The organism is Actinopolyspora lacussalsi, from assembly GCA_030803735.1.
In the GTDB taxonomy this organism is placed as follows: domain Bacteria; phylum Actinomycetota; class Actinomycetes; order Mycobacteriales; family Pseudonocardiaceae; genus Actinopolyspora; species Actinopolyspora lacussalsi.
In genome coordinates this window covers 383,186-498,528 of the sequence record JAURUC010000001.1, presented here as the reverse complement: position 1 = coordinate 498,528, position 115,343 = coordinate 383,186, and the positions used below count along the sequence as shown (strand labels likewise).

104 protein-coding genes, 2 pseudogenes and 2 riboswitches (2 of these 108 running past the window's edge) are annotated in these 115,343 nt (G+C 67.6%); of the genes and pseudogenes, 35 read left to right on the top strand and 71 right to left on the bottom strand.

What is annotated here, in order from left to right:
• From J2S53_RS02250 to J2S53_RS02205, 10 genes are all read right to left on the bottom strand, one after another.
• Positions 1-321, bottom strand: the beginning of a protein-coding gene (locus J2S53_RS02250) for a glycosyltransferase family 2 protein (RefSeq protein ID WP_456239537.1). The gene continues 525 nt to the left of window position 1, outside the view; 321 of the gene's 846 nt are visible here — the first part of the coding sequence; the start codon lies at positions 319-321; its stop codon lies off the left edge, out of view.
• A 28-nt stretch (positions 322-349) separates the two neighbouring features.
• Positions 350-1,783, bottom strand: coding sequence for a hypothetical protein (locus tag J2S53_RS02245; protein WP_456239536.1), 1,434 nt, complete (start codon positions 1,781-1,783; stop codon positions 350-352).
• Positions 1,780-2,721, bottom strand: a complete 942-nt coding sequence (locus tag J2S53_RS02240) for an NAD-dependent epimerase/dehydratase family protein (RefSeq protein WP_456242676.1) — start codon at positions 2,719-2,721, stop codon at positions 1,780-1,782. Before J2S53_RS02240 ends, J2S53_RS02245 begins: the two co-directional genes overlap by 4 nt.
• 254 nt (positions 2,722-2,975) lie before the next feature.
• On the bottom strand, positions 2,976-3,428 hold the full coding sequence (locus J2S53_RS02235; protein ID WP_456239535.1) for an SRPBCC family protein: 453 nt from the start codon (positions 3,426-3,428) through the stop codon (positions 2,976-2,978).
• Positions 3,429-3,685: 257 nt separating this feature from the next.
• Positions 3,686-4,555 (bottom strand): phosphoenolpyruvate hydrolase family protein, encoded by an 870-nt coding sequence (locus J2S53_RS02230; protein WP_456239534.1) that lies wholly within the window; start codon positions 4,553-4,555, stop codon positions 3,686-3,688.
• Complete coding sequence (locus tag J2S53_RS02225) at positions 4,548-5,750, bottom strand: Tm-1-like ATP-binding domain-containing protein (protein WP_456239533.1); 1,203 nt, start codon at positions 5,748-5,750, stop codon at positions 4,548-4,550. Before J2S53_RS02225 ends, J2S53_RS02230 begins: the two co-directional genes overlap by 8 nt.
• A 225-nt stretch (positions 5,751-5,975) precedes the next feature.
• Positions 5,976-6,137 (bottom strand): hypothetical protein, encoded by a 162-nt coding sequence (locus tag J2S53_RS02220; protein ID WP_165400591.1) that lies wholly within the window; start codon positions 6,135-6,137, stop codon positions 5,976-5,978.
• 189 nt (positions 6,138-6,326) lie between these two features.
• On the bottom strand, positions 6,327-7,505 hold the full coding sequence (locus tag J2S53_RS02215; protein WP_092924710.1) for an acyl-CoA dehydrogenase family protein: 1,179 nt from the start codon (positions 7,503-7,505) through the stop codon (positions 6,327-6,329).
• Positions 7,506-7,610: 105 nt separating this feature from the next.
• Entirely contained in the window at positions 7,611-8,366 is a 756-nt protein-coding gene (fabG, locus tag J2S53_RS02210; protein WP_092925065.1) for a 3-oxoacyl-ACP reductase FabG, read from the bottom strand.
• Between the two features lie 23 nt (positions 8,367-8,389).
• Positions 8,390-10,054 (bottom strand): AMP-binding protein, encoded by a 1,665-nt coding sequence (locus J2S53_RS02205; RefSeq protein WP_456239532.1) that lies wholly within the window; start codon positions 10,052-10,054, stop codon positions 8,390-8,392.
• A 174-nt stretch (positions 10,055-10,228) separates the two neighbouring features.
• On the opposite strand from J2S53_RS02205, the gene J2S53_RS02200 reads away from it, so the two are divergent.
• The 4 genes from J2S53_RS02200 (at position 10,229) to bioB (ending at position 14,995) form a co-directional block, all read left to right on the top strand.
• The gene (locus J2S53_RS02200; RefSeq protein WP_456239531.1) at positions 10,229-10,861 is read left to right on the top strand and encodes a TetR/AcrR family transcriptional regulator; all 633 of its coding nucleotides are present in this window, start codon (positions 10,229-10,231) and stop codon (positions 10,859-10,861) included.
• 159 nt (positions 10,862-11,020) lie between these two features.
• Positions 11,021-11,159: riboswitch (glycine riboswitch) on the top strand.
• A riboswitch (glycine riboswitch) is annotated at positions 11,160-11,256 on the top strand.
• 34 nt (positions 11,257-11,290) lie between these two features.
• Positions 11,291-12,394, top strand: coding sequence for a glycine cleavage system aminomethyltransferase GcvT (gene gcvT / locus J2S53_RS02195; protein WP_456239530.1), 1,104 nt, complete (start codon positions 11,291-11,293; stop codon positions 12,392-12,394).
• A 50-nt stretch (positions 12,395-12,444) separates the two neighbouring features.
• On the top strand, positions 12,445-13,725 hold the full coding sequence (glyA, locus tag J2S53_RS02190; protein ID WP_130466914.1) for a serine hydroxymethyltransferase: 1,281 nt from the start codon (positions 12,445-12,447) through the stop codon (positions 13,723-13,725).
• A 208-nt stretch (positions 13,726-13,933) separates the two neighbouring features.
• Positions 13,934-14,995 (top strand): biotin synthase BioB, encoded by a 1,062-nt coding sequence (bioB, locus tag J2S53_RS02185; RefSeq protein WP_456239529.1) that lies wholly within the window; start codon positions 13,934-13,936, stop codon positions 14,993-14,995.
• A 132-nt stretch (positions 14,996-15,127) separates the two neighbouring features.
• On the opposite strand, the gene J2S53_RS02180 is transcribed toward bioB, so the two are convergent.
• The 3 genes from J2S53_RS02180 to J2S53_RS02170 all read right to left on the bottom strand — a co-directional run bounded on the left by J2S53_RS02180 (position 15,128) and on the right by J2S53_RS02170 (position 18,311).
• Positions 15,128-15,805 (bottom strand): DedA family protein, encoded by a 678-nt coding sequence (locus J2S53_RS02180; RefSeq protein ID WP_456239528.1) that lies wholly within the window; start codon positions 15,803-15,805, stop codon positions 15,128-15,130.
• Between the two features lie 195 nt (positions 15,806-16,000).
• Positions 16,001-17,593 (bottom strand): D-alanyl-D-alanine carboxypeptidase/D-alanyl-D-alanine endopeptidase, encoded by a 1,593-nt coding sequence (gene dacB, locus J2S53_RS02175; protein WP_456239527.1) that lies wholly within the window; start codon positions 17,591-17,593, stop codon positions 16,001-16,003.
• Between the two features lie 109 nt (positions 17,594-17,702).
• Positions 17,703-18,311, bottom strand: coding sequence for a LysE family translocator (locus tag J2S53_RS02170; protein WP_092977517.1), 609 nt, complete (start codon positions 18,309-18,311; stop codon positions 17,703-17,705).
• 100 nt (positions 18,312-18,411) lie between these two features.
• Here J2S53_RS02170 and J2S53_RS02165 point away from each other — a divergent pair, with 100 nt between their 5' ends.
• Positions 18,412-18,912: an Lrp/AsnC family transcriptional regulator gene (locus J2S53_RS02165; protein WP_456239526.1), complete on the top strand. Its 501-nt coding sequence runs from the start codon at positions 18,412-18,414 to the stop codon at positions 18,910-18,912.
• 144 nt (positions 18,913-19,056) lie between these two features.
• On the opposite strand, the gene tesB is transcribed toward J2S53_RS02165, so the two are convergent.
• Both tesB and pyk read right to left on the bottom strand, forming a co-directional pair.
• Positions 19,057-20,001, bottom strand: coding sequence for an acyl-CoA thioesterase II (tesB, locus tag J2S53_RS02160; RefSeq protein WP_456239525.1), 945 nt, complete (start codon positions 19,999-20,001; stop codon positions 19,057-19,059).
• A 111-nt stretch (positions 20,002-20,112) separates the two neighbouring features.
• Positions 20,113-21,534, bottom strand: a complete 1,422-nt coding sequence (gene pyk / locus J2S53_RS02155; protein ID WP_456239524.1) for a pyruvate kinase — start codon at positions 21,532-21,534, stop codon at positions 20,113-20,115.
• Positions 21,535-21,609: 75 nt separating this feature from the next.
• Here pyk and J2S53_RS02150 point away from each other — a divergent pair, with 75 nt between their 5' ends.
• Together J2S53_RS02150 and J2S53_RS02145 are read left to right on the top strand one after the other, a co-directional pair.
• Entirely contained in the window at positions 21,610-22,053 is a 444-nt protein-coding gene (locus J2S53_RS02150; protein ID WP_456239523.1) for a hypothetical protein, read from the top strand.
• A gap of 20 nt (positions 22,054-22,073) precedes the next feature.
• Positions 22,074-24,467: an ATP-binding protein gene (locus tag J2S53_RS02145; RefSeq protein ID WP_456239522.1), complete on the top strand. Its 2,394-nt coding sequence runs from the start codon at positions 22,074-22,076 to the stop codon at positions 24,465-24,467.
• A gap of 47 nt (positions 24,468-24,514) precedes the next feature.
• On the opposite strand, the gene J2S53_RS02140 is transcribed toward J2S53_RS02145, so the two are convergent.
• The gene (locus J2S53_RS02140; protein ID WP_456239521.1) at positions 24,515-25,219 is read right to left on the bottom strand and encodes a FadR/GntR family transcriptional regulator; all 705 of its coding nucleotides are present in this window, start codon (positions 25,217-25,219) and stop codon (positions 24,515-24,517) included.
• Positions 25,220-25,557: 338 nt separating this feature from the next.
• Between J2S53_RS02140 and J2S53_RS02135 the strand changes: the two genes are divergently transcribed.
• The 4 genes from J2S53_RS02135 to J2S53_RS02120 all read left to right on the top strand — a co-directional run bounded on the left by J2S53_RS02135 (position 25,558) and on the right by J2S53_RS02120 (position 31,298).
• Complete coding sequence (locus J2S53_RS02135) at positions 25,558-27,852, top strand: HelD family protein (protein ID WP_456239520.1); 2,295 nt, start codon at positions 25,558-25,560, stop codon at positions 27,850-27,852.
• A gap of 418 nt (positions 27,853-28,270) precedes the next feature.
• Entirely contained in the window at positions 28,271-29,227 is a 957-nt protein-coding gene (locus J2S53_RS02130) for an ABC transporter substrate-binding protein (RefSeq protein WP_456239519.1), read from the top strand.
• A gap of 10 nt (positions 29,228-29,237) precedes the next feature.
• Positions 29,238-30,329 (top strand): FecCD family ABC transporter permease, encoded by a 1,092-nt coding sequence (locus J2S53_RS02125; protein WP_456239518.1) that lies wholly within the window; start codon positions 29,238-29,240, stop codon positions 30,327-30,329.
• 171 nt (positions 30,330-30,500) lie between these two features.
• Positions 30,501-31,298, top strand: a complete 798-nt coding sequence (locus J2S53_RS02120) for an ABC transporter ATP-binding protein (protein ID WP_456239517.1) — start codon at positions 30,501-30,503, stop codon at positions 31,296-31,298.
• A gap of 75 nt (positions 31,299-31,373) precedes the next feature.
• Here J2S53_RS02120 and lgt read toward each other — a convergent pair whose 3' ends face one another.
• The 6 genes from lgt to J2S53_RS02090 all read right to left on the bottom strand — a co-directional run bounded on the left by lgt (position 31,374) and on the right by J2S53_RS02090 (position 38,055).
• Positions 31,374-32,435, bottom strand: a complete 1,062-nt coding sequence (gene lgt, locus J2S53_RS02115) for a prolipoprotein diacylglyceryl transferase (protein ID WP_456239516.1) — start codon at positions 32,433-32,435, stop codon at positions 31,374-31,376.
• Positions 32,436-32,493: 58 nt separating this feature from the next.
• Complete coding sequence (gene trpA, locus J2S53_RS02110) at positions 32,494-33,303, bottom strand: tryptophan synthase subunit alpha (RefSeq protein WP_456239515.1); 810 nt, start codon at positions 33,301-33,303, stop codon at positions 32,494-32,496.
• Positions 33,300-34,583 carry a tryptophan synthase subunit beta gene (trpB, locus tag J2S53_RS02105; protein ID WP_456239514.1) on the bottom strand — a complete coding sequence of 428 codons (1,284 nt, stop codon included), beginning with the start codon at positions 34,581-34,583 and terminating at the stop codon, positions 33,300-33,302. The genes trpA and trpB overlap by 4 nt, the downstream gene beginning before the upstream one ends.
• A gap of 8 nt (positions 34,584-34,591) precedes the next feature.
• Complete coding sequence (gene trpC, locus J2S53_RS02100) at positions 34,592-35,404, bottom strand: indole-3-glycerol phosphate synthase TrpC (protein WP_092924680.1); 813 nt, start codon at positions 35,402-35,404, stop codon at positions 34,592-34,594.
• 303 nt (positions 35,405-35,707) lie between these two features.
• Positions 35,708-36,328 carry a Trp biosynthesis-associated membrane protein gene (locus J2S53_RS02095; RefSeq protein WP_456239513.1) on the bottom strand — a complete coding sequence of 207 codons (621 nt, stop codon included), beginning with the start codon at positions 36,326-36,328 and terminating at the stop codon, positions 35,708-35,710.
• A 95-nt stretch (positions 36,329-36,423) separates the two neighbouring features.
• Positions 36,424-38,055, bottom strand: coding sequence for an anthranilate synthase component I (locus J2S53_RS02090; protein ID WP_456239512.1), 1,632 nt, complete (start codon positions 38,053-38,055; stop codon positions 36,424-36,426).
• An 87-nt stretch (positions 38,056-38,142) separates the two neighbouring features.
• Here J2S53_RS02090 and J2S53_RS02085 point away from each other — a divergent pair, with 87 nt between their 5' ends.
• The gene (locus J2S53_RS02085; RefSeq protein WP_456239511.1) at positions 38,143-38,781 is read left to right on the top strand and encodes a TetR/AcrR family transcriptional regulator; all 639 of its coding nucleotides are present in this window, start codon (positions 38,143-38,145) and stop codon (positions 38,779-38,781) included.
• Positions 38,782-38,842: 61 nt separating this feature from the next.
• Here the strand turns inward: J2S53_RS02085 and hisI are convergent, their stop codons facing one another.
• From hisI to hisH, 5 genes are all read right to left on the bottom strand, one after another.
• Complete coding sequence (hisI, locus tag J2S53_RS02080) at positions 38,843-39,229, bottom strand: phosphoribosyl-AMP cyclohydrolase (RefSeq protein WP_456239510.1); 387 nt, start codon at positions 39,227-39,229, stop codon at positions 38,843-38,845.
• Entirely contained in the window at positions 39,226-39,999 is a 774-nt protein-coding gene (gene hisF, locus J2S53_RS02075) for an imidazole glycerol phosphate synthase subunit HisF (protein ID WP_456239509.1), read from the bottom strand. The genes hisI and hisF overlap by 4 nt, the downstream gene beginning before the upstream one ends.
• Before the next feature lie 150 nt (positions 40,000-40,149).
• Entirely contained in the window at positions 40,150-40,884 is a 735-nt protein-coding gene (gene priA / locus J2S53_RS02070; protein WP_092977541.1) for a bifunctional 1-(5-phosphoribosyl)-5-((5-phosphoribosylamino)methylideneamino)imidazole-4-carboxamide isomerase/phosphoribosylanthranilate isomerase PriA, read from the bottom strand.
• A gap of 77 nt (positions 40,885-40,961) precedes the next feature.
• Entirely contained in the window at positions 40,962-41,177 is a 216-nt protein-coding gene (locus J2S53_RS02065) for a hypothetical protein (protein ID WP_245780115.1), read from the bottom strand.
• On the bottom strand, positions 41,174-41,803 hold the full coding sequence (gene hisH / locus J2S53_RS02060) for an imidazole glycerol phosphate synthase subunit HisH (RefSeq protein ID WP_456239508.1): 630 nt from the start codon (positions 41,801-41,803) through the stop codon (positions 41,174-41,176). The genes J2S53_RS02065 and hisH overlap by 4 nt, the downstream gene beginning before the upstream one ends.
• A gap of 132 nt (positions 41,804-41,935) precedes the next feature.
• On the opposite strand from hisH, the gene soxR reads away from it, so the two are divergent.
• A complete protein-coding gene (gene soxR, locus J2S53_RS02055; RefSeq protein ID WP_092977545.1) occupies positions 41,936-42,397 on the top strand; it encodes a redox-sensitive transcriptional activator SoxR in 462 nt (153 codons plus the stop codon).
• Positions 42,398-42,402: 5 nt separating this feature from the next.
• On the opposite strand, the gene J2S53_RS02050 is transcribed toward soxR, so the two are convergent.
• Positions 42,403-43,101 carry a response regulator gene (locus tag J2S53_RS02050; protein WP_456239507.1) on the bottom strand — a complete coding sequence of 233 codons (699 nt, stop codon included), beginning with the start codon at positions 43,099-43,101 and terminating at the stop codon, positions 42,403-42,405.
• Positions 43,102-43,339: 238 nt separating this feature from the next.
• Positions 43,340-44,986 (bottom strand): sensor histidine kinase, encoded by a 1,647-nt coding sequence (locus J2S53_RS02045; RefSeq protein WP_456242675.1) that lies wholly within the window; start codon positions 44,984-44,986, stop codon positions 43,340-43,342.
• A 237-nt stretch (positions 44,987-45,223) separates the two neighbouring features.
• Here J2S53_RS02045 and J2S53_RS02040 point away from each other — a divergent pair, with 237 nt between their 5' ends.
• The gene (locus tag J2S53_RS02040; RefSeq protein ID WP_456239506.1) at positions 45,224-46,594 is read left to right on the top strand and encodes a GntP family permease; all 1,371 of its coding nucleotides are present in this window, start codon (positions 45,224-45,226) and stop codon (positions 46,592-46,594) included.
• Positions 46,595-46,658: 64 nt separating this feature from the next.
• Here the strand turns inward: J2S53_RS02040 and J2S53_RS02035 are convergent, their stop codons facing one another.
• From J2S53_RS02035 to hisD, 6 genes are all read right to left on the bottom strand, one after another.
• Complete coding sequence (locus J2S53_RS02035; protein ID WP_175496699.1) at positions 46,659-46,814, bottom strand: hypothetical protein; 156 nt, start codon at positions 46,812-46,814, stop codon at positions 46,659-46,661.
• 119 nt (positions 46,815-46,933) lie between these two features.
• Positions 46,934-49,258 (bottom strand): FdhF/YdeP family oxidoreductase, encoded by a 2,325-nt coding sequence (locus J2S53_RS02030; protein ID WP_456239505.1) that lies wholly within the window; start codon positions 49,256-49,258, stop codon positions 46,934-46,936.
• A gap of 341 nt (positions 49,259-49,599) precedes the next feature.
• Positions 49,600-50,547: a PLP-dependent cysteine synthase family protein gene (locus tag J2S53_RS02025; protein WP_456239504.1), complete on the bottom strand. Its 948-nt coding sequence runs from the start codon at positions 50,545-50,547 to the stop codon at positions 49,600-49,602.
• A 267-nt stretch (positions 50,548-50,814) separates the two neighbouring features.
• Positions 50,815-51,429 carry an imidazoleglycerol-phosphate dehydratase HisB gene (hisB, locus tag J2S53_RS02020; RefSeq protein WP_130466899.1) on the bottom strand — a complete coding sequence of 205 codons (615 nt, stop codon included), beginning with the start codon at positions 51,427-51,429 and terminating at the stop codon, positions 50,815-50,817.
• Positions 51,426-52,544 (bottom strand): histidinol-phosphate transaminase, encoded by a 1,119-nt coding sequence (locus J2S53_RS02015; RefSeq protein WP_456239503.1) that lies wholly within the window; start codon positions 52,542-52,544, stop codon positions 51,426-51,428. Before J2S53_RS02015 ends, hisB begins: the two co-directional genes overlap by 4 nt.
• 70 nt (positions 52,545-52,614) lie before the next feature.
• Complete coding sequence (gene hisD, locus J2S53_RS02010; protein WP_456239502.1) at positions 52,615-53,937, bottom strand: histidinol dehydrogenase; 1,323 nt, start codon at positions 53,935-53,937, stop codon at positions 52,615-52,617.
• A 314-nt stretch (positions 53,938-54,251) separates the two neighbouring features.
• Between hisD and J2S53_RS02005 the strand changes: the two genes are divergently transcribed.
• Positions 54,252-55,508 carry a M14 family metallopeptidase gene (locus J2S53_RS02005; RefSeq protein WP_456239501.1) on the top strand — a complete coding sequence of 419 codons (1,257 nt, stop codon included), beginning with the start codon at positions 54,252-54,254 and terminating at the stop codon, positions 55,506-55,508.
• A gap of 53 nt (positions 55,509-55,561) precedes the next feature.
• Here J2S53_RS02005 and J2S53_RS02000 read toward each other — a convergent pair whose 3' ends face one another.
• The 6 genes from J2S53_RS02000 to J2S53_RS01975 form a co-directional block, all read right to left on the bottom strand.
• Positions 55,562-55,714: a hypothetical protein gene (locus J2S53_RS02000; protein WP_165400588.1), complete on the bottom strand. Its 153-nt coding sequence runs from the start codon at positions 55,712-55,714 to the stop codon at positions 55,562-55,564.
• Between the two features lie 95 nt (positions 55,715-55,809).
• Complete coding sequence (locus J2S53_RS01995) at positions 55,810-56,451, bottom strand: ABC transporter ATP-binding protein (RefSeq protein WP_456239500.1); 642 nt, start codon at positions 56,449-56,451, stop codon at positions 55,810-55,812.
• Positions 56,445-57,389 (bottom strand): ABC transporter ATP-binding protein, encoded by a 945-nt coding sequence (locus J2S53_RS01990; RefSeq protein WP_456242674.1) that lies wholly within the window; start codon positions 57,387-57,389, stop codon positions 56,445-56,447. The genes J2S53_RS01995 and J2S53_RS01990 overlap by 7 nt, the downstream gene beginning before the upstream one ends.
• A 69-nt stretch (positions 57,390-57,458) precedes the next feature.
• Complete coding sequence (locus J2S53_RS01985; protein WP_456239499.1) at positions 57,459-58,382, bottom strand: ABC transporter permease; 924 nt, start codon at positions 58,380-58,382, stop codon at positions 57,459-57,461.
• A complete protein-coding gene (locus J2S53_RS01980; RefSeq protein WP_092924650.1) occupies positions 58,375-59,400 on the bottom strand; it encodes an ABC transporter permease in 1,026 nt (341 codons plus the stop codon). The genes J2S53_RS01985 and J2S53_RS01980 overlap by 8 nt, the downstream gene beginning before the upstream one ends.
• Positions 59,382-60,968, bottom strand: a complete 1,587-nt coding sequence (locus tag J2S53_RS01975; protein ID WP_456239498.1) for an ABC transporter substrate-binding protein — start codon at positions 60,966-60,968, stop codon at positions 59,382-59,384. The genes J2S53_RS01980 and J2S53_RS01975 overlap by 19 nt, the downstream gene beginning before the upstream one ends.
• 134 nt (positions 60,969-61,102) lie before the next feature.
• On the opposite strand from J2S53_RS01975, the gene J2S53_RS01970 reads away from it, so the two are divergent.
• Complete coding sequence (locus J2S53_RS01970; protein ID WP_092924648.1) at positions 61,103-61,894, top strand: carbon-nitrogen hydrolase family protein; 792 nt, start codon at positions 61,103-61,105, stop codon at positions 61,892-61,894.
• Between the two features lie 174 nt (positions 61,895-62,068).
• Complete coding sequence (locus J2S53_RS01965) at positions 62,069-62,416, top strand: VOC family protein (RefSeq protein WP_456239497.1); 348 nt, start codon at positions 62,069-62,071, stop codon at positions 62,414-62,416.
• Between the two features lie 104 nt (positions 62,417-62,520).
• On the opposite strand, the gene J2S53_RS01960 is transcribed toward J2S53_RS01965, so the two are convergent.
• Entirely contained in the window at positions 62,521-62,718 is a 198-nt protein-coding gene (locus tag J2S53_RS01960) for a DUF397 domain-containing protein (RefSeq protein ID WP_456239496.1), read from the bottom strand.
• A complete protein-coding gene (locus J2S53_RS01955; protein ID WP_456239495.1) occupies positions 62,718-63,557 on the bottom strand; it encodes a helix-turn-helix domain-containing protein in 840 nt (279 codons plus the stop codon). Before J2S53_RS01955 ends, J2S53_RS01960 begins: the two co-directional genes overlap by 1 nt.
• Positions 63,558-64,006: 449 nt before the next feature.
• Between J2S53_RS01955 and J2S53_RS01950 the strand changes: the two genes are divergently transcribed.
• From J2S53_RS01950 to J2S53_RS01930, 5 genes are all read left to right on the top strand, one after another.
• The gene (locus tag J2S53_RS01950) at positions 64,007-64,183 is read left to right on the top strand and encodes a hypothetical protein (RefSeq protein WP_456239494.1); all 177 of its coding nucleotides are present in this window, start codon (positions 64,007-64,009) and stop codon (positions 64,181-64,183) included.
• Positions 64,180-64,665 (top strand): hypothetical protein, encoded by a 486-nt coding sequence (locus J2S53_RS01945; RefSeq protein WP_456239493.1) that lies wholly within the window; start codon positions 64,180-64,182, stop codon positions 64,663-64,665. Before J2S53_RS01950 ends, J2S53_RS01945 begins: the two co-directional genes overlap by 4 nt.
• A 675-nt stretch (positions 64,666-65,340) precedes the next feature.
• Positions 65,341-65,574, top strand: coding sequence for a hypothetical protein (locus J2S53_RS01940; RefSeq protein WP_456239492.1), 234 nt, complete (start codon positions 65,341-65,343; stop codon positions 65,572-65,574).
• Between the two features lie 9 nt (positions 65,575-65,583).
• On the top strand, positions 65,584-66,321 hold the full coding sequence (locus tag J2S53_RS01935; RefSeq protein WP_456239491.1) for a DddA-like double-stranded DNA deaminase toxin: 738 nt from the start codon (positions 65,584-65,586) through the stop codon (positions 66,319-66,321).
• Complete coding sequence (locus J2S53_RS01930) at positions 66,318-66,782, top strand: Imm1 family immunity protein (protein ID WP_456239490.1); 465 nt, start codon at positions 66,318-66,320, stop codon at positions 66,780-66,782. The genes J2S53_RS01935 and J2S53_RS01930 overlap by 4 nt, the downstream gene beginning before the upstream one ends.
• Positions 66,783-66,854: 72 nt before the next feature.
• On the opposite strand, the gene J2S53_RS01925 is transcribed toward J2S53_RS01930, so the two are convergent.
• Positions 66,855-67,892 (bottom strand): Lrp/AsnC family transcriptional regulator, encoded by a 1,038-nt coding sequence (locus J2S53_RS01925; RefSeq protein ID WP_456239489.1) that lies wholly within the window; start codon positions 67,890-67,892, stop codon positions 66,855-66,857.
• A gap of 144 nt (positions 67,893-68,036) precedes the next feature.
• On the opposite strand from J2S53_RS01925, the gene J2S53_RS01920 reads away from it, so the two are divergent.
• The 4 genes and pseudogenes from J2S53_RS01920 to J2S53_RS01905 form a co-directional block, all read left to right on the top strand.
• A complete protein-coding gene (locus tag J2S53_RS01920) occupies positions 68,037-68,735 on the top strand; it encodes a DUF5058 family protein (RefSeq protein ID WP_456239488.1) in 699 nt (232 codons plus the stop codon).
• Positions 68,736-68,831: 96 nt separating this feature from the next.
• Positions 68,832-69,554: a hypothetical protein gene (locus J2S53_RS01915; RefSeq protein WP_456239487.1), complete on the top strand. Its 723-nt coding sequence runs from the start codon at positions 68,832-68,834 to the stop codon at positions 69,552-69,554.
• Positions 69,551-70,828, top strand: coding sequence for an amidohydrolase (locus J2S53_RS01910; protein ID WP_456239486.1), 1,278 nt, complete (start codon positions 69,551-69,553; stop codon positions 70,826-70,828). Before J2S53_RS01915 ends, J2S53_RS01910 begins: the two co-directional genes overlap by 4 nt.
• 191 nt (positions 70,829-71,019) lie before the next feature.
• Positions 71,020-72,258: pseudogene (locus tag J2S53_RS01905) on the top strand (RNA-guided endonuclease InsQ/TnpB family protein); the annotation flags it as partial.
• Positions 72,259-72,298: 40 nt separating this feature from the next.
• On the opposite strand, the gene nadC reads toward J2S53_RS01905, so the two are convergent.
• From nadC to nadA, 3 genes are read right to left on the bottom strand one after another with little or no spacing between them, the layout of a single operon-like run.
• The gene (gene nadC, locus J2S53_RS01900) at positions 72,299-73,186 is read right to left on the bottom strand and encodes a carboxylating nicotinate-nucleotide diphosphorylase (protein WP_456239485.1); all 888 of its coding nucleotides are present in this window, start codon (positions 73,184-73,186) and stop codon (positions 72,299-72,301) included.
• Complete coding sequence (locus J2S53_RS01895; protein WP_456239484.1) at positions 73,183-74,787, bottom strand: L-aspartate oxidase; 1,605 nt, start codon at positions 74,785-74,787, stop codon at positions 73,183-73,185. Before J2S53_RS01895 ends, nadC begins: the two co-directional genes overlap by 4 nt.
• Positions 74,784-75,860 (bottom strand): quinolinate synthase NadA, encoded by a 1,077-nt coding sequence (gene nadA / locus J2S53_RS01890; RefSeq protein WP_456239483.1) that lies wholly within the window; start codon positions 75,858-75,860, stop codon positions 74,784-74,786. Before nadA ends, J2S53_RS01895 begins: the two co-directional genes overlap by 4 nt.
• 175 nt (positions 75,861-76,035) lie before the next feature.
• Between nadA and J2S53_RS01885 the strand changes: the two genes are divergently transcribed.
• The 3 genes from J2S53_RS01885 to J2S53_RS01875 all read left to right on the top strand — a co-directional run bounded on the left by J2S53_RS01885 (position 76,036) and on the right by J2S53_RS01875 (position 78,465).
• Positions 76,036-76,704 carry an NUDIX domain-containing protein gene (locus tag J2S53_RS01885; protein ID WP_456242673.1) on the top strand — a complete coding sequence of 223 codons (669 nt, stop codon included), beginning with the start codon at positions 76,036-76,038 and terminating at the stop codon, positions 76,702-76,704.
• Positions 76,705-76,767: 63 nt separating this feature from the next.
• Positions 76,768-77,448, top strand: coding sequence for an LON peptidase substrate-binding domain-containing protein (locus J2S53_RS01880; protein ID WP_456239482.1), 681 nt, complete (start codon positions 76,768-76,770; stop codon positions 77,446-77,448).
• A 63-nt stretch (positions 77,449-77,511) separates the two neighbouring features.
• Complete coding sequence (locus J2S53_RS01875) at positions 77,512-78,465, top strand: hypothetical protein (protein ID WP_456239481.1); 954 nt, start codon at positions 77,512-77,514, stop codon at positions 78,463-78,465.
• Between the two features lie 108 nt (positions 78,466-78,573).
• Here the strand turns inward: J2S53_RS01875 and J2S53_RS01870 are convergent, their stop codons facing one another.
• The gene (locus J2S53_RS01870; protein WP_456239480.1) at positions 78,574-79,176 is read right to left on the bottom strand and encodes a DUF2567 domain-containing protein; all 603 of its coding nucleotides are present in this window, start codon (positions 79,174-79,176) and stop codon (positions 78,574-78,576) included.
• 189 nt (positions 79,177-79,365) lie between these two features.
• Between J2S53_RS01870 and J2S53_RS01865 the strand changes: the two genes are divergently transcribed.
• Entirely contained in the window at positions 79,366-81,297 is a 1,932-nt protein-coding gene (locus J2S53_RS01865; RefSeq protein ID WP_456239479.1) for an arabinofuranosyltransferase, read from the top strand.
• 137 nt (positions 81,298-81,434) lie between these two features.
• On the opposite strand, the gene J2S53_RS01860 is transcribed toward J2S53_RS01865, so the two are convergent.
• Together J2S53_RS01860 and J2S53_RS01855 are read right to left on the bottom strand one after the other, a co-directional pair.
• Positions 81,435-82,676: a cytochrome P450 family protein gene (locus J2S53_RS01860; protein WP_456239478.1), complete on the bottom strand. Its 1,242-nt coding sequence runs from the start codon at positions 82,674-82,676 to the stop codon at positions 81,435-81,437.
• Between the two features lie 216 nt (positions 82,677-82,892).
• A pseudogene (locus J2S53_RS01855) lies at positions 82,893-83,240 on the bottom strand (DNA polymerase III subunit alpha); the annotation flags it as partial.
• A gap of 102 nt (positions 83,241-83,342) precedes the next feature.
• Between J2S53_RS01855 and J2S53_RS01850 the strand changes: the two are divergent.
• Positions 83,343-84,341 carry an AsnC family protein gene (locus J2S53_RS01850; protein ID WP_456239477.1) on the top strand — a complete coding sequence of 333 codons (999 nt, stop codon included), beginning with the start codon at positions 83,343-83,345 and terminating at the stop codon, positions 84,339-84,341.
• A 68-nt stretch (positions 84,342-84,409) separates the two neighbouring features.
• Here the strand turns inward: J2S53_RS01850 and J2S53_RS01845 are convergent, their stop codons facing one another.
• Positions 84,410-85,342 (bottom strand): RluA family pseudouridine synthase, encoded by a 933-nt coding sequence (locus tag J2S53_RS01845; protein ID WP_456239476.1) that lies wholly within the window; start codon positions 85,340-85,342, stop codon positions 84,410-84,412.
• Positions 85,339-86,073 carry a signal peptidase II gene (gene lspA / locus J2S53_RS01840; RefSeq protein WP_456239475.1) on the bottom strand — a complete coding sequence of 245 codons (735 nt, stop codon included), beginning with the start codon at positions 86,071-86,073 and terminating at the stop codon, positions 85,339-85,341. The genes J2S53_RS01845 and lspA overlap by 4 nt, the downstream gene beginning before the upstream one ends.
• A 221-nt stretch (positions 86,074-86,294) precedes the next feature.
• Between lspA and gndA the strand changes: the two genes are divergently transcribed.
• Positions 86,295-87,728, top strand: a complete 1,434-nt coding sequence (gene gndA, locus J2S53_RS01835) for an NADP-dependent phosphogluconate dehydrogenase (RefSeq protein WP_456239474.1) — start codon at positions 86,295-86,297, stop codon at positions 87,726-87,728.
• 87 nt (positions 87,729-87,815) lie between these two features.
• Here the strand turns inward: gndA and ileS are convergent, their stop codons facing one another.
• The 8 genes from ileS to ftsZ all read right to left on the bottom strand — a co-directional run bounded on the left by ileS (position 87,816) and on the right by ftsZ (position 97,035).
• Positions 87,816-91,007: an isoleucine--tRNA ligase gene (gene ileS, locus J2S53_RS01830; protein ID WP_456239473.1), complete on the bottom strand. Its 3,192-nt coding sequence runs from the start codon at positions 91,005-91,007 to the stop codon at positions 87,816-87,818.
• 427 nt (positions 91,008-91,434) lie between these two features.
• Positions 91,435-91,983: a hypothetical protein gene (locus J2S53_RS01825; RefSeq protein WP_456239472.1), complete on the bottom strand. Its 549-nt coding sequence runs from the start codon at positions 91,981-91,983 to the stop codon at positions 91,435-91,437.
• Between the two features lie 93 nt (positions 91,984-92,076).
• Positions 92,077-92,946, bottom strand: coding sequence for a DivIVA-like cell division protein Wag31 (gene wag31 / locus J2S53_RS01820; protein WP_092977591.1), 870 nt, complete (start codon positions 92,944-92,946; stop codon positions 92,077-92,079).
• Positions 92,947-92,992: 46 nt separating this feature from the next.
• Positions 92,993-93,277, bottom strand: coding sequence for a YggT family protein (locus J2S53_RS01815; protein WP_175496697.1), 285 nt, complete (start codon positions 93,275-93,277; stop codon positions 92,993-92,995).
• Between the two features lie 19 nt (positions 93,278-93,296).
• On the bottom strand, positions 93,297-93,914 hold the full coding sequence (locus J2S53_RS01810; RefSeq protein ID WP_456239471.1) for a cell division protein SepF: 618 nt from the start codon (positions 93,912-93,914) through the stop codon (positions 93,297-93,299).
• A 61-nt stretch (positions 93,915-93,975) separates the two neighbouring features.
• On the bottom strand, positions 93,976-94,710 hold the full coding sequence (locus J2S53_RS01805) for a YggS family pyridoxal phosphate-dependent enzyme (RefSeq protein WP_456242672.1): 735 nt from the start codon (positions 94,708-94,710) through the stop codon (positions 93,976-93,978).
• 8 nt (positions 94,711-94,718) lie between these two features.
• Positions 94,719-95,438 (bottom strand): peptidoglycan editing factor PgeF, encoded by a 720-nt coding sequence (pgeF, locus tag J2S53_RS01800; RefSeq protein ID WP_456239470.1) that lies wholly within the window; start codon positions 95,436-95,438, stop codon positions 94,719-94,721.
• A 106-nt stretch (positions 95,439-95,544) separates the two neighbouring features.
• Positions 95,545-97,035, bottom strand: coding sequence for a cell division protein FtsZ (ftsZ, locus tag J2S53_RS01795; protein ID WP_456242671.1), 1,491 nt, complete (start codon positions 97,033-97,035; stop codon positions 95,545-95,547).
• Positions 97,036-97,565: 530 nt separating this feature from the next.
• Here ftsZ and J2S53_RS01790 point away from each other — a divergent pair.
• Positions 97,566-98,249, top strand: a complete 684-nt coding sequence (locus J2S53_RS01790; RefSeq protein ID WP_456239469.1) for a spermidine synthase — start codon at positions 97,566-97,568, stop codon at positions 98,247-98,249.
• Positions 98,250-98,417: 168 nt separating this feature from the next.
• On the opposite strand, the gene J2S53_RS01785 is transcribed toward J2S53_RS01790, so the two are convergent.
• The 11 genes from J2S53_RS01785 to rsmH all read right to left on the bottom strand — a co-directional run bounded on the left by J2S53_RS01785 (position 98,418) and on the right by rsmH (position 113,465).
• Positions 98,418-99,068 (bottom strand): cell division protein FtsQ/DivIB, encoded by a 651-nt coding sequence (locus J2S53_RS01785; RefSeq protein ID WP_456239468.1) that lies wholly within the window; start codon positions 99,066-99,068, stop codon positions 98,418-98,420.
• A 403-nt stretch (positions 99,069-99,471) separates the two neighbouring features.
• Positions 99,472-100,854 (bottom strand): UDP-N-acetylmuramate--L-alanine ligase, encoded by a 1,383-nt coding sequence (gene murC, locus J2S53_RS01780; protein ID WP_456242670.1) that lies wholly within the window; start codon positions 100,852-100,854, stop codon positions 99,472-99,474.
• A gap of 110 nt (positions 100,855-100,964) precedes the next feature.
• Positions 100,965-102,134, bottom strand: coding sequence for an undecaprenyldiphospho-muramoylpentapeptide beta-N-acetylglucosaminyltransferase (murG, locus tag J2S53_RS01775; RefSeq protein WP_092977601.1), 1,170 nt, complete (start codon positions 102,132-102,134; stop codon positions 100,965-100,967).
• Positions 102,135-102,311: 177 nt separating this feature from the next.
• A complete protein-coding gene (gene ftsW, locus J2S53_RS01770) occupies positions 102,312-103,724 on the bottom strand; it encodes a putative lipid II flippase FtsW (protein WP_456239467.1) in 1,413 nt (470 codons plus the stop codon).
• A 7-nt stretch (positions 103,725-103,731) separates the two neighbouring features.
• Positions 103,732-105,162: a UDP-N-acetylmuramoyl-L-alanine--D-glutamate ligase gene (gene murD, locus J2S53_RS01765; protein WP_456239466.1), complete on the bottom strand. Its 1,431-nt coding sequence runs from the start codon at positions 105,160-105,162 to the stop codon at positions 103,732-103,734.
• Positions 105,163-105,276: 114 nt separating this feature from the next.
• Positions 105,277-106,353: a phospho-N-acetylmuramoyl-pentapeptide-transferase gene (gene mraY / locus J2S53_RS01760; RefSeq protein WP_456239465.1), complete on the bottom strand. Its 1,077-nt coding sequence runs from the start codon at positions 106,351-106,353 to the stop codon at positions 105,277-105,279.
• The gene (locus tag J2S53_RS01755; RefSeq protein ID WP_456239464.1) at positions 106,350-107,858 is read right to left on the bottom strand and encodes a UDP-N-acetylmuramoyl-tripeptide--D-alanyl-D-alanine ligase; all 1,509 of its coding nucleotides are present in this window, start codon (positions 107,856-107,858) and stop codon (positions 106,350-106,352) included. The genes mraY and J2S53_RS01755 overlap by 4 nt, the downstream gene beginning before the upstream one ends.
• Positions 107,855-109,495: a UDP-N-acetylmuramoyl-L-alanyl-D-glutamate--2,6-diaminopimelate ligase gene (locus tag J2S53_RS01750; protein ID WP_456239463.1), complete on the bottom strand. Its 1,641-nt coding sequence runs from the start codon at positions 109,493-109,495 to the stop codon at positions 107,855-107,857. Before J2S53_RS01750 ends, J2S53_RS01755 begins: the two co-directional genes overlap by 4 nt.
• Positions 109,496-109,702: 207 nt before the next feature.
• Entirely contained in the window at positions 109,703-111,646 is a 1,944-nt protein-coding gene (locus J2S53_RS01745; protein ID WP_456239462.1) for a peptidoglycan D,D-transpeptidase FtsI family protein, read from the bottom strand.
• Positions 111,647-111,651: 5 nt separating this feature from the next.
• A complete protein-coding gene (locus tag J2S53_RS01740; protein WP_456239461.1) occupies positions 111,652-112,446 on the bottom strand; it encodes a hypothetical protein in 795 nt (264 codons plus the stop codon).
• On the bottom strand, positions 112,443-113,465 hold the full coding sequence (gene rsmH, locus J2S53_RS01735) for a 16S rRNA (cytosine(1402)-N(4))-methyltransferase RsmH (RefSeq protein ID WP_456239460.1): 1,023 nt from the start codon (positions 113,463-113,465) through the stop codon (positions 112,443-112,445). The genes J2S53_RS01740 and rsmH overlap by 4 nt, the downstream gene beginning before the upstream one ends.
• Positions 113,466-114,292: 827 nt before the next feature.
• Here rsmH and J2S53_RS01730 point away from each other — a divergent pair.
• Together J2S53_RS01730 and J2S53_RS01725 are read left to right on the top strand one after the other, a co-directional pair.
• On the top strand, positions 114,293-115,270 hold the full coding sequence (locus J2S53_RS01730; RefSeq protein ID WP_456242669.1) for an AAA family ATPase: 978 nt from the start codon (positions 114,293-114,295) through the stop codon (positions 115,268-115,270).
• Between the two features lie 4 nt (positions 115,271-115,274).
• Positions 115,275-115,343, top strand: the 5' end (the start) of a protein-coding gene (locus tag J2S53_RS01725; protein WP_456239459.1) for a DUF58 domain-containing protein. Its footprint extends 1,194 nt past the window's final position; only the first 69 of its 1,263 coding nucleotides appear in the window; the start codon lies at positions 115,275-115,277; its stop codon lies beyond the right edge, outside the window.

Here is a 115,343-nt window from a genome sequence, read left to right as displayed (position 1 = left end):
CGCACCGCGTTCCGCTGCCAGCCGGTAACCGAGCCGCAGCGCTGCCCCCTGGCCACGGTTGGTGCCGGCCACACAGGTGTAGGCGCCGTGCCTCACGGCCACGTCGGCGGTGTCATCGGAGGCCCCGTCGACGACCACCAGGGTGTCCACGTCGAGATCGCAGCTGGAACCGGGAATCCCCTCCAGCACGGCTGGTATGGCGTCCCGTTCGTTGTAGGCGGCGATCAGCACCACCACCGACGCGAACCGGTGATCACCGTATCGCGCCGCGTAATCGGCCAGTGCTTCCTCATCGACCTCGTCGGGAAAGGTCGTCGGCATCTCGTGCTCCTTCGTGCCGTGATCTCGGCTACCGGTTCGTCGCGGAACCCTTCGTATCAATTCGGCGGCCGGTAATGGCCGTGATCCCCAACGCACCCGCCAGTGGCAGCAGAACGAGTGCGGGTAGCTGATAGCGCCAGGAGAACTCCATCGCCGCCGCCGTGAACAACACCGCGGTACCCAAACCGCCGGAAAGCAGGCAGACGGCCCGGAGTCCACTCCGACGGGCTCGCCCCACCCCCAGCATCGCCGCTACGGTAAGGACCAGAGCCAGCCCCAGAACGGTGCCAGGAGTGTAACCTCCCCCCAGCTGGTATGCGCGCAGGAAACCCGCCGCACGCTCGTTGACGGAGTAACTCCCCTGATCGTAATACTCCAGCCAATCCCGCGTTACCCACTCATCAGTGTAGAGCGGGTACTCGGTCTGGAACTGCCAGCGGGCCAGCGGAACGTCACCGGGGGAAAGTGTCCGCATCGGCGCGAAGCCCTTGGCGAAGTCCTCGGCTATACCTCCGAACACTTCGAAGGGCTGGCTGCGCAGCACCTTGAACGCCAGCGAGTGCTGTGCCTCGGAGTAACTGACCTCCTCGGGCAGTTCAGCGGCGTCGACCTCGTTGTGGAAGAAGTGTATGTAGTAGTCGATACCCGTGCGCTTGCGCTCGGCCACCGGAGCCTCCGGGCACACGGCTCGCTGAGCGGGCGTCAGTTCGAGTCGCTCGCAGTCGGCGACCATCGCGGTGCGCCCGAAGACGACGCTACCGGTGGAGCCGCCGAGAGCGGGGTAGCCGGTCCAGTACATGTGGTACCCCGCGTAGGTGGAGAGCATGAGCACGAAGCCTGCCACCAGCGCCAGGGCCGAACCCAGTCGCCGCTTCCAGCCGTCCCTGGGACGCAGCCCGGCAGCCAGCAGCACGAACACCGCAGCCGGCACCACAAGGGTGAGACCGACCAGGCGCACCAGCACTGAGCCGCCGAGCAACAGCCCCCCCAGCAGAGCCAGTCGGGGACCGGGAGTGCCCCACCAGGTCAGCAGGAGAACCACGAGCAGCAGCAGTACCTGGAACAACAGGTCGGACATGATCAGGTGCTCGATCTGGAGCTGGTAGGCGTCCAGCAGCACCGGAGCCACCGCGAGCGCGGCCAACCACCGCCTGCATCCGAAACGCATCAGCAACGCGTAACTGGAGAGTGCCAGCCCCAGTCCCAGCAGGTGCTGCACTATCGCCACGAGCCCCAGATCACCGACCAACAGGACCGGACCGAGCAGCAACACCTCGTAGCCGATGGGGTTGATGTTGCCCGGGAAGAAGACCCCGAGGTCCTTCAGGTACCGGAATGAGTCGATGTAGAGCAGCGCCGGCTGGTACGCGATCTCCACCACGATCCGCAGCAGCACGCCGGCGAACAGGAACAGCACCAGCAGCCAGTGCTGGCGGACTGCGCGCAACAGTCGAGTGGTCATGTCGCTACGGACACCCTGCCGTCAGCGTCGCGGAAGTCGTCCCACACCGTGCGCAACCCGTCGGTCAGCCGCACGTTGGGCGTGTATCCCAGTTCTCGCCTGGCTTTCTCGATCTCGACGATCACGGCGGGCATCTCGCCGTTCTTGGCGGGTACGTGCGTGACGGGCAGTTCCTTGCCCGTGGCGGTGCGTACCGATTCGATGAGTTCCATGACCGAGATGGAGCTGCCGGAGCCGATCACCGCGGTTCCGTTGTACTGCTTGTCCCAGGAGGCCGTGATGGCCTGGACCACGTCGTCGATGTGCACGAAGTCGCGGCTCTGCGAACCGTCGCCGTAGACCTCCACACCCTCGCCCGCCAGGGCCGCACGCATCAACCTGGGGACGAAGCTGTCCTTGTGACTCATGCCGGGGCCGTAGATGTTCGTGAACCGCAATGCGGTTGTCGCGATGCCGTAGGCACCGCTGTAGCCGGAAAGCAGCATCTCGCAGGCGGCCTTGGTCGAGCCGTAGGGGGTCAGCGGTCGCAACGGGAGCCGCTCGGAGATGGTCCCGTAACCGATGTCGCCGACCACCGCGTTGGTCGAGGCCAGGACGAAACGTCCGACACCACGCTGCCGCGCCAGTTCGAGCAATCCCTGGGTGACCTCGAGGTTCTCGGCGAAGGTCTCCGCGGGTTTGTCCACGGAACGCAACACCGAGGTGATGGCGGCCAGATGAATGATTCCGGCACTGTTCTCCGGAACAGCCGCCTCACGCACCTGCGGATCTGTCAGCTCGCCGGACACGTGTGTGACCAGGTGACGATACTGCTCGGGTATCTCGGGAGTCACTCGATCGACGATCGTCACCGGGTTGCCACGTTGCACGAACGCCCTGACCACGGCCCTTCCGACGAAACCCGACCCGCCGGTGACGACGACGCGCTCGGCTCCGATTTCGGGATCTGTTGAATCTGCTGCGGACTGCACGAAGCTGCTTGGCACGCGTACGACTCTAACCGTTGGCATATTCGACGCGCGCCAGCCCGCCCATTACACATCCCCTCGCCATTTTCGCTGCGCAACAAAATACATCCGGAGCGGCGAGCGAACTCATCGGTCCCGTTCCACACCGAACGGAGTCGCGGCAGCGCACGCGCGAGGTACGGGAAACCGATGGAACCAGGACGACGGTCGCACCGTTCCCGGTGTCACTCCGCGCAGATCCGCCCCAGGGCGGCCAGCCCGGTGGCGAACACGTCCTCACGGAAAACACGATCGAGGTCGGCCGCCCGGTGGTCGGTCTCCGGATCGGTGGTGAGGTCGTAGCACGCCGACCACTCGGCGAAGGTCACGCCGGTGTCGGTAACCGGTGCCACGCGAACCGTGGCGCGATAGTTCCGCACCGGGAACGGACCTTCGAGCATTTCGTAACCGTAGGAACGTCGAAACGAATCGAACGCGACCAGTCGCTCCCGCACGGTCGAACCATCGGCCAACCGGAGTTTCCGCACGGCTCCCACCGCGAACGGGGAGGAATCCTGTTCGATTTCGCCCGCGGTTATGGCCGGATGCCAGTCGGCGAGGGCCGCGAAATCACCGAAAACACGCCAAACACGATCCACCGGGGCTTGCACCAGGGCGCTGGAATACGACTCGGCCACGAATCAACACACTCCTTACCGCGGGCGACGAGAACCCGTAACAACTTTTGGCGGTGCGGGCCGGAAACACTGGCGGCGCGGTCACTGGTTCTGTCCGACACCCCCTCGCTGAGACATTTCCCCCGAACCATTCCGGATCTCGGTCGCCGATTCCGAGAACGAGCGGCGAACACGCCGGGGAGACGAGGAGCCGGTCACGGCGGGGCGCCCACACGTCGGCCTCGCACCACCGCGCGGCCCGGATACCACCGAATGCTTCAGCCGGAACTTCGCTGTTCCAGGAACTCGCCGGTCCGAGCGGTGACCGCCTGTTCGGTCGGTAGTCTCTCCATACTGCTGGCACCGTAGAATCCGTGACAACGGCCGGTTCGCGAGAGCACATAAGCCATGTCCGCCGGCGCGCTTATGGGGCCGCCGTGGCAGAGCACGAGAACATCGTCGCGAATCTCGGCGGCCGCCGCCGACCACTCCTCGATCGAGGCCACACATTCGTCCAGACTCAGCGCTGTTTCGGCTCCGATACTTCCGCCGGTGGTGAGCCCCATGTGACAAACGATCACGTCGGCGCCGGCGCGCGTCATCGCCCGCGCGTCGTCCGCGGAGAAAACATAGGGCGTTGTGAGCAGGTCCATTTCACGGGCGGCGCGGATCATTTCCACCTCACGGTCGAAACCCATCCCCGTTTCCTCCAGGTTCGCCCGGAACACCCCGTCGATGAGACCGACGGTGGGAAAGTTCTGCACTCCGGCGAATCCCAGATCACGCAGTTCCGCGAGAAACTTCTCCCGAATCATGAACGGGTCGGTTCCGTTCACTCCTGCCAGTACCGGGGTGTTTCGGACCACGGGCAGCACCTCGCGCGCCATTTCCAGCACGATGTCGTTGGCGTTTCCGTACGCGAGAAGTCCCGCGAGCGATCCCCTGCCCGCCATGCGGTAACGCCCCGAGTTGTACAGCACGAGGAGATCGATCCCACCGGCTTCCTCCGACTTGGCGGAGAGACCCGTTCCCGCGCCGCCACCGACTATCGGCACGCCACGCTCGACCTTGTCGTACAGCCGTCGCAGGATGCCGGCACGATCCGGCGGTCCTTCCCGGGAACTCGTGTCACGGCGCTGTTCACTCATCAGCCACCACCTCGTGGAACGCGTCCAGCAACGCCCGGACGAACTGCGAATCGTTGATGTTGTGCGGCAGTCGGACCAAACGCCGTTGTTCGTGCTGCACCACGTTACGTTCGAGTGTGTCGAACAACACTTCGTCGGCTTCCGGATCGTGGAAGGGACTGCCAACGGCGTCCAGCGCCGACACTCCGCCCTCGGGAAGCAGGAATCTCACCCGACCGGGTAAGGCGTTGAGCTTGTCGGCCAGGAACATTCCGATGGCCTCGCACTCCTCCGGAGTGGTACGCATCAGGGTGACCTGCGGATTGTGCTCGTAGAGCAGCCGGTCCCGGTATCGGTCCGGCACGGTCTCCGGTGCGCCGAAATTGACCATGTCCAGCGCGCCGCAGGAACCCACGTAGGGCAGTCCCGCTCGTGCGGGCGCGTCGAGCCGTTCCCCACCCGCACTCATCACTCCGCCGGAAACGAGGTCGCAGACTTCGGTGGTGGTGATGTCCAGCAGCGCGTACAGCAGCCCGTCGTCGGCCAGTTTCTCCATCGCGCGGCCCCCGGTTCCGGTCGCGTGGAAAACCAGCGGATCGTAAGCGGCCTCGAGTTCCTGGGCCACGGCACTGACGCACGGAGTGGTCACGCCGAACATGGAGAGGCCGACGGCGGGCCTGTCGGTCACGTCCGGTGGGCTCGCGCCCGCCGCACCGTGCAAGGCGTGCGCGGCATTGGCCAGCACACGCCGTGATATCCGGTTCAGCCCGGCGACATCGGTGACCGCGGGCATCATCGTGATGTCGCTGGCGTCGACGTAGCCGGAAACGTCGCCGGAGGCGACCGTGGAGACCACGAACTTCGGAACGCCGACGGGCAACGCGCGCATCGCGGGCGTAACCAGGGCGGTGGCTCCGGACCCGCCGGCGCCGAGGATCCCCGCGACATCGTCGCGGGTGAGCAGGAACCGCCGGAACGCCTCCGACATCGCGGTGACCGCGGAACCGCGCTCTCCGGTGAACACGGCACCACTGCCGTGCGGATGATGCTCGGCGACCGACTCGGAGGGGATCGAGACGGCCGCGGCGGAGCCGGCTCCCGAGGTGCCCAGGTCCACGGTCACCACCGACGATCCGTCAGCACGGAGCAGGCCGGCGACGTACCCGAGTTCGTCGCCCTTGGTGTCGAAGGTTCCGACTACGTAGACACTGCCCAACGAACGCTCCGTGATCGATCGATGATCATGCGTGTGGCACCCTACTGGCTCTTCGTGCCGAGGAACAGTCCGGCGTCCGAAGCGCTCGTCGACGAATGAGGTCGACGAGCGGGGAACAGAGAGGAGGGAGAACAGAACTGCCCGGCCGATGCAACGGCCGGGCAGTTCGACGTGTATCCGACGCGCTCCGGACCCCTCGGGAGACCGGTCCCGGGTGTCGACGGGTCAGTGGCTTTTGCCCCTGCCCTTGACCTTGTTCACGACCCGGTCGATCTTTTCCTTGTTCTTGGGGTCCTGGGCGTAACGCTTCGCCTGTTCGATCGCGCGCCTGCCCTGCGGACTCTTGGCGACGTCGGCTACCTTGGCTACCTTCTTGAAGATCGACATGATCGCTCCTGCCGTCTAGTCGGGGCCGTCCGACGTCCAGAGTACCCACCGGGATCACGGGGTGAGACCGCCGTCACACCGGGTGTAGCGATATGTCGCGCGGAGACCCGGGGAACCGATGTGACGGAGATCAGCCGGGCGGGACCAGTAGGGCGGGGATCACTCGGTCAGGGATCACTCGGTCAGGGATCACCCCAGTACGCCGCGTATCGAGGCATGCCCCTTGAGCAGGTTGCGCGCCACGGTACGACGCTGGATCTCGTCGGTTCCCTCGAAGATGCGCAGCAGCCGCATGTCCCGGTACCACCGCTCGATGGGGAGTTCCCTGGTGTAGCCCATGCCGCCGTGGATCTGCATCACCCGGTCCACGATCTCGTTGGCGCGAACACCACCGTGCAGCTTGGCGATGGACTGCGCGTGGCGGGAATCCATCCCCTGGTCAACCTGCCAGGCCGCCTGCAGCACCAGCCAGCGCAACGCCTCGATCTCGACGGCGGAGTCCGCGATCATCCACTGGATGGCCTGCCGATCCGCGATCGGGGACCCGAAGGTCCTGCGGGACTGCGAGTACTCCGTGGCCATTTCCACCATGCGCTCACAGCCGCCCAGGGCGCGCGCGGGCAGCATGTACCTGCCCTGTCCGATCCACTGCATGGCGAGTCCGAAGCCGTTGCCGACCTCGCCGAGCACGTTCTCCTCTGGCACCCGGACGCCGTCGAAGGTCAGCGCGGCGGGTTGCCGGTCCCACTCCCCCATGATGTCGATGGGCTCCGAGGTCCAGCCCATGTCCCGGTCGACCAGGAAACAGGTGACGCCGCCGTCGGCCCCCTTCTCCTTGTCGGTGACGGCGAAGACCATGGTGAAGTCGGCGTCGATGCCACCGGTGATGAACGTCTTCTCACCGTCGATGACCCACTCCGAGCCCTCCTTCCGGGCAGTGGTGCGAATGTTTTTCGCATCAGACCCGGCGTCCGGTTCGGTTATCGCGAAGCAGGACTTCCGGGTCCCCTCGATGGTCGGGACCAGATAGCGCTGTTTCTGCTCCTCGTTGCCGTAGTAGAGGATGTTGTCGGCGGAGCCTCCGAAACTGAACGGCACGAAGGTCCGACCGAGCTCCACCTCTACCAGGGCCGTAAGCACGGCGGACAGCCCCATGCCGCCGTACTCCTCCGGAGTCTGGACCCCCCAGAAACCCGCCTGGCGGGCCTTGTCGCGCAGCTGCTGGGTCTCCTCCTTGGTCAGACCGCGCTCGCCACGCCGTTCCCGGTCGAGAACCTGCTGCTCCAGCGGCATCAGCTCACGCTGGACGAAGTTGCGGACCCAGTCGCGGATGTCGCGTTCGGTGTCCGACAGTGCGAAATCAACCATGACAAGCCTTCCTCGGTGGCGGGGACGGCGATTTCACGGGAAATCGCCGGGAATGTGACGGGGACGGCGCACCGGGCGGACCGGTGCGCCGGGTACGGGCCGGAGTCAGCCGAGCTTGCGACCGCCGTCGACGTAGAGCGTCTGACCGGTGACGAACGAGGACTGCTCACTGGTCAGGAAGCTCACCGCGTTGGCGATGTCGGCGGGCTGACCGACACGGCGCACCGGCGTCTCGGCGGCGGCACCCTCCTGCAGCTGCTCGAAGGTCATCCCGAGCCGCTCGGCCGTCGTCGCGGTCATGTCGGAGACGATGAAACCGGGCGCGATGGCGTTGACGTTGATGCCGAACGGCCCCAGCTCGATCGCCAGGGTCTTGGTGAACCCCTGCACTCCCGCTTTCGCGGTGGAGTAGTTCGCCTGACCGCGATTGCCGAGCGCGGACACGCTGGAAAGGTTCACGATCTTCCCCCAGCGCTGGGGAACCATCTGCTGCTGGGCGGCCTTGCTGCACAGGAAAGCACCGCGCAGGTGAACCCCCATGACGGTGTCCCAGTCCTGCTCGGACATCTTGAACAGCATGTTGTCCTTGGTGACCCCGGCGTTGTTGACCAGGACACCGACGGTTCCCAACTGCTCCGAGACCCGGGTGAAGGCACGCTCCACCGAGTCCGAGTCGGTGACGTCTGCCGACACGGCCAGCGCCGACCCACCCGCGTCGGTGATACGCCGCACGGTTTCGGCGCAGGTGGACTCGTCCAGGTCCACCACCGCGACCGCGGCACCTTCGGAAGCGAGTTTCTCGGCGATACCGGCGCCGATTCCCCTTCCCGCTCCGGTTACCACGGCCACTCGTCCGTCCAGTTGTTGAGCCACGCTGTACTCCTTCAGTTCCGACTCGTCTGTTGTTCGTCCCGAATGATCCGGTCCCGCAACTCCCGTTTGAGCACCTTGTGGCTGGGCCCGAGCGGGAGTTCGTCGGTGAAGACCACTCGTCGCGGGTACTTGTGCGCCGCCAGCCGCGCCGCGGCCCACTCGACCACCCGGTCGCTAACCGACTGGTCGGTATCCCCTGCCGACAGTGTGGCATGCACCGCTACCGCACAGACCTCTTCGCCACGGGTGGTGTCCGGCAGCCCGATGACCGCCACCTGTGCCAGCTCGGGGTGCTCCAGTAGGAGCTCCTCGACCTCCCGCGGGTAGACGTTGTACCCGTTGCGAATGATCAGCTCCTTCTTACGGTCGACGATGGACAGGAATCCGTCCTCGTCCCTGACCCCGATGTCGCCGGTACGGAACCAGCCGTCGACGAGTGCCGCACGGGTCGCCTCCGGATTCCCGAGGTAACCGGCGAACACGTTGTGCCCACGTACGACGACCTCGCCGCGGGTGCCGCGGGGCAACAGCTCGATCCGGTCGGAGTCCGGCTCGGCGATCTCGACCTCGACACCCCACAGCGGATGTCCCACGGTGCCCGCCCGCGTCCCGATGGAGGGTTGGTTGACCGTCGCGCTCGGCGAGGTCTCGGAGAGGCCGTAACCCTCCAGTATCCGGGTCTCGAACCGCTCGTTGAAACGCTCCAGCACCGAAACCGGCAAGGCGGCCCCACCGGACACGCACAGCCGCAGGCTGGGCAACCGCAGGTCCGGCGGGGCGGCTTCCAACATCCGGCCGAACATCGTGGGCACCCCGTTGAACTGGGTGATTCCGTGCTCACGAATCAGCTCCAGCGCCTGTGCGGGATCGAAGCCGGGTTGCAGCACCAAGCAGGCGCCGGCACGGAACGTGGTGTTCATCGAGACCGTCTGGCCGAACACGTGGAACAACGGCAGACATCCCAGCACCAGATCACTAGAATCGGTGTCGGTGGCGTCGAAGGCGTTGACCGTCGCGTTCATGACCATGTTCAGCTGGGTCAGCACGGCGCCCTTGGGTTTGCCCGTGGTCCCGCTGGTGTAGAAGACGACCGCCTCGTCCTGCGGCGCGCGGGTCACGAAACCGGACAGCGGCTCGACCTCGGCCGCCAGCTCGGTCAACGACGGCTCGTCGTGCTCTCCCTGCCGGGATCCCCCCTGCTGGGAGCCCACCTGCCGGGAGTCGACGTCCCCCAGGGTCACCAGACTCGCGCCGGTTCGTTCGGCACAGCCCCGAGCCAGCTCCAGCTGGCTGGTGTGTCCCAGGATCATCCTCGCGTCCGAATCCGAGACCAGATGGGCGGCTTCCGAAGCGACGAGCAACACCGGAACGGGTACCACGACAGCCCCGACCACCTGCACCGCGTAGTAGGCACGGACGAAGTCCACGACGTTCGGGGCCACCAGGGCGATCCGGTCACCCGCGACGACACCGAGCTCCCGCAGTGCGGCGGCATGGCGACACACCTGCTCCCAGAGTTCGCCGTATTCGACTCGGTCCCGCCCCTCCAGCACGGCCGGGGCGTCCGGAGTGCGGCGGGCGGGTTCCGCGAGCACCGAGGCGAGTGAGAGCGAGGCGGACGAACCAGTGTCCATCGGCTGCTCCCCTGTCACGGTGCCCGGGTGATTCGTGGTCATCAGCGACCTCCTCAATACGCCAGGAGCCGCTACCGCGTGCGGCACGCAGCACTGCGGCCGACAGCTTAACTAACGACGTTAGTTTTGTGAGACCCTAAAGTCGACGACAACGTTTGACAAGACTCGATAACAACGAACCGGACTCGTCCCCGAACAGTTCCCGGAGGCCACTTCTTGCCCAGACCGAGCACGCCCCTGCTGTCGATGGAACGCATCCGGGAGTCCGCACTCGAGATCATCGACACCGCCGGGCTGGAGGCACTTTCGATGCGCCGCCTGGCGGAACGACTGGGAGTGCGGGCGGCTTCGCTGTACAACTACGTCCCCAACAAGGACGAGCTGCTGCACGATCTCGCCAACTCGACGATGGCCCGGGTCGACGTCTCCGGGTTCGAGACGGACTGGGTCACGGGCGTGACCGTCTGGGCCCGCTCCTATCGCCGGGCGCTGGTGGAACACCCCAACCTGGTGCCGTTCATCGCCTCCGGCCCGGCTCGCAGGGAAGCGGCACTGCGCCGTGCCGACGCGGTGCACGGCGGGTTGGTCGAGGCCGGTTGGCCGCAGCGCTACGCGACCATGATCGGGGCTTCCGTGAAGTACCTCGTGGTGGGCAGCGCGATGGGATCGTTCGCGGGCGGATTCGTCGACGACGCCGAGATCTACGACGAGAGGTTCCCCAACCTCGGCAGGGCGCATCTGCTGCGCAGTCATGCGACGGAGATCGACAACGCCAGTTTCGAGCTGGCACTGCACGCCTTCACGGAAGGGCTGCGCAGACGTTACGCGGAACTCGACGAGATCCACTGATCGCGATACCCGCCCGTCGGGTTCACCCAAAACGGGAACACCGCTCGGCGGCCCCGCGCGCCACGCGCGCGGGGGAATCCGGCCGCGGTCGGCTGCGCTGCTGTTGACTCGATAGCCGGGGCTACGTAGCGTTCACGCTACAATCGAAGAATGCGCCCATGACGTCATGCGGGAGAGACTCCGCACTCGGCTCGCGGCATCGCTGCCCGGCCACGGCAATGGCCCCAACGTGCGCGCGGAGCGCCGAAGGAGCAACACTCCCCGACAAACTCTCAGGCCCGATCACCGCATGGCACCAGGCGATTCAGGAGGAAAGCAGGGGTCACGTGCCCCTCGCCCACGGTGCAAGCCGCACAGCGCGGTGAAACTCTCAGGCCAATGACTCCGGGGAGACGCCGACCAGGCGCCGACCTATCAGGAGTTTCCACCATGTCACCGTCCCGCAAGACACCACTGCACGAGATCCATCGGCGGCTCGGGGCCACCTTCACCGAGTTCGCGGGCTGGGAAATGCCGCTGCGCTACTCCGGTGACATCAACGAGCACAACGCGGTACGCGGCACGGCGGGCCTGTTCGATCTCACGCACATGGGCGAGCTTCGCATCAGCGGCGCCCAGGCCGCCGAGGCACTGGACTACGCGCTGGTGGCCAACGCCTCGGCGATCACCGTCGGGCGTGCGCGTTACACGATGATCTGCGACGAGGCGGGCGGAGTACTGGACGACCTGATCGTCTACCGCACCGGGGAACGGGAATTCCTCGTGGTCGCCAATGCCGCGAACGCCGCCGTGGTCTCGACCGAGCTGGCCGAGCGGGTACGCGGTTTCGACACCGAGTACACCGACCTCTCCGACGAGTACGCGCTGATCGCGGTTCAGGGCCCGGTGGCCAAGGACATCCTGGCACCGTTGACCGAGATCGACCTGACAACGGTCAAGTACTTCGCGGGATACCCCGGCAGGGTAGCCAATTGTGATGTTCTACTCGCCCGCACCGGCTATACCGGCGAAGACGGTTTCGAGCTGTTCACATCCGTCGAGGACGCGGCTACGGTTTGGCAGGCGCTCAGCGAGGCGGGCGCCCCGCACGGGATACAGCCCGCCGGCTTGGCATGCCGGGACACACTACGGTTGGAGGCCGGTATGCCGTTGCACGGTCACGAGCTCTCCACCGAAGTGACCCCGTTCGACGCCAATCTGGGTCGGGTGGTCCGACTGGACAAGTCGGGAGATTTCGTGGGACGCGCCGCGCTCGCCGACGCGGCGGAGCGGACCGCGGAGCGCACACTGGTGGGGCTGCGCGGAACGGGCCGCCGCGCCCCACGCCACGGTTACCGGGTACTGGACGGTGACGGCGCCGATGTCGGCGTCGTGACCAGCGGTGCGCCGTCGCCCACGCTGGGTTACCCGATCGCGATGGCCTATGTGGACCACGCCTGCGCGAAGACGGGAACCGAGTTACAAGTGGACATTCGCGGCAAGGCAGTCGCTGTGGAGGTCGTGGACCCGCCCTTCTACAGCCGGAACCGCTGAACGCGCCCGACCCGCTCCACCGAGAATCAGGAACACGGAGGTAAATGATCATGCCGTCAGGCGATCTGTTCAACGAGAGGCTCGCATCGGTCGACCCCGAGGTGGCCAACGCGGTCGACGCGGAACTGCACCGGCAGCAGAACACGCTGGAGATGATCGCCTCGGAGAACTTCGCACCCCAGTCGGTGTTGGAGGCTCAGGGGTCGGTACTGACCAACAAGTACGCCGAGGGCTACCCGGGCAAACGTTATTACGGCGGCTGCGAGCACGTCGACGTCGTCGAGCGACTCGCCATCGACCGGGTCAAGCAGCTGTTCGGGGCCTCCTACGCCAACGTGCAGCCGCACTCCGGCGCGCAGGCCAATTCGGCGGCGATGTTCGCGCTGCTCAAGCCGGGTGACACGATCCTCGGCCTGGACCTGGCCAACGGTGGTCACCTCACCCACGGAATGCGGCTGAACTTCTCCGGCAAGCTCTACAACGTGGTGCCGTACCGGGTCCGCGAGGACGACCACCTCGTCGACATGGACGAGGTCGCCCGACTGGCCCGGGAGAACAAGCCACAGGTGATCATCGCGGGCTGGTCCGCCTACCCACGGCAGCTGGACTTCAAGCGGTTCCGCGAGATCGCCGACGAGGTCGGTGCCTACCTCATGGTGGACATGGCTCACTTCGCCGGTCTGGTCGCGGCCGGGCTGCACCCCAACCCGGTGCCGCACGCCCACGTGGTGACCACCACCACCCACAAGACGTTGGGTGGACCGCGTGCCGGTGTGATCCTGTCCTCCGACGAGGAGCTCGGCAAGAAGTTCAACTCGGCGGTGTTCCCCGGTCAGCAGGGCGGCCCGCTGGAACACGTGATCGCGGGCAAGGCTGTCGCGTTCAAGCTCGCCGCCGGTGAGGAGTTCGCCGATCGGCAGCGCCGCACGCTGGAAGGTGCCCGGATCATCGCCGACCGGCTGCAGGCCGAGGACGCCAGGGCCGCGGGGGTGCAGATCGTCTCCGGCGGCACGGATGTGCACCTGGTCCTGGTGGACCTGCGTGACTCCGAGCTGGACGGGCAGCAGGCCGAGGACCGGATGCACGAGATCGGTATCACGGTCAACCGCAACGCGGTTCCCAACGACCCTCGGCCCCCGATGGTCACCTCGGGACTGCGCATCGGCACCTCGGCACTCGCCACTCGCGGTTTCGCCGCCGAGGACTTCACCGAGATCGCCGAGATCATCGCCACCGCGCTGCACTCCGACTTCGACGAGTCGGTGAGCAAGAAGCTGCGTGGTCGGGTGGAGACGCTGGCGGCCAAGCACCCGCTGTACCCGAACCTGTGACGTATCGGGTTGGTCCGTGAGGACAGCCGTTCGTGACGGCGGCCTCCGTTAACGGACCACGTGTCACGACCGTGCCGCACTCCGGAAGTGTTCCGGAGTGCGGCACTTTTCGTGGCACCGGCGACGACGTTCGGAACAACTCGGCGGGAGCGATGTTGTAGGTTTCGCGATCTTGTCGCGACTCGCCCGGTCGACGAGTGTCGAGGACATGACGATCACACTGGACGAGCTGGTCACGAAGGCGCTGCGTCGCGAGGCTCCGAGTCGTGCCGCGGCCGAACGACTGCTGTCCGAGGAGTTCGACGTTCTCGACGTGGTCGCGGCCGCGGGTCGGGTACGTCGGCACTTCTTCGGCAACAGGGTCAAGCTCAACACCATCATCAATATGAAGAGCGGGCTGTGTCCGGAGGACTGCACCTACTGCTCGCAGCGCCTGGGATCCGACTCGGAGATTCTCAAGTACTCGTGGGTGAAGGCCGAGGAGGCGGCCACAGCGGCGGATGAGGCGGCCGAAGCCGGCGCGAAACGCATCTGCCTGGTGGCCAGCGGACGCGGTCCAGGGCAACGTGACATCGAGCGGGTCTCCGAGACGATCGAGGCGGTCCGGCGGAAGCAGCCCGACGTGGAGATATGCGCCTGCCTGGGGTTGCTGGGCGACGGGCAGGCCGAGCAGCTGCGCGAGGCCGGAGCGTACGCCTACAGCCACAACCTCAACACCAACGAACGGCGCTACGCCGAGATCTGTTCCACCCACGCCTTCGAGGACCGGGTCGAAACGGTGCGCAACGCCACCGGTGCCGGGCTCTCCCCCTGTTCCGGGGCGATATTCGGAATGGGGGAGTCGGACGAGGACGTGGTGAGTCTGGCCTTCGAACTGCGGGAGCTCGACCCGGACTCGGTGCCGATCAACTTCCTGATCCCGATGGAGGGAACACCGATGGCGGGAGAGTGGCGACTGACACCGCAGCGGTGTCTGCGCATCCTGGCGCTGTACCGGTTCTTCTTCCCCGACGTAGAGGTTCGGCTCGCCGGAGGGCGGGAGATCCATCTGCGCAACGTGGAGGCCATGGCGCTGCAGCTGGCGAACTCGATCTTTCTCGGTGATTACCTGACCAGTGAGGGCAGAACCGGCGACCAGGACCGGCAACTGATCGCCGACGCGGGATTCGTGGTCGAGGGGAGCCGGGAACGAACCCTCCCGCAACAGCGCGAGGACCTGGTCAACATCCGCAGACGCGGTGTCGGCACCGATGTCGCGAGCAACGTCTGATCGGGATCTCCGGTTAGAAGTGTCGGGGGTCCGTTCGGCGGACCCCCGTGCCGATCACCTATCCGGATGAACGGACTCGGGAGAGCTGACCGGGTCCCGTGCTCACCGATCGTGGGGAACTCGTCGAGCCGGTCACGCGGCTCGGTCGAACTCGTCCGAACCGGAGCAGTGGTCGGTGACCTCCGACACGGGACGGGTTCGCGGCGCCTTGCGTCGTCGCCAGAGCCAGGTGGCCGCTCCGGACAGCACCAGCGCTCCCAGCACCACCCAACCGGCCCCACCGAGGATGTGTTCGACGTACTTGGCCGAAGCGCCCGCCAGCCAGCCGATGGCGACGTGCGAGGCGGACCACGCTCCAGCGCCCAGCAACGAAGCGGGCAGGAACCTGCCGTAGCCCAGACCGGAGGAACCCGCCGCGGCCGGAGTCAGGGTACGCACCACGGGCAGGAACCTCGACACGAACACAGCGCCCACGCCGTAGCGCCGCAGCAGCGTCCCGGCACGATCCCAGTGCCGCTGTCCCAGCTTGCGCACGGCGGCGCTCTCTCGCAGCCGCCAACCGTAGCGACGTCCGAGCAGGAAACCGATGTTGTCGCCCAGGGCGGCGAACAGCGCCACGGACAGCGACAGGGTCAGGAAGAACCCGAAGTCCGTCACGGCGGCCGAGGCGATCAACAGCCCGCTCTCCCCCGGCACGACGAAGCCGATGCCCAGTGTGCACTCACCCAGTACCAGCGCGCCGACCGCCACGACCAGCAGCGGGCGAGGTAACCCGGCGATCGCGGCCAGCAGTTCACTGACGACAGACACACACACTCCTAGGGCCGGGTAACATCGATCACGCTACCGTGTGATGCCGAGGAGATGAATCCGGAAGCACCCCCGGTCTCCCCCGAACTCCCGGGGCGGAGTCGGACGGCAGCGAGGTAGCGGCCACGGCCGGGCCCAGGGCGGCTCCTGTTACGAGTCGTTCGGCCCGAAACGCGGCTTTCCCGCACGGTACCTTCAACAGCTCTTGCTCCAGGAGCACTCGAACACCGACTCGTCGGGGCGCGTCGACGGGATGTCGACAGCCGAACCCGAGGAGCGATCCCGTTCGCCGGGACTCGGCACGGGCTCCTGGGGATCAGCGCCGTGTCGGGCGAGCCGAACCGCCACGGCATCCCGCAGGTCGCGAGGCGGTGCCGACAGGAACCCGTTGAACACCACGGAGAACACCAGCGGGCGCTCGGCGCGGGTACGGACGTAGCCGGACAGCGCGGTCACCCCGGTCATCGAACCGGTCTTTGCCGAGACGTTGCCCTCGGCCGCGGTGCCGCGCATCCGACCGCCGAGAGTTCCTCCCGTCATCCGGTCCGTCGCACCGGCGAGTGGCAGTGCCCGCTTCCAGTCCTCGAACCACGGTCGGTCGCGGACGGTGTCGAGCAACTCGGCCAGCTGGGCGGGCGAGATCGAGTTCAGCGTGGACAGCCCGGACCCGTCCACCAGTCGATACTTCGCGGAATCGATTCCCGACGCCTCCAGCCTGCTCCGGACCACCTCGAGGCCGGCCCGCCAGCTCCCCTCCTCCCGCAGGACCCTGCCCATGGTCTTGACCAGTGTCTCGGCGTGACCGTTGTTGCTGAGCTTGAGGAAGGGCACCAGCAACTGCCGCAGCGGCATCGAGCGGTGTTCGGCCATCACCCGGGCGCGGTCCGGTGCCTCGCCCTCGCCGGATCCCTCGAAGGTGACACCGCGTTCGATCAGGGCGCGTCGGAAGACGTCCAACGAGTACGCGGTGGGATCAGCCACGGTGCTCAGGGCTCGCCCGACGTCGGCTCCCGCCGGTATTCCGCCGCTGACGATCACACGATCGGCGCCGTGCGCACGACGAACGGACAGCTCTCCCGTGGCGTCCGCGGCGAGCGTACGGGCGCGGTTGACTATCTCGACCGCTTCGGTGGCCGGTCGTGTACTCACCCGCACCGGCTCTCCCGGCCGGGTCGGCCGCGACCGAACCAGCACGGTACCGGCGTCGTAATCACTGTTCGGCGCTACAGTCAGTGCCGAGATCGGGGCAGCGTAGTAGTAGGGCTCGTCGACGGCCATCCAACCGTTGGCGAGAGCGCGGTCGTCGAAGTAGGAGTCGTCGGCCAGCACGTCCCCCCGCACGACCCGGACACCGGATTCGACGATCCGGTCGGCGAGCGCACGGTAGTCCGCGGCCGACATCGTCGGATCACCACCACCGCGCAGGTACAGATCGCCGAACAGTACGTTCCCCCGGCGCCTGCCCGAGGTCAGCACACGGGTGTCGAACCGGAAGCCGGGGCCGAGCGCCTCCAACGCCGCTACCGAGGTGAACAGCTTGGCGTTGGAGGCGGGAATCAGGCGCCGGTCCGGTGACCGCCGGTAGAGGATCCGGTCGGTCACCGGATCGCGCACCACCACCCCGACCGAAGCACCGGCCAGCCGCGGATCCGACAGGATCCGGTCCAGATCCGCACGCAGCGCCTCCGCCGCCCGAGGCGGCTTCTCGTGCGGCACCACGGGATCCGCGGCCCCCGGAACGGCGAAAATCATCACGAAACCGGTCAACAACGCCAGGACACGCCGCACCGTCACTCCTCCGGGCCGCTCGCGCTCGTCACCACTGATCGGAACGGATGATGATCCCGATCAACCGAGCACATGTCGACCCCGTGATCAACGCGGGCGTGTCGCGGGCTCACGCCAGCGCTATCGAACTCGCCATCACCAGCAGCGCGCCCCCGCAGCACCGCTCGAAGACACGCTTGCGCCTGGGAACGGACAGAAAGGCCGACAACCAGCCCACCGAGGGAACTACGATGAGCCACCAGGCCGCGAACGAGGCGACAGCGGCGGAGCTGAGCAGCAAGGCCTGTGTCATGGGGTCACCGGCGGGATCCATCGCCTGCGGCAACAGCGTGAGAAAGGTGAGCAGCACCTTCGGGTTGAGCACGTCGACCAACAACCCACGCAGGAAAACCGCGCGTCCCGACGTCGGAGCCGCCTCGTTACGCGCCGCGGCCGTGGAGCCGGCCCGCCGCAGGATCTGAACGCTCATCAGAACCAGATACCCGACACCGAGCACCTTGACCACGAACAGCGCCGCGGGGAACGCGATCACCAGTGCCGACAGCCCGACGGTGGCCGCGGTGGCATGAACGAGCAACCCACAGGTCACTCCCGCCGCGGCCAACCATCCCCAGCGGGCCCCGTTCGCGGCGCTGCGCGTCACCATCACGAAGTCGGGCCCCGGCACCAGAATGATCACCAGCAGGGCGAGCAGGAACGACCCCCAAGCGATGTGCACTGCGAACTCCTCGCACTCGAACCGACAATTCTTCGAAAGCTGTGGCTATAGTGGGTTAATCGTTCGTGTTCGATCCAGCTACGACACAGAAAGTTCGGTTATGACGATTTCGGCAGAACTGGATTCGGTGGATTGGCGAATCCTGGAGGAGTTGCAGAACGACGCGACCCTGGCCAACCGGACGTTGGCCGAGCGGATCGGTCTCGCCGCGTCGAGCTGCCTGCAGCGAGTACGCAGACTCCGGGAACAGGGCGTGATCACCGGGTCGCACATCGACGTGGATCCGGCGGCCACCGGACTCACGCTGGAAGCGGTGGTGTCGATCAACGTACGCCCGCACACCCGGGCGGTGGTCGAATCCTTCCGCGAGTTCGTGATGGCCCAGCCCGAGACACGGTCACTACTGCACGTGAGCGGGCAGGCCGACTTCCTGCTTCACCTCGCGGTGACCGACAGCGCGCATCTGCAGAGTTTCCTGGTGGACAAGCTCTCGGCACGTACCGAGGTACGCCACTTCACCACCTCGGTGGTGCTGGAACAGGTGCACACCCGCGCGCTGACACCGCCACGACCACCGCGACCCGCGCGGCGGCGCGGCTGAACGGTGTGTGAAGCAGGGCACGGGCGCTCGGGAACGCGGCGCGGACGAAGGGAACGGCTCGCGACGTGCCCTCGGCTGGCCGTTCCCCGACGCGCGGGCGGGAGTGAGTACCGGAACCGGGCACGTCGTTGGTGCCCGCTCCGATCACTCACCGACGCGCAGCAGACCTTCCTGCACCACCGTGGCCAGCAGCGAGCCGTCCCGCGAGAAGAAGTTGCCGGTGGCCAGCCCACGTGCCCCCGAGGCGCTGGGAGAGCTGCAGTCGTAGAGGAACCACTCGTCGGCGCGGAATCGCCGGTGGAACCACATCGCGTGATCGAGACTGGCACCGTGGACCTCGTCCAGACCCCAGTAGACGCCGTGCCTGGCCAGCACCGAGTCCAGCAGGGTCAGATCGGAGGCGTAGGCGAGCAGGCAGACGTGCAGCAGGTCGTCGTCGGGAAGGCTGCCGTCGGCCCGCATCCACACCCTGCTACGGGCGTCCCTGGGGCCATCCTGCCTGCTCAGCCACGGTGGCTCGGTAACGTGCCGCATGTCGATGGGGCGGGGCAGGTTCGCCATGCCGCCCACTTCACCGGCCAGCTGACCGAGATGTTCACCGTAGGTGGACAGTTCCTCCGGAGCGGGGACCTCCGGCATGGGTTCGGCGTGGTCCATCCCCCGTTCCTCGACCTGGAACGAAGCGGACAGCGAGAAGATCGTCTTGCCGTGCTGCACCGCGATGACGCGGCGGGTGGTGAACGAGCGACCGTCCCGGGTGCGATCCACCTCGTAGACGATCGGGACACTCGGATCCCCCGGACGCAGGAAATAGGCGTGCAGCGAGTGGACCCGGCGCTCGGACGGCACGGTCCTGCCCGCGGCGACCAGGGCCTGTCCCGCCACCTGGCCCCCGAACACGCGGACCGGGGACTCCGCCGGGCTGACGCCACGAAAGATGTTCTCCTCGATCGGTTCGAGGTCGAGCAATGCCACCAGTCGATCCAGCACCGGCTGTCCGTGTGGCATGCCACTGGCATCCACCGGAACGGACGACTGGCTGCCGGTCCCCGCCGGATCGGCGGCAGCGGCGCGTGCCGCTCGGGTCACTTCGGGCTCCTCGTGTCGATGTTGGGCACACGCCGACCCTCCCGCGCAGCGGAATGCCGGAGAACGGCGATTCGCACCGTGGACCTCCGGTTCCGCCGCGACCGGGAGAAGTCAGACGTGATCCTCCTCGCCGAGACGGTGCACCCGGATCAGGTTGGTCGAACCGACGGTTCCGGGCGGAGACCCCGCGACGATGACGACCATGTCGCCACTGTCGGAACGTCCGATCGACAACATCGCCTGATCCACCTGGCGCACCATCTGGTCAGTGGTATCCACACTAGGCACCAGGAAGGTCTCCGTCCCCCAAGTGAGAGCGAGCTGACTACGAACGGACTCCTCGGGGGTGAACGCGAACAGCGGCAATCTGGTGTGCAGCCGTGCCAGCCGACGGACGGTGTCACCTGACTGCGTGAAGGCGACCAGTGCCTTGGCACTGAGTCGTTCGCCGATGTCCCTAGCTGCGTAGGAGATCACACCACGCTTGGTCCGCGGCACGTGACTCAGCTCCGGCGGCTCCGAGGAACCGGCTTCCACCGCCTCCACGATGCGGGCCATGGTCTCGACCGTCTCCACGGGGTAGTCCCCGACGCTGGTCTCGCCGGAAAGCATGACGGCATCGGTGCCGTCCAGCACGGCGTTGGCGACGTCCGAGGTCTCGGCCCTGGTCGGGCGGGGATTGCCGATCATGGAGTCGAGCATCTGGGTCGCGACGATGACCGGTTTGGCGTTCTCCCTGGCGATACCGATCGCCCGCTTCTGCACCAGCGGCACGTGTTCCAGCGGCAGCTCCACGCCGAGGTCTCCCCTGGCGACCATGACGCCGTCGAAGGCGAGCACGATGGCCTCGAGGTTGTCCACCGCCTCGGGCTTCTCCAACTTGGCGATCACCGGAACGCGGTGCCCGACCCGGTCCATGACCTGATGGACGAGGTCGATGTCGGCGGGGGTACGCACGAACGACAGCGCGATGAAGTCCACGCCCATCCGCATCGCGAACTCCAGGTCCTCGACGTCCTTGTCGGACATGGCGGGAACCGAGACGTCCATCCCCGGCAGCGAAAGCCCCTTGTGATCGGAAACGGGGCCGCCCTCGACGACCTCGCAGACCACGTCGCTTTCCTCGACCGCCGTGACCGTCAGCCCGACCTTCCCGTCGTCGACCAGGATCTGGTCACCGACCTTGGCGTCTCCGATCAACCCCTCGTAAGTGGTGGAGACCCGGTCGTGGCTACCGACCACATCGGCCACGGTGATCCGGACGACCTCACCGGTGCGCCACTCGACCTCGCCCTCGGCGAAGGTTCCCAATCGGATCTTCGGACCCTGCAGGTCACCCAGGATCCCCACGGCACGTCCGGATTCGGCCGTCTCCGCACGCACCATGTCGTAAACCCGGCGGTGGTCGTCGTGGCTACCGTGGCTGAAGTTCAGCCGAGCGACATTCATGCCGGCGCTGACGAGCTCGGCCACCTTCTCCGGACTGGCGGTGGCTGGCCCCATAGTACAAACGATTTTGGCTCGTCGACTCACGGTGCAACAGCCTAGTCCGTCGACTCACGCGCGCAGTATGCCACCGTCGAGGTCAACCAACATCCGAGAGGCCGCATGCTGGATCCTTTCAGTCCCCGTGCACGCCGCGCGTCGTTCGCACTGAGCTGCGTGGCCAGCCTGGTGATTCTTTTCACTCCCCCGGCGGGGGTTCCCGAGTCCCCACCCGGCACCGACAAGCTGGTGCACCTGGTGCTGTTCGCGGTGCTGACGCTGACCGGGCGGGCGGCTCGGATCGACCACCGGCTGCTGCTGTCGTGCCTGGTGTGCTACGCGCCGCTCTCCGAGGCGTTGCAACAGTTACTGCCGGTGCATCGCGACGCGGAGGCGATGGACGCGATCACGGATCTGTGCGGGATCGCCGTGGGCCAAGCGTTGGTCGTACCGCTCCGGCGGATCATCAGCGGCACGAGATCCCAAAACTCACACGTTCGTGTGAGTAAACATCGATCCAGGTCACAGTCCCATCCCGCGAACCGCGAGACGGGTTCGAGGGAGTGAACGGAGGTACTCTCGGCGGTGTGGACTCCACCGCACGGGCCCGCTCACGCGCTGCCGGCGGCAATCTCCCGGCAGAAGTAACGAGCTTCGTCGGCAGGCGTCGCGAGATCACACTCACCAAACGACTGCTGGCCGAGTCGAGGGTGGTGACCCTGACCGGCCCCGGCGGTATCGGCAAGAGCCGGCTGGCGCTTCGGGTCGCCGCCAACATGAGCCGTTCGTTCCGGGACAAGACCTGGCAGGTCGAGCTCGGTGAGCTGCACGACCCGGACCTGGTCGCGACCGCCGTGGTCGAACAGCTCAACGTCGCCGAAACGTCGACGGGTACCGAACTCGACAACCTGGTCGAACACTTCAGGGAACGCGAAGCGCTCCTCGTGCTGGACAACTGCGAACACCTGGTACAGGCCTGCGCCGAACTGGTGGATACGTTGATCCGTTCGTGCCCGGGTCTTCGGGTACTGGCCACCAGCAGGCAGTCGCTCGGCGCGGCCGGGGAGAGCACGCTGGTCGTGCCGCCGCTGCAAACCCCCGACCCGGAACAACTACCCGCCGCGGAGGCGTACGAACAGTACGCGGCGGTACGGCTGTTCCTCGACCGGGCCCGTGCCGTTCTGCCGGAGTTCGAGGTCACCCCGGACAACACCCCGGTGCTGATGCGGTTGTGTCACCGGCTCGACGGAAATCCGCTGGCGATAGAACTGGCCGTGGTACGACTACGCTCACTGGCTCCGCGACAGCTGGAGGAACGGCTCGACGAACGCTACGAACTGCTCAGCGGAGGTCGCACCGGCGCGCCACAGCGACAGCAGACGCTGCGAGCACTGATCGACTGGAGCTACGACCTGTGCACCGAGTCCGAACGCAGGGCATGGGCACACGTGTCGGTGTTCTCGGGCAGTTTCGACCTGGAGGCCGCGGAGTACGTGATCGACGGCACCGCGGAACGATCCAGGGCGGCCTCGCTGGTGCACGCTCTGGTGGACAAGTCGATCCTGCTGCGCGAGCGGGATGACGGACCCAGCCGCTTCGTGCTGCCGCACACGCTTCGCGAGTACGGCCTCGAGAAACTGTGGACAGCCGGTGATCTGCCCAAGGCCGAGGCGCGGCATCGCCAGTGGTACGTCAGTACGGTGCGCCGCTTCGCGGCGGAATGGATGGGTGCCGAGCAGGTCGAGTGGGTGCGACGACTGCGCGTGGAGCAGGCGAATCTGCGAGCGGCGCTGCGGTCGATGACCGAGCACGGCGAGGAGAGTTCCGAGGACCAGCACGCGGACGAGCGGACCTCCGCACCCCACGGGCCCGCCGTCGCACTACGAATGGCCACCGCGCTGGGACGCTACTGGCAACTGCGGGGGGCGCACTCCGAGGCCCGCTACTGGCTGGATCGCACCCTGGCACTGACCGGGACGCGGCAGGCACCCCGCGAGCGGGCCGCCGCGTTGGCCTCCAGCGCCTGGTTCACCCTGCTGCACGGCGACGTGTCGGGAGCACGCGGCTCACTGGACACCGCGGCCGCCACGCTCGAGGGACACGACGCTCCGCTGGAACGTGCGCACCTGACACGCACCTACGGGATGGTCGCCCTGTTCGACAACGATGCGGCCTCGGCGATCAGGTTGCTCGAAACCGCGCTGGAAGTCTTCCGGCGCGGGGCCGAGAAGGAAGGGGAACTGTTCACGCTGATCGGGTTGGGGGTGGCGCGCGCGGTCAACGGCAACGAGCGGGACGGGCTGGAACTGCTCGACGACGCGCTGGCGATCACCACCGGACGCGGTGAGGTGTACTGGCGCTCCTGGACGCTGTGGGCGATCGGCTATCTCAAGACGATCACCGGCAAACCCGACCGGGCCGAACCGGCGTTGAAAGAAGCACTGAACCTGCAACGACGGCTGGACAACCGGCTCGCGATCGCGTTCACCCTGGACACGCTGGCCTGGGCCGCGCACCTGCGGGGAAACGACAAACGAGCGGCCAGATTGTTCGGTGCGGCCGGAGGCGCCTGGGAGTCCGCGCACTCCACTCCGAACCTCTACGTCGAGTTCGCCGAACAGCACCGGGCCCAGCTGGTCGCCACCAGGGAGGCGCTGGGCGAGGAGACCTACAATGAATCCTTCGACAGGGGGTACCACTGGCAGCACGACACGGCGATCGACTTCGCGCTGGAGACCAAACAACGCTCCAGGGAAACCCAGCGGGAGAACGTGCACCCGATGCCGCTGACCAGCCGGGAACGCGAGATCGCCCAGCTGGTGGCCCAGGGGCGCACCAACAAGGAGATCGCCGAACAACTGGTCATCGCGCTGCGCACCGTGGAAGGACACGTGCAGCACATCCTGACCAAGCTGGATTTCACGTCCCGGGCCCAGATCGCGGGCTGGGTCGCCGGAATGCGCTCCGAACAGGGGGAATAAGCGGCGCCTCGTCACCCCGAGCCCGTGTTCGCCCGGACGATGAGCACTCACTTCTCCTCGGTGGACTCCAGAAACCTGAGCGTGCCGTGCAGCGCCTCGGCGACCAGCTCACGCATGGCCGTTTCCGCCCTGCCGTACCGTCCCTCCTCGATGCACCGTGCGATCTCGCCGTGCAGCCCGACGGCCAGCGGCTCGGGATGCGCGGGCATCAGTCCCTGCTCGGTACGCCACCGCAACACTTCGCGCACAACCTCGTGCAGCTGCGCGAACATCTCGTTGCCGGAAGCCCGCAACACCAGTGAGTGAAAGGCGACGTCGGCCTCCAGGAAACCTTCCAGGTCCCCCGCCTCGGCCAGTTCGTTCATCCGCTCACCTATGCGGATCAGTTCGGTCACGTCCTCGGCGCGGGCTCGTTGGGCGGCCGCACCGGCAGCCACCGGCTCCACCGCCGTACGCAGTTCGACGAGCGTCTTGACCTGGTTGGCACGGTCGGTTTCCAACGACCAGCGAATCAGCGCCGGGTCGAAGGTGTTCCACTCCTCGCGGGGTCGAACCACGATGCCCACCCGCTGCCGCCCCACCACGAGACGGATCGAAGCCAACGTACGCACCACTTCGCGCACCACGGTGCGCGAGATTCCGAAACGCTGTTCGAGATCCTCACCACGCAGCACGCTGCCCGGAGAATGAACGCCCGCACTGATCTCCCGCCCCAGTATCTCGACGATCTCCCCGTGCAGTCCTCCGCTCATGTCGGCTCCGTTCACAGCCACACGTGCCCCGACCACCACTTTCGGCGGCTCCGTCCGGAGTTCGTCGGAAAACGACAGTGCCGGGCACGAATGTGGCACGTCCACATTCCAGGCGCCGAGAATATCCGTCCGCCCCACCCGGCACGGGAGCGGAGGTGGCGACGGCGGCGCGACGGTGGGCACGCTCCACGATCAACTGCGCCCGATGGTCGCGTCGTTTCCGGGGTACACTAGTTCGTCGGGCCTGTTGGCGGGCCGCGGTGTCGCGAAGCACACCGCAGCGCCCGGAACCCCACGCCCGTCCTGTTCCAACGCGCATGACCGCACGAGGTGGAGTCGTGTCCGAAACCCGAGCCGATCGGGAACTTGACCACGCCGACAGCGTCGCCGCCGAACAGCGGTACGTCTCGATGCTCTACGACAAGCTCGACGAACTGCGGCGGTACAACAGCAAACGCCTGGCCGAGACGCTGCGGGAGACCGGTGGAACTCCCCAGGCACGTACCGAGCGTGACATTTCCACCAAGATGCACATCGACAAGCTCTCGCAGCTCAGCGCGGTGGAGAACGGGTTGTGCTTCGGCAGGCTCGACCTGGACAGCGAGGAGCGGTTTCACATCGGCAGGCTCGGACTGTTCGACGAGGAGAACGAGTACACGCCGTTGCTGATCGACTGGCGCGCTCCAGCCGCACGACCGTTCTACCTGGCCACGGCGGCCTCCCGCGACGGGGTGATAAGGCGTAGGCACATACGCACCACCAGGCGCACGGTCACGGACCTGGAGGACGAGGTCCTGGACCTGGACTCCGCCGAGCAGGGAAGCCACCTTGGACTCGCGGGTGAGGCGACGCTGCTGGCGGCGCTGGACGAACGCCGTACCGGCCAGATGGGCGACATCGTCGCGACCATTCAGGCCGAGCAGGACAACATCATCCGCAGCGGCATGAACGGTGTTCTGGTGGTGCAGGGCGGTCCGGGTACCGGCAAGACCGCGGTGGCACTGCACCGAGCCGCGTACCTGCTCTACACCTACCGGCAGCAACTGACCAAGCGCGGTGTGCTGGTGGTGGGACCCAACAAGACCTTCCTGCGCTACATCGGCCAGGTGCTGCCCTCCCTCGGCGAGACCGGTGTGCTGCTGTCCACCGTCGGAGAGCTGTATCCGGGCGTGGCCGCCACTGCGACGGAAACGGCCACCGCCGCCGAGCTCAAGGGGCGTACCGAGATGGTCTCGGTGCTCAACAACGCCGTACGGGACCGCCAGCAGGTACCGCGCAAGTACATCGAGGTGACTTTCGACCGCGAGCCACTCCACATCGACAAGAGCACCTGCAGCCAGGCACGCACCAAGGCGCGGCGAGCACGCAAACCGCACAACGAGGCCAGGAAGATCTTCCGGCGCGAGATGTTCTCGGCACTGGCGCTGCAGGTGGCCGACCGGTTGGGGCGGGATCTGCTCGACCAGCGCGACATCGACGACATCGCGGCGGAGCTGCGGGCGGACAGTCAGGTGTGCGAGGTACTCGAACAGCTGTGGCCGGAGATCGAGCCCACCACGCTGCTGGACGAGCTGTTGAGCTCGCCGGAACGCATGAAGAAGGCCGCGCGCAGGTACTTCGACGAGTCACAACGCCAGGCGATGCTGCGGGAACCGGGCTCGGAGTGGACACCCGCCGACGCTCCGCTGCTGGACGAGCTGGCAGAGCTGCTGGGGGAGGACGACTCGGAGCAGCAGCAGGCACAGCTGCGGCAGGAGCGGGAGGAGCTCGCCTACGCCGAGGGAGTGCTGCACATCATGGAGCAGGACGAGGAGATCATGGATCCCGAACGACTTCGGGTCTCCGATGTACTCGACGCCGACCTGCTCGCGGAGCGCAATCGCACCAACAGTGAGCTCACAGCGGCCGAACGAGCGGCGGGGGACCGCACCTGGACCTTCGGGCACGTGATCGTCGACGAGGCGCAGGAGCTGTCGGCGATGGCGTGGCGAGTGATCATGCGTCGTTGCCCGAGCCGCTCGATGACCGTGGTGGGTGACATCGCCCAGACCGGTTCGGCCGCGGGCGCCTCGTCCTGGCACGACGTGCTCGGGCCGTACGTGGCGCGCCGGTGGCGCCTGGAGGAGCTCACCGTCAACTACCGGACGCCGAGCGAGATCATGTCGATGGCGACCCCGTTGCTCGCCGAGATGGACGTGGACCTGTCCGTGCCGACCTCGGTGCGCAGCACGGGCATCGAACCGTCCCTGGTGCGGACTTCTAGGGGAGAGGACACCGCCCGAACCGCGCGACTGGCCGCCGAGGAACTCGAAGCCGTCGACGGCGGCCACGTGGCGGTACTCTGCCCACCCGATCGCCGCGAGGAGTTCGGAGGCGAGGTCTCCGAGCTGATACCGCGGGCAGCCGTGGGGCCGCGTCCGGAAGGTCTGGAAGCTCCGGTGATGGTCCTCAGCGTCGATCAGGCCAAGGGACTGGAGTTCGACAGCGTGATCGTGGCGGACCCCGCAGGCATCCTCGAACAGTCCCCCCGGGGAATCAACGACATCTACGTGGCGCTCACCCGAACCACGACCAGGCTCAGTGTCGTGCATCACGGCGACCTGCCCGCCCCGTTGAGGCCCCCGGAGAGCTGAATCGCCGTTCGGCGGCCCCGGTTTCCGGGTTCGGGCAGTCGGCGGGACCGGACCGCCCTCCAATGGAGTCCTCGACCAGTGGCGGACCGCTACGGGCTTCGGGGGTTCCGCACAACGGACTCGGGTGATTCCCGGGACGGCACGCAACGGACGATACTGCCTTCGCCAGGATCGGGATGGTATCTTTCCTGTTCAGGAAGCCACGCCCGAACACAGGGGCGCGGCTTTCGTGATGTCGTGCGGGCGGAATCCGCCGTGAGTGCGCTCCGGCCACGGCAACCGTGCGCTTCCGAAAGGGGTTCGTGGGGCCGCACGGGGCCGCCTCGACACGACATCGACGACACCCGTTCCCGGTGCAGGAACGCGGCGTCGCCCACCCGGCGGGCGCCGCGGAGCACCGACCGAAACCGAGGACATCATGAGTCGGACAACCGGATTCCGCCGCGGAGTGCCCCTGCTGCTCGCCCTGGTGGCGCTCCTGGCGGGGATCACCTCGTGTGCGCAGCGCCCAGCTTCCGAAGAACCGGTCCAGCAGGGCAACGATCGGGCTTCGGCGTTTCCGGTACGGGTGAAGCTTTCGGGGCAGGAACCGGTGACGCTGCCCGAACAGCCGAAGCGCATCGTCTCGTTGAGCCCCACCGCCACCGAGGTGCTCTACGCGATCGGGGCGGGCAACCGGGTCGTGGCCGTGGACAAGTACTCCACCTACCCCGAGCGGGCACCACGCGAGGAGATCTCCGCGCTGAACGTCGGAGCCGGCACCGTCTCGGAGTACCGCCCCGATCTCGTGATCGCGCAGGCGGGAAGTGCCGGTGAACTGGCCAAAGGACTGCGCGAACTGGACATTCCGGTACTGCTGACCCCCTCCGCGAAGGATCTCTCTGCCGCCTACCAACAGATGAAGGCACTCGGACGTGCCACCGGGCACAACGAGGAGGCCGCCGACACCGTGCGACGGGTTCGTTCCGAGATCGACAAGCTGGTGCGGGAGACTCCCGAACTCGAACAGCCGCTGACCTACTACCACGAGGTCGGCCCCGATTACTTCACCGCGACGTCCAAGAGTTTCGTGGGCAGCGTCTACGAGAAGTTCGGGCTGGACAACATCGCCGACTCCGCGGGAGGCAAGTTCCCCCAGCTTTCCGAGGAGAAGATCCTGGGAGCGGATCCGGAGATGATCTTTCTCGCCGACACCGGGACGGCCGGCGTGACCAAGGGGTCCGTCGCCGAGCGTCCCGGCTGGCAGACGCTGACCGCGGTGAAGCAGGGGCAGGTCTACGAGTTGAACGAGGACGTGGCCGGCAGGTGGGGACCGCGCGTGGTGGAGCTCGCCCGCTCGATCAGTGAAGCGATCGACGGCACCAGGCAGGGCTGACGCTCCTCCGATGCGCGATTCGCGAACCCTGCCCGCCGGGACGCTCGAAACTCCCGCGACCTCCGCACAGCGGCCCCGGCGAGCACGCGGCAGCAGGCTGCGGCCGCGTCACCTGCTGATCGGTATCGCCGCGCTCGCCGTACTGGTACTGGTCTCGGTGCTGACCGGGGCCGCGGATCTGGGGTGGCAACGGGTACTCGCCGAACTCGGCGCCCAGCTCACCGGTGGTGTCTCGCCGTTGTCCGAACGTGAGGCGGCGATACTGTGGCAGTTGCGCGTACCTCGGGTGGTACTGGCCGTTCTCGTCGGAGCCGCCCTGGCCGTCTCCGGAGCGGCGTTCCAGGGAGTGTTTCGCAATCCGCTGGCCGATCCCTACCTGCTGGGAGCGGCCTCCGGTGCGGGACTGAGCGTGACCGTCGTGGTGACGGCGGTTCCACAGGTCACTCTCGGCAGTACCGGTCTGGCGCAGGTGGCCGCGTTCCTCGGAGCGCTGGGCGGGGTCGGGCTGACCTGGCTGATCGGACGCTCGGCCGGACCGGACACGGCCACGCTGGTACTGGCGGGCGTGGCGGTCAGTGCGTTCCTCACAGCCGCGCAGACCTTCGTGCAACAGCTGCGCGTGGAATCGCTGCAACGGGTCTACATGTGGCTGCTGGGCAGGCTGAGCACCAGTGGATGGCACGAGGTGCTGACGGTAGTCCCCGGATTGTGTCTGGCCACGGTGGTGCTGTGCGCGTGCGGACGGTTGCTGGACCTGCTGGGCACCGGTGACGAGGAAGCGGCGGCGCTGGGGGTGCGCCCTGGCAGGGTACGCGCCCTGGTTCTGGTGGCCGCTTCGCTGGCCACCGCCTCAGCGGTGTCGGTGGCCGGGCTGATCGGTTTCGTGGGATTGGTCGTTCCGCATCTGGTACGGCTGGCTCTCGGTGGCAGCTACCGGGTCATCGTGCCGGTGTCCCTGCTGTTCGGCGGGGCCTTCCTCGTCGGTGCGGACATGCTGGCCCGGACGGTCATGGCCCCCGCCGAACTGCCGATCGGCGTGATCACGGCGTTCACCGGTGCGCCCTTCTTCGCGCTGTTGCTGCACACCAGCCGACGGCGATGATCCCGGTTGTGCCCCGCCCGGGGGGCGTCCCCGCGGCGAGGAACGCCGTCGCGGGGACAAGCGCCCCACTCGTCGACAGGCGCGGCGGCCCCGGGAAGGACGAAGGAACTCTGCCACACCGAGCGATACGAGTCGGAACATCAACCGGAAGTCAATCAGAAAGCTGTTCGAATGAGCCTCGTGGAACTCGACGGGCTGAGCGCGGGGTACCGCGGCAGTCCCGTGCTGTCGGACGTCTCGACAGCGATCGGTGCGGGCGGCTGGCTCGGTGTGATCGGACCGAACGGCTCCGGCAAGTCCACGCTGCTCAAGGCGATGCTCGGACTGGTGCACCACGGCGGGACCGTGACGGTGGATGGTCGCCGCGTCAGCAGGCTCCGGCAGCGTGAGCGGGCGAAGCTGCTCGGATACGCCCCGCAGCTACCGCAGCTACCGGTCGGCATGACCGTCACCGACTACGTGCTGCTGGGGCGCACGCCCTACACCGGCCTGCTGGGACGGGAGAGCACCAGGGACCTCGACATCGTCGCCGAGGTGCTGGAACGGCTCGACCTGATCGATCTCGCGGAACGAGTGCTGTCCGACCTTTCCGGTGGCGAACGGCAGCGCGCGGTCCTGGCACGGGCGCTGGCGCAACGCACCGGGGTGCTGCTGCTCGACGAGCCCACCACGGGACTGGACGTCGGACACGCGCAGGCGCTGCTGGACCTGGTCGACGAGCTACGCCACGAACGCGGCACCACCGTGGTGACCACACTGCACGACCTGACCATGGCGGGGCAGTACGCCGAGCACCTGCTGCTGCTCGAGCACGGCAGGGTGAGCGCCGAGGGCGCTCCGGAGGAGGTGCTGACCACCGAGGTACTGCGCCGGCACTACGCGGCGCGGGTCTCGATTCTGCCGTTACCGGACGGTTCAACGGCCGTCACGCCCGTGCGGGAGTCGACGCGCCGCCCCGGGGAAGGGTGACGGACCGACCCGTCCGGCCACGCACGCGTCACCGCCGGCCCGATTCCGGCACGGCGGGTGTGCGCGGAGTCGCGGCTAACGTTGCCCGTCGTCGCCGCTCCCGGGCTCACCCCGCCGCGCGTTCTCGGAGGTTCCGGAATCCGGTTCGGAACCGGACCGCCGCTCGTCGGTGCTCTCACGGGAGTCGTTCGGCGGCGTCGCCACCTCGGCCGGAGTGTCGGGAGGAGTCGCTCCGTAGTCCGGGTCCCCGGGTAACGGTTTGCCCAGCAACCGCTCGGGTTCCTCCCTGGAACGCCGGACCAGCAGCAGGTAGCCGACCGCCCCGAGGAAGACCAGTGCCGAGACGTAGACGTTGACCCGGATGCCGAGGTCGAACGGGGTGGAAGCCGGATCGGTACGCATCATCTCGATCCAGAACCGGCCCGCCGTGTAGCCGGCCACGTACAGTGCGAACACCCTGCCGTGCCCCAGCCGGAACCTGCGGTCGGCCCAGACGAGCAGCAGTGCGACCAACAGGTTCCACAGCAGCTCGTAGAGGAAGGTCGGGTGCACCACTTCGACGGGAACGTCGCTGACGGCCACACCGGTCACCGGATTCGGCTCGCGCTGGTATATCTCCAACCCCCACGGCAGGTCGGTCGGTCCGCCGTAGAGCTCCTGGTTGAAGTAGTTGCCCAGCCTTCCGATCGCCTGCGCGACCACCAGTCCCGGGGCGACGGCGTCGGCGAAGGCGGGCAGCGGGACGCCACGTCTCCTGCAACCGATCCAGGCACCGATGGCGCCCAGTGCCACGGCTCCCCAGATGCCGAGACCACCCTGCCAGATCTTGAAGACGTCCCACCACGGATTGGGGCTGTCCGGGCCGAAGTAGCGCCAGTAATCGGTGATCACATGGTAGATCCTGCCGCCGACCAGCCCGAACGGGACGGCGAAGACCGCGATGTCGGTGACGGCGCCCTTGCGCCCACCTCGGGCGACCCATCGCCGTTCCGACCAGAGGATCGCGACGACGATCCCCGCGATGATGCACAGGGCGTAGGCACGAATGGGGATCGGACCGACGTACCACACGCCCTGGGGCGGGCTGGGTATGTTGGCCAGATAGGTGGTCGCCGAGGCGGGTAGCGCGACAGTCACGCGACCACCGTAACGGGCGGCGGAGCGGGGAGCGCCACTGGCTCCGTGGTCGGTTCCGTCACGGGACCGGAGCGGAGTTCTTCCGGACGCCACGCCCGAGTTCGGCCGCGAACTCCGCGACTCCGGCCGTGCCGTCCTGCCTGGCACGGTCGATGAAGGCGGAGCCGACGATCACACCGTCGGCGAACTCCGCCACCTCGGCGGCGTGCTCGGCGGTGCGCACCCCCAGCCCCACGCCGACCGGCAGCTCGGTGTGCGCGCGGGTGCGCCGCACGAGTTCCCGGGCGGAACCGGAGACCGAGTCACGCGCACCGGTGACCCCCATTACCGACGCCGCGTAGAGGAACCCCGATCCCGCTCCGGCGGTCATCGCCAGTCTGCGTTCGGTGGAGGAGGGAGCGACCAGGAAGATCCGGTCGAGCCGGTGCTGCCGTGCCGCGGCCAGCCACTCGTCGGCCTCGTCGGGCACCAGGTCCGGAGTGATCACACCGAGGCCGCCCGCGGCCGCGAGGTCCCGCGCGAAGGCGTCGGGGCCGTAGTGGTGCACCGGATTCCAGTAGGTCATCACCACCGGAGCGGCTCCCGTCTCGGCGACCGCCGAGACGATGTCGAACAACTGGCGGACCCGGAACCCGTTGCGCAGGGCCTCACCGCTGGCGGCCTGGATGGTGGGGCCGTCCATGACCGGATCCGAGTAGGGAATACCGATCTCGACGACGTCACAGCCGGGGGTGTCACCGTCACCGCGCACCATGGCGCGGAACAACTCGACGCTGTCGGGGACGGTGGGAAACCCCGCGGGCAGATAACCGATCAGGGCCGCGCGTCGCTGGGCCGCGCAGTCGCGGAATACCTCGTGCAGACTCACCGCTGGTCCTCTCCCGTGATCCCGGCCTCGGGCACGAGACCGAAGTACTGCGCGGCAGTGTCCATGTCCTTGTCACCCCGCCCGGAAAGGTTGACCACGAGCACGGCCTCCGGGCCGAGTTCCGCACCGAGCCGGAGAGCACCGGCCAACGCGTGCGCCGACTCGATGGCCGGGATGATGCCTTCGGTACGGGACAGCAGTCGGAACGCGTGCATCGCCTCGTCATCGGTGACGGCGCGGTACTCCGCACGCCCGGTGTCGGCCAGCCAGGCGTGCTCGGGTCCCACACCGGGATAGTCCAGTCCTGCCGATATCGAGTACGCCTCAGCGATCTGGCCGTCCTCGTCCTGCAGCAGATAGGACCTGGCACCGTGCAGCGTGCCGGGCGTCCCACTGGTGAGCGCGGCACCGTGCTCACCACTGTCGAGGCCGTGACCACCGGCCTCCATGCCCACCAGTCGCACCCCGGGGTCGTCGATGAAGCCGTGGAAGATCCCGATGGCGTTGGATCCCCCACCCACACAGGCGACCACCGCGTCGGGCAGCCCACCGGTGTGTCGCAGTACCTGCTCCCTGCTCTCCTCGCCGATGATCCTGTGCAGGTTGCGGACCATGAGGGGGAACGGGTGGGCACCGGCCGCGGTGCCGAGCAGGTAGTGCGTGTCGGCGACGTTGGCCACCCAGTCGCGGAGTGCTTCGTTGATCGCGTCCTTGAGGGTGGCCGAACCGGTGTCGACGGGACGAACCTCGGCCCCGAGCAACCGCATCCGGGCCACGTTGAGGGCCTGCCGCTCGGTGTCGGTGGCTCCCATGTACACGACACAGTCCAGGTCGAGCAGCGCACAGGCCGTGGCGGTGGCGACACCGTGCTGGCCCGCGCCGGTCTCGGCGATCACGCGGCGTTTGCCCATTCGCTTGACCAGCAGGGCCTGCCCCAGCACATTGTTGATCTTGTGGGATCCGGTGTGGTTGAGGTCCTCCCGCTTGAGGAAGACCCGAGCACCGCCCGCGTGGGCACCGAATCGTTCGGCCTCGGTAAGCGGTGAGGGCCTGCCCGCGTAGTCGCGCAACAGCCGTTCGAGCTCGGCGACGAACTCCGGATCGTTACGAGCCTTCTCGTACTCATCGGCCAGCTCGTCCTGTGCCGCTATCAGTGCCTCGGGCATGAAGCGGCCCCCGTAGGAACCGAAGTGCCCACCGGAATCGGGATCGTGCCCGTGGGGGTTCGCCTCCTCCGGAGTCGCGGCTCGCCGCGCGGTGTCGGAGTCTCGTGCTGTCATCCGGCTTCCTATCCGCGGCTGGGACGCGGGCAGGCGGGGTGCGAGCCCGCCGTGACCAACTGTGTCAACGCCGCACGTGGATTGTCACTGCTGACCAGCCCTTCGCCCACCAGCACCGCGTCGGCGCCGGAACCGGCGTAGGCCATCAGATCGCTCGGCCCCCGCACCCCGGATTCCGCGATCTTGATGACCCCGGCGGGCAGCCCCGGAGCGATGCGACCGAACACGTCGCGGTCGACTTCCAGGGTGTGCAGGTCACGCGCGTTGATTCCGATGATCTTGCCACCGGCCGCGAGCGCGCGATCGGCCTCCTCCGCGGTGTGCACCTCGACCAGGGCCATCATCCCGAGTGACTCCACTCGGTCCAGCAGCGCTTCGAGGGCGTTCTGCTCCAGGGCCGCGACGATGAGCAGCACCATGTCGGCACCGTGCGCACGGGCCTCGTGCACCTGGTAGGGACTGACGATGAAGTCCTTCCGCAGCAGCGGCGCGTTCACCCGGGCACGCACCGCGTCCAGGTCCCGCAGCGAACCCCCGAAACGACGCTGTTCGGTGAGCACGCTGATTATGCGGGCACCCGACTCGTAGTATCCGGCGGCGAGATCGGCGGGTTCGGCGATGTCGGCCAGCTCTCCCTTCGAGGGACTGCGCCGCTTCACCTCCGCGATCACGCCGACACCGGGCTCGTGCAGTGCCGCCCAGACGTCCTTGGGTGGTTGTGCGGCCGCCGAAAGCTGCTTGATCTCCTCGAACGGGACCTCCGCCTCACGGGCGGCCAGGTCCTGCCGAACATCGTCGATGATCGCGTCCAAAACACTCACGAGGCCACCTCGCACAGGGCCGGCCGGACACTTACTCGCAGGTGGCAATACGCGCGGATCGTCCTATCGCGCTCGATCACGACACTCCCCTTCCCCGCCGTGCCGGTCGCGGTACCGATGCTAAACCCGTTCAGTGTGAACCCCGCCGCAGGGGGCGGAACAATGTCCCAGCGCATCAAGGACCTTGGTCCCTGGTCGACGCGCGCTCCCGTTGTCAGGAAAGCCCCGCACCGGGAAAAACACAGTTCTCTCACGGGCTCGGAGCACTCCGTCCCCGAACCGTGACCGGCCCTCGGCCGGGAATCAACCGTTCTCGTATCCGTCACCCGCTTCGGTGGGGTCACGCCCTTCGTCCAGATCCTCCCAGAGACGCCGGTCCGGATCACGGGTTTCCCGCGCTTCGGCGGGTGCGGAGTACTTGGCCCCCATGGCCGGCATCCGCCGGGCGGCGAGCATCACCGCCAAACCGCACAGCAGGAGCACGAGCGCCGCGCCTCCCATCAGTGCGGGACCGTAGGGCAGGACCCCACGCACCTCCAGCGGTTCGCTGCCCGGCGCGGCGCCGGGCAGCTCGGAAACGCCTCGGGGCCCCGCCAACCAGCCGAACAGGCGCCATCCCAGCAGAACCGCCTCGAGGACGATGATCAGACCGATCAACCGACGCAGCAGACCACCGGTCGCCAGCACGGCGGCGATCGCCGCCAGGGTGGCCAGTGCGAGCGGGGTGAGCTCGGGCCGAATCGCCTCACCGGCCACTCGTGCCACGTCGGCCCCGGAGAACGGTGTCCGGTAACGCTGCCGGATCCACACCGCTGAACTCGCCGCCCACAGCCCGACGGCGACGGCAAGCATGCCGATGACGCACGAGACCAACAACCGGCGGCCCGTCGCGCTCCGCCCGGTTGACTCCTGTCGGTTGATCAAGCCGGTTTCACACTCCCGTCTCGGGATCTGAGGGTCGGTGTCTCGGGAAGCCGGACCTCCGGCCGATCCGGTTGCCCGTGGTCGGGTGGAAGCCATCACTTCGGAAGCGGGCCTCCCGACTCCGGGGACGGAGTGCCGGCTCGGAACTCGTCGACGCGGCCGTCGGGTGTGGTGTCGATCCGGGCAACCGGTTCGTCCGCCGGGCGGCGGAGTGTCCCCGCGGTGGCTACGGCATTGAGCACCGCCCTGGCCTTGTTCAGGCACTCCTGGTCCTCGGCCACCGGGTCCGAGTCGGCGACGATACCGCCGCCAGCCTGCACGTACGCGATGCCGTGCCGCAGCAGCGCGGTGCGGATGGCGATGGCCGTGTCGGCGTTGCCCGCGAAATCGAAGTAGCCGACCACTCCGCCGTACTGCGCACGCCGTGTCGGCTCCAGCTCCTCGATTATCCGCATGGCACGAGGCTTGGGCGCCCCGGACAGCGTGCCCGCGGGGAAACAGGCGGTCACCGCGTCGAGCGCGTTGTGGTCCTCCGCGAGCTCACCGGTGACCGAGGAGACGATGTGCATGACGTGGCTGTAGCGCTCCACGCGGAAGAACTCCACGGGGTGCACCGATCCGGGACGACACACCCTTCCCAGGTCGTTGCGGGCCAGATCGACGAGCATGAGGTGCTCGGCACGCTCCTTCTCGTCGTTGATGAGTTCCTTTTCGAGGGCCACGTCCTCGTCCTCGTCGGCGCCCCGCCACCTGGTACCGGCGATGGGATAGGTAGTGGCGTTGCCGTCCCGTACCTTGACCAACGACTCGGGGCTGGATCCCACGATGTCGAACGGCTGGTCATCGGCGGGGTCGGGCAGCCGCAGCAGGTACATGTAGGGACTCGGATTGGTCGTGCGCAGTATCCGGTAGATGTCCAGCGCCTGCGCGTCGGTACGCATCTCGAAGCGCTGCGAGACGACCACCTGGAACGCCTCGCCCTCGTGGATCGCCTCCTTGGCTCGGCGCACCGCCTCCCGGTGTCGTTCGGAGTCGCGGTAGCGGGTGAACTCCGGCTCCGGCCGGGAAAAGGTCGCCACGGTGGAGGGCGCGGGGGCGTGCAACCGTCGTGTCATCTCGTCGAGCCTGGCTACGGCGTCGTCGTAGGCCGCGTCCACCCGCTCGGGGCTGTCGTCCCAGTTGACCGCGTTGGCGATCAACGTGACGGTTCCCTCGTGGTGATCCAGCGCGGCGAGATCGGTGGCGAAGAGCATCACCATCTCCGGGATACCGAGATCGTCCTCGGTCTCCTCCGGCAGGAGTTCGAACCTGCGGACGGTGTCGTAGCCGAGATAACCGACCATTCCGCCGGTCAGCGGCGGCAACCCGGGCAACGGATCGGTGTGCAACAGTCGCAGGGTCTCGCGGAGCGTAGTCATCGGGTCACCTTCGGTGGGCAACCCCGTCGGCGGTGTCCCCAGCCACTGCGATTCACCGTCACGCACCGTGAGAGCAGCGGCGCTGCGCACTCCCACGAAGGACCAGCGCGACCAGGAACGCCCGTTCTCCGCGGACTCGAACAGGAACGTCCCGGACTCGTTGCGCGCCAATTTGCGATACAGCCCGAGCGGCGTCTCGTCATCCGCGAGCAGTCGCCGCACGACCGGGATTACCCGGCGCCCCACGGCGAGCTCACGGAATTCGGCTCGCGATGGGCTGCTAGTGCCGATGTCACCGTCGCCGACCATGGCGTCATTGTCGCAGGCCGCCCACGACGGCTTACCGCGACTGACCGGAAGTTGCGGAAGACGCGACCCGACGGTGAGGATGAGATCGTGCGATCGGACAGCCACGACAACGAGGAGACCCGGCTGCGACGGGGCAGGCGTGGCGGTGATCGAAGTACCAGGGGCGAATTGCTCGAGGCGGCCCGAGCCGCGTTCATCGAGAACGGCTACGAGGGTGCCACCGTGCGGGGCATCGCGAGCCGGGCGGGCGTGGATCCCGCGATGGTGCGGCACTGGTTCGGTGGCAAGGAGGGACTGTTCACCGCGGCGGTGGCCATACCGATCGAGCCGGGAAAGGCGCTGCCGCTGCTGCTGGACGGCCCCGACGAGCGACTGGCGGAGCGGATGCTGGGGATGTTCCTGTCGGTTTGGGACGAAGCGGGAGGCGGCGAGTTCACCGCGCTGATACGCAGCCTGTCCGTGCGGGACAGCGCGGTACGCATGTTGCGGGAGTTCCTCAGCACCGCGCTGTTCGGCAGGCTGCTGCGTGAGCTGGGCTCCGACGAACCCGAGCTGCGTGCCACGCTGTGCGGATCACAGGTGGTCGGCCTGGGCATGATGCGCTACGTGGTACGCATGGAACCACTGGCCAGCGCCGACCACGAGACCGTGGTGGCTACCATCGCCCCCAGCCTGCAGCGTTACCTGACCGGATCGCTGCGACCGGACCGTTCGCGGACCCCGTGATCGGAGTCGCCGGGTGCGGGCACCGGTAACCGACCGTCCACGCGGCTCCTGTCTCGAGCGCTCACTCGGCGGCGGTCCCTACCTCGGAGCTCAACAGCACGTCGGACTCGAAACAGTCGGGGGCACCCGTGTGGCAGGCGGCGCCGTGCTGCTCCACGAGCAGCAGCACGGTGTCGCCGTCGCAGTCGAGCCGGACCTCGCGCACGTACTGCGTGTGGCCGGACGACTCGCCCTTGACCCAGTGCCTGGCGCGACTGCGCGAATAGTAGGTGGCGCGCCTGTCGCGCAGTGTGAGCCGCAGCGCCTCGTCATCCATCCAGGCCATCATCAGCACCCGACCGGTGTCGTGCTGTTGGGCCACGGCGGCGATCAACCCGTCCCCGTTGCGCTTGAGTCTCGCGGCGATCGCCGGGTCGAGGGTCTCTCCCTGACTTGCCGATGAGGTCATCGGACCGTGATCCCCTCCGCTCGCATGGCGTTCTTGACTTGCTCGATGGTCAGTTCACCGAAGTGGAAAACACTGGCGGCCAGTACGGCGTCCGCTCCGGCGTGCACGGCAGGCGCGAAGTGCCCCACCTCTCCCGCGCCACCACTCGCGATGAGCGGAACCCGGACGGCGGCACGCACGGCACGGATCATCTCCAGGTCGAACCCCGCCTTGGTGCCGTCCGCGTCCATGGAGTTGAGCAGTACCTCACCGACACCGAGTCGTTCGGCTCTGGCCGCCCACTCCACCGCGCAGATCCCGGTTCCCCTGCGACCGCCGTGCGTGGTGACCTCGAACCCGGAGGCGGTTTCCGTGCCGTCGGACGGAACCCTCCTGGCATCGACGGACAGCACCACGCACTGTGCGCCGAACCGGCGCGACGCCGTGCGGAGAAGTTCCGGATCGGCGATCGCCGCGGTGTTGAGGCTGACCTTGTCCGCCCCGGCGCGGAGCAGCCGGTCCACGTCATCGGGCCCGCGCACCCCGCCTCCCACCGTCAGCGGAATGAAAACCTGGTCGGCCGTGCCACGAACCACGTCGTAGGTGGTTTCCCGGTCTGCGGAGGAGGCCGTGACGTCGAGGAAGGTCAGCTCGTCGGCCCACTCGCCGTCGTAGCGACGGGCCAACTCCACCGGATCCCCCGCATCGACCAGCCCGGTGAAATTGACTCCCTTGACCACTCGCCCCTGGTCGACGTCCAGACAGGGGATCACACGCACAGCGACCGCCATACCACCAGCATAAGTGTCCGCCGGTGGAGCGGTTCGCCGGCTTCGGTGACCCGTTTCGGCGATCGGGTGCGGGCGGGTTCGGAGGCCGAACGTCGTGGTGATTTCGCGCGGAATCACCACGACCGTGGTCGACGCCGCCGCTGCCCGTGCTCATCCCCTGACGGCTTCGAGTGCCTCGGGGAGGGTGAAGTTGCCCGCGTACAACGCCTTGCCCACGATCGAGCCCTCGAGCCCGAACGGCTCCAGCCCGGCGAGCGCGACCAGATCATCCACAGTGGAGACACCGCCGGAGGCCACCACCGGCGCGGACGTGTGCTCGCAGACGGCACGGAGCAACGACAGGTTCGGGCCGCCCAGCGTGCCGTCCTTGCTGACATCGGTGACCACGTAGCGACAGCAGCCGGCGGCGTCCAACCTGTCGAGCACCTCCCACAGGTCCCCGCCGTCGCGTGTCCAACCGCGCGCTGCCAACCGGTGGCCCCGCTCGCCGATCCGCACGTCCAGACCGACCGCGACGCGCTGACCGTGCTCGGCGACCACTCTCGCGGTCCACTCCGGATCCTCCAGCGCGGCCGTACCGAGGTTCACCCTGGCGCAACCGGTGTCCAGCGCGGCGCGCAACGAATCGTCGTCCCGGATACCACCGGAGAGCTCGACGTCGACGTCCAGTTTCGCGACCACGTCGGCGAGCAGTTCCCGGTTCGAGCCACGTCCGAAGGCGGCGTCCAGATCCACGAGGTGAACCCACTCCGCCCCCGCCCGCTGCCACGCCAACGCGGCTTGCAACGGATCCCCGTAGGAGGTCTCGGTGCCCGCGGCACCCTGCACCAGACGCACGGCCTGCCCATCGGCAACGTCAACAGCGGGAAGCAGCGTGAAAGTCACGTCCCAAGCCTACGACGAGCCGGCCACGACCACGCCGCCGGCCGTGACGGTGGTCGCGGCGGCCGAACCGGTCGCGCTCAGCGCCGCCCTCGCGAACGGCCACCCGAGTACAGCGCGGCCCCGACCGGAACAGCGAGCACCAGCAGAGACACGGAGATCACCAACCAGCCGGACACCCCTGCCGCCAGCAGCGACGTGGCGGCGAACCCGACGACCATGCCGAAGCACAGCACGAACGCCACCACTCTGGCTGCACCACCGGGACGCATCAGCCCGTGCCGACGTGCGCTCACAGCGTTTCCAACCAGTTACGCAGCAGGGCGCTTCCCGCGGCACCGGACTTCTCGGGATGGAACTGGGTCGCCATCAGGGCACCGTCCTCCACCGCGGCCAGGAACGGCTCGCCGTGTTCGGCCCACACCGATCTCCGCCGGCTACTCGGCTCTCCGGCGTGCTCCTCCCAGCCACGGGCGGCGAAGGAGTGGACGAAGTAGAACCTGGTGTCGGGGTCCATTCCGGCGAACAGCACGCTGTCGGAGGGCGCGGTCACCGTGTTCCACCCCATGTGGGGAAGCACCTCCGCCCGCAACGGTTCCACGGCACCCGGCCACCGGCCGACTCCCTCGGCGGACACGCCGTGCTCGACCCCTCGTTGGAACAGGATCTGCATCCCGACGCAGATACCGAGCACGGGCCGGTTCTCGGCCAGTCGCCGGTCGACGAGTTCGTCACCACCCACTTCGAGCAGCCCGCGCATGCAGGCGGAGAAGGCACCGACGCCGGGAACGACGAGACCGTCGGCTTCCATCGCCGTACGGTGATCGTCACTCACCTCGACTCGCGCACCCGCGTGTTCCAGGGCACGCTCGGCCGAACGAAGATTGCCGGATCCGTAGTCCAGTACGACGACTCGTGGCACGTGACCAGCCTACCCGCTCCCGGAACAGCCGCGTGCCAGGACGGCGCCTCCACCGCCGGGGCCACACCATACGCACCCGATCGAATTCGCGTAGTCGACCACTCCCACTGCCGCACTCGTTATGCTGGCGGAGTGTCGAAACCCGCCGCCAAGCTGACCATCGGTGAACTCGCCGAACGCAGTGGAATAGCGACCACGGCACTTCGGTTCTACGAAGACCGCGGGCTGATCAGGTCGACGCGCACGAGCGGCAACCAACGACGTTACGAGCGAAGCGTGCTGCGACGACTGGCGTTCATCCGCGCCGCCCAGCGCGTGGGATTGAGCCTGGAGGACATCGCGGACGCGCTGCGGACCCTGCCGGACGATCACGCTCCGAGCAGAGCGGACTGGGCGAAGCTGTCGGAGCGCTGGCGCGACGAGCTCGATGCCCGCATCGACGGGCTGCAACGGCTGCGGGACCGGCTCACCGGTTGCATCGGCTGCGGCTGTCTGTCGTTGAACACCTGCTCGCTGCACAACCCTGACGACTGGATGGCTGCCAGCGGCCCCGCCGCGCCACGGCTCCGGCCGAAATCCGACGGCGGGCTCTGAGCGACTCACGGAACCGCTCCGTCCGTGTCGTCGAGGTCGGCACGGTAGATCAGCTCGGGTCGTCCGACACCACCGTGTCTCGGCGACCGCCGTGCCATGTCGCGCTCGACCAGGTACTCCAGATACCTGCGCGCCGTCACCCGGGAAACACCGGCCAGTTTTCCCACCGTCCCGGCTGAGGCACCGTCCCCGCTCTCGCGCAGTGCCGACGCCACGGACGTCAGCGTCTGTTCGTCCATTCCCTTGGGCAGTTCCTGGCGCTCGTTGTCGCGCAGCGTGGCGAACACGCGATCGATCTCGTGCTGACCGTTGACGGCCCCGCCCCGGGACAGCTCGTCCCGGAACCGCGCGTAGTTGCGCAACTTCTCCCGCAGGGCCGCGAAGGTGAACGGTTTGAGCAGGTACTGCACGACGCCGCTGGAGACCGACTCGCGGACCCGGTCGAGATCACGCGCCGAGGTGACCGCTATGGCATCGGTCCTGCTGCCCCGGGTACGCAGCATCCTGCTGACCCGCAGTCCGTCCATGTCGGGCAGTCGCAGGTCGAGCAGCACGAGGTCCACAGCGGTGTGCGTCAGGAAACGCAGCGCTTCCTGACCGGTGCGGACACGCCCGACCACCCGAAATCCGGCGACGCCGTTGGCACAGGTCTCGTGTGCCTCACCGGCCACCTCGTCGTCCTCGACCACCAGCACCGAAATCATCCGAATTCCTCACCGCTACGTCACTTCCCGCCGGGCGAGGCGACCGCACCACCGCGACGGCGCGGGACCGCACGGCAGTCCGCTTCCTCGACCCGGCAACGGCAGCGGGAAGCATGTCACACGAGCGCACCGGTTGTCGTGCGGTTAGCGGTGGGAGGCGTTGTCCGTTCGGTTTCCACGGGGCGCTCTCGAGGAACCTCGCCCACTCTCCTGGCTGGTGGCTCACATCGGGCGAGGCTCACGTGTTACCCGGCTCGTCGGGCCGGGAGTACTCCAGCGGCAGTCGCACGGTGAAGACCGCGCCCCCCAGCCCCTCGGAACCGTTGCGTACCTCGATCCACCCACCGTGACGTCGCACGCTTCGTCCCACCAGCGCGAGTCCGATTCCTCGCCGCTCGTCCTTCCCGGAGTGCCCGTCGCGGAACAGCATCCGCGTGTCCTCGACATCGACTCCGGAACCGTTGTCGGCCACTCGCAGCGACAACGAGTCCCGCTCGGCACGAACGGTCACCGCCACCACGGGTGCCCGGTTCTCGGCCAGGAGCACCGCCTCCACCGCGTTGTCGATCAGATTGCCCAGAATGGTGACCAGATCGCGGGAACCGACGCGCGGCACCGAGGCGACGTGGGTGTCCTCGGTGATCCTGACCTCCACGCCACGCTCGCGCGCCTGGGCCGACTTGCCCAGCAACAGGGCGGTGAGCACAGGTTCGTCAACGGCGCCGACCACTCGATCCGTGAGCTGCTGCGCGGTGCGCAACTCCGAGGTAGCGAACTCCACCGCCTGTTCGGTACGACCGAGTTCGACCAGCGAAACTATGGTGTGCAGCCGGTTCGCCGACTCGTGTGCCCGCGAACGCAGTGATTCCGAGAATCCGCGCAGGGTGTCCAACTCGCGGTTCAGCGTGCGCAGCTCGGTATGGTCCCGCAGGGTGACGACGTTACCCAGCGCCCGGTCCGAGTGGGCGGCTTCGACGGTCACCAGCAGAACCCGGTCCTCGACGAGATGCGGTTCGTCCCGCACCGGCGCACCGTTCGACAGCACTCCGAGTAGCGCTCCGGGCAGCCCGAGGGAGTCGACCCGACGTCCCGCCACGTGTTCGCTCCCGAGTCCCAGCAGCGTCGCCGCTCCGTCGTTGCACAACGTCACGACCCCGTCGGGCGAGATCAGCAGCAGTCCTTCGCCGACCGTGTGCAGGACTGCTTCGTGGTACTCGTACATACCGCTCAGCTCGGCGGGAGTGAGCCCGTGGGTGTGGCCGCGCATGCGCACGCTGACCGCGTAGGTCGCCAGCCCACCGAACAGCAGGGCACCGCAGGCCACCAGCAGCAGGGCACGCAGCTGGTCCCGCAGCCTGCGGCTCAGTGCGCGAACCCTGATCCCCACGCTGACCAGCGCCCTGACCTCGCCCTGCCTGCCCACCACGGGAGCCACCGCCCGTACCGAAGGGCCCAGCGTGCCGGTGTAGGTCTCGGTGAACGTGTTCCCACGCAGTGCCGGTCCGATGTGCCCCCAGAACCGTTCCCCGATCCGCTGCGGCTCCGGATGGGTGTAGCGGATGCCGCGGGTGTTCATGATCGTCACGAAGTCCACGCCCGAGCGGGAGGTAACTCGCCGCGCCACCGGCTGTAATCGGGCGCTGGGATCGGCGGAGTCCAGCGCCGAACTCACCAGGGGAGTGGTCGCCAACGTCTCGGCCACGGCCCGCACCTCGTCCCGGGCGGCCTGCTGGTTCCGCGACCGTGCGCTGTACCAGGCCAGGTAGGCTCCCGACAGCACCACGACGAGCACGATCACGATCTGCAACACGAACAGTCGACGAGCCAGACTCCAGCGCGTGCCGCGATCGGCACGGTCACGGACACGACTCCGGTGGTCGACGATCACTACGGCTCTCCTGTCGGGACTGCGGTTGACACGGCTGCCGAAACCCCGGTTCGGCGGCGCGACGAGGGTTTTCGGCCACGGCTGTCCGAGTTTCCGAGCCGCCCGAACCGCGATCGGCCCGGTGAACGAAATGAACACAACGCTGACACCGCGTGGACATCGACCGATGGTTCCGAAACGACATTGCCAACCGCAACACGGTGTTAACCGTCGCGACCATGGAAGGCTGGGCAGTTGAACGAATCGCTGATTCTGTTGCACACCGGGGTGGCGATCGCGGGCACGATTCTGCTGATCCTCGCACTTCGGCTCGAACCGCTGATCGCGCTGCTGTGCGGCTCGCTCTATCTGGGGCTGGCCACCGGACTGGGATTCGGCGGCACCACCGAAGCGATCACCAGCGGCTTCGGCGGGATCATGACCGACATCGGCCTGTTGATCACCTTCGGCGTCCTACTCGGCTCGTTGCTCTCGGTCACCGGTGCGTTACGCCGGTTGACCGAGGGATTACTGCGGATCTTCGGCGCCGAACGGTCGCCGTACGTCTTCGGTACCGCGATGAGCAGTATCTTTCCGGCCATCTACACCGACGTGCTGCTCGTGCTGACGGCACCGCTGGGACGTTCCATCGCGCCGCGGATCAGACGGGACGGCAGGGCCGCTATGGGCGCCGCGCTGATCCTGGGATCGGAGCTGGGGCTGGTGCTGGTAGTCCCCGGCGCGGGAGCGTTGGCCGTGGCCGGTCTGCTGCAAGTCTCACTGGGCAGGATGCTGCTGTTCGGTCTGCTGGTGACGGTGCCCACGGCGCTCGTGACGATCTACCTCTACCGGCTGTTGCTGCGCGGTGGGCTGTGGAACGGTGACAAGGACGAACTGGCCGACGAGGAGCAGACCTCGGACGAGGAATCCGCCGGAGCCTCGGAAGGGACCGCCACGACCCCGGACGGGCAGGAACGGCGTCTCCCCGGGCTGGGGGTATCGCTGGCACCGCTGCTCATCACGATCCTGCTCATCGCGGGAGGCGGGATCGCCAAGGTGGCAGGCATCACCTCCGGGCCGCTGGCTTTCCTCGGTAGTCCGCTGGTGGCGCTGTTCATCGGAGTCGTCATCGCGTACTCGCTGGCCTGGGGCAGTGTCTCCCGGCAGGTGGCGAGCTCGGCCGTGGGGAACGGACTGCGGGAGTGCGGTCCCATCCTGATCATCACCGGCATCGGCGGTTCGCTGGGCGGAGTCATCTCCGCGACCGGCCTGGAGGACATCCTGGCGGGCTACTTCACCTCGAACGCGTTGTCGCCGTTGCTGCTGGCCTGGTTCATCGCGGTGGTGCTGCACGTGACGATCGGGTCGACCTCCGTAGCGGCGATCACCGCGGGCAGCGTGCTGGCACCGGCCCTCGGTGGCACGGACATCGCACCGCTGCTGATCGCTCTGGCAGCCGGTTCCGGAGCACTGTTCGCGGTGCACGTCAACAGCAACTTCTTCTGGATGTTCCAGCGGCTGTTCGGACTGACCACCCGGGGAACGCTGAAGACCTGCACCCTGGTGACGACGCTGGCATCGGTGGTCTCACTCGGATTCGTCCTGCTGTTGAGCGCGATGATCTGATCACGACCCACAGCGGTCAGCCCGGACGCTCGCGGCGCGGTCCTGCCACGTCGCGGGCCCGGCCTCACCACGACATCCAGAGCACTCCACCCGCCAGCGCCAGCACCGCACCCGCCGCGAGTATCACGGCGGGAACCCGCGCGGTCTTCCACATCGAGTAGGAACCGCCGGCCAGGAAGCCCGCGACCGCGAGCAGGATGATCGGCAGGAAGTCACGCACAGCGGGGCAAACCTCTCGTGGCGGTGTCGGCGGACAGTGGTCGGCACGGAAGCGCCGATCACCCGCGGCAGGAGCCTAGCAGTGGTGCTTCACGAGTTCCGCGTACGGAGACCGGGCCGTCACACCACCGTCCGGCCGGGTTCCAATCGAACCACCACGGCCTTGGAGACCGGCGTGTTGGAGTACTCCGCCACCGAGTCCAGCGGAACCAGCGGGTTGGCCTCCGGATAGTAGGCCGCCACGCAGCCACGCGGGGTCGCGTAGCCGACCACCCGGAACGAATCGGCCCTGCGTTCCTGGATGCCGCCGGAACCGTCCGCCCACTCCGAGACGAGGTCCACGCTCTGCCCGTCGACGAGGCCGAGTTCGGCGATGTCGACGGGATTGACCAGCACGACGCGTCGCGCGTTCTCCACCCCGCGGTACCGGTCCGAGAGCCCGTAGATCGTGGTGTTGTACTGATCGTGACTGCGCAGGCTCTGCAGCAGCAGCCTGCCCTCCGGGACGTGGATCATGTCCGGAACGTTGTCCGTGAAATTGGCCCTTCCGGTGGCGGTCGGAAACGTCCTGCTGTCACGTGGGGGGTGCGGCAGCACGAATCCGTCGGATTCACGTACCCGGTCGTTGTAGCCGGCGCAACCGGGAACCACGCGGGCGATGCTCTCGCGGACGCGGTCGTAGTCGTTCTCGAACTCCCGCCACGGAACCGGATGGTCCTCGCCGAGCAGCGTCCGTGCCAGTTCGGACACGATGGCCACCTCGGACAGCAGATCGGGCGAGGCGGGCTCCAGCCGTCCCCGGGAGCCGTGCACCACCGACATCGAGTCCTCGACGGTGACGAACTGCTCCCCGCCGGCCTGCCGATCGCGTTCGGTTCTACCGAGCGTGGGCAGGATGAGCGCGGTCCGTCCCGGAACCACGTGCGAACGGTTGAGCTTGGTGGAGACCTGCACGGTGAGTTCGCAGGCGCGCAGTGCGGCCTCGGTGGCGGCACTGTCCGGTGTGGCCGCGGCGAAGTTGCCACCGAGCCCGAAGAACGCGGTGCAGCTTCCGTCGTGCATGGCACGCAACGTCTCCACCGTGTCCCGGCCGGGCTCGCGGGGAACCGAGAGCCCGAACTCCTCGTCCAGCGCGGACAGGAAGGATTCCGGCATGCGTTCCCAGATCCCCATGGTGCGGTCGCCCTGCACGTTGGAGTGACCCCGCACGGGGCACAGTCCCGCCCCGGGCTTGCCGATCATGCCCCGCAACAGCTGTACGTTGACGATCTCGCGGATGGTGGGGACGGCCTGCCGGTGTTGGGTGAGACCCATCGCCCAACAGATCACGGTCGAACGCGAGTCGGCGAACATCCGGGCGATACGCTCGATCTGCTGCTGCTCCAGGCCGGTCAGCCGCTCGACCTCCTGCCAGTCGATGTCCCGCCCGCGCGCGGCGAACTCGGCGAAACCGTGCGTGTGTTCCTCGATGAACTCGCGGTCCAGCACCGTGCCGGGTGACTCGTCCTCGAACCGCAGCAGCAGGGCACCGATCGCTTTGAACAGCGCCAGGTCACCGCCGATGCGGATCTGGGCGAACTCGTCGGCGAGCGGAGTACCGGATCCGGCCACTCCTCGAACGTTCTGGGGGTTGCTGAATCGCATCAATCCGGTTTCCGGCAGCGGGTTGATCGCCAGGATCCGGCCACCGTTGTGCTTGGTGCGCTCCAGTGAGCTCAGCATGCGGGGGTGGTTGGTCCCCGGATTCTGCCCCATGACCACCACGAGATCGGCGTGTTCGATGTCGGAGAGGGTGACCGAGCCCTTGCCCACGCCGATGGTCTCGCTCAGGGCGGTTCCGGAGGACTCGTGGCACATGTTCGAGCAGTCGGGCAGGTTGTTGGTGCCGAACGAGCGCGCCAGCAGCTGGTAGCAGAAGGCCGCCTCGTTGCTCGCCCGCCCCGAGGTGTAGAACGAGGTGCGCTCCGGCCCGATCTCGCGGAGCTTGTCCGCTATGACCTCGAACGCCCGCTGCCAGTCGATCGGGCGGTAGTGGGTGTCCCCCTCGCGCCGGATCACCGGCTGGGTCAGGCGCCCCTGCTGTCCCAGCCAGTAGTCGGTTCGTTCGGCGAGATCGTCGATCGAGTGGCTGTCGAAGAAGTCGGGACCGACGGTGCGGGTGGTGGCCTCCTCGGCGACGGCCTTGGCGCCGTTCTCGCAGAACTCCGCCCACTTGCGGGAACCGCCGTCGGCTTCCCTCGGTTCGGGCCACGCACAACCGGGGCAGTCGAATCCACTGCGCTGATTCAGCAACGGCAGGGTCCTGGCGGTACGTACCGGCCCCATCTGTCGCAGGCTCCGGGCGAGTGAAACCACCACTCCCCGCACCCCGGCGGCGGATTTCTCGCGGCCGTGCACCTCGAGTTCCGATTCGTCGATGTCCTTCTCGGGGCCACGCCGACTCACGTGATCCACCCCGCCTTTCGCCGAGAACTAACTGGTCGAACAGCTACATCATCGCGCTGTCACGCCGTAAACGCCAGCACGACCCGTGTCGAAACACCCGAAGCGGCGGCCTCCTACACGCCATGCTCAAAAACGAGACCCCTACCAACCCGGGACCCCACGCTTCGCTCGAAAACCGTAGCGGCGCCCCGGTAACAGGGGTTACCCGGTGCGTGAGTCGGATGCATTGCGAGGCCGGGCCGCTCGCCGCGTAGGTCGCTACTCAAGAGCCGGCCCAACACAGCAAGGCGCCGACTCACGTGCCGGCTAACCGACCACCCGGGCAACGGGTGTTGTGGTTCTCAAGTGAAATGTTCGGTGAGATACTTTTCTCCTTCGTCTGCGAGGAAGGTCACGATCTCCCCGAGCTCCGGCCTGGCACGCCGCAGCCGTTTGGCGGCGAGCAGATGCGCCCCGGAGGAAGGGCCCACGAACAAGCCGTATCGTCTTCCGAGTTCGCGGGACTGCTCGATGGCGTCGGCGCTGTCCACGGCCATGATCTCGTCCACCTCGTGTCGGTGCCTGTCGAACACTCCCGGCACGAAGCCATCCGAGATCCCCTCGATCAGATGCTTGTCGATCTCACCGCACGCCAGGGTGCACGACTCGTTGGGCTCCACCGCCACGACCCGACATCCCGGGTTGACAGCGCGGAACGCCTGCCCCACCCCGACGATCGTTCCACCGGTGCCGACACCGCCGACCACCGCGTCGGGCAGGGCTCCGGGAGGAAGCTGCCGCAGGATCTCCGGACCGAGCCAGCAGCGGTTCTCGTCGACGTTCCACTCGCTGTCGAACTGCTGCGGGGCGAAGTAGCCGGGTTGCGCACCGAGCTCGCGTGCGGTGCGCAGTGCGTCGTTGACGTGGAAGTCGCCGGTGGTACGGACTTCGGCGCCGAAAGCACGTGAGATGGCGGCACGTTCGGTGCTGACGTTGCGCGGCATCACCACCAGCATCGGGTATCCCTTGACGGCGGCCACCATGCTCATGGCGTTGCCGGTGTTACCACTGCTGGCCTCCACGATGGTGTCGCCGGGACGCAGCAATCCCTCCCGTTCGGCTCGCTCGATCATGTAGGTGGCGATACGCGCCTTGATCGAACCCGACGGGTTGAGGAACTCCAGCTTGACCCGGATTCCCTCGATACGCAGCAACGGAGTATCGCCGACCGCTTCGAGCACGGAACCGACGTCGGCGGGGGACTCGGGAACGGCCGGTGGCCTAGGCCCGGCCAGCGGTGATCCGGTCATGCGCTCTCCCTTGACACCATTGTCAAAGCGGCAACACTACTGTTGCGTAATGCACACTATGTTGCTTAATGAGCGACAATGCGACCGTATTGCGGTGTTGTCAAGGGAGTCACCCGGCGATTCCACCCGCTCGTGTGATGCCCGGGCATCGGGGCGCCCTGGCGCGACCGGACGACGGCGGTACCTCCCGCTCACGGGCCGGTGGGAGGTGCCGCGCGACGACGGACCGAGTGACCGGCGCGGAACCGGTTCACCGTTCCGAACCGGTCACAGCGTCCCCTTGGTGGAGGGAACCGTGGCGGCGAACCGGGGATCCGGCTCGACGGCGGCGCGCAGTGCGCGGGCGATCGCCTTGTACTGCGCCTCGGTGATGTGATGCGGGTCCCTGCCGTGGATCACCCGAGCGTGCAAGTTGATCCCGGCGTGGAAGGCCAACGACTCGAACACGTGCCGGTTGAGCACGAAGGGATAGTTGTTGCCGACGGTGAACGTGTTGTACTGCTCGGGTTCGCCCGTCAGCACGCAGTAGGGCCGTCCGGAGACGTCGACGGCCGCGTGCGCCAGCGTCTCGTCCATCGGTATCCAGGCATCCCCGAACCGGCGGATCCCCGTCTTGTCCCCGAGAGCCTGGCGCAGCGCCTGCCCCAGCACGATCGCGGTGTCCTCGACGGTGTGGTGCGCGTCGATGTGGATGTCCCCGCTGGCGCGCACGGTCATGTCGAACGCGGCGTGCGTGCCGAGCGAGTGCAGCATGTGATCGTAGAACGGCACGCTCGTGTCGACCTCGACCCGGCCGCTGCCGTCGAGATCCAGCTCGACCGAGACCGTTGATTCCTTGGTGGTACGTTCCACCCGTCCGGTACGGGATACCGCGTCGTTCACCGGGAGAGCTCCTCACGGACTCGCTCACTGGCCGCGAGGAAGGCGTCGTTGTCCCGCGGCGATCCTATGGTGACCCTGAGGTGGCCACCGATACCCACGTCCCGGATCAGTACCCCGGAGTCGAGGTAACGCTGCCAGGCGCGGTGGGCGTCGTCGAACATGCCGAACAGCACGAAGTTGGCATCGCTGTCGACCGGGGTGAATCCGAGTTCACGCAGCCGTCCGGTCACCCTGGCGCGTTCGTCCACGAGCTGCTTGACCCCGCCGAGCGTGGCGTCGGCGTGCCGCAGCGCCGCCCGCGCGGCCGCCTGGGTGACGCTGGAGAGGTGGTACGGCAACCGCACCAGCAACAACGCGTCGATGACGGCGGGAGAAGCGGCGAGGTAACCGAGCCGTCCGCCCGCGAACGCGAACGCCTTGCTCATGGTCCGGCTGACGACGAGCTTGCTCGGGAACTCCTCCAGCAGCGAGATCGCGCTGTGCCGCTGTGAGAACTCCACGTACGCCTCGTCCACGACGACGAGGCCGGGAGCGGCACGCAGCAGGGCACGCAGGTCCTCGGGATCGATCGACTGCCCGGTGGGGTTGTTCGGGCTCGTCACGAAAACCACGTCCGGCCGACGTTCGGCCACCGCCCGCGCCGCCTCGGCGCCGTCCAGCGTGAAGTCGGAACGACGGGGCTCGGGCAGCCAGTCCGTGCGCGTGCCCGCGGCGAGCACGGGATGCATCGAATAGGAGGGCTCGAAGCCCAGCGCGGTGCGTCCTGGCCCTCCGAACGCCTGCAGAAGCTGTTGCAGTATCTCGTTGGATCCGTTGGCCGCCCACACGTTGGCGGACGAGACCGACACGCCGGTGGCACCGGCCAGATAGACCGCCAGGTCCTCGCGCAGTGACACCGCGTCGCGATCGGGATAGCGATTCAGCCCGGCCGCTGTCTCGCCGACGGCGGCGACTAGGTCGTCGACCAGCTGTCCGGGAGGCGGGAACGGATTCTCGTTGGTGTTCAGCAACACCGGAACGTCCAACTGCGGCGCCCCGTACGGACTGCGGCCGCGCAGGTCCTCCCGCAGGGGCAAATCGGCCAGCGTCGTCTCGCCGCCGATCACGTCGCTCATCGATTCCACCAATTCGTCGTCGTTCGGGAACAGGGCATTCGGGAACAGGGATCGTCCGAACGCCGTGTCGTCAACCGGGTCGTTCGAACCGTGCTGTCACGGCTTCACCGTGCGCGGGAAGGTCCTCGGCATCGGCCAGCGCGACCACCTGCTCGGTGACCTCGCGCAGGGCTTGCTCGCTGTAGTCGACCACGTGGATGCCGCGCAGGAAGCTCTGCACGCTCAGCCCGGAGGAGTGCCGGGCGCACCCACCCGTGGGCAGCACGTGGTTCGAGCCGGCGCAGTAGTCGCCGAGCGAGACCGGCGCGTAAGGGCCGACGAAGATCGCGCCCGCGTTGCGCACCCCGGCGGCCACCCGGGAGGCATCGGCGGTCTGGATCTCCAGGTGTTCGGCCGCGTAGGCGTCGACGACACGGACCCCGTCGGCGATCGAGGAGGTCAGCACGCAGCCGGACTGCTCCCCGGTCAACGCGGTGCGGATCCGCTCGGTGTGCTTGGTGGCGGGAACGCGTTCCGCCAGCCGTCGGTCGACCGCGTCGGCCAGTTCCTCGGAAGTGGTCACCAGCACGCTGGCGGCCAGCGTGTCGTGTTCGGCCTGACTGATCAGATCGGTGGCGACGTGTACCGGATCGGCCGTCTCGTCGGCCAGCACGGCGATCTCGGTCGGCCCCGCCTCGGCATCGATGCCGATGATGTTCCGCAGCTGTCGTTTCGCCGCGGTGACGTAGACGTTGCCCGGTCCGGTGACCATGTCCACCGGAAGCAGCTCTGACCCGTCGGTGTCGGAACCGCCGTAGGCGAGCAGCCCCACCGCCTGGGCACCACCGACCGCCCACACCTCGTCGACGCCGAGCAACGCGGCGGCGGCGAGGATGGTCGGATGCGGTCTGCCACCGAACTCCGGCTGCGGCGGTGAACACACCACCAGCGACTCCACTCCCGCCGCCTGCGCCGGAACCACGTTCATCACGACGCTGGAGGGATACACCGCCAGCCCACCCGGGGCGTAGAGCCCGACCCTGGAGACCGGCACCCAGCGTTCGGTCACCGTGCCGCCGTCGGCGACCTCGGTGGTGACGTCGGCACGCCGCTGCTCGGCATGCACCTTCCTGGCTCGACTCACGGATTCCTCGAGCGCGGTGCGGATCGAGGGATCCAGCTCCTCCAGAGCCGCACGCAGCTCCGTGTCGGGGACCCGTACCCGCTCGGGACGCACGGAGTCGAACCGCTCGGTGTGGTCCAGGGCCGCGGCGGCACCCCGCTCGGCGATGTCGTCGAGCAGCGGCCGCACGGCGGGCAGCGCGTGTTCCACGTCCATACCGGCACGTGGTAGCCGACCGCGTAGCTCACCGACGGATGGTTCCCGACCGCGCAGGTCGATACGGCTGAGCATGGGACTTCCCTCCGCGAAACGTTGCTGACGACCAGGGTATCCGTAGTCCTGCCCGGCTCCGTCGGCAGCTCCACCTCCTCGAGACGACGTCCGGGCGCCTTCCGGACGAGCGAGCCGTACCGCGACGCCCCTGAGAAATCATTCCGAGTCCGTGTCCCGGCTCGGGTGCTCGCCCCGGACCGGCAAGCAGGCCGTACCGGCAGGGGATCCTGACACGAAAAACGGTCCCACCCTCATACGTACGCATGTTGTGACGAAGTGTAATCGCGGCGAGCCTCGGTGGGGGCACCGAATCCGTGATCGATCGGAGGAACATGCGCACGCTACGACGACGGACAACCGTGGCACTGTCGGTCACCGCTCTCCTGCTGTCGCTGCCTGCCACCCAGTCGGCATTCGCGCGGGGAGGCGATCACACCGGGGAAGAGACCAGCAGGGCCGTCTACCGGATCCCGAACACGGACACCGCTTCCCGCACCGCTGTCAATCGCACCGGCGCGCTGGTGCTTTCGGTAACCGGGGAAACCGCCTTCGTCGAAGCCACCCCGGCGCAGGCCGAGCGGCTGCGCGCCCGGGGACTGAGCCCGCGACGCCTCCCCGCAGCGGCCGACGCCCCCGTTCGCCCGGAGGCCTCGTCTGCCGACTTCCCTCCCGAGGACAGCGGCTACCACACCTACTCCGAAACGGTTTCGGAGATCGAGGAGGCGGCGGCCGAGCACCCGGAAATCGTCGACAGCACGAGCGCGGGCCGTTCGGCGCGGGGCAGGGACATCCCGGTGGTCAAGATCAGTGACAACGCCGGGACGGACGAGAACGAGCCGGAAGTGCTGTTCACGTGCAACCAGCACGCCAGGGAACACCTCACGACCGAGATGTGCCTGCACATCCTGCGGCGCTACACCGACAACCACGGCTCCGATCCCGACATCACGAACGCGGTCGACAACCGGGAGATCTGGATCATCCCGATGGTCAACCCGGACGGCTCGACCTACGACGTGTCGGGCAACGGCTACCGGGGCTGGCGCCGCAACCGGGAGAGCGAGCCGGTGGACCTGAACCGCAACTGGGGCTACAAGTGGGGCTGCTGCGGCGGGTCCAGCGGGAACCCGAGTCAACCGACCTACCGTGGTCCGGCGCCCTTCTCCGCACCGGAAACCGCCGCGATAAGGGATTTCGTCGAATCACGCGAGGCGGGAGGACGGCAACGGATAACCGCGCACATCGATTTCCACAGCTTCTCGGAACTGGTGCTGTGGCCGTACGGCTACACCACCGCGGACACCGCACCGGGCATGACACGGGAGCAGTACCGCAGGTTCGCCGAGCTGGGCAACGCGATGGCCCGCAGCAACGGGTACACGCCGATGCAGTCGAGTGACCTCTACGTCACCGACGGCAGCATGAACGACTGGATGTGGGCCGAGCACGGCATACTCTCGTTCACGTTCGAGATGTATCCGAACAGCGGGGGAATCGACGGCTTCTACCCGCCGGACGAGGTCATCGAGCGGGAAACCGCTCGCAACGACGAAGCGGTGGCGATGCTGCTGAACGAAGCGGGCGCCTGACCGAACCACGGGTGGGGCGGTGCGTCTCGCACACACCGCCCCACCTCGAGCGGTCAGAGGAGCAGCAGCACCGCGGCCCCCAGCACGATCCCGAGCACCACGACCACTCCGGCTGTGATCAGCAGCCAGCGCAGCTGCGGGTGTTCGTCACGGATCTCGGTTTTGGCTCGTTCACGCCATTGCATGAACGTGGTCTGTTCACTCATCAGTGCTCTCCACAACCAATCGAGCGCCTACGGCCACCACGACACGCGGCGACCGTGCACCGGACAACCACCTCACCCTGCCACACTCCCCCGCCCTACCACCGGATGACGTCGTCACCGGCCCAGGCGCGCAGCAGCGACTCGTCGTGGCTGATGGCCAGCACACCGGTTCCCTCCTCGGCCACCCGTCCGGTCACGACGCGGACGAGCGCGGCCGTGGTGGAGGCGTCCAGCATCCCGGTCATCTCGTCGCAGATCAGGTAATGAGGACGCGGGGCCATCGCACGTGCCAGGCAGGCACGCTGCAGCTGGCCGTCGCTGACCTCGTGCGGCATCCTGCCGAGCAGTTCCGCGTCGAGACCGGTCGTCTCGGCGAGCTCGTCCACGCGGGCTCGGGGTTGCCGCGCACCGCGGACGCGCAGTGGCTCCGAGACGATTTCGCGCAGCGTCATACGCGGGTCCACGGCGGGGCGGGGCTGCTGGAAAACGATCCCCACCGAGGTGCGCGACTGCCGGGGAACCGAGTAGCGCGCGCCCCGGATCTCGCGGCCGTCCAGCTCGACAGTGCCCGACCACGGACGCTGCAGCAGTGCCAGCACTCTGGCCAGCGTGGATTTGCCGCAACCGCTCGGTCCGGCGAGACCGCGAACCGTCCCCCGGGGAACGGTCACGTCCACTCCGTCGAGTACGGCACGGCCGCGGGCGTAGCCCGCGACCACTCCCCTGGCGCTCAGCACGGCGGATGCGCCGCGACGGACCTGCGCCCGTGCTCGACGAGCCGCGGCTCGCCGTTACACGGCGCCACCCCGGGTGTTTCGGGGCAACGCAGGCAGAACACGCAGCCCCACTCGCGTTCGAGCTCGGCCAACTCGGTCAGGGCGGGCGGATGCCCGGGGACGGGCTGAAACCCCCCTTCCGGCAGCGCCGCCAGCAGCCGTTTCGTGTAGGGGTGCCAGGGCTCCCCGAACACTTCGGCCGCGGGCCCGCTCTCCACCACCCGGCTGGCGTACATCACCGCCACGTGGGTGGCCACCCGCGCGGCGGCGTCCAGATCATGGGTGATCAACAACACTCCTCTTTCGCGATCGGCGAGTTCGCCGAGCAGGTCCATGACACGCTCGACCAACGGTCGGTCCAGTCCCGTGGTGGGCTCGTCCGCGATGACAACCGGGGGTTCGGCCACCAGCGCCGAGGCCACCGCGACACGCTGCGCCATGCCCCCGGACAGCTCGTGCGGATAGTGATCGAGCTCGTCCGGATCCAACCCGACCCGTCGGGCCAGCGCTTCCACCTCGGCACGGTCGGCACGGCCGCGCAGCTCACGGAAGGCCTCGGACAGTTGGGCCCGGGCGGTACGCACCGGAGTGAGGTGGGTCGCGGCGGACTGGGGGACGAGACCGACTCGCCTTCCCCTGACCTCGCGCGCGAGCACGCTCTCGGGTGCCGCGAGCAACTCGACGTCCTCGTCCGTTCCGGAACTCAGCAGGGCACGACCACGCGACCACGCGTTGGCGGGCAGCAGTCCGAGCAGCGCGGAGGCGAGCACGGACTTGCCGCAGCCGGACTCGCCCACCAGCGCCAGTATCTGGCCGGGAAACAGGCGCAGCCTGGCGTCGGTGACGGCGTGCACGGTCTCGGAACCACGGCTCCGCCCCAGTTCGAAACGCACCGACATGTCGTCCAACCAGAGCAGTGGCGACTGCTGCACCGATGATCACTCCATCCGGCTCGGTTCGCGGGGCGTTCACAGCGTCAGCTCGGAACGCCGAGTGGGAATCGTCCGGTCCCGCCAGGCGGCGGCGATCCCGGACACCGACAGCGTGGTGGCCACGAGCAGCCCGGCCGGGAACGCCACGATCCACCAGGCACCGAGCAGGACCCCCTCCCTGCCGTCGGAGAGGATGTTGCCGATGCTGGCCAGATGCGGGGGCAGTCCCAGCCCGAGGAAGCTCAGCGCGGTCTCGTGGAACACCGCGTGCGGCACGAGCAGCACCGCGGACAGTGCCGCTTGGGGCACGATCGCGGGCAGCAGGTGGTTGCGCAGCACCCACCACCGACCGGCACCGGCCGAGACGGCCGCGTCCACGTAGGGCCGGTTGCGCAGCCCGAGCACCTCGGAACGCACCACACGCGCGACGGTGGCCCAGTGGGTCAGGCCGATGGACAGTACCACCGCGAGCACCGTTCCCTGGTAGAGCGCGACGATCACGATGCCCAGCAGCAGGTGCGGTACAGCGTTGACCGCGTCCACCACCCGCATCAACAGGCGATCCACCCATCCCCCCGACGCGCCGGAGAGCGCACCCACCGCGGTACCGAGCACTGTGGACACCACCGTGCTGACCGCCGCCACGAGCAGTGACACCCGCAGTCCCGCCAGCGAGCGCACGAACAGATCGCGTCCCGAGGTGTCCGTGCCGAACGGATGCGCCGGACTCGGCGGAAGCCGTATGGCCTGGTAGTCCACGGTGCCGGGTGCCGCGGACAGGGCGGGAACCGACAACGCGGCCAGTACGAGCGCACCCAGCGCGGTCACCGCCGTCACGAGGCTCAGCCGTGCCCGCACGGCTCCGGCCGCACCTCGCACGGTCCCGGCACGAGCACGAGTGGCGCTCCGCCAGGGGCGGGGTCGGCCGGCGGTGGCGCTGTCGGATTCGAGCTCAACCATCAGCGGAGACTCTCGGATCGAGTAGTACGGCTGCCACGTCGGCCAGGAGGGAACCGAGCAGCACGGCGGCCGTGGCGAGCAGGGTCAGGATCGCCAGCAGCGGATAGTCCGCCGCTCTCGCCGCGGTGACGACGGCGGAGGCCACTCCCGGCCAGGAGAAGACCTCCTCCACCAGCACAGCGCCGGTCACGAGTTCGGGGATCCGGGCGCCGATCAGCGTCACGAACGGCAGCAGCGCGGTGGGCAGGGCGTGCCGCGCGACCACCACGCGTTCGCGGACTCCCCTGGCTCGGGCACCGGTGACGTGATCCTCGGTGAACGCTGTCAGCAGCGACTGTCGTACGTGCAGTACGAGCCAGGGGCTCTGCGATATCCCCAGTACCGCGGCGGGCAGCACCAGGTGCTCGATCACCTGCGCTGGGCCGAGTGAACTGCCCGCGTCGGTGAGGCCGGCGACCGGCAACCATCCGAGGCCGAGCGAGAACAGCGCGATGGCCAACAACGCCACCACGAAGGGCGGAATCCCCTCCAGGGCGTGGCCGACAGCCGTGATCAGCCGGTCCGTCCAGCCACCCTGCCGCCAAGCGGCCACAGTTCCGATCACCAGCGAGAACACCACGGCGAGGGCCAGGCCGCAGCACGCGAGCAGCAGCGTCCACGGCAGGCGCCTCGCCAGCACGTCCGCGACCGGTGCGCGCATCGAGCGGGACATGCCGAGGTCACCGGACAGGATTCCGCTCAACCAGTCCCAGAACCGCGCGAGCACCGGGCGGTCGAGGTCGAGCTGTTCTCGTACGCTGGCCACGTCCGCGGCCGAGGCGTCGAAGATCCGCACCCCGTAGTACTGGTGGATCGGGTCGAACGGTGAGGCCGCGGCGAGCAGGAACACCGCCAGCGAGACGAGCAGCAGTACCGGCACGGCGAGCACGACCCGGCGGACGACGAGTCCGGCCACCGCACCCGCACGGCTTCGACGGCGCACCGTCCACACACGTGAGTTCACTCTTTCGGGGTCCATTTCTCGACGTTCCACCACGGGCCCCAGGTGGTGCCGTGCGTGTGCGGTTCCACAACGGGTTCGTATCCGTCCCACATCCCGGTACGCACGACGTAGCTGTGCTGGATGAACGCCAGGTAGACCAGGCCGGGATCAGCGACGTAGGCGCGCTGCGCCGCTTTGTAGTGCCGAGCACGCTCGGCCGGTTCGACGGTGCGCCTGCCGGCGTCCAGTGCCGAGTCCACCCGCTCGTTGCGGTACTTGGCCGGGTTCCGGTACGTACCGGTACCGATCATCGAGGAGTGCAGACCGGAGTACATCTGCAGGTCCGGATCCAGCGGACTGCCGCCGCCGAGCACTATCGCGTCGGTACCGATTCGTTCGGCGGCTTCGGAGCGGTCCACTCCGGCCAGTTCGACCCGCACTCCCACCTTCCCGGCATCCGAGGCGAACGCCTGGGCGAACTTCTTGCGAAGGGTGTCATCGGCGAAGTACATCACGGTGAAGCTCGCCCGCGTGCCCTCCTTGGTGCGAATCCCGTCCGAACCGGCACGCCAGCCCGCCTCGTCCAGGAGTTGGCGAGCGCGACGCTGGTCGAACTCCAACTTCGCCTCCGGCTCGTGGAACCGCCCCATGGACTCCGGGATGGGAGTGTAAGCGGGTTCGCCGTGCCCGCCGAGCAGGCTGTCCACCATCTCGGAGCGGTTCGCCGCCAGGTTGAGCGCCATCCGCACGGCCGGGTCACCCGTGACGGGCTGGTCGGCGGGCAGCGTGATGGCCCGGTAGTCGGCTGTGTCGTGGTGCACGGTGCGGTAGGAACCGCTGCCCACCCGCTCGGCCAGCAGTGGGGGCAGGACGGTGCCGTCGAACTCCCCGGCCTGCACGCGCTGCGCCCTGGTGTTGTCGTCGGTGGCGAAAACGACGGTGATCTCGGAGATCCGCGGCGTACCGCCCCAGTAGTTCTCGTGGGCGCGCCAGACCATTCGCTCGCCGCGCCGCCACTCGGCGAGCCGGTAGGGACCGGTGCCGACCGGCTGCGTATTGATCGGGGACTCACCCTGTGGCACGGCTTCGGCCAGCGCGGACGCGGGCAGGATGCCCATGACCATACGGGCGGGCCAGGGCGCGTAGGGGATGTTGAGCCGGAACCGCACGGTGTGCTCGTCCACGGCTTCGACTTCCTCGAGCATGGACAACCCGGAACTGATCGTGGCCGCGTAAGCGGGATCGACGGCGGCACGGTAGGTGGCCACCACGTCGCGCGCACGGAAAGGACCGCCGTCGTGGAACCTCACGTCGCGGCGCAGCCGCACGGTCCAGGTGCGTGCGCCGTCCGTGGGGGTGGGCTGTTCCTCCGCCAGCGCCGGGTGCAGTCGCCCGTTGCCGTCGAAGGCGAGCAGACCGTCGTAGAACTTGGCCGCCCCGGCTCGTGCGTAGCCCAGCAGTGGGTTGAGACTGCTCGGCTCGTACCCGTCGGCCAGCAGCATGGTTCGGGGATCGCCCCCGCTTCGCTCGGGCGCCGCGCAGGCAGTACCCGCCACGGCGAAGGCGGCCAAGGAGGAAGAGATCAGTGTACGCCGGTTCAGCACGGGCCAACCCTAGAAACTGCTGCAAGAGAATGGCAACAGGATGAGACGTTGCCTACCTCGGCGCGCGCTCGTCGACGGCGGTGAGCGCATGGGAGAATGTCGAGTGTAGCCCGGCCACGACAGGAGGAGTCCAAGTGCGCGTCGCGCTGTGCCAGATCGCGTCCACACCGGACCCGGACGCCAACCTGGAGCTCGTGGCGGGAGGAGTGCGTCGTGCCGCCGAGGCCGGTGCGGAACTCGCGATCTTCCCGGAAGCCACCATGGCCTGCTTCGGGGTTCCGCTGGCACCGCTGGCCGAACCGCTGGACGGCCCGTGGGCAGGCGAGGTCGGCAGGCTCGCGGGGGACGCGGGCATCACGGTGGCCGCGGGTATGTTCACCCCCACCGAGGACGGCCGCGTGACCAACACGCTGCTGGTGACCGGGCCGGGCACGCGGGCGCGCTACGACAAGATCCACCTCTACGACGCGTTCGGCTTCACCGAGTCGCGCAACGTGGCCGAGGGGGAGCAACCGCTGACGGTGCGGCTGCCCAGCGCCACCGTGGGGTTCACGACCTGCTACGACATTCGTTTCCCCGGCCTGTTCACCACACTGGCGGAACGCGGCGCCACTGTGACGGTCACGGCAGCTTCCTGGGGCGCGGGAACGGGCAAGCGCGAGCAGTGGGAACTGCTGGCGCGGGCCAGGGCGCTGGACTCCACCTCCTGGGTGCTGGCCTGCGGACAGGCCGATCCACGCAGCATCGGCCGCGAACCGGCGGCCAAGGCCCCAACCGGTATCGGCTACAGCACCGTGGTCACCCCCTACGGGGTGATACACGACCAGCTCGAGGCCGAGCCCGACGTGCTGATCACCGACATCGCTCCGGAACGCGCCGAGCAGGCGCGGGAGGAGATTCCGGTACTGGCCAACCGGAAGTTCTGATCACCGGGGCGGGGCCTTCTCGGCCCGGGTCGCCGGTACTGGAACTCCGGTGCTGGGGTGTCCCTACTCCGGACGTGTGTGTTCGCGACGGTTCGTACCGCGTTCGATGTGCGGTGTCGCCCCTCGGCGGAGAATCGGGGACGCTGTGTTTCCTCGTTCGAACAGGAGTCGCCGATGTCCATCCGCCGCGCCATGCCCGACATCCGCTCGGAAGCCATGGACGAGAGCCGGGAATTCTACGGTCTGATGGGGTTCGAGGAGGTGATGAACCTCGGTTGGGTGATGACGCTGGCCTCGCCCAGCAATCCCACGGCCCAGGTGACCTTCATGACCCACGACGAGACCGCCACGGTCGTGCCGGACATGAGTGTCGAGGTCGACGATGTCGACGCCGTCCACGCGCGGATGGTGGAGAACGGTGCGGAGATCGTGCACCCACTGCGGGACGAGGACTGGGGAGTGCGCCGCTTCTTCGTCCGCGACCCCAACGGCCGAGTGGTCAACGTGGTCAGCCACAAGTAAGGGCGGGTATCACCGTCGTCGCGGGCCACATGAGCCAAAACAGCGCCCCCGGTCCACCTTCGTCATGAAGTGGTCCCCGGGAGCGCTGGACCGTTCGCTGGGATTCACTCGAACCGATCGGCCTTCACCGCGTCGATGAACGCGGTGAAAGTCTCGTGCTTCGTACTCAGGACAGGAGAGGTCTCCCCTAGTTTGCTGTCCCTGACGAGAGCGGCAGACGGGAAGTTCTGAGCGACCTCGACGCAGTTACCACCTGCGCCGCCGCTGCGGCTACTCTTTCGCCAGTGCGGAGTGGTGGTCATCATTCGTTCGCCTTCCGTTCGTGCTCGTCTGCGTACGCGGCCACTGTCTTCAGCGAGGGTTCACTCGACAGTGTGTACGTACGCACCCTATCTATCGTATCTACGAACGGACGCACATCCGTCTCGTCGTCGATGAGAAACCCGGCATTGCCAGCCTCTGCGTGGACATAAGTAGCGGCTGGGAGATGCAGCACTGCATATGGCCCGTCCATACCGGGGTGTGCGCCAACGGATGTCGGTATCACATAGACCGACACATTTTCGCACGTACTCGCCATGTGTTCGACGTGTCGTAGCTGAACAGCTGCGATACTGTGGCTACCAACTGGACGCTGGAGGACCGACTCGTCAATCAGAGCCGTAAATGAAACTGGGTCATCCTGGGTGAGAATGCCTTGCCTCAGCTGTCGAGCTGAGGCGGCGGACGAAACGTCCCGTATCCCTGACGCCCGGAACAGCGCCTCGCTGTACATCCTCGTCTGCAGTAGTCCTGGAACCACCAACGTCGATAGATCCACGATTCGTTCTGCCCGGCTCTCGGCATCGATCAGCGCACTCGTCACGTTGGGGAGGCCACGCTGTCCTTCCCACCAAGCCGGTTGATCGAGCTCCCTCGTCAACTTCAGCAGTTGCTCACGATCTTCACCCGAAACGCCAAGAGCGAACAGAAGTGTGGCTACATCACCCTCGGAAATCCCCTGATCAGCACGTTCCAGCCTGCCTACCTTGGCCAGTGACCACTGAGCTTTCTCCGCTGTCGCTTCCAGCGTCAAACCGGCGGCTTCTCGACGTTTACGCAGTTCACGACCTAGAGCACGTGCTCGCGGGGTATTCGCCATGCGTTCAGACTACGAGGGCGACCGGGATACACGTGATCACCCGAATGAGGCATTGAAAATTTTCACTAAACTCTGACAACTTGTCACGCATGGAACGTTTGAACCAACGCCCGCTACCGTTCCGGCACGGAGTGCATTGCTCCCACAGCCATCGGTTGAGAGCGGACGAACTGCCGCACGTAACCGAGCACACGATCCCGGTGCCCCCGATATCAGCGAGGTCTACTCGGAGACGTACACGCTCTGCCGGAGGCAGCACCGGATACCCGCGAGCGGCGACACACCTGAGCGGGTCACGAGGTGCCGGGACTGCCAATGCCTGCAGCGGATCCGCGGTCTCCCGGATGGACGGTGAGTTCGATGTTTCCGGTCCCGAAAGTCATCGCCGCGTGTGTGACGGCGATCCGGCTCGTGGTGGACATCGCCGCCGATGTCCGTGAAAGGTAACCGTGCGAACAGAACTAATCCTCGCGTTGGCGGCTCTGGTGGCCGCGCTGCCGTGGGCGGTGGTGGTCTACGAACTGCCGCCACTGGAGAAGAAACGAGCCCGAAATCGGGCGAGGCGAACTACTCGGCGGATGTGGGAGAGGTACCCGGAATCTCGCCCGAAAGGGGATGGGCTGTGAACATCATTCTCGCCCGGCTGAACGAGAACCACCCTCCGACGGTGCGCTCGGTGCACATCTTCACTCCGGACGAGAGCACGAGGCCGGACGGAATACGGAAAGCCTACTGCGGTTTCATCACCCACTACAGCAACCTGGAAAGCACGGAAGCGTTCGCCGGGATGCCGTGCGAGCTGTGCCTGCAAAGCGCACCGGTAGAACCGGCGGAGACCACACCGTCCCGGCTTCCGGAGACAGCGGATCGGGAGCGGAAATCGGAAATCGTCCTGAGCGGCCCCGCCTACGCGGCGTCACTGAGCGACGACCGGATCTGGCACGACGTCTCGGCGGACCTGCTCATCAGCGGATACCGGGACGGCCACGCAGCGCAGACGGTCTGCGGGTTTCTGGGCTGGTTCACCCCCGGAACACCGCCGTCGAGCTGGCAGCACTGCCCCGAGTGCGAGTGGATGGGCTCGCACATACGCAAATACGAGCTCTAAGCAGTTGAGTCAAAAGAGCCGTGGTTACATCCTCGCCTTCCAGGGCGATCCGAATCCTGACATTCCCGCTCGAAGTTACTTCACGCCGATACTCGATTCGGCTATCGCCGACTCTCCCCCATTCACGAGCGACTCCCCAGTCACAAGCGACATCTTACGAGCAGCGATCGACAGCTCGGAAATCCTACCCCTGAGAGAACTCGACGACACGGACTCTCGATCGGAACGGTAGATGGTACTCCCGAAATGACGGACGAACCTCGGACTCAGGAATCGCGGGTGGCACGACCACCCCGGTATTACCGATGGTCCGGCACGCTGCCTCCGATATCACCGAAAGAAGGCCACTCCGGTAGTCCCTACCTACCGGAGTGGCGCCCGGAGAATACCCCGGAACCGCACTCCGCCCCGGAGGCCCCGGAACTCGATCTGATGCGTCGCGTCCTGAACGGATTACGACGCCTTTGAACCACGGTCCGGCACTGCCGAGCCCCCGGCCTCCGGTGCCGGGCCGTCCGCCGCCCGGCCGGGCTACTCCCCTCCCCCGTCCCGGCCGGGCGGTACCCACCAGGAGAGACATGACCAAGACAGCTATACCGCCACCCAACGGGTCGCCTTCTCAATACCAACCCCAGGCAGGAGTTGGCCGTCACATCCCATCGATAGGAGAACCGTATGCTCGAAGAAATCCGCGGCCAGTTGCACCAGATCATCGATACCGCGCCCACCGGTGAGCTTGCGGCCGTGCGAACCAGGCTGGAGGAGCTCCGTGGGCTGCTGCACCAGGTGGCCGGGACCAGCACGAATGATGACCAACTGTTCGCCACCGCCCACGAGAAGACGGATGAAGCGGTCCAAGCGGTTATGCGGGCCACCGAACACGTCAGTGCTTTCTCCGCCGTCCTGTAGGGGAGCGGTATGTCCCATGTGGAAGAGGTGGGCAACACACTCGGCGGGGTGCTCGGACAACTGCCGCCCGAGCGACTGCACCAAGTACGTGCCTGGATCGAGGAATACGCCCTACCGACCCTGGCCGAAATCGGCCAGGGCAGCACCTCACCCGAATTGGAGAACGGCTGTGCCTTGTTCGAGCGAGCACGCGAGCTCATCGACGACGTGCTCGCACTGTCCGAGAACACCCGCGAGCACCTGGTGAACTATCTGGGCCTGCTCGGCGTGCACGGCGATCAGCCGCCGCCGAGCCTGCCCCACCCCTCGACCTTTCCACGCGTTCCCACTGACACGGCCCGCGACCGCACCTGGATCGACCAGGTCCGCGAGCGGCTGCCCGACTACACCGGCGGACAAACCACCGGACTCGTCTATGACCAGGACGGCACCGAACTCATCGAAACCAGCGGACGCGACGACGAATCCGAACGCGCTCGCCTCACCCTGCATAACTCCACCGTGTTCCCTTCGGGGAATCCGAAAGGTGCACCCGGTGTGTACACCCACGTCGAAACGAAATACGCCCAACGGATGAAAGAACGGGGACAGACCTACGGCGTCGTCGTCCTCAACAATGAGATGTGCACCGGCTTCCAGAGCTGCGCCATAGCAATCCGAGCCATCCTGCCTCGCGGATCAACACTGGCCGTGTGGCAGCCCGGCGCAACGCAACCGATCGAGATCCGAGGAGAAGCCACTCCATGACCACCCTCGAAACCGGAACTGTGGTCACCGCGGTGTTCCACCATCTTTTCCGGTACGCGCACACAGCGAACGAGATCGACGAACTCGTACGGACACTCGTGCACGACCCTCCGCGACAACCCGCCGAGGTCTACGTCTGGGATCGCCCCTGCCACCAGTCACCGGACGGCACGATCAACGAGTTCCCACGCCACAAGCTCCGCGTCTGCACACGGCCCGACCTCGGATGGGGCGCGATCAGCTACCACAACGGCACGCCCGAACAGCAAGACCTCGTCGACTCCTACAACCCCCGCACCACCGAGGAGACTCCGGCGCTGCTGTTCGACCCCGAAGGCGACCTGTGGTTCCCCGCCTCGGCATCGATCCCCTTGGAGCAAGCCCGCGAGGCCATCGCCGAGTACTGCCGCACCGGACAACGCCCCGAATCCGTGCGGTGGCAGCCCGGCTACTGGTACTGAGACGCGGTTGTCGCGCGAATGGGCCGGTGCTCCACGGAGCAAGCGGGTGACTCGACTATATCTCGATCGGCGTCACGGCCCGATCTCCTGGTCCCGCTCCCCGAACAGCGGGACGAAGCCGGTCCGGCAACCGTCGACGTCGATGACGTGACCGAGCCGCTTGGCGAAGCTCGGCGTGATCCAGCGATCGAGCACGCGGGTGCCGGAGAACTTGGTGGCCAACAGCATCTCGAAGCGGTCCAGGTCCTCCAGCCGGTGCAGCCAGATCTGGGCCACCAGGTTCGCCTCGCTGCCGACCGTCACGCACAGCCGGATCTCCGGAAGTCGCGCTATGTCCGCGGCGACGGTGCGTAGGTCCTGTTGCGGCACGTCGAGCCACAGCGTCGCCGCCACCTGCCAGCCCGCGATGCTGTGCGCCACCTCGCAACGTACGGCGGCGAACGCGGACTCCATCACCCGGGTGATCCGGCGCCCGGCGGTGCTCACCGAACATCCGAGCCGCTCGGCGACCGTCGAGGCCGACAGTCGCGCGTTCGGCCCGAGTATCCGGAGCACTTCGAGATCCTGACCGCTCGGGCGCGTGGCCCGCTCGGCGGTGGGCTCCGAGGTCAGCCGCCGCTGCTGCTCCGGCGAGAGAGCGTTCAACCGCCAGCTGGAGCCGTCCCGGAAGATCGACCGAAAGAAGTGGGTGCGAGTGGCCCGCACCCCGGGGATCGGTGCGATCGACTCGGACACCTCGGTGTCGATGGCGACGATGCTCGACGCGATCATGGTCAGCATCAGATCGCGCCTGCCCGACGTGGCGTCGATGTTCCACACCGAGGACTTGCGCACCAGTCGTTCGGTGACGGCCTGTCGGTGCCCCGGAAAGCACTCCACCTCGACGTAGGCCCCCGCCTCCCAGTCGTGCCAGGTCCAGTCCTTCGTGCTCGAGGGATAGCAGCTGAACCAGGCCAGACCACGTCGGCTCAGCCGGTCCCATCGACGGGCCAGCGTGGTGGGGTCCACCTCGAGCACGCTTCCGAGGAGTGCCCAGCTGACTCTGGGCCGTAACTGCAGCGCGTGCACCAAAGCCAGATCCGTCTCGTCCATGTTCGCGGAATCCTGCACGCGAGGCAGTGAAATCGAAATTTCCCGCGATCACAAGGGCTCGTCCGAGCTCTCCTACATGCTTCCGGGAACCATCAGGCAGTGCCTCCGGCGGAACTCCGCTCCTCCGGACGGCCCAACCGACGGCTGACGAAAGGTGTGCGGATGAGTACTCCGAACATCGCGTACTCGCCGGTGCTGTGGCTGGCCGTGCTCGGGATCTTCCTCGTGATCACGGTGCAGTCGCTGGCATACCTGCGTGCCGCGTCGAACGCGGCGAAAGCGAACGACATCCCGCGCGAAACCCTCGTCCGCGCCTTCCGCACGGGTGCCGTCTCGGCCCTCGGTCCGTCGCTGGCGGTGGTTTTCGTGGCGATCGGGCTGCTCACGACGTTCGGCACCCCGGCGGTGCTCACCCGGGTCGGGCTGATCGGCTCGGTGATGTTCGAGACACTGGCCGCCCAGACGGCCGCCGACTCGATCGGGGTCGAACTCGGCGGAGCGGGCTACGACAATTCCGCTTTCGCACTGGTCCTGTTCACGATGAGCGCGGGCGGGGCGGCATGGATGATCAGTGCGCTGGTCCTCACCCCACTGCTGCGCCGCACCGACCGGAAGGTCCGCGGGATGAACCCGTCGGTGATGGCCATCGTTCCGGGAGCGGCGATGATCGCCGCCTTCTGCTACCTCGGCCTGAACGAATCGATGAAATCCGGTGTCCACCTGATCACCTTCGTCACCGGTGCGGTGGTGATGCTGGTGCTGCAGCTGATCGCGTCCCGCACCGGAAAGCGGTGGATCAGGGAGTGGTCACTGGGCATCTCGATGGCCGGGGCGCTGGTCGGTGCCGGAATAGCGATCTGACGTCGCTCGACCGAGGCAGCCCGCTCGGTCGAGACAGCCCGCTCGACCGGGGCGAGGCACCACTGGCGAAGTCGCTCATCGGAAAGGAGCACGGACATGTCGACCAGGCTTTCGGCCGGTCCGATGGAGACGTTCCATCGGAGCACGTCGCGGTGGGGACAGGCCACACTGCTGACGGGACTCGTGATATCGCTGAGCGGCCCGCTGTACCTGATGTTCGGCCTGGGTTACTGGCCGGGTGCGGAAACGGTGTCCCAGACCTGGTTGGCCATCGCCGCCGTGTTCGGCGTGCTGTGGATCGCGGAACCGATCACCTACTACCCGATGCTCGGCTCGGCCGCCACGTACCAGGCGTTCATGATCGGCAACGTCTCCAATAAGCTCCTTCCCTCCGCGCTGGCCGCGCAGAACGCCGTGGGCGCCAAGCAGGGCACCGCCAAGGCGGAGATCACGACCGTGACGGCCATCGTCGGCGCGGTTTCGGTGCACCTGGTCTCGTTGCTGGTGTTCGTCGGAGTGCTCGGCACCTGGATCATGTCGGTGATCCCCGAAGCGGTACGGGACGTCTTCGGCTACGTGGTCCCCGCGATCTTCGGCCCCATGTTGATCCAGGCCGTGATGAGCGCGGGCCAACGACGCACGATCCCGATCGCGCTGTGCTGCGGAGCGATGGGCGTCTTCGTCCTCGTCCCACTGGTCCCGTCCACCTCCGTGTACGCCATGGCCGTGTGCACGCTGGCGGCCGTGGTGCTGTCGGTGCTGCTGCGTGACAGGTCGGCCTCCAGGAACAACACCGAAGAAACCGAGGAGAACAGGTGAACGACACAGCCACCGGCACTCGAGACAGTGCCGAGCGGGTACTCGCCGGACTGGGTGAACTTCGCCCCGAACTGCACCGGCTCTACCGGACGCTGCACGCCGCCCCCGAACTGTCGATGCAGGAACACGGGACCGCGCGGTTGATCGAGTCACACCTGGAGCGTCTCGGCGTCCCGACGTTTCGGTCCGCCACGACCGGTGTCGTGGGGGTGCTGGAGAACGGGCCGGGGCCGGTGGTGGCGTTCCGGGCCGACACCGACGCGCTGCCGGTCGCCGAGCGGACCGGGCTGGACTACGCCTCGACGGCGACGGGCACCCTGCCCGACGGCACCGAGACGGCCGTCATGCACGCCTGCGGTCACGACACGCACACCGCCGCGCTGCTGACGAGTGCGACGCTGCTCGCGAACGCGCGGGAGAGCTGGGCGGGCACGGTGGTGCTGATCTTCCAACCCGGCGAGGAGACCGCCGCGGGAGCCGCGGGAATGATCGCCGACGGTCTGTGGGATCGGGCGCCGCGTCCAGAGGTGCTGCTCGGGCAGCACGTGGGACCGGGAGCGGCAGGCTCGATACGGTACCGCTCGGGCATCTCCACGTCGATCGCCGATTCCTGGCGGGTGACCGCGTACGGACGTGGCTCGCACGGCTCGCAGCCCCACACCGCGGTCGACCCGATCGTGCAGGTCGCTCACACCATCACCCGGATCCAGAGCATCACGGCCCGCGAGGTGGATCCGCTCGACTCCGCGGTGGTCACCATCGGCAGGATGGCCGGTGGCACGAAGGAGAACGTGATCCCGGACTCGGCGATGTTCACGCTCAACGTGCGCACGCTGGACCAGGCACAGCGCGAAAGGGTGCTCGCAGCGCTGCGGCGCGTCATCAGTGCCGAGGCGGCGGCCTCCGGCGCCCCGGAACCGGAGATCACCGAACTGTCGACGTTCCCCGCCCTGGTCAACGACGAGACCGTCACCGATCGCACCATGAGCTCGCTGCGCGAGTTCCGGGACGGCGGCGACGTCGAGCCGGGCCAACTGCTCATGGGCAGCGAGGACTTCGGGCTGCTCGGTGATGCCATCGAGGTGCCGTACTGCTACTGGTTCATCGGCGGCAACGATCCCGAGCGGCAGGAACGGGCCGAGGCGGACGGAACCGCGGCCACCGACCTGCCCGCCAATCACTCCCCGCTGTTCGCACCGGTGATGGAACCGACACTGTCCAGAATGGTGGAAGCCGCCGTGGTCGGTATGCTGACCTTCCTCAGGACGGCTTGAGCGGAAGGCTCCGGCCGGACCGGGTTCGATCGTCGAACCGATCGAACCCGGTGTGTCGGAACCGGTTCACCAGGCTCCAATCGTTGGAAGCTCCTGTCTTCGGGCTGGAGAGGAAAGCGATCCCGAGTGCTGTTGGGTGACCACGTACCCACATGCTTACTCATGATCGCTAGTTGTGTAAAATGATCGGTATGCGGACGGCGTACAAGTGCCGGGCCTACCCGGACTCGGACCAGGCGGCCCAGTTGGGTCGCACGTTCGGGTGCGTACGCCTCGTGTGGAACAAGACCCTCGACCAGCGGCACCGCGCCTACCACGCGCACGGCACGAAAACGTCCTACACCGAGACCGACGCCGCCCTGTCGCGGTGGAAGAAGACTGAGGACCTGGGGTTTTTGTCCGAGGTCTCCAGCGTGCCGCTGCAACAGACCCTGCGGCATCAGCACACCGCATTCGCGAACTTCTTCGCCGGACGCGCCAAGTACCCGAGGTTCAAAAACCGCAACGGCAAACAGTCGGCGCACTACACCCGCAGCGCGTTCCGTATGCGCGACGGGACGTTGACGTTGGCGAAACAATCCACACCGCTTGAGTTCGTGTGGTCCTGGCCCGACATCGACCCGGACACGATCGACCCCACGATGGTGGTGGTCTCCCGCGAACCGGACGGGCGCTGGTACGTGACGTTCGCCGTCGACACCGACGACCCCGAACCCGCCGCGCCCACGGGCGAGGCCCTCGGCATCGACCTCGGCGTGAAGGACTTCGCGACGCTGTCCACCGGCGAGACCATCGCCAACCCCAAGCATCTGGACCGCAAGGAACGCACCCTCGCCCGCTACCAACGACAGATGGCCCGCAAACAGCGTGGCTCGAACAACCGTCGTAAGGCCAAGCGCAAGGTGGCGCGCGCGCACCGCAAGGTCCGCCACGCGCGGCAGGACTTTCTGCACCGCACCACCACGAACCTCGTGCGCCGTGCCGATGTCATCGCGATCGAAGACCTCAACGTCGCGGGCATGACCAGTTCGGCGCGGGGCACTGTCGAATCTACGGGCCGCAACGTGGGCGCCAAAGCCGGACTCAACCGGGCAGTGCTGGACGCCGCGTTGGGCGAGTTCCGCAGGCAGTTGGAGTACAAAACCACCCGCGCGGGCAAGACACTGGTTGTGGTGGACCGGTGGTACCCGTCCAGCAAAACGTGCTCCGCATGCGGGCACCTGCTGAGCAACCTGAAGCTTTCCGTTCGGGCATGGTCGTGCCCCGACTGCGGCACCCGGCACCACCGGGACCACAACGCCGCGAAGAACATCCGTGCCGCTGGTCAAGCGGTAGCCGGGCCATAACCCGGCGAAGCCTGTGGAGCCGGTATCAGTCCGCAAGGGTCCTCCCTTCGGCAATCGGCGACGAAGCAGGAACCATCGGGCGCGAGCCCGATGGGAATCCCCGCCCCCCAGGGCGGGGAGGAAGTCAAATGTCCAGCCCGATGTCCAGCACGCCCGCCGAATGAGTCAGCGCTCCGACCGCCAGGTAGTGCACCCCGGTGGCGGCGTAGGCCGGTGCGACGTCGAGGGTGAGTCCCCCGGAGGCCTCCAGCCCGGTTCGGGGAGAACGTGCGGCGGCACGTCGGACCGCTTCGGCGCAGTCCCCCGGCGTGAAGTTGTCCAGCAGCACCAACGCCGGGTTCTCGGGCAGCACCTCGTCGAGTTCGTCGAGACCGGACACCTCGACCTCTAGCTCCAGTTCGGGCGCGTACTCACGACATGCCCGCAGCGCGGCGGTCACGGAACCGGCGGCTGCCACGTGGTTGTCCTTGACGAGCATGGCGTCGCCGAGCCCGAGCCGATGGTTGCTGCCGCCACCGCAGCGCACGGCGTACTTCTGCGGCAGTCTGACTCCGGGCACGGTCTTGCGACTGTCCCGGATCACGCAGTGCGAGTCGCGCACCGCCGCGACCCAGGCCGCCGTGGCCGTCGCGACGCCGGAGAGGTGGCACAGCAGGTTCAACGCCGTCCGTTCGGCGGTGAGCAGACCACCCACCGGCGCGCGAACCGCGAGCACGCACTCGGCCGCGGCGACCTCCCCACCGTCGGAGACCGCCGAGAGCACCTGATAGCCGTCCGGGCCGATCGTCTCGTCCAGCACGGTCAGCACGAACGGCAGTCCGGCCACCACACCGGCTTCTCGGGTGTTGAACGCGGCGGTGGCCACCGCCTCGGCGGGCACGGTGGCCCTCGTGGTGGCGTCCGGGCCGTAGCGCAGGTCCTCGGCCAGCGCCGCACGCACCAGAGCCGAGCTCTCCGCTGGGTCCAGTCCGGCGGTACGCAGATTTCGGACGGTGTCCTCGGAGAGGTTCAAGCCACTTCCCTCGATTCCTCCGGGGTGGAACGGATCAACCAGCCGGACACGTCCAGCCGCAACGGATTGGGGCGCCCCCACCGCAGGTCATCGGTGTCGGGGTGGTCGTAGCGCCGGTGGCAGCCGCGCGATTCGGTCCGGTCGGCGGCCGCGGCGAGCAGCGCGTGGGCCGTGAGCCCGAGAGCGGCGTCCTCGACCTCCGACCGACTCCGCAACGGCCGCACCACGGCCGCGGCGTCCAGTCCGGACTTGGCCCGACGCAACCCGTCGGCGTGCCGCCCGATCCCGGCGTATCCGCTCATGAGCCGCTGCAGCCGGGAACGCTCGACCACGGCGGCGGCTGGCGGGCGTTCGGTGACCACCGAACCCCTGCGCAGGGATCCCGAACGGAGATCGCGCAGCGCGGCGTCGGCGGAACGGGTACCGAGCACCAGTCCTTCCAGCAGGCTGTTGGAGGCGAGCCTGTTGGCACCGTGCAGCCCGGTACGAGCGACCTCGCCCGCGACGTACAGGCCCGTCACCCCGGTTCTGCCGTCGACATCGCACATGATCCCGCCGCAGGAGTAGTGCGCGGCCGTGGTGACCGGGATGGGTTCGACCAACGGATCGATCCCGGCGTCCCGGCACGCCGTGTACACGGTCGGGAAACGCGCGACGAATCCGTCGCCGAGTCCGGTCGCGTCGAGGTAGACCGACTCCGAGCCGGTCTCGGCGAGTTTCTCGTTGATCGCCGCGGCGACGACGTCGCGGGGAGCCAGATCCCCCATCGGGTGCCTGCCCGCCATCACCGGTTCACCCCGGGAGTCCAGCAGCACGGCTCCTTCGCCCCGTACCGCCTCGGTGATCAACGGACGACTCCCGCGCTCGGTGGCGGAAGTGTGCAACACGGTCGGGTGAAACTGGACGAACTCCAGGTCCGCGACCGCGGCCCCGGCGCGCAGGCCGAGCGCCACGCCGTCCCCGGTCGCGACCTCCGGATTGGTCGTCGCCCGGTACAACTGACCGAGCCCACCGGTGGCCAACAACACGGCGGGAGCCTGCACGACACCGGGCCTGCCCGCGTGGTCGAGCACGAGCGCACCACCGACCGCTCCCCACTCGGTGTGCGACAGCTCGACCACGCAGTGGTTCTCCAGTATCGGGATTCCCACCTCGGTACCGGCCTCGACCAGGGCCCGCTGCACCTCGGCACCGGTCGCGTCACCACCGGCGTGAATCACGCGGAACGCGCTGTGCCCGCCCTCGCGGGTACGGGAGAGCGCCCCGGACGCCTCGCCGTCGAACCGTGCGCCCGCCGCGCACAGCCGACGCACCGCGGCCGCACCGTCGCCGAGTATCGCGCGCACCGCCGAGGTGGAGCAGAGCCCGGCGCCCGCCTCGAGGGTGTCCCGCACGTGCTGTCGCACGCTGTCGGAGGGATCGCACTCCTCCGACCTGACCACGGCGATACCGCCCTGGGCCCATTCGGTGTTGCCGACACCGGCGGCCTCCTTGGAGACCACCAACACGCGCAGCCCGCGCTCACGGGCGCGCAGCGCGGCGGTCAACCCGGCGACACCGGTTCCGACGACCAGCAGGTCAGCACCCGCGTACCAGGTCATTCGCCACCACCGGGCCTGCCGATGCTGATCATCCGCTCCACGGCCGAGCGAGCACGCCGCGCCGTCTCGGTATCGACGCTGACCTCGTCGGCCTGCTCGGTCAGGCAGCGCAGCAGCGCGGCAGGGGTGATCATCTTCATGTACTTGCAGGAGGCGCGGTCGTTCACCGGCCGGAAGTCCACCTCCGGAGCCGCCGTGCGCAGCTGGTGCAGCATCCCGACCTCGGTGGCGACCAGTACCGAGGAAGCACCGGTGCGGTGCGCCGCGTCGAGCATCCCACCGGTCGACAGGATCCTGACCCGCTCGGAGTCCACGGTCCCGTCCCCGGCCAGGTAGAGCGCCGAGGTGGCGCAACCGCACTCCGGGTGGATGAACAGTTCCGACTCCGGCTCGGCAGCGGCCCGCTCGGCGAGTTCGGCACCGTTGATTCCGGCGTGTACGTGGCACTCACCCGCCCAGACGTGCAGGTTCGGCCTACCGGTCTCCCGCTGCACGTGCGCGCCGAGGAACTGGTCCGGACAGAACAGCACCGGACGTTCCTCCGGAATCGAGCGCACGACATCGACCGCGTTCGAGGACGTGCAGCAGACATCGGTTTCGGCCTTGACCTCGGCCGTGGTGTTGACGTACGAGACCACCACCGGTTCGGGTTCGCCCGCTCGCACGAAGTCGGCCTTCCAGGCGCGAAGGTCGTCGGCGGTGATCGAGTCCGCCAGCGAGCATCCGGCCCGCTCGTCGGGAATCAGCACTGTCTTGTCCGGGCTGAGGATCTTGGCGGTCTCGGCCATGAAGTGCACGCCGCAGAAGACGATCGTGCTCGCCGTGCTCTCGGCGGCGATCCTGCTGAGCGCCAACGAGTCGCCGGTGTGATCGGCGACGTCCTGGATCTCGGGCAGCTGGTAGTTGTGTGCGAGCAGCACGGCGTCCAGCTGCTCGGCCAGCCGACGGACCTCGGCCGCCCACGCCGCGTTACCGGGAATACCCGTGTAACCGTCTTCGGTGCGCCGCAGATCTGCGGTGTCGAGTCCGGTCGGGTTGCCGTAACCACCGGCGGTGGCTGCTGTCGCGGCCATGTCCTCCTCCTCACCGACGCGAGTGGTCGAACCACCGCGCCGATTTCCCCGCGGGGCCCGGTTGATCACCGGGTTGTCGAACTCCTGATTTCGCGACCAGGGTTTTCGTCTTAGGATCGAAAACGTGTCCAATACTAACACGCCGCCGGGGTCCCGGGAGCGCGATACGAGCCACATCACGACGGGCCACGAGGTACTCGCGGGAGTCGTGCAGGTACGGCAGGGATCCCTGAAGGCACTGCTGTGGCAACGCGCCCGCCCACCCCATCCGAACCGTTGGGCACTTCCGGGCGGCAGACTCGGCCCCGACGAAACGGTGGAATCCTCCATCCGCAGACAACTCGCCGAAAAGGTCGACGTGCGCGAGCTCACACACGTAGAGCAGCTGGCGGTGTTCAGTTCCCCCGGCAGAGTCCCGGACAAGCGCATCGTGGCCACCGCGTTCCTCGGGCTGATCCCCTGCGACACGGACCCCGAGCTGCCGGACGACACCGCCTGGCACCCCGTCGAAGCACTACCGGAAACGGCGTTCGACCACGAGGAGATCCTGCTGGCGGGTCGGGAACGCCTGCGCTCCAAACTGTCCTACACCAACATCGGCTTCGCACTGGCTCCGCCGAAATTCACCGTCTCCGAACTGCGTGACCTGTACTCGGCCGCCCTGGGGTACCGGGTATCGGCCACGAACCTGCAACGCGTGCTGTCCCGACGCGGCGCGCTGGAGACGACGGGCGAGACCGTGGCGGCGGGCCCGTCCGGGGGTCGGCCACCGGCGCTGTTCCGGTTCACCTCGCGCGACCTGCAGATCACGGACAGGTTCGCGGTGCTACGCCCACCAGCGTGACCCGGAACGCCGTTGGAGCGGCTCTGCTGGTCAGCGCGGCGAAAGTACAAGTAGGTTGGTGACGTGACTGAAACGCTTCCGTTGTTTCCGCTGGGTAACGTACTGTTGCCGGGCGGTTCGCTACCGCTGCACATCTTCGAGGCACGTTACCGGCAACTCGTGATGGATCTGGTCAACGAAGTCGTACCCGGACGCAGGTTCGGTGTGGTCGGCATCCGCCAGGGATGGGAGGTCGGCGAGGACAACGTCGACGCGATGTACGAGGTCGGGTGCTCCGCGCACCTCGACGAGGTGCAACAACTCCCCGAGGGGCGCTACGACATCACCACCACAGGCCGGGACCGCTTTCGACTGTTGCAACTGGACACCGAGGCGGCCCCCTATCTGATGGCCCGCGTGGAGTGGTTGCCGGACAGCACTCCGCGGCAGGACTCCGAACAGCTCAGGGACAGGCTGTCGGCGTCGGCCCGAGCCGCCCAGGAGCGCTACGTGGCGACCGGGCTCCGGGTGGAGGGCACCAACAACCCCGACGAGAGCACGGATTTCGCCGAACTGTCCTACGCGCTGGCGGAGAACTGCGTTCTCGCGCCGGACGACCGGCAGGAGCTGCTCGCCGAGACCGACCCGGTGGCACGGATGCGCGAGATCCGCTCGTTGATCAACCGGGAGACCGAGTTCGTGCGGAGGCTGCGCGCCGTTCCCGCCCAGCTGTCCGAATTCGCCGAACACGCGGGAACCAACTGATTTCCGACGCGATCACGCGAGGACCCGACACGCGATGCGCGGTACTCGCTAGGATCACGAACCATGTCGTTACCTGGCGGGTCCAACAGCTGGACGGGACCGGACGGCGGAGCACACCGCTACTACGATCCGCTGACCGGACAACCCGTTCCCGGGGACGGGCCTCACGCCGCCGAGCAACCCCCGTACGGGCACTCGCCACACGGCGCCTCGTTCGCACCGCCGCAGGCGGCGTCGAACCGGTACGGCACGCCGTCATGGGCCCCACCCCAGGGGGAATCGGCGGCTCCGCCCGGGCGGAGCCGCGGCCCGACCATCGCCGTGGTCTCGACCGCGATAGCCAGTGTGGTCATCATCATCACCACACTGGTACTGGTCAAACTCGGTGACGACGACGGAGGGAACGGATCCGTCGCGGCGGGCTCCACGAGCGCCACGGCCGACTCGCGGCAGTCCGTAACCGCGGCGATTCCCGGTTGGCAGTCCGTTCCGGTCCGGGAGACCGGTGTGGCGTACGACGTTCCCGGCGACTGGACCACGCATCCCGGTGCGGTCAACAGGTTGGGAAACTCCTCGACCGGAACGATCACGCTGAGCGGGTACTCGCTGTACATGGAGGGCTTCTGCGACCGCGCACCGCAGTCGTTCCGCGCCCTGATCGGACTGACCTCCTCGAAGCTGACCGACAGCGCCCAAGCCGGCGAGGGGACCGTCGAAAAGCTCGGGAACATGCTCTGGACCACCAGCGACGGGGTGCGACCACAGCTGAAGCAGCGGGAACCACGGCAGGTGACGCTCGACGGCGGAAAGCTGACAGCCACTTTCGTCAGCGCGGAGATCGTTCCGGCGACCACGGAAACGTGCATCACCGAGTCCGCCTACATCGGGGTGATGGCCCTGACGTACCAGCAGGGCACCGCGATTCTGGTGGGCATGGCGGACCAGGAGTTCGAGGGCGCCGAGACACCGGACACTATGGAACGCGCACTGCGTTCGCTGCGACTGCTACCGGACTGACGCCGCGACCGCTACCGGGCTGACAGGGCGGCCGGCGACGGCTCCGCCCCGGAACACCCCGGCTTCGCCCGAGCACGGACATCGGAAAACGGGCGTGTGTTGTCCCGATCAACCCCGTCGCCTGCCGAGATCGTCCAACCCGTTCCACGAGGCGACGAGCCCGTAGGTCAAGGCGACGGTCAGTGGTTGCCCCAGCAAACCGACCAGCGTGTCCAACCGCGGTGCCACGGCCACCAGATCCCCGGGGCGCAAGGTGTCCGGCACCGGGTACATCCCGGCGGCGAACGAGGTGCCGAGCCGCATTCCCAGCCAGGTCGACAGCAACGACCCCAGCACCATCGCCACGAGCAGCACGGGTCCCCTGCGACCACGCAGCTGCCAGGCGACCGCGGCGACGAGCACTCCACAGGCGGAACTCAGCAGCAGGAAAACCGCCACCCCGTCGAACCTGTGGTAGCTCTCGACCAGTACCGGAACCAACTCACCCTGTCGTGTCATGGTGCTTTCCTGCGGCGGTGCCAGGCGAGACCAGATCCAACCGAGCGGGAATCCCAGCAAGGTCACCAAGGACAGCACGCTCAGTGCGGGCAACAGATCCGCGCCGAACACCACCGCGGGGCGCGGCGGTCGTGTCCGTAGCTGCCACCACGCGGTCGAATCGCGGTCGGTCGTGTACTTCTCCTCCGGCCCTTCGACCGGTTGTTCCGACACCGAGCCTCCTCCGAACGAAACGGCGAATCGGCCACGAACAACTACTGTCCGGGGTCACGAGAGCACAGCCGTTCAACTGTCGTTATTCTGCGTAACGTCCATCATCGAATTCTCAGGACCTGGAGTGGCACCTTGCCGAGTTCCAGCTCGCTCGGAACGGACAACACGAAGCGGAGCCACCCGGACTCGATGCCGAGACTTTCCGGCGGTCGAACGGTTCTCGAACTTTCGCTGGGCACGGGAATCGCGATCGTACTCAGTCCATTGCTGCAATTCCTCATCGTTCAGCCCGGAATCTCCGAACCCGGCAACGCCCCCGAGGCCCTGGCCGTTCTCGGCTCCACTTTACTTCTGCTGCTGCTCCTGGTGCCGCCGGCTCTCGGAAAGCGGATCGGGAACGGCGGGCTGCGCCTCATCGGTGTCTGGACCACCCTGACCGCGCTGACCACGCTGCTGCTGGCCACGCCGCTGCAACGCACCCGGTTCTACTACGGGGGCTCCTCGGTGGACAACGGGTTCCGGTTGCAGTACCTGAACCGGATGGCGGAGAACCTGGTCCCCGCGGACATGAACTACGCGGACATCGTCCCCTACTACCCCTGGGGCTGGTTCTGGCTCGGCGGACGATTCGCGAACCTGATCGGCTGGGAGGGGTGGGCCGCCTACAAACCCTACGCGCTGACGTGGCTGGCCGTGGTCGTGGTGGTGGCCTTCACGCTGTGGAGCCTGGTACTACCTCGTGAACAGGCACTGCTGGCCGCGCTGGTGACGATGCTGGCCGGTATGCGGCACGGCGTGATGGAACCCTACGCTTGGCCCTCCGCCGCCCTGCTGGCTCCGATGGCTGTGCTGACCTGGTACGCCCTGTCCACGCGGGAGCGCACACCGCGCGGCGTGTCGCTCGGTGTGGGAATCTTCGTGGGCTTCGCGGCGATGACCTACACGCTGAACTTCGGATTCGCGGTGCTGGTGACCGTGGTCATGGCCGTCGTCATCGGTGCGACACGCGTCGCGCGCGGCGCTGCGGTCGGGCGCACGGCATGGGAACTGTTCCTACGGCTGATCCCCATCGGAGTGGTCAGCGGCCTGTTGGCTCTGGTGGTGTGGGCTCCGTTCCTGCTCGCGGGTGGGTTTTCCGAGAGCAGCGCGGCACAGCACTACCTACCGGCGGGAAGCGCCTACCTGCCGTTGCCGTTCGCCGAGTTCTCCCCGTTCGGAGTGCTGTCCCTGTGCGGCGTGATGTGGTTGATACTTCGCGCGACGAACAGTCCGCTCGCGGCGGCGTTGCTGACGGTGACGGTCACCGTTTACGTGTGGTTCGGGTTGTCCACGCTCGCGCTGGTCGCCGAGACCACGCTGCTGGCGTTCCGCCTCCGCGTGATCCTGGAGTGCGTCCTGGTCGTGGCTGGCGTGATCGGACTGGTCGAGCTGCTCCACAGGCTGCGGGGACGAGTTCCCGGGAGGTATCTACCGCGGTTGACCGCGCTGTCGGTGGTGCTGGCCGTGACCGGCTCGCTCTCGGTGACGCAGTACCAGCTCAACACCGGATTGGAGTCCCGCGTGCGGGAGGCGTACGAGGACTACTACCCCACCGGCCACAACGCCTTCGGCGCGCGGAACCCGGACGAACCCAACTCCTGGTTGGACGAACTCATCTCGACCATATCCGGGATGACCGGGCGAAATCCACAGCGGAACGTCGTGCTGAGCACGAACTACAAGCTGAGCTCGTTCGAACCGTACTGGATGTTCCAGCAGGAAACACCGCACTACGCCAATCCGCTGGGTGAGTACGGAAAACGCGCGGCGGTGATAGAACGCTGGGCCGACGCCACGGACAGCGCCGAGCTGGCGGAACTGCTGCGCGACAGTCCGTTCCGCGCTCCGGACGTGTTCGTGCTCCGGCATCGCGGGGAGGCCGGAGGCCCGAGCAGCGGCGATGACACGGCCGAGGGTTCGAACCAGCCCGTCAGGAAGCTCTCGCTGACGCTGAAACGCGATGTTTTCCCCGCCCAGCCGAACGTGCTGAACTACCGGGTGCTGTTCGACGCGGCACTGTTCCGGGGACCGGAGTTCACCACGCGGGAAGTCGGTCCGTACACCGTGGTCGTAGTGCGGTGACGAACCGGGCTACCCGTTCTGGCCGAAACGCCGCGGTCGGCCTTCCGGCCAGAACGGACTCTGCCCCGCGACCGTAAGCGACGACGGAGGCCGTCCGGTTGGCAGAGCGACCCGACGACCCTGCCGGAAAACTCCGATCAGGAAAGCCGGACGGGCAACTGTTCCAGGCCACGCATCAACGTGCTGGGACGGTAGGACAGCTGTTCCTCCGACAGGGCCAGCTTCATGGCGGGAAAACGCTCGGTGAGCCGCCGAAGCGCGATCTGACCCTCCAGACGTGCCAACGGGGCTCCGACGCAGAAATGGATACCGTGCCCGAAAGCCAGGTGGCCGTTGGTGGCTCGGCCCTGGTCGAACCGATCCGGCGTGTCGAACTTCTCCGAGTCCCGGTTGGCCGATCCCAGTGCGACCAGCACCAGCTCTTCCGCTGGGATCTCCACATCTCCGACCGTCACCGGTTCCGTGGTATACCGGAAGGTCGCCAGATTCACGGGACCGTCGAACCGCAACGTCTCCTCGACCACCGACGCGGCCCGTTCCGGTTCGTCGCGCAGCAGCCGATACTGCTCCGGATCACGGAGCAACGCCAGTACACCGTTGCCGATGAGGTTGACCGTGGTCTCGTGTCCGGCGACCAGCAGCAGGAACACCATGGCGATCAGCTCCGCGCCACTGAGCCGATCCGCGTCATCACTGGCTTCGATCAGCGCCGTGAGCAGGTCGTCCATCGGGTTCCGACGTTTCTCCGCGACCAGTTCGAACAGGTACTCCGCCATGGCGGCGGCGGCCTGCTCCGCGGCTTGTGGATCCTGTCCGGAAACCACGGTGTTGGACCACTCGCGAAAATCGTCCCTGCGGTCCTCGGGGATTCCCAGCAGTTCGCAGATCACGCGGATGGGCAGGGGGAAGGCGAACTCGTCCAGCAGGTCGATACCGGCGTCACCGGCGTGCTCCGTCGCCGCCATCTCGTCGAGCAGTTCGCCGGTTATCTGCTCTATCCTCGGGCGCAACGCCTCGACACGACGGGCGGTGAACGCCTTGACCACCAGCTTGCGCAGTCGCGTGTGATCGGGCGGATCCATGTTGAGCATGTGGGCCTGGACGGATTCCGAGATGTCGGCCCGCTGGGCGCCCCGCTCGACCTCGCGCTCCGTTATCCGCCCAATACCACGGTAGTCCTTGCTGAGCCTGGGGTCGGTCAGCGCGGCTTTGGCATCGGCGTAGCGGGTCACCAGCCATACCGGCAGCCCGGTCACGGTGACCACTCTCCTGGTGGGGTCGGATTCCCGCATCCACGCGTAATGCACGTGGGGGTCCTGCAGGAACTCGTCGTCGAGCACCGATACGGAGTCATGTGGACACTGCTGGGACGAAGTCATGACAGCCCTTCGCGGTAGACACCGGTCCGCCCACAGTTAACACCGTTAATGGCGGAGCTGTCACTACGATCAACGGATTGCCCGAACCATTTTCACCAGCACGAAGTAATCAACCCGCTGGAATCGCACGGGCGAGCTCTCCCGAATCGGACGATTCGGCTTTCCCGTACGAAACGAGGACCACGAGGACTTTCGCGCCCCGATGGGGCCACCCAATCAGGTCAGGGACTCGAAACAACCGGCTCCCAACAGCCCCTTGAGCTCACCCTGCAAGCCGTTGTCGGTGTTGACGAAGAACTCACTGGAAAGAGCGAGTCTGGTCTCGCCGCGATTGCCCTGCAACTTGACCTGCACCGGCACCTCACCGGAGTGGGCACGCAGCGTGCGCTTGAGCTCGTTGACCATGCTCCGGTCCACCTCGGACGCGTTGAGCCGCGGCACGAACGGAGGACTGCTGCCGGGGTCGGTCTCGGCAGCCGAGATATCCACCGGTACCGAGCCTCCAACCCTGATCGAGTCCGTTCGGCCGACATCGGACCGTCCCCGGCGTGTTCGCGAGCGGCCCACGGGCGCGCGGGAACGCCGGGGAATCGGTCCAACGGCATCCCGGGAACGGATCGACACCACGAAACACGACGCTCACCGGAGCGGGTAGCGTGACAAGACGTGGCTGCACCAGATCCCGTGGACGTCCGTCTGCTCAGCGCCGTCGCCGAGACGGGTCGCGCCGCGGTTCACGAACTCGCCGCCTACCTGAACATGGACGTGCGTGAGGTGGCCGCGAGGCTGGCCACGCTGTCCACCACCGGCTTGCCGCTGGTGGTCGGTGTGGAGTGCGACCCGAACGGGATCCGCAACGCGCTCGCGTCCGTCGGAGTCCAGCCGCAGAGCCAACCCGGCGGCGGTTACCAGACACCCCCCTCCGGGGCGGGCGCACCACCACCTCCGCAGCACTCGGGACCGCACAGCGGGGGCTACGCGGTCCACGGCGGCATGAGCGGCCCTCAGCAACCGCACGGCCCGTATCCGCCGATGGCTCCGCAGCCACCGCGCTCACCCGGCCAGGGACCACCACCGCCGCAACAGCAGCCGCCGCAGGGACCACAGCAGCCCTACCCCACGACACCGGCACAACAACCACCCGCGACCCCCAACACGTGGGGGCCTCCCGGCTCCGCGGCGTGGCCCCGAAGCGAGCAGGACGCCGCGGGTGGTCCGACACCGCGACCACCCGCCGTCCCCAGAGCGGGCAAGGTCGGGAGCAAGCTGGACACGGTCGGCCCCAACGGTGAACCGGTGGAGGTACTGCTGGTCGAGGTGGTCGATCCCGCCGACTTCCTGTTTAGCGCCGCTGGGCACACCCTGGAGGAGGGGCAGCGGGCGATCGTGGTGCACATCGAGCTGACCAACCGCGGCACCACCGTGTTCGACTCGCCACCGGACCAGCACCTGCTGCTGGTGGCTCGGGACGGCTCGACCGTGTCCAGGTCCTCGGTGGCGCTCTCCTCCCGTCCACCGCACAGCTCCGGCGTCTCGCCCGGGGAAACGGGTGGCGGGCACAGCGTGTTCGTGTTGCCGGAGGAAACCGAACTGCGCAGCGTCGAGTGGTCACCGCACGCTGATCCGGGACCGCACTCGCTGGTCTGGGACATCAGCGACCTCTGAGCGGCGGATGACGAACCTTCCGCACCGGCTCGGGACCGCCGACAGTACGGCGTGGCCCCTGGAGTGGCTCAGTGGTCCTGTTCCCGCAGTTGCTCCAACGCTTCACTCAGATCCGCCGGGTAATCGCTGTCGAAAGTCACCCGATCGCCGTAACCTGGGTGCTCGAAGGACAGCGAGTACGCGTGCAACCACTGTCTGGTGAGGCCGAGCCGCCGTGCGAGCGTCGGATCGGCGCCGTAGGTCAGATCACCGACGCAGGGATGGCGCACTGCCGAGAAGTGCACCCTTATCTGGTGGGTGCGACCGGTCTCGAGCTTCACGTCCACCAGCGAGGCCGCCCGGAACGCCTCCACCGTCTCGTAGTGGGTGACGCTGGGCTTACCGTCGGTGACCACGGCGAACTTGTGATCGACCCTGGGGTGGCGATCTATGGGCGCGTCGATCGTGCCTCGACTCGGATCGGGGTGCCCCTGCACCAGAGCGTGGTAGTGCTTGTCCACCGTGCGCTCCTTGAACGCACGCTTCAACGCGGAGTAGGCACGTTCCGACTTCGCCAGCGCCATGACTCCCGTGGTGCCCGCGTCGAGGCGGTGTACCACTCCCTGCCGTTCCGGGGGGCCGGAGACGGCGAGATTGACTCCCGCCGCGGCCAGCCCGCCGAGCACGGTCGGCCCCTCCCAGCCGGGGCTGGGGTGAACCGCCACTCCTATGGGCTTGTTGACCACCACGATGTCGTCGTCCTCGTGCACGATCGTCAGCCCCTCCACGGGAACCGCGACGATCTCGGGAGGCGTTTCCTCGCCGGGAAGCCGCACCTCGAGCCACGAACCGGCCAGCAGCCGGTCCGACTTACCGGCGGGCGCGCCGTCCAACTCGACGTCTCCGGACGTGGTCAGCGCCACGACGGTGTTGCGCGACACACCCAGCAGCTTGGCCAGCCCGGAGTCCACCCGCATACCGTCGAGCCCGTCGGGCACGGGCAGTGTGCGCAACTCGCTCACGAGCTTCCCTCATCGTCGTCACGTCGCTGTTCCTCGGCCGAGCCCGGCGAAGCCCTACCCCGTTCGGTAGAGCGATCGTCCGCGGCCTCGCCTCGCTCGCCCTCGGCAGGGTGATCACCGCTGTCGCCGGTGGTGGTCCGTTCCGCCCCCCGCCGATGCACGGTTCCGTCGTAGTCGTAACCCAGCAGTGCCAGCAGTACGATCAGCACTCCACCACACACGATGCCGGAGTCGGCCAGGTTGAACACCGGCCAGACGCTTCCGTCCGGGGCGAACACGGACAGGAAGTCGATCACGTGACCGCGCAGCGGCGCGGGCTCCCGGAATATCCGGTCGACGAGATTGCCGCAGGCACCTCCCAGCACCAGGCCGATACCCACCGCCCAACCGGTGGAACGGAGCTTCGGGGCGAACCAGACTATGCCGCCGATCACCACGATCGCCAGCAGCGCCAGCAGCCAGGTCAGACCGGTGCCGATGTTGAACGCGGCTCCCGGATTGCGGAAGAGCACCAAGTACAGGGCCCCGCCGAACAGCTTGACCGGCTCTCGGTCCTCCAGCTCGGCCACCGCCAATGACTTGGTGATCGCGTCCGCCCCGATCAGGACCACGGCGATCCCGAACAGCAGCACCAACAATCGGGGGCGCGGCGGACCACGACGTTCGGCGGCCGAGCCGGGCGCCGAACGTGCGGAACCGGAGGGGTCGGTCGTGTGGTGCTCATCGCTCACTCCCCCATTGTCCCTGACCGGACGGGACGGGATGCAGCCAGGCCGGGACAGCGGTGTGCTTTGGTACCCGACCGCGAAGCGATGGTTCGCGGCGAACACCACGCTGCGAAAACCGCGGCTGTGCGCTAGTCATGCCCTTGGAACACGGGACCAACTGAGGATGTTGCCCGAGCGGACACCCCGGTTCGCGTCGCGGATCGGGACATCGGATCGGAGCGCGGATGAGCGACAAGGCGAACATCGGGGTCACGGGCCTGGCCGTCATGGGCAGGAACCTGGCCCGCAATCTCGCCCGCAACGGGCATCGGGTAGCCGTGCACAACCGTCATCGGGAACGCACCGACGAGTTGATCAGCCGGTTCGGAGACGAGGGAAATTTCCTGGCCACCGGGTCGCTGCGGGAACTCGTCGACACATTGGAACGCCCCCGTCGCCTGGTGATCATGGTCAAGGCCGGCGCTCCCACCGACGCGGTGATCGACGAGCTCGTGCCGATGCTGGACTCGGGAGACGTCCTCGTCGACGCCGGGAACGCCAACTTCACCGACACCCGACGTCGGGAAGCGGCACTGATCGACCGGGGAGTGCACTTCGTCGGGGCAGGCGTGTCCGGTGGTGAGGAGGGGGCGCTGCACGGTCCCAGCATCATGCCGGGAGGCTCGACCGACGCCTACCGTGAGCTGGAGCCCATCCTGCGCTCGATCGCCGCCAACGTGGACGGTACGCCGTGCGTCACCCACGTGGGGGCGGACGGGGCGGGTCACTTCGTCAAAATGGTGCACAACGGCATCGAGTACGCCGACATGCAGCTAATCGCGGAGACCTACGACCTGCTGCGCAAGATTCTGGGTCGGGAACCCGCCGAGATCGCCGAAACGTTCCGCCGGTTCAACACCGGCCGGTTGAACTCCTACCTGATCGAGATCACCGCCGAGGTGCTCGGTCACGTGGACAACCGCACCTCCCGGCCGTTCGTCGACGTGGTGCTGGACCAGGCCGAGCAGAAGGGCACCGGCCGCTGGACCGTACAGAACGCCCTGGAACTGGCCAGCCCGGTGACCGGGATAGCCGAAGCGGTGTTCGCGCGCTCGATCTCCGGACAGCCGCGGCTACGAGCGGACGCGGCCGGGCTCCCCGGCCCCTCGGCGGAACCCGTGGTCGACGATCCCGAGCGATTCGTCGCCGATGTGGAACGCGCCCTGTACGCCTCCAAGATCATCGCCTACGCCCAGGGCTTCGACCAGATCCGGGCGGGCAGCGAGACCTACGAGTGGAACATCGACCTCGGCGCCATCGCCACGATCTGGCGGGGCGGCTGCATCATCAGGGCGGAATTCCTGGACCGCATCCGAGCGGCCTACGACCAGACCTACGAACCGGCCGGTCTGCTCGCCGACGACGACTTCCGCGAGGCGCTCGGCGAGGCCCAGGACTCGTGGCGCCGTGTGGTCGCCACCGCCACGGCGGCCGGAGTGCCGGTCCCCGGGATCTCGACGGCGTTGGCCTACTACGACACCGTTCGGGCCCAGCGGTTGCCCGCCGCGCTGATCCAGGGCCAGCGGGACTACTTCGGAGCGCACACCTACCGTCGGACCGATCGCGAGGGGGTTTTCCACACCGAGTGGTCGGCCGATCGCTCCGAGCACGAGGTCTGATCGGCGAATCCCGCCGAGTCGCCGAGTGGCGGGGCCTTCGGAAAGGTCCCGCCACTCGGCCCCGCACGATCGGAACGGCGCGTTCGGTCAGGACTTGACCACCGAAACCGCGATCTCGGTGTCGGCGTCGCCGACAGTACCGACCAGCGCCCCGTCACCCGCCGTCTCGACGGACTCGATCTCGTCGGCCAACGTCTCACCGGCGACGAACGAGCGGTGTTCCGCCACGGCCGCACGTACCGGCTCGGGGGCGGCGATCGTTGCCACGATCCGGTCCGACACGACCAACCCGGCCTCACGCCTGGCCTGCTGCACCACCCTGACGACGTCCCGGGCCAATCCCTCGGTGGCGAGCTGGGTCGTCACCTCGGTGTCCAGCACCACCAGTCCGTCACCGCTCGGCAGCGCGGTGGCCGCACCGGGGTCGGTCGAGACCAGGTGTTCGGAGAACTCCTCCGGGTGGAGTTCGATCCCGGCAGCCAGCACACCGCCCTGCGAGGTACGGGTCCACTCACCGGATTTGACCGCTTTGATCGCCTTCTGCACATCGCCACCGAGTCGCGGTCCCGCCACCCGGGCGTTGACCGAGACCTCGAAGTGGCCGTGCGCGGCTACATCGGAGGTCAGCTCGACATTCTTGACATTGACCTCGTCCCGCACGAGCTCGACGAACGGGAGCAGTGACTCCGAGCGCGGCAACGCCACGACCAACCGGCGCAACGGCAACCGGACACGAAGTTTGTTCGACTTGCGCAACCCGAGCGCGGCCGAGCACACCTGACGAACGCTGTCCATGGCGGATACCAGCTCGGTGTCAGCGGGAAGTTCCTCGGCCTCCGGCCAGTCCGCCAGGTGAACCGAACGCCCGCCGGTCAGTCCGCGCCAGACCGCCTCGGCGGTCAACGGCAACAGCGGTGCGACCACTCGGCAGGTGATCTCGAGAACTGTGTGCAACGTGTCGATGGCGTCCCGGTCGCCCGCCCAGAAACGGTCACGCGACCGCCGGACGTACCAGTTGGTCAGCACCTCCAGGAAGTCCCGGACCGCCGCGCAGGCGCCGGAGAGGTCGAACGCGTCCATCGCCTCCCGGGTGTTGTCGACGAGCTCGCGCGTCTTGGCGAGCACGTAGCGGTCGAGCACGTGCCCGCTGTCGGTGCGCCAGGCCCCCTCGACGTTCTCCGCGTTGGCGTAGAGCGCGAGGAAGTACCAGGAGTTCCACAGCGGCAGCACCGCCTGCCGGACCGCGTCCCGGATTCCCTTCTCGGTGACGACGAGATCCCCACCGCGCAGGATCGGGCTGGACATCAGGAACCAGCGCATCGCGTCGGACCCGTCACGCTCGAAGACCTCGCGCACGTCCGGGTAGTTGCGCTTGGACTTGGACATCTTGAGCCCGTCGTGACCGAGCACGATCCCGTGCGCGAGCACGTGTGCGAACGCGGGCCTGTCGAACAGCGCGGTGGCGAGCACGTGCAGGGTGTAGAACCAGCCGCGGGTCTGCCCGCTGTACTCCACGATGAAGTCGCCCGGGTAGTGGTGCTCGAACCACTCCGCGTTCTCGAACGGGTAGTGCACCTGCGCGAAGGGCATGGCCCCCGACTCGAACCAGCAGTCCAGCACGTCCGGAACCCGACGCATGGTGGCCCCGCCGGTGGGGTCGTCCGGGTTCGGACGGGTCAGCAGGTCGATGTTCGGACGGTGGAGATCGGTGGGACGCACACCGAAGTCGGCCTCCAGCTCGTCGAGCGAGCCGTACACGTCCGTACGGGGGTACTCCGGGTCGTCGGAGACCCACACCGGGATCGGGGAGCCCCAGTAGCGGTTGCGGGAGATGTTCCAGTCCCGCGCGTTCTCCAGCCACTTGCCGAACTGGCCGTCCCTGATGTGCTCGGGCACCCAGTCGATCCGCTGGTTGAGCTCCACCATCCGGTCGCGGAACCGGGTGACCTCGACGAACCAGGAGGACACCGCACGCTGGATCAGCGCGTTGTCACAGCGCCAGCAGTGCGGATAGGGGTGGTCGTAGGTCTCGTGACGCAGCAACGATCCCGCGGCTTTGAGATCCCTGATGATCGCCTTGTTCGCCTCGAAGACCTGCTGCCCCTCGTAGGGCGGGACCTCCGAGGTGAACCTGCCGTGCTCGTCGACCGGCACCACGGGCTCGATCCCGGCCGCATCGGTGACCGCCTTGTCCTCCTCACCGAAGGCGGGGGCGATGTGCACCAGCCCGGTGCCGTCGTCGGTGGTGACGTAGTCGGCGGCCAGGACGCGGTGCGCGTTCTGCCTGCCCGTGAAGAAGTCGAACGGCGGCTCGTACCGGGTACCCAGCAGCTCACTACCGCTGAATCGGGCGACGACGTGCTCGGCAGCGTCCTCGCCGAGCTCCCTGGTGTAGGCATCCAGCCGGTCGGCGGCCAGGACGTAGGAGTGCTCGCCGTCGGCGGGCCGCACCAGCACGTACTCGATCTCGGGATGCACCGCCGCGGCGAGGTTGGAGGGCAGCGTCCAGGGGGTGGTGGTCCAAACCAGGGCCAGCGCACCGTCGAAGACGGCCCCCGGCGCGTCCAGCCGCATCCCGACGGTGACCGCGGGGTCCTGCCGCTGCCGGTAGACGTCGTCCATGCGCGTCTCGGTGTTGGACAGCGGGGTCTCGCAGCGCCAGCAGTACCAGAGCACCCGGAAACCGCTGTAGACCAACCCCTTGTCCCAGAGGGTCCTGAAGGCCCACATGACGCTTTCCATGTAGTCGAGATCCAGCGTCTTGTAGTCGTTGGAGAAGTCCACCCAACGCGCCTGCCGAGTGACGTAGTCCTGCCATTCGTCGGTGTAGTTCAGCACCGAGCTACGACAGGCCTCGTTGAACTCGGCGACACCCATCGACTCGATCTCGGACTTGGCGCTGATGCCGAGCTGCTTCTCGGCCTCGACCTCGGCGGGCAGACCGTGGCAGTCCCAACCGAACCTGCGCTCGACACGGTAGCCGCGCATGGTCTTGTACCGCGGCACCACGTCCTTGGCATACCCGGTGAGCAGGTGCCCGTAGTGCGGCAGACCGTTCGCGAACGGCGGTCCGTCGTAGAACACGAACTCGTTCGAACCGTTGTGCCCGGATCCACGGTTGGCGACGCTGGCGCGGAAGGTGTCGTCCCGTGTCCAGAAGTCCAGAACCTCGTGCTCGATCGTGGGAAAGGACGGCTGCGCGGCCACCGCGTCGGTGGAGCGCGCGGCTTCGGGACTCTCGGAACTCGCGCCGTTGAACGGTACCTTCGGATAAGCCATCGCGGATGCGCTCCTCGCGAGTGTGTCGTGTGGTTAAGCCGCACGAGCATCGGACGGTGATGCTCGGGCAGGGACGACACTGCGAGCTCGCTGCGGGACAACGCACGCTCGCGTACCGCGGTACCACCCCGCTTGCCACGTGGCCGGAAGACGGCACGTGACCTCTCGTTCACGGCTGTTACGGGCCTGCCCGTCCGGTTCTACTGAGAAACGAACACCACGTGCTCGCATCCGTTCTTCCGGAGGCTCCCCGGTGATGGCCGGATCAACGCCGTTGGGTCCAGCATAGCGGTTGCATGCCAGTCGATCATCGCAGGGCGCGATGCGCACCCGCTTACCGGTTTTCGGAAGCGTTTCGACGGGCCACCGGAGCGCCGGCACGCGACTGCCTCCCGAGCACGGTGCGGGCCACGACGTGCCACCGGCTTCAGGCGCTCGACCGTTCCAGTCGGGCCACCGATGTGTCGGGGCAGCAGACCGCACAGGGGGTGAAGCCGAGCTCACGCGCCTCCCCCACGGGCAGCGGCATGGTGGCTCGTTCACCGACCCACGAGCAAGTGTCGAGATGGTAGCGAGGTCGCTCGTCGATCACGAGCACCTCGGCGTCCGACTCGCACACCAACAGCACGTCAGCGGCGTCGGTTCGCTGCTCGGACGGCTCGGTGTCCGGATCCGGCTCGACGGCTTCCGTGGGCGGGACAACCGCGTCGTCCCCGGCCGTCGTACCGATCCCGTCCGGGAGGGCTTCTGATTCGGCTACCGGATCGGATGCGGCGCCGTCCGCGACGGCGTGTGCCGAATGCCGGGGAGCGGAGACGCCCCGTTTCCTGTCACGGGCACGGGACCAGAACAGCAGGACGGCGGCCACCGCGCACAGCAGCACCGAGAGCCAGGCCCACTGGGCCGAGCCCGCGGCCACCGCGAACACCAGGACACCCGCGGCCACCAGGAGGAGAAGCAGCACTGTCAACAGCACGAGCACTCACGCTTTCAGCTGGATCCGAGGACCGTACGTCCCGGGTCAACGAGCCGGGTGACACGTCGAAACGCGCCACCCGCTCCGAAAACCTCAGCCCGCTTCCGCGGCACGTGCCCCGAAGTTGTAGCTGCCACTCTGCTGCCCCGAGGAGTTCGACCTGCTGTTGTTGGAGTTCTCCGCCGGAGCGGCCGAACCGCGATCCTGCAGTTCACGTAGCTGCGATTCCAGGTAGGTCTGCAGCCGGGAGCGGTACTCCCGCTCGAAGGTGCGTAGTGTTTCGATCTTCTTCTCGAGCGCGTTCTTCTCCTGCGTGATGTTGCCCATCACTTCGGCGTGCTTGTGCTGCGCGTCCCGCTCCAGGCCCGCGGCCTTCTCACGCGCCTGGCGTTCCAGGGTCTCGGCTCGGCTGCGCGCGTCGTTGAGCATCGTTTCGGCTCGGCTGCGCGCGTCGTTGACCATGCTGTCGGCCTTGGTCCGTGCGTCCGAGAGCAACTGTTCGGACTTGGTACGCGCCTCGGAGAGCATCCCGTCGGACTCGGTCTTTGCCTCACCGGTCAGCCGGTCGGCCATCTCCTGCGCCAGGCCGAGCACCTTGGCGGCCTGCACGTGCTGGTCGCCGCCCGGCGAGGTCTGCTCGGAAGCGGCTGTGGGCGGGGGGACGGGTTGCAGTCTGCGGGGCTCCTCGGAAGCGGCCGCGGAGCTCGACGGACCAGCGGCGGCGCCCGAATCGGCCGGGGCGGGCTGACTCCGCGCCTCGTCGAGATCGGACTGGGCCGACTGCAGCTGGGACTCCAGCTGCTCGACCTGGTTCCGCAAGTCCCCGTTCTCCTCCACGAGCCGCGCGAGCTCGGCTTCGACGAGATCGAGGAAGGCATCCACCTCGTCCTCGTTGTAACCCCGTTTTCCGATGGGAGGTTTGCTGAACGCCACGTTATGGACGTCGGCGGGGGTCAAACCCACAAGATCACCTCACGCACTCCTCGGCTGCGAGTCACCGGGTTCCCCGTTACCCGGGTTGAACCAGTCGCATCAAGATGTACACGACCAGCAGCAGCACCATAATGGACAAGTCCAGCCCGACGTTGCCGATTCGGACCGTCGGGATCACCCGACGCAGCAAGCGTACGGGTGGATCGGTCACTGTGTAGATGGTCTCCAGTGCGATCGCAACCCCGCCACCGGGTCTCCAGTCGCGGGCGAACGCACGAACGAGCTCCACCACGATACGCGCTATGAGCAGCAGCCAGAAAAAGAACAGCAGATAGTAAAGAACGATCAGGGCCGGTTCCACAACTCAACTCTGCCACCACTCACCCGTAATTGAAAAAGGCCCCCTCGGCGAGGCGGCGTTTGTCCTCGGCCGCCACGTCGACGTTGGGGGGTGAGAGCAGGAACACACGGCTGGTCACCTTCTCGATGGAACCACGCATCGCGAAGGCCAGACCAGCGGCGAAGTCCACCAGCCGCTTGGCGTCGGCCTCGTCCATCTCGGTCAGGTTCATGATCACCGGTGTGCCGTCACGGTACTGCTCCCCGATGGTCCGCGCCTCACTGTAACTGCGCGGATGCAAGGTTGTGATCTTGCTCAAACTGTAGTGGCTACCCGTGTCGGTCACCGCGCGCAACCGTGGAGTCTGTTCCAGGTTGGGATCCACCGCCAACGAACCGCGCACCGGACTCTCGGCTCCCCACTGCCTCCGAGTACGCGTGACGCGGGAGCGTGGCTCACTGTCATGGTCGTCCTCTTGATCATCGTCCTGGCCGCCACCGCGTGTGCCGAGGTATCGGCGCGAAGCGAGCGTCCTGTCCTCCGACGAGTCGTACTCGTCGTAGTCCGGAGCGTATCCGTCGGGCGCTTCGTCGTACTCGTCGACTTCTTCGGCCGGGACCATGCCGAAGTACGCCTTAAGCTTGTGTAGCTTACTCATCGGCAAGCCCCTTCCTCCGCGAAAAGTACAGCGACGGCAGGCCTTCGATCCGCTTGGCGGGTCACGGCGAGACTAACGGGCGCCCCCCGAGCAACGCCGTTCCGACACGCACTCGGGTCGAACCGTGGGCTATCGCACTCTCCAGATCACCACTCATTCCTGCCGACACCTCCCGAGCTTCGGAGAAGTCCCGCCGAAGCCGCTCGGAAATTCCCGAAAGGGTGGCAAACGCCACATCCGGATCCTCGTTCAGCGGGGCGACAGCCATAACGCCGCAGAGTCGAATCTCACACATTCGTGTAATCATCTCCGCCAGCTCAGGGACCTCTTCCGGTGTGCAACCACCCCGATCCGTACGCTGCTCCAGGTTGACCTGAAGTAGTGCGTCCAACGGCTCGGAACGCTCACCCGATTCGAGAGCACCGCCCACGGCACGTTGCAACGCCTCGACCAGACGTCGGCTGTCCACCGACTCCACCACGTCGGCCCAACGCACCACCGATCGCGCCTTGTTGCGTTGCAGCTGACCGACCATATGCCAACGCACGCGGGAGTGCGGGCGCAACCGGTGGAACTCGCGGACCTTCGGCGCGGCCTCCTGGTCCCGGTTCTCGGCGAGATCGGTCACACCGAGGTCAGCCAGCAGTGCCGCGTCCGAGGCCGGAAACGTCTTGGTCACCGCGGACAACCCGACTTCCCCGGAGGATCTTCCCGCGTTCACGCAAGCCCGCTCGATGCGTTCCCTGACCTTGGCCAGCGACTCGGCTATCCCGGCCTTGCGGGCGTGTTCGGCCATCTCGTCGCTCACTGCCGCTCCTCCGGCTCGGACCAGACCACCGCGGCGATCCTTCCCGTGCTTCCCGAATCACGCCGGTGGCTGAACAGTTCCGGGCTCTCCAGCGTGCAGCGCGGGTCCTGTCCGACCCGCGCGATGCCGGCGGCGGCGAGCTGCTCCCACAGGCCGGCTCGCAGGTCCAGTGCGGGAGTGCCGCCACGCGTCTTCGTGGCGCTGCCGGGCAACTGCCGTTCCACCTCGTCACGCATCTCGGCGGGGACCTCGTAGCACCCACCGCACGCGGCGGGGCCGAGCAGTGCCTCGACCCGATCGATCCGTGCTCCGGCCTCGACCATCCGTCGCAGCGCGCTGACGAGCACACCGACACGTGCTCCCACGCGCCCGGCGTGCACCGCGGCAACGACACCGCTGATCGGATCACCGAGCAGGACGGGTACGCAGTCGGCCGTCAGCACGACCAGCGGCAGCCGCGGAACGGCGGTGATCAACGCGTCGGCTCCCTCCACGGGTTCCGCACGTGGACCGTCCACCACGGCCGCGGTTCTGCCGTGGATCTGTTCCATCCAGACGAAACGTTGTTCGGCTATCCCGATGCCGGCGGCGAGCTTTCCCCGGTTCGCGGCCAGGTGCTCCGGATCGTCGCCGACACGTCCCCCCAGGTTGAACGAGTCGAACGGCGGTTTCGAATAACCACCTTCACGAGTCGTGACAACACGACGGATCCGCACGATGCGCCCTCCCGCGAGTGCTTGCGAACATGCCACGGCGCGTCCGGTTCGACGACACCGACACCGTGCATTGTCCCGCACTCCCCGAACGGGCGAACGGGTCGTGTCACCTACGCATGAACGGCGGAATATCCACCTCGTCGTCGTTGTCGTCGTCGTTCTGGTTCCTGGAGCGTCCCAGCAACGAACCGCCGAACCCGCTCCCGGAGCCCGGATAGCCGCCAGCGGGCCTGGCAGGCACAGTGCCGGACTGCTGCTCACCACCGATGGTCGAGCCGTCCGTACCGACAGCGCCGCCGAGTCCCTGCTGTGGCTGACGCTGTTCCCCGGTTTCGTGGTTCGGAGTCCTCCCCTGCTCGGGGGAGACCGCCTCCTGGGACGAGCCCGCGGCCGGGGGGGTCGTGCTCTCCGCCTCGGTCTGTTGGGACGACGGGTCGTAGTGCCTGATCGGTGTGGTGCCGGTGTTCCCCTCGGGCTGACCGGTCGAGTGGGGCGCCGATGCGGTGGGCACGCTCTCCGGGGCGGCCGGAGTCTCACGGTTGGCGGGCTCGGCCTGCCCCTCGACCACCTGGCCCGCTGTCACAGGTGCCTCCGGATCGCCCTCCTCGGTGGAACCGACCTTGTCGGGGTCCAGTTTCTTGTGCGTCGGTGCCCCGGCGTCGAAACCGGCCGCGATCACGGTGACCCGCACCTCGTCGCCCAGTGAGTCGTCGATGACCGTACCGAAGATGATGTTGGCCTCGGGATGGGCGGACTCCTGCACCAACGAAGCCGATTCGTTGATCTCGAACAGTCCGAGATCCGAACCACCCGCTATGGCGAGCAGCACACCGTGCGCGCCTTCCATACTGGCTTCCAGCAACGGTGAGTTGATCGCCTTCTGCGCCGCCTCCACCGCTCTGCCCTCACCCCGTGCGGAGCCGATACCCATCAGGGCACTCCCCGCCCCGGACATGACGCTCTTGACGTCGGCGAAGTCGAGGTTGATCAGCCCCGGTGTGGTGATCAGGTCGGTGATCCCCTGCACACCGGAGAGCAGCACCTCGTCCGCCGAGCGGAAGGCGTCCATCAGGCTCACGCCGATGTCGCCGAGCTGCAACAACCGATCGTTCGGAATGACGATCAGGGTGTCGCACTCGTCACGCAGATCCTTTATGCCCTGCTCGGCCTGGTTGGCTCTGCGCTTGCCCTCGAACGAGAAGGGACGGGTGACGACACCGATGGTCAACGCCCCCAACTTGCGGGCCACCGAGGCGATCACCGGAGCACCACCGGTACCGGTGCCACCTCCCTCGCCCGCGGTGACGAAGACCATGTCGGCGCCCTTGAGCACCTCCTCGATCTCGTCCTTGTGGTCATCGGCGGCCTGGTAACCGACATCGGGAGCGGCTCCCGCTCCCAAACCGCGCGTCAGCTCACGGCCGATGTCGAGCTTGACGTCGGCATCCGACATCAGGAGGGCCTGCGCGTCGGTGTTCACCGCGATGAACTCGACACCCTTGAGCCCGACCTCGATCATCCGATTCACGGCGTTTACACCGCCGCCACCGATGCCGACGACTTTAATCACCGCTAGGTAGTTGTGCGGGGGCGTCATCGTCATCCGCCTTCCTGGTCGTGGCTGAAGCGCTCGCTGTGGGTGGACCGTGACAGGTCTCGGTCGTGGACGCCGTCCGGCGTCCGGTGTGGTGTGTGACTACGTGGCCGACTCGTCGTCAACCCGCAGTGATCGGACGTTATGCACCGTGGACGGCAGGAGTCCAGCAGCCACGCCGATTACCGCCGCACGTGTGTCATCGACTCACCGGCCGTGACCACGGACACCCGCACGACGCCCGGAAAGCTCCGCGCCCCACACCACGAAACCTCGAGTACACCCGACCCGTCGGCTTGTCACGATCACGGTCCACACCGTACCGCGAACGAATCCGCGAGTCGTGGTGTCCATGACGGCTGATCCGGGACTCACACGGACCTTCGGACGGTGGACCTCGTCAACGATATTGTGTGCGGCCGGGTGAGGAAAAGCGGGGCGGGCCAACAGGGTCGAATGCTCGCACGACCGCCGATCCGCACCGAGCGCGAAGCAACGCGGAGCCGAGGCACCCGACGAGAGGCGTGGAACGAGTGTCCGTCGAACGAGTGGCCACGGTGGAGTCGCCCCGGGGCGAGGTCGTACTGCTGCGGCGCGCTGACGGCACGCTCGAACTACGGGTCAACGGGGTGTTCGTGATGGACACCGCCCACACCGAGAGCGAGCGCCTGCTGGCGCGAACGGCGCTGGAGTCGTTGCCCGCCTCGGGAACCGAGGAGTCCCGGCACGGAGCGCGAGTGCTGGTCGGCGGACTCGGGCTCGGGTACACCCTGCACGAGGTACTGGCCGACCCGTTCGTGCGCGAGGTTACCGTCGCGGAACTGGAACCGGCGGTCATAGACTGGTACCGGAGCGGCCTGGTTCCCGAGCTGGCCGACGATCGTTCGGATGAGCGGATACACCTGTGCGCCTCGGACGTCACCGCGGTCCTGGCCGAACGCACGAGTGGTTCCCTGGAACTGATACTGCTCGATGTGGACAACGGCCCCGGTTATCTCGTGCACGACGCCAACGAGACGGTGTACGAACAGGACTTCCTGGCCAACTGCCACAGCGGACTCGCGGCGGGCGGCGTGGTGGCGATCTGGTCCGCGGCTCACTCCGAGGAGCTGGAAACGACCATGCGGGAAGTCTTCGACACGGTACGGCGGCACCCGATTCCGGTCACGCTGGGCTCACTGCGCACGGAGTACCACCTCTACCTCGGGACCCGTTGAAACCTTCGGGGCGAAGACGACGAGTCCGGCGGCCTCACCCCTGGCGCCCCGGACGGCTCGCAGCACGAAACGCGGTGCACCCGCCGGGAAACGAAAGCCCCACCGGAAAATCCGGGCCAGGACCGGAGACGGCGGGCTACCGAGTCACCGAACGCGCCGGAGCTCGGTTCAAGAAACGGTGGGCAGCTCCGGACTGGTCACGTCGTATACCTCACCGGGTCGGCCGAGCAGCACGGGCAGAATAGCCGCCTTTCGTTCGGACTCACCCGTGCCGCCCCATTCGACGGCACGTCCCCGCGTCAGTGACATACGCACCCGCGGGGCTCCCGCCCCGGTCTCGACACTTACGGCTCTCACCTGGTCCAGCGTCTTTCCGTCCAGCGCGGTCACAGCGGTCACAGCCGCCATCCGCACTCGCTTCGTCCGCTGTTCCGGGCCGAGCCGGAGCTCGGGCAGATCGCTCGGGCGCTCGGTGACCGTGGCGAAACCGACCCCCTCGTCATCGACCAGCCGGAACCCCTCCGAGGCCCCGGTGTACATCACCGGTCGCCGTTCCTCGACGTCGATGACCACCGTGGCGGGCAGTGACAACCGGACGGTGGTCGAATCGATCCTGGAAATACCGTTCACGCGCCGCAGCACCCCGGAACGGTCCACTCGAACCATCGGCGTACCGTGCTCGATCGCCGCCACCTGCCGCACCCTGGACGAGTCGAGCACCCGGGTTCCCTCGATCCGCACGGAACGCACACCCAGCACCGGCGTGAAAAAGACCACCACCACACCGATGGTCAGCAGGGCGAGCGACCCCAGCGTCACCCATCCCCGAACTCCCACACCGGAGGACTCGGTACCGGATCCACTGCCTCGCCGATCTCTCGAGGTGGCGCGACCGCGCTGACGCGTCCGTGTCGTTCCGGAATCCGCCATGACGACCCCACGATCTCCGTCCGGTGGTGCTTTTCGTTCGGAATCCATAGCAGAACTCGCTCGCGTGCTCGGGGAGCGGCCCGCACACGTCGGTCGATCGGGCGAGATGAGATGCCGGGGATCCGGTGGAACGCTGTTGAATCGGTTCTCTCGCGCTCTCGCTGGACGGAACCTCTCGCGGGCTCCCGGCGACAGGCTGTTCCCGTTCCGGGGGACGCACCTCCCATGAACGTGCGAACCGCCGGTCCCCGGGCCCGTTCGACCCGGGGACCGGGTGTGCCGGTCGGCGGCCTCAGTTCTCCGGCGGCACCGGGTCGGCGGCACCGTCACGACTGTCGATCTCGGTCAGAATCTCCGGTCCCAGCATGGTGACGTCGCCCGCACCCATGGTCAGCACGATGTCACCGGGACGTGCCAATTCCGCCGTCAGGGGCGCTACCTCGGTGATCGAGGGCTCGTAGTGCACCCGTTCGGGGGGCAACGGCACCGCATCGGCGATCAGTCGGCCGGAAACCCCCGGCTGCGGCTGCTCACGGGCGCCGTACACGTCGAGCACCACCACTTCGTCGGCCTCGGCCAGCGCCGCACCGAACTCGTCGGCGAACGCGGCGGTACGGGAGAACAGGTGCGGTTGAAAGGCGACGACGATCCTGCCGGAATCCACTTCGGTACGAGCGGCGCGCAGCTGGGCCCGGACCTCGGTGGGATGGTGCGCGTAGTCGTCGTAAACCCGCACACCGTCGGCTCTCCCCTTGAACTCGAAACGACGCCGAACCCCGCCGAACGCGGCCAGGCCGTCCAGCAACTCGCCGGTGTCGGCCCCGAGTTCGATCCCCGCCAGCAGCGCGGCGACCGCGTTCGCCGCCATGTGCTCCCCGGGGACCGACACGTACAGTTCCACGGCACCGCTTCCGCCCAGGAGCAGTTCCGTCGAACCACCACCGTGCCGCGGTGCGTAGGAGACGATGCGGGCGTCGTCCGCCCCTTCCACGGCAGTGCCGTAACGGCGTACTCGCACCCCCGCGCGTTCGGCTCGGTCGGCCAGCGCGGCGGCGCCCGGATCGTCGGTTCCGGCGATGAGCACCCCGCCCGGCTCGATCCGCTCCACGAACTTCTCGAACACCTCGACGTAGGCCTCGGTGGTTCCGTGGTGGTCGAGATGGTCCGGCTCCACGTTGGTGACCACCGCCACCGAGGGGGAGAACACCAGGAAGGAACCGTCGCTCTCGTCCGCCTCCGCGACGAACAGCCCGCCCTCGCCGTGGTGCGCGTTCGCCCCGGAGTCGTTGAGATCACCGCCGATGGCGAACGACGGGTCGAGTCTGCAGTGCTGCAGCGCCACCGTGAGCATGGAGGTGGTGGAGGTCTTGCCGTGCGTCCCGGTCACACATGCCACCCGGTGATCCCGCATCAGCGCGGCCAGTGCCTCGGCACGGCCGAGCACCGGGACACCTCGGCGACGTGCCTCGGCCAGCTCCGGGTTCTCGGCCTCGATGGCCGTGGAGATCACCACGGCGCTCGGCCCCGATTCGAGTTGGTCCAGGTTCGGACTGTCGTGTCCGATCGCGACGGCGGCCCCCTGGGTACGCAGCGCGAGCACGGTTCTCGAATCGCGGGCATCCGAGCCCGACACCTTCCTCCCCCGGGCCAGCAGGATGCGGGCGATACCACTCATCCCCGCCCCGCCGATGCCGATCAGATGCACCCGGGACAGCAGATCGTCGGTGGTGGCGGGAGAACCCTCCGAAAGTGTCTCCCGCGACTGCCTGCCATCCTCATCGTCGTTCACGCCCCGGCCACCTCCAGCGTGGTCTCGGCCAGCACCCGGTCCGCTTCGCGATGCCCAGTACTCAGCGTCGCGCGGTTCATTCGTGCCAGCCCTTCGGAATCACCTGCCAACGGCAGTATCTCATCGATGACACGCTGCGGTGTCAGTTCCGCGTCGGAAATCAGTTTCGCGCCCCCAGCGGTGACCACGGGTTGCGCGTTGAGGGCCTGCTCACCGTTGCCGTGCGGTAGCGGCACGAACACGGCGGGGAGCCCCACCGCGGACACCTCGGCCACCGTCATCGCACCCGAGCGGCACACCACCAGATCGGCCGCCGCGTACGCCAGATCCATCCGCTCCAGGTAGGGCACCGGCACGTAGGGCGGCGCTCCGGGAAGCTCCCGCACCGCCACCGTGTTCTTGGGCCCGTGTGCGTGCAGCACACCGATACCGGCCCTGCCCAACTCGTCGGAGGCCCCCGAGAACGCGGTGTTGAGTGTCTGAGCACCCTGCGAACCACCGAAGACCAGGACGGTCGGCGCGTCGGGACGCAGCCCGTAGTGCGCGCGGGCCTGGGCGCGCAGCGAGGCACGGTCCAAAGTGGTTATCGACTCGCGCAGTGGTATTCCGATGGTGCGCGCACCGGGTAAGCCACTGTCCGGCACGGCCGCCAGCACTTCCCTGGCGAAGCGGGCTCCCACCTTGTTGGACAGCCCGGCTCGCGCGTTCGCCTCGTGAACGACGATCGGAACTCGGCCACGGGCTCCCAGATAGGCGGAGAGGGAGACATAGCCGCCGAAACCGACGACCACGTCGGCGCCCACTCGTTCCAGCACCTCGCGGGTACGGCGTACCGAATCGCGGACCTTCGAGGGCATCCTGAGCAGCTCGGGACTGGCCTTGCGCGGCATCGGCACCGGTGGAACCAGTTCCAACGGGTAGCCGCGTGCGGGCACGATGTCGGTCTCCAGTCCGCGTTCCGTACCGAGAGCCACCACACTGGCGTCCGGACGCAGCCTGCGGACCGCGTCGGCCAACGCCATCGCGGGCTCGATGTGGCCTGCTGTGCCACCACCCGCCACGACGACCGTGGGGCCCCGACGTCGCGGCGAACCGGCGCCGGTCTCCCCCGCGGGAGACGGTGCTCCACCTCGACCGCTGGGGTCACCCGGTTGCTGCGTGTTCAACGAAGTCCTCCTTGGTTTCTGGATCGCGCACCGCTGGGCCGGGTGGCGATTCGGGGTGATCGGTGGTGGCGGTCCGGTGACTCACGGCACCGGATCCGTTTCACGTGAGCTTGTCATGCCCCTCGAGCAGCTCCCGGCGCCCGTCGGTGGGAACCGTTCGTTCCGGCGGTTTCCGGCTCATCGTGGGGATCCGGAACGTCGTTGTCCGCTCGGCGCCCGCCGTTTTCCGGAACTCGGGCCTTCGGAACGGTTCTTCTTACCGGACGGCTTGGCGGGCTGGGGTCTGCGCGGATTGGCCGCCCCGGCGGGACGTCGCGAGGCGGGAGGCCGATAGGGCGAGGGAGTGGGCAACCTGAGCAGCTTGCCGATCTTGCCCGGGCCGAGCGAGCGCAGCGCCGAGATGGCCTCGGGCTCGTGTCTGGCGAAGTTGGCCAGCAACCCGAAAACGACCATGGTGGTCACCACCGAGCTTCCCCCCGAGGAGATCAACGGTAGCGGCAGTCCGGTGACCGGCAGCAGTCCCACCACGTAACCGATGTTGATCGCGGCCTGCCCCACCAACCACATGGTGAGCGTGGCGGAGACCAGCTTGATCCACGGATCGGTGTTGCGAGCGGCGATCCGCATCCCCACGTAGGCGACGGTACCGAACAACAGCAGCACGGAGGCGCACCCCACGAACCCCAGTTCCTCGCCCAGCACGGCGAAGATGAAGTCGTTGTCCGCTTCGGGCAGGTACTGCCACTTGGACCACCCGCGTCCGATTCCCTCACCGAACATGCCGCCGTCGGCAAGCGCCAACAGCGCCTGGGTCGCCTGAAAACTCTTGTCGTCGTTGCCGCTGCCGGAGTCGAAGAACGAGGTCACCCGGGTTATCTGGTAGCGGAAGAGGAAAATCAGGGCAAGCATGCCGGTGACGGCACCGAGCACCAGCGCGCTGAACAGCCGCAGCGGTGCACCCGCGAACCACAGCAGCGCCAGCAGCACGATGCCGAGCGTCACCGTGGAGCCGAAATCGGGCTGCATCATCACCAGGGCGAACATCAACAGCGCCGCGGGGAGCACCGGCACCAGCAGATGGCGGTACTGGCCGAGCAGAGCCCGTTTGGTGACGAGCACGTGAGCCCCCCAGAGCGCGAGCGCGATCTTGGCGGGCTCCACCGGTTGGAACGAGACCGGCCCCAGTCGGAACCAGCTCTGCGCACCGTTGTTCTCGAAGCCCAACCTGGTCAGCACCAGGGACAGCAGCACCAGGCACACCAACAGGAACACGTGGCTGAACCGTCGCAGCATCCAGACCGGCATTCGCATGGCCACGTAACAGCAGACCGCCCCGGCGAGGCAGTGCAGCAGGTGCTTCAGGAAGACGCTGTAGGAGGACCCCTGCTGGCTGAAGGACTCCACGCTGGAGGCCGACAGCACCATCACCATTCCGAAAGCCGTCAGCAGCCCGAACGCCGCGAGTAACAGGTGGAACGAGGCCAGCGGTCTGGTCAACCAGGAAGTCAGCGCGGAACTGATCCCGCGCAGACCGTCCGCGACCCCCTGCGTGCCTCGTCCACGAGTCCCGCTCGTGTTCCGGGCTGCCACAGCTGCCTCACCCCCTGGGATGTTCGGCCGGTTCCGTCCCCGGTTCCGCCCGCACGGCACGTACCGCTGCCGCGAATTCCCGCCCACGATGGGCGTAGTCGGTGTACATGTCCATGGACGCCGCGGCCGGTGCCAGCACGACGGCGGTTCCCGACGTCGCGTAGTCGTTGGCCGACCGCACGGCCTCCGACATGGCGGCTTCCCGTTGCGGGGGGATACCGACCACCGGCACGTCCGGGGCGTGTCTGCGCAGCGCCTCGGCTATCGACTCCTGATCAGTACCGATCAGCACCGCCGCACGCAACCGGTGGGCGTGCTGCCGGACCAGCTCGTCGACCTCGGCTCCCTTCAGGAGTCCACCCGCGATCCATACCACGTCCCGATGCGCACCGAGCGCGGCCGATGCGGCGTGTGGGTTCGTCGCCTTGGAATCGTCGACGTAGACAATTCCCCCCGACCGGGCGACCACGACGGAACGATGCTTTCCGGGAGCGAACTCGCGGAGCCCTTCGGCACAGGCGGTCGCGGACACCCCGCACGACCGGGCCAGCGCGCAGGCGGCGAGTGCGTTGGCGAGATTGTGCTCACCCACCTGCCGGACATCGGCCACCGTGGCCAGCGACACGGGTGCGGCTTCGGCCGAGGTGGAAACCCCGTTCGGGCCGAACGCGCGGTCGAGCAGTTCCTCGTCCCGCACTCCCAGCTGACCGGATTCGGGCTCACCCAATGTGATCCCGACCCGTGTCGCGGCGGAGTGCTCGGTGACGAGCTCGCGGGAGGCGGGGTCGTCCGCGTTGTAGACCGAAACCGAGTTCCCGCCGTACACCTTGCCCTTGGCAGCGCCGTAGGCGCGCAGCGAGCCGTGCCAGTCCAGGTGGTCCTCGGCGAGATTGAGGATGACCCCGGTGTCGGGTGAGAAGGTGTTCGACCAGTGCAGTTGAAAACTCGACAGTTCCACCGCCAGCACACGATGGCCCGCGCGGACGGCGTCCACGGCGGGAAGTCCCACGTTGCCGCAGGCCACCGCGTCCATGCCCGCCGCACGCAGCACCGACTCCAGCATTCCGACGGTGGTGGTCTTACCGTTGGTCCCCGTAACGGCCAGCCAGTGGGCGGGCCGTGCGGAAGCCCGGTCGAGACGCCAGGCGAGCTCGATCTCGCTGATCACTTCGATCCCAGCGGCCTCAGCGGCCGTCAGCAACGGTGCATCGGGACGCCAGCCGGGACTGGTGACCACGAGATCGGTAGCGCTCGGGGGCTCGGTGAGACCGACGACGAGTTCGGCTCCCCGCATCCGTGGTCCGGCCAGTTCGGCCAGCCGCTCTTCGGAGGCGTCCGTGACGGTGACACTCGCTCCCTCGGCCAGCAGCGCCTCGGCGGCCGATCTGCCGGAAACCCCCGCTCCGGCGACCAGGATCCGCGTCCCCACCTTGCTCATGACCTCACCAAAGATCCTCGTGACTGCCGTGTCGTTCATCGGGCCGCCGGGACGGGCCCGGAGCACAGCGGCTGCCGGCTCCGGAGGAACACGTCCCGGCGGGAACACCGAGCATCAGCTCGGTACCAGTGCCAACCAGTCGGCGTAGAACAGCCCGACACCGAACAGGCAGCTGATCGCTGCCAGTATCCAGAACCGGATGATAACCGTGGTCTCCGCCCACCCGGCGAGTTCGAAGTGGTGGTGGAACGGGGCCATACGGAACAGTCTGCGCCGCGAGGTGCGGAAGACCACGATCTGCAGCACGACGGAGAGCGCCTCCACCACGAACAGACCGCCGATGACGATCATCAGCAGTTCCGTTCGGGTAGTCATGGAGAGGCCGGCCACGAGTCCACCGATCGCGAGCGAACCGGTGTCGCCCATGAAGATCTTGGCAGGAGCGGCGTTCCACCAGAGGAAACCCACACAGGCTCCCATCGCGGCGGCGGCCACCACCGCGACGTCGAGCGGGTCACGCACCTGGTAGCAGGCCGGCCCGGGGTCCTCCAACAGCGCACAGGAGTTGCGGAACTGCCAGAACCCGATCAGCACGTAGCTGGCCAGCACCATCGCCGCGGTACCACCCGCGAGTCCGTCCATGCCGTCGGTGAAGTTCACCGCGTTGGACCAACCGCTGATCGCGACGTAGGCGAAGATCACGAAGCCGATGACACCGAACGAGACCACGCTGATGTCGCGGATGAACGACAGGTGCGCGGAGGCGGGCGTGATGCCGTTCTGGTCCTTGAACTGCAGGGCCAGAATCGCGAACAGCACCGAGGCGACCATCTGCCCCACGAGCTTGGCCGTCTTGTTGAGCCCGAGGTTGCGGCGCTTGCGGATCTTGATGAAGTCGTCCAGGAAACCGACGAAGCCCAGCACGGTGGTCAGGCCGAGCACCAGCAGGGCCGTGACGCTGGGAAACGCTTCGGAGACGGTGAGGTGTGTGGCCAGATAGCCCGCCCACATGGCGACGAGGATGGCCATACCACCCATGGTCGGTGTTCCCCGCTTGGCCGAGTGGGACTTCTGCACCTCCTCACGGATCTCCTGGCCGAACCCCTGCTTGGAAAAGACCCGGATGAGGTACGGGGTGAACAGAATCGAGACGACCAGCCCGACGGCGGCCGCGATCAGAATGTGCTTCACGTCGTACCACCGTCCCGTCCGGTGGAGCCCTCCGCCGAACCGGGCGCCGCGGGAACCAGCTCCTCGGCGACCCGCCACAGCGCCGCGGCGTTCGAGGCCTTGACCAGCACGACGTCGTCGGGCCGCAGCTGCTCGCGCAACAACGCGAGGGCAGCGTCCACATCGGGCACCAGAACCGATTCCTCTCCCCAGGAGCCCTCCAGCGCGGCTCCCTGATGCATGGCACGTGCCTGGTCACCCACCACCACGAGGCGATCGATGTTCAGCCGCACGGCCAGGCGTCCTATCTCGTCGTGCTCCTCGGGACCGGCGTCGCCGAGTTCACCGAGCGCGCCGAGTACCGCCCATCCGCTGCCGGGACGGTCGTGCGTCATGGCCGCCAATGCTTTCAACGCGGCCCGCACGGACTCGGGATTGGCGTTGTAGGCGTCGTTGATCACGGTCACCCCGTCCGGGGTGGTGGTGACCTCCATCCGCTTTCCGGACAGCTGTTCGATCCCGTTCAACCACTCGGCGATGTCCTCGGTCGCGGCTCCGAGCTCGAACGCCACGGCAGCCGCGGCCAGTGCGTTGCCGACGTGGTGCTCACCGTGCAGCGGCAACCGCACCCGGGCGTGGCCGTCGGGAGTGATCAGGGTGAAACGCGGCCGGGCGAGCTCGTCCACCTCGACGTCGTCGGCTCGCACCGAGGCGTGGGGGTGTTGCCCGAAACGAAGCACCCGCGCCCGGGTGCGCTCGGCCATGGCCGAAACGACCGGGTCGTCGGCGTTGAGCACCGCCACTCCGCCTTCGGCAGCGCTCGGCAGGGCCTCGACGAGCTCGCCCTTGGCCTGTGCCACCGCCTCCCTGGATCCGAACTCGCCGAGATGTGCGCTGCCGACGTTGAGCACCGCCCCGATCCGGGGCGGGGCGGACTCGCAGAGCTCCGCGATGTGCCCCATGCCGCGCGCGGAGAGCTCCAGCGCCAGGTATTCGGTTCGTTCGTCGGCGCGCAGCACCGTCCACGGATGCCCCAGCTCGTTGTTGAACGAACCGGGGGGAGCCACGGTGGGCCCCATCCGCTCGAGCAGTTGCGCGATCATGTCCTTGGTCGAGGTCTTGCCGGACGAACCGGTCACTCCCACGACCGTGAGTTGGTTCGCGAGTTTGTCCACGACCAAACGGGCGAGCCGGGCCATGGCCACCAGAACCGCTGCTCCGGAGCCGTCCTCGTCGGCCGCGAGCGCCATCGCGCGGGACCGCTCCGCCGAACCGACGGCGGGCACGATCACCGCGGGAGCCGCGACCTCCCTGGCGGCCAGCACCGCGACGGCACCGTCGGAGACCGCCTGCTCCGCGAACCGGTGACCATCGACCTGCTCGCCCGGCATCGCCACGAACAGCCCACCGGGCCGAATCTTCCTGGAATCGAATTCGACGGCCGCGGTGACGACCTCGCTGCCATCGGCGCGGTGCAGCCTGCCACCGACCGCCCCAGCTACCTCGTCGAGGCTGAGCCGGATCACCTTGCCTCCTCGTCACTTCCCCGCTGGTTGTCGGGGATCCGACCAGCGGGAACGGTTTCCGTCCCTTGCGGACTCCCGAGTCGTTCACGCAGTGCCGCGGCGAGTTCGTCGCGATCGGAGAACGGGTGAACCACACCCGCCACTTCCTGGCCGGTTTCGTGCCCCTTACCGGCGACCACGACGACGTCACCGCCGGCTGCGCGCCGTACCGCTTCCGCGATGGCCGCACGCCGATCACCGATCTCGTGGGATTCGGCCCGCTCGGACTTCGCGACCCGAGTGGTTCCCTCGAGCACGGCGGCACGGATCCGCGCGGGATCCTCACTACGGGGATTGTCATCGGTCACTATCAGAACGTCGGCCCGCTGGGCTGCCGTGGCTCCCATGACGGGACGTTTGGCCGTGTCCCTGTCACCGCCACAACCGAGCACGACGATCACCTTCCCCGCCGCCTGGGAGCGTGCGGCTTCCAGCACAGCGCCGACGGCTCCCGGCTTGTGGGAGTAGTCGACCACCGCCGCGAAGTCCTGTCCCAGCGCGACACGCTCCATGCGTCCCGGAACGTCCACCTCACCGAGTCCGTTCGCGATATCGGCGTACTCGACACCGACGGCTCGTGCCATCGCGGTGGCCAACAGTGCGTTGGCGATGTTGAACGAGCCCGGCAGCCGCAGCTCGACCTCGGTGCGGGCGCCGTCGGGAGCGTTGACGGTGAACCGCTGCGCACCGGTGGTGCTGGTGACCACATCGGTGGCCGTCCAGTCCGCGGTGCCCTGCGTCGCCACCGTGGCGGTTCCCGGCCCGACCAGCCTGGAGCCCCACTCGGTGTCGGTGCACACCACCTCCCGAGTGCAGCGCCCATCGAACAGCATCGCCTTGGCCGCGAAGTAGTCCGCCATGTCGCGGTGGAAGTCCAGGTGTTCGCTGGAGAGGTTGGTGAAACCGCCCACGGCGAACCGCAGCCCGGCAACCCTGCCCAGCACGAGGGCGTGACTGGACACCTCCATGACCACGTGGGTGACTCCCCCTTCGAGCATCACCGCCAGCAGTGCCTGCAGGTCGGGGGCCTCCGGGGTGGTGAACGCGCTTTCCAGCCGGGTACCGGCCAGCCGGGTCTCGACGGTCCCGATCAGGCCGGTGACCAGCCCGGCCGAGCGCAGCGCCGACTCGATCAGATAGCTCGTGGTCGTCTTGCCCGAGGTCCCTGTCACACCGAGTACCGACAACCCGTCGGCGGGACGACCGTAGACCTCGGCGGCGAGCTCACCGAGCACACCGCGCGGATCCGAGTGAACCAGCAGCACGACCTCACCGCGCGACACGGCGGGGTGCCGCAGCAGCTCGGGGTGAGCGGCCCCCGACTCGTCGGTGAGGACCGCCCGGGCACCCGCATCCAGCGCGGTGGCCGCGTGCTCGGCACCGTGCGTTCTGGCGCCCCGCAACGCGGCGAAGACATCACCCGGCCGTACGTGCTGGGCACGCAGCGTCACTCCGGCCACCTCGACGGACGCGGCGGCTGATTCCGGGGTTTCGGCGGGACGAACGACACGGGCACCGATCGAATCGGCTAACTCCTCGACACGTACCGGCTCGACACGCGAGGGACGTGGCGGAGAACTCGCAACCGGGGAAGGCACGGGAAAAAGGTTACCGGTACCGCTCCACGGAGCAGCTTTACGGTAGGCAGGTGCGTCGCGAGGTGGTCTCGCCTGCTCGAACGGTTTTCACTCGTTCGAGTGAAGAACTGTTCCTTCCCCACGAATGACCACCGCCAGCTCGCCGCCCGGTTCACATCGCCGCCCGGCTCGCGCGGTCGGTCCGACCTCTCCGGGACGTCGTGGTGGCTATCTCACCCGCAACGTCATCTCCGGGGCCGGCTCGCCGGACAGCGGGATGTCGTACCGACGTGTCAGATCCGCCGCGACGTCGTGGAACAGCGGCGCGGCGGTAAGTTTTCCCCTGTCGGGATCGTCGATCATGATTCCGATCACGTATCTCGGGTTGTCGGCGGGCAGCATCCCCGCGAAGGTCGCCCAGTGCTGCGAGTTGCTGTAACAGTCGCACTCGGGGTCGGGCTGCTGCGCCGTCCCCGTCTTGCCGGAGACCTGGTAACCGGCCAGCGCGGCCCGCGGCGCGGTGCCGCGTTGTCCCCGCTCGTCCTGCACGACCGCGCGCAGCATGTTCTTGACCGTGTCGGCGGTTCGCTCGCTGACGACGCGAACCCCTTGCGGTGCGGACCGCTGGTGCTCCTGGCCGTCCGGCCCGATGGTCGAGTCGACCACCCGCGGCGGGATCCGCACACCGTCGTTGGCGATGGCCTGGTACATCCCGGCCATCTGCAACACCGTCATGGACAGCCCCTGGCCGATCGGCAGATTGGCGAACCGGGTGTCCGACCACTGCTTGGTCGGCGGTACGACCCCGGAGCTCTCGCCGGGAAGGGCGATGCCGGTCTCACTACCCAGCCCGAACTTCTTCACCAACTCGCCGAAGCGATCCTTGCCCAGCCGCTTCGCCGTCATCAGGGTCCCCACATTGGACGACTTGGCGAGCACTCCGGTGAACGTGAGCGGGAGGGTGCCGTGCTGCCAGGCGTCCCTGACCGTGGCACCACCCATCTCGATCTTCGACGGCACGCGCAGCACACTGTCGGGCCGCATGATCCCGTGTTCGATGGCCCCGGCGGCCGTGATGATCTTGTTCACCGAACCGGGTTCGTAGGGAGTGGTGACCGCCTGGTTGCTCAGGTGGCGGGAAGCACGACTGCCCTGCGAGGGATCGGCCGAGAGATCGGAGTTGGCCAGAGCACGCACCTCGCCGGTCCGCGAGTCCAGCACGACCGCGCTTCCACCCTCCGCGCCGACGTCCCGGACGTAGGAGTCGAGTTTCCGATCGAGCACGAACTGCAGGTCCGAGTCGACGGTCAGCCGGACGTCCGAGCCCGGCTCCGCCGGTCGGATGGTGCGCTTGGTGCCGGGGATGACGAGCCCGGTGCTTATGCGAGCGGTGTGCGAGATCCGGAGACCGTCCTCACCGGAGAGCGTACCGTCCAGCGAGCTCTCGAGACCCACGTTCCCCAGGATCTTGTTCTTGCCCTTGCGCCAGGAGGCGGAACCGACGATACCGGCGCCCACCGATCCGGCCGGGTACTGCCGGACCGCTCGGTACTCGGTACCGATCTGCGGGTACTTGTCGTGGATCTCGCGGGCGACCGCGGGATCGATCAACGAGCCGAAGTAGAGGAACTGCTCGTCCGAGAACAACGCCCGCAGGGTTTCCCGTTCACTCACCCTGCCGTTGGTCACCTTGTCGATGTAGGCGGCGATCTCCCGTTTCTTCTCCGGCCCGCTCAGCGCTTCGGGATTGTCCGACTCGCGCTGCTGCTGATCCAGCAGTTTCGGATTGGCGTAGAGCTTGCGGGACTCGCTGCTGAAGGCGAGCACCCTGCCCTCGGAGTCCAGGATGGAACCACGCTGCGCGGGGATCGTGGTCTTGGTGAGCAACTGGTCGTCGGCCTGTTCGGACAACGCGCTCGCCTCGAATCCCTGTACCACGACCAGTTTCACCCCGGCTGATACCAGGGCCAGAACCAGCAACATCCGGCCGATACCGAACCGCCGCCTGTTGGAGGCCACTCCGAAGCGAGATTTGCGCGGACCACGTCGCCGAGCCGCGGAACCGCCGCCACGAGCGAGCTTGGTGCCGCTCGCGGCCGTCCCACGCCGCGGCGCCCGCTTCGAACGATTGGTCTGGCGGGGCTTGGCGCCCTGCCGATCCCGAGAAGCCATGTCTGTCACCCCACCGACGCTTCGTTCGACGACGATTGCTCGGAGCCCTCCGGAGGCTCTTCCCGCCGCTGCGGTGGTCGTTGACCGGACGAGTCACCGCCATCGGCGTGTTCCCCGGCCCCCTCCGGATCGCTGTCCTCCCCCTGCGGCGCGGACTCGGGTCCCTCGGCCGGTCGCGGTTCACCGACCACCCTGACCGATCCGTCAGGCTGCCGCACCAGATGCGCGACCTCGGACACCGGGACCATGTTCATCCGCTCGGCCCGGCGTCTGATCTCGGAGATCGAACTCATCCTGCTCACCGAACGCAACAGGTCCTCCTTGCGTTCGGACAGGGCCTGGACACGCTGCTTGGACTCCTGCATGTGGTACGAGTTGCCCACCGCGGCGATGGAGAGCCACAGCGTTGCCACGATTCCCGTCACGAGCACGACCACCACCGTGCCCACGAACGGAATCCGGGAGGTGGCGATCCGCTCGCTCAGCGACAACAGGGCGTTCCTGCCGGAACGCAGCAACCCGGACCCCAGCAACACCTCTCGTGCGGAGGGCTCGTGCGATCCGGTGGCACCGCCGCTCGCCGCCGATCGTCGCTGCTTCCCGGAGGAAGGGGATCGCTCCGAGGAACGGCGGCCACGTTCCTGCTTGCGTTCGTAGGCGCGTTCGCCCGAGGAGGATCGGACGTGCATCCGCCGGTTCGCGCGAGCGCCTCCCTTGGAATCGGTACGGTTGTCGGTACGCTGCCGCCTCCCGCGGCCGTTGCCGCCGGACTGGTCACCGCCCCGTGCGGCTGCCGTCATGGCGTCTCCTCGATCCGCTCGGCCGCGCGCAGCCGCACCGAGCTCGCTCTGGGATTGGCGGCCGCCTCCGTCTCGTCGGCGAACTCGGCACCACGCGTGAGCAGCCGCAGCTGTGGTCCGTGACCGGGGAGCTCGACCGGCAGGTCGACCGGGGTACGCGATTTGGCCCGTTCGGCGAAGACCCGCTTGACGGCCCGGTCCTCAAGGGAGTGGTAGGACAGCACCACGATGCGACCACCGCCGCTGAGCGCGTCGACGGCCGCTGGAAGAGCCCGTCGCAGCACCTCGAGCTCGCCGTTGACCTCGATGCGAAGTGCTTGGAAGGTCCGTTTGGCCGGATGGCCGCCGGTCCGCCTGGCCGCGGCGGGAACGCTGTCGTAGATCAACCGCACCAGCCGCGCGCTGTTGTCGAACGGCTCGACTTCACGAGCCCGCACGACTTCCGACGCGATTCTGGCGGCGAACTTCTCCTCGCCGTACTCCCGAAGTATCCGGATCAGTTCGGCGCGCGAAGCGGTGTTGAGCACGTCGGCGGCTGTCCGGCCGGTGGTGGTGTCCATGCGCATGTCCAGTGGCGCGTCCCTGGCGTAGGAGAAACCGCGTTCGGACTCGTCGAGCTGCAGCGAGGAGACACCGAGGTCGAACAGGACACCGTCGAGTTCGGATATCCCCTGTTCGGCCAGGATTTCGTCCAGTTGATCATCCACTCCGTGCACCAGCCGCACACGTTGTCCGTATTCCGCGAGGCGCTGCCGAGCCAACCGGAGGGCCTCCGGGTCACGATCCACGCCGATCACGGTCACATCGGGAAACGCACGCAACAACGCCTCGGTGTGTCCCCCCATGCCGAGTGTGGCATCCAGCACCGTGGTTCGGCGGTCCCGCAACACGGGTTCGAACAACTCCACGGTTCGTTCCAACAGGACGGGAAGATGCCGCTGCTGTGCCGCTTCCGGACCGGGCTTCCCCTCGGTGAATTCCCGCTCGTGTTCGGCAGCGGGTTCGGGGTTGTCTGGCACGCTGGCCTTTCCTTCCTGTTCCGATCGGGTCGTGCCGGGCGGGACGGCGATTCACGAGAAATGTTCACGATCCCGGGCGAAGCGATCGGCTCCCCCCGACAGCCCCGAGCTGTCCGACTCGGCCACCGGAACAACGCACCGGAGACCAGGCCGGGGCGACGAACTCACGAAGCGGAACGCGGTGCGGCACCGCGGCCGAGTGCCGGTCTCCGACGTCTTCGAACCCGTGACCACGACCGGAGAAACTCATCGGAAACCACCCCCTGCGCACCGGAAACCGGGCCAATTCGGCCGGGACTCCCGGAAGCCACCCCTCGCGGGACCACCGGCGCGAATCCCGCACGGCGCGATCGCCCCGCCTGTTCGATTCCGCCGGAACGGCGAAATCGAAAATCCCCACTCGGGGGGCCACATTACCCCACCCCTCTTAACCGTCAACCGGAAACGCCGGGCCACACGGCGCTCCGGAGGGAAGCGGCTCGGGGTTCGCGGTCGCCGCTGCCGCGTGGAACGCCGACGAGAGACCCCACCCTCACACGGGCGTTGACTCACGGCGGGGAGCTCGTGGCGAGTTGTACGCACACTCACCACTTACATCGGGTCTGAGAGACTTCCGGCGAGGTGCGCGGCAACACCGCGAACGGCCGTGGACACCCCGACCGCGGTGGCACGGGTCCACTCGTGGCAGCACGTCCGGCTGTGACGATCCGCGCGGAACGGTATCTGGAGGTTTGTTGAGGCCGGAGAGGAACACGGCGAACGGCGCAGCGCCCACCACGGCCGGCAGCGAGACGGCACGGAGCCCGGCGGGCGAGAACACGCCTGACATCCCGCACGACGTCCCCATCGAGTGGATGCACGAAACGTTGCGACGCATCAGCACCAACGTGGAAAGCGTGCTGGTCGGGAAGCCCGAAGTGGTCCGGCTCGCCATGGTGACGCTGCTGGCGCGCGGACATCTGCTCGTGGAGGACGTGCCCGGCGTGGGCAAGACCTCGTTGGCCAAGGCACTCGCACGTTCCGTGGACTGCACCGCCAGCAGGATCCAGTTCACCCCTGACCTGCTGCCGAGCGACGTCACCGGGGTGTCGATCTACAACCGCGGCACCGAGAAGTTCGAGTTCCGGGAAGGACCGGTGTTCGCGAACATCGTGGTCGGTGACGAGATCAACCGGGCCTCGCCGAAAACCCAGTCGGCACTGCTGGAATGCATGGAGGAGAACCAGGTAACCGTGGACGGCCACAGTTACGAGCTGGGGATCCCGTTCATGGTCATAGCCACCCAGAACCCGGTCGAGCTGGAGGGCACCTACACCCTTCCCGAAGCGCAGCGCGATCGGTTCACCTGCAAGATCTCCATCGGGTACCCGGACCCCACCGCGGAGTTGGCGATGGTCGACGAACGCGCCGCCTCCGATCCGCTGGACAAGCTGGAACCCGTCACCGACGCCGCCGAAGTGGCCGAGCTGCTGGCGGCGGTGGGCGGGATCCACGTCGCGGTCGAGGTGCGCCGCTACGCGATCGACCTGGTGGCGGCCACTCGCGATCTGGCCGAGCTGCGACTGGGAGCGTCCCCACGAGCCACCCTGCAGCTGATCCACGCGGCCCGGGCACAAGCCGCCATCGAGGGACGGGAGTTCGTCATTCCCGACGACATCCAGGCCATGGCCGTGCCGGTACTCGCACACCGACTGGTGCTCAGCGGCGAGGCCCGCGCGGCGCGGCAGAGCGGAGCCTACCTGATCGGGCAACTGCTGGATCGAGTACCGGTACCGCGCGGCACCGAGCAGCTCCGGCGACGGTGATCCCGTGTTGTCCGGCTTGACCATCCGTGGTCGGTGCCTGCTGGCCGCGGCCGTCGCATCGGCGATCTGCTCG

Bases quoted from the DNA above. Each gene is read 5' to 3' on its own strand.
- J2S53_RS02245 (WP_456239536.1), bottom strand. From the start codon at position 1,783: ATGACCACTCGACTGTTGCGCGCAGTCCGCCAGCACTGGCTGCTGGTG.
- J2S53_RS02230 (WP_456239534.1), bottom strand. From the start codon at position 4,555: ATGAGTGAACAGCGCCGTGACACGAGTTCCCGGGAAGGACCGCCGGAT.
- J2S53_RS02220 (WP_165400591.1), bottom strand. From the start codon at position 6,137: ATGTCGATCTTCAAGAAGGTAGCCAAGGTAGCCGACGTCGCCAAGAGT.
- J2S53_RS02215 (WP_092924710.1), bottom strand. From the start codon at position 7,505: ATGGTTGATTTCGCACTGTCGGACACCGAACGCGACATCCGCGACTGG.
- J2S53_RS02205 (WP_456239532.1), bottom strand. From the start codon at position 10,054: ATGACCACGAATCACCCGGGCACCGTGACAGGGGAGCAGCCGATGGAC.
- gcvT (WP_456239530.1), top strand. From the start codon at position 11,291: ATGTCACCGTCCCGCAAGACACCACTGCACGAGATCCATCGGCGGCTC.
- glyA (WP_130466914.1), top strand. From the start codon at position 12,445: ATGCCGTCAGGCGATCTGTTCAACGAGAGGCTCGCATCGGTCGACCCC.
- bioB (WP_456239529.1), top strand. From the start codon at position 13,934: ATGACGATCACACTGGACGAGCTGGTCACGAAGGCGCTGCGTCGCGAG.
- J2S53_RS02165 (WP_456239526.1), top strand. From the start codon at position 18,412: ATGACGATTTCGGCAGAACTGGATTCGGTGGATTGGCGAATCCTGGAG.
- J2S53_RS02150 (WP_456239523.1), top strand. From the start codon at position 21,610: ATGCTGGATCCTTTCAGTCCCCGTGCACGCCGCGCGTCGTTCGCACTG.
- J2S53_RS02140 (WP_456239521.1), bottom strand. From the start codon at position 25,219: ATGAGCGGAGGACTGCACGGGGAGATCGTCGAGATACTGGGGCGGGAG.
- J2S53_RS02130 (WP_456239519.1), top strand. From the start codon at position 28,271: ATGAGTCGGACAACCGGATTCCGCCGCGGAGTGCCCCTGCTGCTCGCC.
- J2S53_RS02125 (WP_456239518.1), top strand. From the start codon at position 29,238: ATGCGCGATTCGCGAACCCTGCCCGCCGGGACGCTCGAAACTCCCGCG.
- J2S53_RS02120 (WP_456239517.1), top strand. From the start codon at position 30,501: ATGAGCCTCGTGGAACTCGACGGGCTGAGCGCGGGGTACCGCGGCAGT.
- trpB (WP_456239514.1), bottom strand. From the start codon at position 34,583: ATGACAGCACGAGACTCCGACACCGCGCGGCGAGCCGCGACTCCGGAG.
- J2S53_RS02090 (WP_456239512.1), bottom strand. From the start codon at position 38,055: ATGGTCGGCGACGGTGACATCGGCACTAGCAGCCCATCGCGAGCCGAA.
- hisI (WP_456239510.1), bottom strand. From the start codon at position 39,229: ATGACCTCATCGGCAAGTCAGGGAGAGACCCTCGACCCGGCGATCGCC.
- hisF (WP_456239509.1), bottom strand. From the start codon at position 39,999: ATGGCGGTCGCTGTGCGTGTGATCCCCTGTCTGGACGTCGACCAGGGG.
- J2S53_RS02050 (WP_456239507.1), bottom strand. From the start codon at position 43,101: ATGATTTCGGTGCTGGTGGTCGAGGACGACGAGGTGGCCGGTGAGGCA.
- J2S53_RS02025 (WP_456239504.1), bottom strand. From the start codon at position 50,547: ATGACCGGATCACCGCTGGCCGGGCCTAGGCCACCGGCCGTTCCCGAG.
- J2S53_RS02015 (WP_456239503.1), bottom strand. From the start codon at position 52,544: ATGAGCGACGTGATCGGCGGCGAGACGACGCTGGCCGATTTGCCCCTG.
- hisD (WP_456239502.1), bottom strand. From the start codon at position 53,937: ATGCTCAGCCGTATCGACCTGCGCGGTCGGGAACCATCCGTCGGTGAG.
- J2S53_RS02005 (WP_456239501.1), top strand. From the start codon at position 54,252: ATGCGCACGCTACGACGACGGACAACCGTGGCACTGTCGGTCACCGCT.
- J2S53_RS02000 (WP_165400588.1), bottom strand. From the start codon at position 55,714: ATGAGTGAACAGACCACGTTCATGCAATGGCGTGAACGAGCCAAAACC.
- J2S53_RS01990 (WP_456242674.1), bottom strand. From the start codon at position 57,389: ATGTCGGTGCGTTTCGAACTGGGGCGGAGCCGTGGTTCCGAGACCGTG.
- J2S53_RS01985 (WP_456239499.1), bottom strand. From the start codon at position 58,382: ATGGTTGAGCTCGAATCCGACAGCGCCACCGCCGGCCGACCCCGCCCC.
- J2S53_RS01980 (WP_092924650.1), bottom strand. From the start codon at position 59,400: ATGGACCCCGAAAGAGTGAACTCACGTGTGTGGACGGTGCGCCGTCGA.
- J2S53_RS01965 (WP_456239497.1), top strand. From the start codon at position 62,069: ATGTCCATCCGCCGCGCCATGCCCGACATCCGCTCGGAAGCCATGGAC.
- J2S53_RS01960 (WP_456239496.1), bottom strand. From the start codon at position 62,718: ATGACCACCACTCCGCACTGGCGAAAGAGTAGCCGCAGCGGCGGCGCA.
- J2S53_RS01955 (WP_456239495.1), bottom strand. From the start codon at position 63,557: ATGGCGAATACCCCGCGAGCACGTGCTCTAGGTCGTGAACTGCGTAAA.
- J2S53_RS01940 (WP_456239492.1), top strand. From the start codon at position 65,341: ATGCTCGAAGAAATCCGCGGCCAGTTGCACCAGATCATCGATACCGCG.
- J2S53_RS01935 (WP_456239491.1), top strand. From the start codon at position 65,584: ATGTCCCATGTGGAAGAGGTGGGCAACACACTCGGCGGGGTGCTCGGA.
- J2S53_RS01930 (WP_456239490.1), top strand. From the start codon at position 66,318: ATGACCACCCTCGAAACCGGAACTGTGGTCACCGCGGTGTTCCACCAT.
- J2S53_RS01920 (WP_456239488.1), top strand. From the start codon at position 68,037: ATGAGTACTCCGAACATCGCGTACTCGCCGGTGCTGTGGCTGGCCGTG.
- J2S53_RS01915 (WP_456239487.1), top strand. From the start codon at position 68,832: ATGTCGACCAGGCTTTCGGCCGGTCCGATGGAGACGTTCCATCGGAGC.
- J2S53_RS01895 (WP_456239484.1), bottom strand. From the start codon at position 74,787: ATGACCTGGTACGCGGGTGCTGACCTGCTGGTCGTCGGAACCGGTGTC.
- nadA (WP_456239483.1), bottom strand. From the start codon at position 75,860: ATGGCCGCGACAGCAGCCACCGCCGGTGGTTACGGCAACCCGACCGGA.
- J2S53_RS01875 (WP_456239481.1), top strand. From the start codon at position 77,512: ATGTCGTTACCTGGCGGGTCCAACAGCTGGACGGGACCGGACGGCGGA.
- J2S53_RS01865 (WP_456239479.1), top strand. From the start codon at position 79,366: ATGCCGAGACTTTCCGGCGGTCGAACGGTTCTCGAACTTTCGCTGGGC.
- J2S53_RS01860 (WP_456239478.1), bottom strand. From the start codon at position 82,676: ATGACTTCGTCCCAGCAGTGTCCACATGACTCCGTATCGGTGCTCGAC.
- gndA (WP_456239474.1), top strand. From the start codon at position 86,295: ATGAGCGACAAGGCGAACATCGGGGTCACGGGCCTGGCCGTCATGGGC.
- ileS (WP_456239473.1), bottom strand. From the start codon at position 91,007: ATGGCTTATCCGAAGGTACCGTTCAACGGCGCGAGTTCCGAGAGTCCC.
- J2S53_RS01810 (WP_456239471.1), bottom strand. From the start codon at position 93,914: ATGAGTAAGCTACACAAGCTTAAGGCGTACTTCGGCATGGTCCCGGCC.
- J2S53_RS01805 (WP_456242672.1), bottom strand. From the start codon at position 94,710: ATGGCCGAACACGCCCGCAAGGCCGGGATAGCCGAGTCGCTGGCCAAG.
- ftsZ (WP_456242671.1), bottom strand. From the start codon at position 97,035: ATGACGCCCCCGCACAACTACCTAGCGGTGATTAAAGTCGTCGGCATC.
- murC (WP_456242670.1), bottom strand. From the start codon at position 100,854: ATGAGTGGTATCGCCCGCATCCTGCTGGCCCGGGGGAGGAAGGTGTCG.
- murD (WP_456239466.1), bottom strand. From the start codon at position 105,162: ATGAGCAAGGTGGGGACGCGGATCCTGGTCGCCGGAGCGGGGGTTTCC.
- J2S53_RS01745 (WP_456239462.1), bottom strand. From the start codon at position 111,646: ATGGCTTCTCGGGATCGGCAGGGCGCCAAGCCCCGCCAGACCAATCGT.
- J2S53_RS01740 (WP_456239461.1), bottom strand. From the start codon at position 112,446: ATGACGGCAGCCGCACGGGGCGGTGACCAGTCCGGCGGCAACGGCCGC.